We start from the raw sequence: 114,731 nt of genomic DNA, 5'->3' as shown, positions 1-114,731 counted from the left end.
CGCTCAACGCCCGCAAGATCGAACGGCTGCGCAAACGCGCACGCGCGTATGTCGACGGCACCCTGGGCAAGGGGCGTTGGGAGCAGAAGGCCTTCGGCGGCAACTTCGCAAATTACGTCGAACACGAAGCCGAGCAGTTCAAGGGCAGCATCGCGCGCCACATGCTCTGGCAGATCGTCACCGGGCGTTCGGACGGAATCGACAAACGCGCCCAACAGATGGAGGGCCAACTGGATGCAAGGCTGGACGCCCAGGCGTTCACCATCGAGGCCAACGCCAACGCGCTGTGCACCCAGGTGCAAGCACTGCGTCAGTTACAGGACGCGCTTGAGTTCCGCCACCAGGGCAAGCGGCTGCAACTGCTCGCGCCCCTGCAGGACGACACGCCGCGCCATGACGCCGAGCATGCCGAACAGAAGTCTGACAACGGCGACGCACCACCAAACCGCGCAGTCAAGCTGCAACCAGTAACAAACAGCTGAGGCCTCACGCCCTCGGTCGGATCATTGTTTCCCTGGCGGGGCGGGCATGCCCTTGATGCGCTGCCGGATGGCGCTCGAACGGGCGAGATCTCCGCTTGCCTCATACGCCTCGGCAAGGCTGTCCAGCGCATTGCGGGACGCCGGAAACAGCAACACGTTGAGCGCGAACACACGAATCGCCGCATCTGCGTCGATCAAGGCTGCAGCGCCCTCACCGCTCCAAACGGTTTGCTGGTTGCTTTGCAAAGCGCTACGCACACCGACCATCCCGGCTGGTCGTTGCCCGCCCACCGTCGCGGGACCTTACGCGGCATGGATGCCGCGTAAGCGCCTACACGGACGTACTTGCGGCGTCTCCTGCGATGGTGGGCGGGCAAGGGCCCCGCAGCCAAGTCGCAGATCATTCGCTCTGCACTGGACCGACGTGAGGTCGTTGTCTTAGCCGATGTCAGAACGGCCAAGCGCCTTGTCAGCCGGCGCCTAATGCCCCCCGGCCGCCGCTGCGCCGCCCGCACCTGCACCGAACGGCGGCTTGGCCAGCCACAGGAAGAAGATGATCGCCAGGAAGGTCCAGCCGAGCAGGTAGAAGATGTCGTTGAAGCCCATCTGCGAGGCCTGGTGATTGATCATGTTGTTGAGCGAGGCCGCGCCGCGTTGCAGGTCGCCCTGCCCCATCGCGGTGACCTGCTCCTGCATGCCCGGGGTGTACACCGAAATGTGTTCGGTGATGTGCGCGTGGTGCACCTGGGTGCGGCGTGCCCACAGATAGGTGGTCAACGATGCGGCAAAACTGCCGCCGAGGGTGCGCAGGAAGGTGGCCAGGCCGGAACCTGCCGCGATCTCGCGACCGTCCAGGTCCGAGAGCAGAATCTGCAGCACCGGCATGAAGAACAGGGCCACGCCCACGCCCATCACCAACTGGACCGTGGCCACATGGCCGAAGTCCACCTGCAGGTTGAAGTTGGAGCGCAGGAAGCTGGTGAACGACAGGAAGATGAAGGCAACGGTGGCGAGCATGCGCAGGTCGAACCGCAGCGCGTACTTGCCCACGAACGGCGTCATCAACACCGGCAGGATGCCGATCGGCGCGGTGGCAAGGCCGGCCCAGATCGCGGTGTAGCCCATGTCGCGTTGCAGCCATTGCGGGATCAGCAGGCTCACGCTGAAGAACGCCGCATACGCCACCACCATCGCCAGCGTGCCGGCACGGAAGTTGCGGTGCCGGAACAGCTTGAGATCGACGATGGGGTCCTTGTCGGTAAGTTCCCAGATCACGAACACCACCAGCGCTACCGCGGCAACGCAGGCCAGCACCACGATCTTGTCGGAGGAGAACCAGTCCTCGTCGTTGCCCAGGTCCAGCACCAGCTGCAGCGCACCGACGCCGACCACCAGCAGGATCAGGCCGATGTAGTCCATGCGCGGCTTTTCCAGCTGCTCGGGACGATGCCGCAGCTGCGAGCCGACGATGCTGCTGGCGATGATGCCCAGCGGCACGTTGATCAGGAAGATCCATTCCCAGCTGTAGTTGTCGGTGATCCAGCCGCCCAGGATCGGCCCGGCGATCGGTGCCACCACGGTGATCATCGCCAGCAGGGCGAGCGCCTGCCCGCGTTTTTCGCGCGGGTAGATCGACACCAGCAGGCTCTGGGTGATCGGGTACATCGGCCCGGCAACAAAGCCCTGCAGCGCGCGCGACACCACCAGCATGCCCATGCTCTGGGCCAGGCCGCACAGCAACGAGGCAATGGTGAAGGCCAGCGTCGACCACACGAACAGCTTGGTCTCGCCGAAGCGGCGGCTCAGCCAGCCGGTCAGCGGCAGGGCGATCGCGGTGCTGACCGCGAACGAGGTGATGACCCAGGTCGCCTGCTGCGAGCTGGCGCCGAGATTGCCGGCGATGGTCGGCAACGAGACGTTGGCGATGGTGGTGTCCAGCACCTGCATGAACGAGGCCATCGCCAGGCCCACGGTGCACAGCGCCACACTCGCCGGGCGAAAGCCGGCGGCGGGCGCGGGTGCCGAGGGACCGCCTGGCGCGGTGGGAGCTTGCGAGGACATGCTGGCTCAGCCCGCCTTGGACGCAGCCTGCGCAGGCAGGTTGTCCTGGATGATGCGTTGGATGTCCGCGTCGGCGGCCTGCAACTGCTGCGCATACACGTCGGTGGAGAACACCGCGCCATTGGCGAACTTGGTCGGCAGCACGCTGCCCTGCTGGTCGTGCAGGTTGACGTCGACCTTCATCGACAAGCCGATGCGCAGCGGATTGCCGGCCAGTTGCTTGGCATCCACCGCGATGCGCACCGGCACGCGCTGCACGATCTTGATCCAGTTGCCGCTGGCGTTTTGCGCCGGCAACAGCGAGAACGCGCTGCCGGTGCCCAGGCCCAGGCTCTCGATGCGGCCGGTGTAGTTCACGCCGCCGCCGTACAGATCCGAATGCAGTTCCACTTCCTGGCCCAGGCGCATGTGCTTGAGCTGGGTTTCCTTGAAGTTGGCTTCCACCCACACCTGTTCCAGCGGCACCACCGCCATCAGCACGCTGCCGGGCTGCACGCGCTGGCCCAGCTGCGCCGAACGGCGCGCCACGTAACCGGACACCGGCGCAATCACCCCGGTGCGGGCATGGTTGAGATAGGCCTGGCGCAGCTGTGCGGCGGCGGTCTGCACGTCGGGCTGGTTGGCCACCGCGCTATCGTCCACCAGCGCGCGGTTGCGTTCAAAGCTCTCGCGCGAACCGCTCACTGCCGCTTCGGCAGCGGCCAGCTCTTCGCGGGCATGCGCCAGTTCTTCGCTGGAGATCGCGCCGCTGGCGGCCAGATCCTTGCGGCGTGCGAAGTCGGCACGTGCGCTGCGCAGGGACACCTCGCGCGAAGACAGGTCGGCCTGCGCGCCTTCCACACTGCGGTACAGACCACGCACCTGGCGCACGGTCTTGGCCAGGTTGGCCTCGGCCTGCTGCAACGCGACCGCGGTGTCGGCCGGGTCCAGCTGCACCAGCAACTGGCCGCGCTCCACGCGCATGCCGTCTTCGGCGCCGATGCTGACCACGGTGCCGCCGACCATCGGGGTGATCTGCACCTGGTTGCCCTGCACGTAGGCGTCGTCGGTGTCTTCGTGCCAGCGGCCGACCAGGAAGTACCACACCACAAGACCGATGATCGCCAGGATCACCACAATGGCCACGATGCGCAGCGCCGCGCGGCGCTTGCTGGGCGCGGCCGGCGCAGGTTGGGAAGAAGTTGGAGTCGTCTGGCTCATCGTCGCTGTCTCAGGAATTCGGTTGTGCGGAAGTGGTCTCGGCGTGTGCGGTATCGCGTGCAGGTTCCGGCGTGAATCCGCCGCCCAGGGCACGCTGCAACCTCACCGAGGCCAACAGTTGTTGCGATTGCAGGCTGGCCATGCGCTCGCGCGCGGTGAGCAATTGCTCCTGCACGCTGAGCACTTCCAGATAGCTGCCGATGCCGGCGTGGTAGCGCTGTTGGGCAAGCGCGAAGGCAGCCGACACGGTCTGCACGGCGTCGTCCTGCGCGCGTGTGCGCTGCTCCAGCGAACGCACCGCGTTGACCTGGTCGGCCACCTCGCGCAGGGCGTCGATCACCTTCTGGTTGTAATCGGCCACCGCCAGGTCATACTGCGCATCGCTGCCGGCCAGATTGGCGCGCAGCTTGCCGCCATCGAAGATCGGCAGGCTCAGCGCCGGCGCAACCACGCCGAGTACCGAGGCGCTTTCCAGCAACTGGCCGACGTCGCGATTCACCACCCCGCCCAGTGCAGTGATGTTGAAGCTGGGGTAGAAGCGGGTCTTGGCCGCGGCGATGTCCTGATTGGCCGCCTCCACGCGCCAGCGCGCGGCGACCACATCGGGACGGCGGCCCAGCAGGTCGGCCGGCAGGTTGCTGGGCAACTGCGCGGCGATGGCCGCGCCCAGCGTCGGGCGCGCGATCTCCAGCCCGCGATCCGGGCCCTGCCCGACCAGGGCGGCCAGCGCGTTGCGCGCCTGGTCGATCTGCTGCTGCGCCGACTGCAGCTGCTGCTGCGCCGACGGCACGCGGGCCTGCGCCTGGCGCACCTGCAGATCGCTGTCGATGCCGGCGCTGCGGCGTTGCCGGGTGAGGTCCAGGGTCTTCTGCGCGCGGGTCAATTCATCGTTGGCCACGTCGTGCAGGCGCCATGCATAGTCGAGCTGCGCATAGGCCTCGGCGATCGCCGCCGACAGGTTCAGGCGTGCCGCCTGTGCATCCACGTCGGCCGCATGCGCCTGGTCCACCGCCGCTTCCCAGGTGGCGCGCTTGCCGCCCCACAGGTCCACGCCGTAGCGGAAGTCCAGCACCACCTGCGCGCTGCCGGCATAGCTGCCGCCGCGCTCCTCGCCCACCATCGATTCGGGCAATTGCAGGCCGGTGTAGCCGCCGGAGACCGACAGGCTGGGGCCGCGATCGGCCTGGGCGGTACCGATGCGTGCCTGCGCCTGGCGCAGGCGTGCGTCGGCCGCGGCCAGGCTGGGGCTGTGCTGCAGGCCTTCGGCAATCAGCGCATTCAATTGCGCATCGCCCAAGGCGCGCCACCAGTCGCTGGTCGGCCAGGCGGCAGGGCTCAGGTTGGCCTGGGCGAGGGTGCGCTCGGCATGCAGCGCGCCCGGCTCCAGCACGGTGCCCTGCGGGGCAAGCCCGCGGCTGCTGGCGCAGGCGGCCAGCGCCAGCGTCAGCGCAGTGAGGACGAGCGGCCGCGCAAGCTGCGTGGAGCGCAGGCGCAGCATCTGAATCGGGGAACTAGCAGCGTTCATGAGTTGAGTGCATCGCGGACACGGATGAGGAGAGAGGTGAGTTGCTCGCGCTCGGGCGGGGCCAGATCGCGCAGGCCATGCTCGATGGCGCGTTCGCCGCGCAGCTTCAGGCGCTCCCACAGCGCCACGCCCTGTTCGGTCATGACGATCTGCAGCGCACGCCGGTCCTGCGCATGCGGCTCGCGTCGCACCGCACCGAGCGCTTCGAGCTTGTCGAGCAGGCGGGTGACCGCGCTCGGGGTCTGGTCCAGCGCCAGCGCCAGTTCGTTGGCCGTGCAGGGCGAGCGCACCGCCAGGATCTTCAGGCCGACGTAGTGGCTGAAGCCGAAGTCCGGCAGCTCGCCCTTCATTTCGGCATCGAGCTGGCGCATCAGCGCGTCACGCACCTGGCGCAACAGCAGCCCGAACGACGGCGAGGTGGTGGAGAGGTCATTCATGGCGGGCTATTTTCTTCCGAAAAATATATTTGTCAACGCAAATATCCCGGAAGGAATTAAACCGCCAGCAAGGATCGCCACCTTACGCGGCTACATGTCTGGCCTGGTAATACAATTGCGCCAATGACTGTCGAAAAACCGCCAACCACGGTCGATGCGCTGCCGCCCGGTGTGCGGGACAGCTTCGAATGGGCCGACGGACCGGAGGTGATCGCGTTCTTGGCCAATCTGCGCGCGGTATGGGCGCCGGAGGCCGTCCAGCACGCCCATGTCCGCGGGCAATTGATGTACGTGGAGCACGGCGTGCTGACGGTGCATACCGAGCAGGGAACCCTGTCGCTGCCGCCGGGCTGCGCCGGCTGGATGCCGCCCGGGCAGCAGCACACCGTGGAGCTGGCCGGGCCGCTGCGCGGCTGGGGCGTGGTGGTCCGGCCGGATGCCTGCGCTGCGCTGCCCGCGCAAGGCGGGGTGATCTGCCTGACTGCACTCGCCCGCGAGGTGATCATGCGCGCAGCCGACTGGCCCCTGGGTCAGCCATTGGACCCCGCGCGGCAACGCCTGGCCGCGGTGCTGCTGGACGAACTGCGGCAGGTGCAGATCGACCACCTGCACCTGCCGATGCCGGCCGACCGCCGGCTGCTGCGCATCGCCCGGCAGTTGCTGGAGACGCCGGCCGACCCGCGCCCGCTGAACGCCTGGGCCGACTGGGGCGGGCTGTCGGCGCGCAGCCTGAGCAGGCATTTCCGCAGCGAGACCGGGTTGAGTTTCGCGCAATGGCGGCAGCAGGCGCGGCTGGCGGAAGCACTGCGGCGGCTCAGCCAGGGCAGCCCGGTCGCCCAGGTCGCCGACCAGCTCGGATACAGCAGCCCCAGCGCCTTCGTCAGTGTGTTTCACCGCCATTTCGGCGCCCCACCCACGCGTTATCTGGCCGGCACGCATGCGCGCGGCTTGGCATCCCCCGCCGCATCCGGATAATCGGCGCTCTTCGAGCGCGCGCCACGGCGCGGGCTCCTCTTTCGTAGGACCTGGCTTTACATGACCGATCTGACCCGCCCCACCTTCCACGGCTTCGAGCAGCTGCCGCTGCGCGAGTACGCCGAACGCGCCTATCTCGACTATTCGATGTACGTGGTGCTCGACCGCGCCCTGCCGTTCCTGGGTGACGGCCTGAAGCCGGTGCAGCGGCGCATCATCTTCGCGATGAGCGAGCTGGGCCTGAATGCCGCGGCCAAGCCGAAGAAATCCGCGCGTACCGTGGGCGATGTGATCGGTAAGTACCATCCGCACGGCGACAGCGCCTGCTACGAAGCGCTGGTGCTGATGGCGCAGCCGTTCTCCTACCGTTACCCGCTGATCGAGGGCCAGGGCAACTTCGGCTCTACCGACGACCCCAAGTCGTTCGCGGCGATGCGTTACACCGAATCCAAGCTGACCCCGATCGCCGAGGTGCTGCTGGGCGAGATCAGCCAGGGCACCACCGATTGGGCGCCCAACTTCGACGGCACGCTGGAGGAGCCGACCTGGCTGCCGGCGCGCCTGCCGCACCTGTTGCTCAACGGCACCACCGGCATTGCCGTCGGCATGGCCACCGATGTGCCGCCGCACAACCTCAACGAGATCGTCAGCGCGCTGCTGCGCCTGCTCGACAATCCCGATGCCACGGTTGCCGAACTGTGCGAACACGTGCTCGGCCCGGACTACCCGACCACCGCCGAAATCATCACCCCGGTGGCCGACCTGCGCGCAATCTACGAGACCGGCCACGGCAGCGTGCGCGCACGTGCCACCTACAAGAAAGAACACGCCAACATCGTCATCGACGCGCTGCCGTACCAGGTCTCGCCGTCCAAGGTGATCGAGCAGATCGCCCAGCAGATGCGCGCCAAGAAGCTGCCGTGGCTGGAAGACATCCGCGACGAGTCCGACCACACCAGCCCGGTGCGGGTGGTGCTGGTGCCGCGCTCCAACCGTGTCGACGCCGAACAGTTGATGGGCCATCTGTTCGTCACCACCGATCTTGAGCGCAGTTACCGCGTCAACCTCAACGTGATCGGCCTGGACGGCCGCCCGCAGGTGAAGAACCTGCGCCAGTTGCTGAGCGAGTGGCTGACCTTCCGCAGCGACACCGTCACCCGCCGCCTCAACCATCGCCTGCAGAAGGTCGAGCGCCGCCTGCACCTGTTGGAAGGCTTGTTGATCGCCTTCCTCAACCTGGATGAAGTGATCCGTATCGTCCGCAGCGAGGACGAGCCCAAGCCGGTCCTGATCGCGCGCTTCGCGCTCAGCGAAGAGCAGGCCGAATACATCCTGGAAACCAAGCTGCGCCAGCTGGCGCGCCTGGAAGAAATGAAGATCCGCGGCGAGCAGGAAGCACTGGCCAAGGAACGCGCACAGATCCTGGCCATCCTGGAAAGCAAGACCAAGCTGAAGAAGCTGATCAAGGACGAACTGACCGCCGACGCCAAGAAGTTCGGCGACGCGCGTCGCTCGCCGCTGGTGCAGCGTGGCGCCGCCCAGGCGATCGATGAAACCGAGATGGTCGCCAGCGAACCGATGACCGTGGTGCTGTCGGAAAAGGGCTGGGTACGCGCGGCCAAGGGCCACGAGGTCGATCCGGCCGGCATGTCGTATCGCGAAGGCGACAGCCTGCTGGCGGCGGTGCGCAGCCGCAGCACGCATCAGGTGGCGTTCCTGGATTCGGAAGGCCGTGCCTATTCGACTGCGGTGCACACCCTGCCCTCGGCACGCGGCAACGGCGAACCGTTGACCGGCCGTTTCTCGCCGGCCTCGGGCGCGGCATTCCAGGTCATGGCCAGTGCCGACAACGCCACCCGCTTCGTGCTGGCGTCCTCGCATGGCTACGGCTTCGTCACCCGCTTCGAAAACCTCACCGGTCGCAACAAGGCCGGCAAGGCGATGCTCAACCTGACCACCGGCGCGCATGTGCTGACGCCTGCGCAGGTGACCAACCCGCAGAGCGACCGCATCGTGGCCGTCACCAGCGCCGGCAATCTGCTGGCGGTGACGGCCAGCGATGTGCCCGAACTGGACAAGGGCAAAGGCAACAAGATCATCGACATCCCCAAGGCCAAGCTTGGCACCGAGCGCGTGGTCGCGGTGGTGGCGGTGGCACCGGGCAACACGCTGCTGGTGCGCAGCGGCGCACGCACCATGAGCCTGTCGTTCAAGGATCTGGATGTGTATGTGGGCGCGCGCGCGAGTCGCGGGGCGTTGTTGCCGCGTGGCTGGCAAAAGGTGGACGGGTTGGAAGTGCAGTAACGGCTGTTCACCGACGCGCGCGTTCGACGCTGCCGCTGCCTCGATTTACTGAGGCGCGGCAGAAGGTGGACCGGTTGGAGTGCAACGGTGATTCGCTGACGCGCCGCGCGATGGCGCGTTGGCCGTGCGGTCTTGGGCGACCCACAAGACTACCGCCAGCTGGACGCTGCCGGCCTTAAGGCATCGCGCCATCGGCCGGGTTGGTTTGAAACCGCGAGGCTACGCTGAGGCTCAAGCTCTGCATCGCCTTGAGAGTAACCGAACGATGCGGATGCGTCGGTTGTGGAGCGGCTGATCTGCGGCTTGGCTGCAGTGCCCTTGTCCGCCCACCATCGCAGGACACGCCGCAAGTACGTCCTTGTAAGCTCTTACTCGGCATCCATGCCGCGTAAGGTCCCGCGGTGCGGGGCGGGCAAGGACCAGTCGAGAGGGTCGGTGTGCATGGTAAGCGCAGTAAATGTCGCGCGGCGGTGCGGTATGGTCTGAGCGGCTCATTTCGATCTGCAGTGCCACTGTCATTCCGACAACACGTCACTCGTCAACGCAAACCGACAAGACACCATCATGGACACAGCATTCTGGTTGCAACGCTGGCAGAACGGCCAGACCGGCTTCCATCAGGACGAGGTGATGCCGCTGCTGCAAAAACATTGGCCGGCCTTGCAATTGCCGACGGCTGCCCGCGTACTGGTGCCGTTGTGCGGCAAGACGCTGGACCTGCACTGGTTGGCCGCACAAGGCCATCGCGTGCTTGGTGTGGAGCTGTCGCCGCTGGCGGTGACGCACTTCTTCGATGACGCCGGCCTGCAACCGCAGCGACACACCAGCCGCGCGGGCGAGCACTTCATCGCCGGCCCGATCGAAATCATCTGCGGCGACGCATTTGCACTGGAGCCAGGCGTGCTGGCCGATTGCAGCGCCGTCTACGACCGCGCCGCGTTGATCGCCCTACCTGCCGGCCTGCGCCAACGCTATCTGCACAGCGTGTACGCGCAGCTGCCTGCGGGATGCCGCGGCCTGTTGATCACCCTGGACTATCCGCAGGCCGAAAAGGCCGGCCCGCCGTTTTCGGTGGACGCTGCCGAGGTGCACGCCCTGTTCGGCACGCAATGGCAGGTGCAGCAACTGGAACACCGCGACATCCTCGACCAGGAGCCGCGCTTCCGTGCCAACGGCGTCACGGCCCTGTCGACCGGCGTGTATCGCCTGCAGCGCAGCTGATTGTCCCTGGCAAACGCTCCGTCGTAGCCGGACCATGCATTCACGGCAGTCGGCCGCCGCATGCGCCGCACGATCGGCGCCTTGCGAGCCGATCACCAACCGCGCGGCATTGCGCCACGCAGCGGTGTTGCCGAACGGTGTGACGCGCCAGGCGGCATGCTGCAGTAGACAGCCGGCAGCCGGCCCAGACCACGCGGCGATGGCAATGCACAGCACAACCCGGCACCCGCGACTGCATACCTGCGCTGCGCCCGCTCAGCGGCTGCGCAGCGCCGGTCACCGGGCTCAGCCGGCGACATGCCCCTTGTCGATCTTCGAGGTCTGATACAGCTCCAGACCGATGCGCTTGATCAGGCCGAGCTGCTGCTCCAGCCACCAGGCGTGGTCTTCCTCGGTGTCCTGCAGCTGCTTGAGCAGGATGTCGCGGCTGACGTAATCGCCGTGCTCTTCGCACAGCTTCATGCCGGCGGCGAGATTGGCGCGGACTTCGTATTCCACGACCAGATCGCGCTCGAGCATTTCGACCACGGTCTTGCCGGGCGCAAACTCGGCCGGCCGCATGTCCGGGTCGCCTTCCAGGAACAGGATGCGCCGCAGCAACGCGTCGGCGTGCTCGGTCTCCTCTTCCATTTCGTGATTGATGCGCTCGTACAGCGCCATCAGGCCCTGGTCCTCGTAACGGCGCGAGTGCAGGAAATACTGGTCGCGTGCCGCCAGTTCGCCGCGCAGCAGCTGTTTGAGGTAGTCGACGACTTCGGGATGGCCTTTCATGATGTGCTCCAGCAACGCAATGCGCGCATGGTGCCCTAACCCGCCGGGCAATGATCTAATCGGAATCACTTTCAGTTGCGCTTGCGGCCGGACCCGCCACGGTCATGACCGGCGGCCACACTGTGACCGAACTCAAGGACCCGACAACAATGCGCAAATGGCTGGGCCGGCTGCTGCTGGCAATCGTGGTATTGGCCGTGGCGGCCCTGTTGGCCGTGTACCTGCTGATGCGTGGCAGCCTGCCGCAGCTGGACGGCAACAGCGCACTGACGGGCCTGGCGGCACCGGTCAGCGTGCAACGCGACCGGCGTGGCGTGGTCACCATCGATGCGGCCAGCCAGGTCGATGCCATGCGCGCACTCGGCTATGTGCATGCGCAGGAGCGCTACTTCGAGATGGACCTGATGCGCCGTGCACCGGCCGGCGAGTTGTCCGAGCTGTTCGGCGCCGCGGCGCTGGACCTGGACAAGCGCAATCGCGTGCACCGGCTGCGCGCCCGCGTGCAGGCCAGCCTGGATATCGCCGTCGGTAGCCAGCGCGCGGCGCTGCAGGCCTATACCGAGGGCGTCAATGCCGGGCTGGCCGCCCTGCGCGTGCGCCCGTGGCCGTACCTGTTGCTGCGGCAGACGCCGCGGCCGTGGACGCTGGACGACTCCATCCTCACCGGCATGGCGATGTATGCCGACCTGCAGGACAACGACAACCAGACCGAACTGGCAGCCGCACGCATCCGCGCGGTGGTGCCGGCGGCGCTGGCGGCTTTGCTCGATCATCAAGGTTCCAGCTGGGATGCCCCGCTGCTCGGCGCCGCGCAAGGCGATGCCGTGCTGCCCGACGCCGCCGCACTGGACCTGCGCCGCCTGCCGCATCCGGCCGCCGCGGCAGGCGCCGAGCCGCCGACACCGGGCAGCAACAACTTCGCCGTGGACGGCAGCCTCACCAGCGACGGCCGCGCCATCGTCGCCGACGACATGCACTTGGGCCTGCGCGCGCCCAACATCTGGTTCCGTGCACGCCTGCGTTACCCGGACACCGGCGCGCCCGACGGCAAGGTGGATGTCACCGGCTTCACCCTGCCCGGTTTGCCGGCGGTGGTCGTCGGCAGCAATGGGCATGTGGCCTGGGCCTTCACCAACAGCTATATCGACACCGCCGACTTTGCGCGGATTGCGCCGGCCACGCCGGGCCATCCGCAGGCGCTCACCACCCATGTCGAAACGATTCGCGTGGCCGGCGCCGCACCGGTGCGTTTTGCGGTCCGCGAGAGTGCGTGGGGACCGATCCTGCACGACAACCCCGATGGCAGCGTGCTCGCGCTGCGCTGGGCCGCGCAGCTGCCCGGCGCGATCCGCCTGGACTTTGCGCAGATGAGCACCGCGGCCGATCTGCAGGCCGCCTTTACCGTGGCGGATCGTTCGGGCATTCCGGCACAGAATCTGTTGCTGGCCGATCGCAGCGGGCGCATCGCCTGGCGGTTGATCGGCGCGCGCCCGGTGCGCAATGCCGGGTGTGGCCCGAGCGGCATCGCCGAACTGGCGGGTTCGGCGCAGCACGCGGACGCGGCATTGCCGTCGGCTGCGGTCACCACAGCCTCGGCACTCGCGCCGACCGGCTGCCTGCCCTGGCCGGTGCGCAGCGACGACGCCCCTGCGCTGATCGATCCCCCCTCGCACCGGCTCTGGACCGCCAACAGCCGCGTCGTCGATGCGCAGCAATTGGCCACGCTCGGCAATGCCGGCTACGACCTGGGCGCGCGAGCGCAGCAGATCCGTGACGACTTGTTCGCCAGGCAGCGTTTCAACGAACTGGATCTGCTCGCCATCCAGCTCGACGATCGCGCCGTGCTGCTCACGCGCTGGTGGCAGTTGTTGCGCAGCGTGGTCGAACACAGCCAGGACCCGGCCTTGCAGCAGATCGAAGCCGCCACACGGCAGTGGGATGGGCACGCCTCCACCCGCTCGGCCAGCTATCGCATCGTGCGCGGCTTTCGCGGCATGACCATCGACGCAGTGGAAGCCGGCCTGCTGGCCCCGGCAAAAGCCGCGCTTGGCAAGGACTTTTTACCGCCGCGTCGCGCGCAACTGGAAGGCATCGTCTGGCCATTGCTGCAGCAACGCCCGGCGCATCTGCTGCCGCCGACCTATGCGAACTGGGACCAGTTGCTTGCCGAAGCGGCACGCAACGCGCAGGCGGAGCTCGCTACGCAGGACGGCGCCTCGCCGGATAGCCCCTTGAGTGAACGCAGCTGGGGCGAACGCAACACCGCTGCCATCTGTCACCCGATCGCGCGGGCATTGCCAGCGCTCGCCAAGCGCTGGCTGTGCATGCCGCCCGACCAGCTGCCCGGCGATCGCGACATGCCGCGCGTGCAAGGCCCGGCCTTCGGCGCCTCCGAACGCATGGTGGTGTCGCCCGGCCACGAGCAGGACGGCATCGTGCACATGCCGGGCGGCCAGAGCGGACATCCGTTGTCGCCGTTCTGGGGCGCGGGGCACGAGGATTGGGTGCACGGCCGGCCGACCCCCTTCCTGCCGACCGCTACCCGCTACACGCTGCGACTGCAGCCGAAGTAGGCACGAGGCTTCGCGCGGGCCCTCATCCGCCCTTCGGGCACCTTCTCCCGGAGGGAGAAGGACAGCGACGAGCACCTCTCCGGGGGGGGAGAAGGACAGCCGCGAGCACCTCTCCGGGAGGGGAGAAGGAGGGCCACGAGCACCTCTCCGGGAGGGGAGGAGGACAGCCGCGAGCACCTCTCCGGGAGGGGAGAAGGACAGCCGCGAGCACCTCTCCGGGAGGGAGTAGAACAGCCGCGAACCCCTCTCGTCGGGAAAGGGGTCCGGGTGAGGGTACGGGCACACGCCGTGCGACCGGGGGCATTGCGCGTCCCGGTACTCGCAGATCTCAGACCGCAGCTCGCGCCTCGCATGCCGCATGCCGCATGCGGCGCCGCGCACCTCGCATGCGCATGCGCACGTCGCAGTCTGTGCCGCAACGCCCACCCGCCGACCTGCGCAATCAAGCGAGCACAACATGCTAAGATGCATTTGATAACCATTCCCATTAGTGACCAATGCGCCCCACGCTCCTTGTCACCGCGCTCGCCGCCGCCTTCGCTCTGCCTTCGCCCCGCGCCTTCGCTCAACAACACGGCAGCACCTCGGCAACCGTCACCGACCTGGATGGCGTCCAGATCGTCGGCCGTGCGCAGACGCTGTACAAATCCGACGACGCCGCAGTGGCCACACGCACCGACACGCCGTTGGCGCTGGTGCCGCAGTCGGTCCAGGTACTGCCGCGCGAACTGATCGACGACCAGGCCGCACGCCAGATCACCGACCTATATCGCAGCATCAGCGGCATCAGCTTCTTCAGCTATGCCGGCGTCACCCTGCGCGGATTCCGCCAGGAAAACGTGCTGTACGACGGATTGCGCGGCGATCCGTATGCCGGCTTCTCGGTCCCGCAGTTGTTCAATATCGAACGCGTGGAAGTGCTCAAGGGTCCGGCCGGTGCGCTGTACGGTGGCGGCGAACCCGGCGGCGTCATCAATTACGTCACCCGCAAGCCCGGCCATCAGGCCGCGCGTCGGGTGGAGCTGCAGGCGGGCAATCAATCCTTCGGAGCCGCCTCGTTCGAAGCTACCGGGCCAGCACGCGACGACGGACGCATTCGCTACCGCGTCGGCGCCTATGCCGATGGCGAGGACGGTTTTCGCCGCAACACCGATAGCCAGAGCCAGATCGGCGATGCGTCGGTGGCGTTCGATATCGGCCAGACCGGCGAGCTCACCTTGCAGTACACCGACATCACCCAGAACCTGGGCGGCAATCGCCTGCGTGGCGTGCCGGTGGATGACGACGGCAACTTCCTCACCGACCGGCGCTGGAACCACAACGAACCCACCGATTTCCTCGACATGCGCGCCAAGGTCGCATTCGCGCAGTACCGCTTTGCGCCGTCAGATGCGTGGGACGTGGACATGGCGCTGCGCTGGTTCAAGAACGACGAGCATCAGATCTATCACGAGCCGATGGGCCTGATCGACCGCGATGGCGACGGCACCGCCGAATGGATGACGCGGCAGTTGCGCAACCAGTTCCGCGACAACGATGCGATCTCCAGCAACGTCAACGCCGTGTTCCGCACCCGCATCGGCGCGATCGAGCACAAGCTGCTGATGGGCGCGGACTACTATCGGCTGGATGCGGATTTCCGCGCGCAGACCGCCAACACCGCCGACACCGGCCGCGTGCGCGGGCCGGTGCCGGGTATCGATCTGTTCAACCCGGTGTACGGGCGCAGCGGCTTTTACGACTACGCTCTGGACAGCCTGCCCTGGCGCGCCACCAGCACGCGCAGCCAGCGCTACGGCGCGTATCTGCAGGACGAACTCACGCTGACGCCGCGCTGGTTTGCGATGGCCGGACTGCGTTGGGACGGCTTCAAGGACGACAACCGGCTGGACGGCTCGCGCGTCACCGGCAACGATCTGAGCTGGCGTGTGGGCAGCACCTTCGTGCTGCGCGATGGCATCAACGCGTACGCCAGTTATGCCAGCGGCTTCCTGCCGCAGGATGCGGCCAATCAGGACAGCAGCGTCGGTGGCCCGTTCGATCCCGAGCGCAGCACGCAGTGGGAAGTAGGCCTGAAGACCGCGCTCAACGACGGCGGGCTGACGCTCAACACCGCGCTGTATCGCATCGAACGCAGCAACATCGTGCAGGCCGACGGCAGCGTCGTCGCTGGGGTCAATCAACTCGCCGCGCTCGGCCTGGTGCGCAGCGAAGGCCTGGAAGTGGATCTGCTGGCCGACCTCACCGAGCGTTGGGTGCTCAACCTGACCTACGCCTACAACGATGCACGCGTGCTGGATGCGGGCACCAACGGCATCACCAACGCGTCCGGCGACCGCTTCGCCAATGCACCGCGCAACACCTTCGGCCTGTGGACGCGCTACGACCTGCCGGCCTGGAACTCGGCAATTGCCTTCGGTGCCGACTACGTGGGCGAGCGGGTCAGCCTGGAAGGCCAGCGCGTCAAGCCGTATGCCATCTTCGACATCAGCTGGCAGACGCAATGGGATGCCTGGAAGCTGCAGGTCAACGTCAAGAACCTGTTCGACAAGGTGTACGCCGTCAGCGGGTTCACTGAGCGCACCGGCCACTTTCCTGGCGAACCGCGCCGCATCTACGCGCAGCTGGCTTACGATTTCTGAGCAGGGCGAGCACGCGTCTGTGCAGGTCTCGGACGTTGCCCAAGTGTGACGTTCGTCGGCCACCGCATGCACGATTGCGGCCTCGACCACGACAGTGCAATGAACCTGCGCCGAATCAGGCCGGCCGGAATCAGCCAGACTTTAACGTCCGGTGGGACACACTAGAGGCCGTCGCGATCTGGAAGTGTTTCCACACGATCGCCCTCTTCCCCCCACTGACCGGAATCCGCATGCCTCAGCTTGCCCGCTCCGTTTCCGCCCTGTTGCCCCTGCTCGTTGCCACTGCCTGCTCGGCAGCGCCGCCCGCCAAGTCCGGCCCACCAGACGCGCCGGTCGCGGCCTGCACCGCCAAGGTGCGCCCCGGGCAGGATCTGCAAAAAGCCATCGACAAGCTTCCGCAAAGCGATACGCGTGCGGTGTTGTGCCTGGAAAAAGGCGAATTTCCGCTCAATGGCTTGGTCTCGATCCACCGCGGCAATCTCACCTTGCGTGGCACGGGTCCGACCACGGTGCTGCGCATGGCCGATGGCGTGCAGCAACCGGCGCTGGTGGTCGGCGACTATGAAAACCAGCAGCCTACCGGCGTGATCCGCAATGTCAGCATTGAGGACATGCAGATCGTCGCCAGCACCGGCGACAAGGAATTCATGCCCGAGCGCCCGTACCTGAGCAATAGCGCGGTGGTCGTGCGTTCCGGCCAGGGGATTCGCCTGGCCGGCCTGCAGGTCAACAAGTGCCGCAGCGCCTGCCTGCTGAGCGAGTACGACACGCGCGAGATCACCATCGAAAACAATGACGTCTCCGGCGCGATCTGGGACGGGGTGTCGTTCAACCGCACCGCCAAGGTCACGATGGTCAACAACTACATCCACGACAACGTGGCCGCAGGCCTGACCACCGAACATCTGGAAGACAGCGAGATCCGCAACAACCGCTTCGAGCGCAACGGCAGCCAGGGTATCTATCTGTCCGACGCGCGCCGCAACCGCTTCAGCAACAATCAGTTCGACGGCAACAAGGTCGCCGGTGTGTTCCTGGCCTGCGCCATCCGCTATCGCACGCCGGAAATCCTGTGCTGGGACAACAGCATGAGCCAGGACAACGTGTTCGAGAACAACCGCTTCTCCAATACGCCGTTTACCTACACCATCGGCGTGGACCGCGCTGCCAACTGCACTGCGGCCGACTTCAAGCCGAACCTGTGGCGCAACAACCAGGCCGATGTGGCCGGTGTGGATATCGAGCCGCAGCGCTACGGCTACTGCGTGCGCCACGAGTGAGCGCAGCAGCGGCCGGCAGCGCGTGCGCGCATGCCGGCCGCTGCAGTTGCAACTTGGGATGCAGCAGCGTTACGACGCCAACGCCTGTTCGTGCACGCCGGCAATCGCACGGCCGGATGGGTCGGCCATCGCGGCAAAGCTGGCATCCCAGGCGATCGCGGTCGGCGACGAACACGCGATCGACTTGCCGCCCGGCACCGTCTCCGCGGCCGCCTGGCTGGGGAAGAACTGTTCGAACAGCGTGCGATAGAAATACGCTTCCTTGGTCTGCGGCGGATTGACCGGAAAACGCCTGGAGGCAGCAGCCAGCTCGCGGTCGCTCACCTGCGCGGCGGCATGTGCCTTGAGTCCATCGATCCAGCCATAGCCCACGCCATCGCTGAACTGCTCCTTCTGCCGCCACAGGATCGATTCGGGCAGATACCCGGCAAACGCCTCGCGCAACACGCCTTTTTCCATCCGCGTGGCGCCGCTGCTGGTCTTGTCGATCATCTTGAAGCTGGCGTCCATGCGCATGGCCACGTCCAGGAACTCGCGATCCAGGAACGGCACGCGCGGCTCCACGCCCCAGGCCATCATCGACTTGTTGGCGCGCAGGCAATCGTAGTTGTTGAGCGCATCCAGCTTGCGTACCAGTTCCTCATGGAATTCGCGCGCGTTCGGTGCCTTGTGGAAATACAGATAGCCACCGAAGATCTCGTCGCTGCCTTCGCCCGACAGCACCATCTTCACGCCCATCGCCTTGATGCGGCGCGCCAGCAGGAACATCGGCGTGGAGGCGCGAATGGTGGTGACGTCGTAGGTCTCGATATGGCGGATCACCTCGGGCAGCGCATCCAGGCCTTCTTCGAAGCTGTACTCGAAGCCGTGATGCACGGTGCCTAGCGCGGCGGCGGCGACTTCGGCAGCGGCCAGGTCCGGCGAGCCTTTCAAGCCGATCGCGAACGAATGCAGGCGCGGCCACCAGGCTTCGGTGGTGTCGTTCTCTTCGATGCGATGGCGCGCGTAGCGTGCAGCGACCGCGGCGACCAACGACGAATCCAGCCCGCCGGACAGCAGCACGCCATACGGCACATCGGTCATCAACTGACGATGCACCGCGCGCTCGAAGGCCTCGCGCAATTCCTGCAACTGCACCTGCACGCCTTCCACCTCGGCGTATTCGCGCCAGGCGCGCTCGTAATAGCGACTCAATGCGCCGGTGGCGCTGTCGTACCAGTGACCCGGCGGGAACTGCGCCGCATCGGCGCAATCGTCCACCAGCGACTTCAGCTCCGAGGCCACCCGCAGCCGGCCCTCGCGATCGTGACCCCAATACAGCGGCACCACGCCGATCGGATCGCGCGCGATGATCACCCGCCCGGCGGCCTTGTCCCATAGCGCGAACGCAAAGATGCCGTTGAGGCGGTTGAGGTAGGAGGCCGGCGCATCCTCGCGGTACAGCGCGTTGATCACCTCGCAATCGGAGCCGGTCTGGAAGGCGTACGGCTGCACCAGTTCCTGCTTGAGCTCGCGATGGTTGTAGATCTCGCCATTCACTGCCAGCGCAAGCGCGCCATCGTCGGATAACAAGGGCTGCGAGCCGCCGGCCGGGTCGACGATGGCCAGGCGCTCGTGCACCAGGATCGCGCCGGTGTCGACATACACCCCGCTCCAGTCGGGTCCGCGATGGCGCTGCCGCTGCGAACATTCCAGTGCCTGCCGGCGCAAAGCCTGCAGATCGTCACCGGGTTGCAGGCCGAAAATACCGAAGATGGAACACATGGAAACACTCCTGGATGAAACTGCGGGGGTTGGCGGCCGGTGGAAAGCGTGCTGCAGGAAGTGACGCCCATAAAAAAACCCGCATCGGCCGATGCGGGTTCTCTGATTCCTGGGCGTTTGGTGGACGTCGCCTAGTCGCAGACCCGCATCGGCCGCGCACGATTGTTCGCGCGCAGATTGTTGCGGTTGGCGTTATTGAGCTTGGCGCGCTGGAAGACCATGTGGCCGACGCTAACCGTTCGTTTTCGCTGGCGCAACTGTTTCAGCGGCAACAAGGGCGGCAGCCAGGCAGTTCAGTCGACCAGCAGCCGCTCGATCAGGCTGCGGTACAGCGCCGGCAAGGCCTGCAGATCGGCCACGCGTACATGCTCGTCGACCTGATGGATGCTGGCGTTGACCGGGCCGACTTCGATGCACTGCGCGCCCAACGGTGCGATGAAGCGTGCATCCGACGTACCGCCGCCGGTGCTTTCTTCCGGGGGCGCGCCGGCAAACTGGCCCAGCACCTCACGTGCGACGCTGCGCAAGCGGCCTTCCGGGGTATAGAACGGCTCGCCGCTGCGATGCCAGCGCAGCCCATAGTCCAGCCCGTGGCGATCCAGCAATGCGACGATCTCCGCTTCCAGCCGCGGCGCATCCCACAGCGGGGTGTAGCGCAGATTGAAGGCCACCTGCAGCTCGCCCGGAATCACGTTATTGGCGCCGGTGCCGGCATGGATGTTGGAAATTTGCAGACTGGTCGGCGGAAAACTCTCGAAGCCCTCGTCCCACTGCCGTGCCACCAGCTCGGCCAATGCCGGCGCGGCCAGATGGATCGGATTGCGCGCCTTGTGCGGATACGCCACATGCCCCTGCACGCCTTTCACCGTCAGCGTGCCGGACAGACTGCCGCGGCGGCCCACGCGCAGCAGGTCGCCCAGCCGTTCGGTGGATGACGGCTCGCCGGTGATGCACCAGTCGATCGCCTGCCCGCGCGTGCGCAACAGCTCGGCCACGCGCCGCACGCCATCGATGGCATCGCCTTCCTCATCGGAAGTCAGCAACACCGCCAGCGTACCGGCGTGCTGCGGATGGGCGGCGACGACCTGTTCGGCGGCGACCGCGAAGGCGGCCACGCTGCCCTTCATGTCGGCCGTGCCGCGCCCGTACAGCACACCATCGCGGATCTGCGGATCGAACGGATCGCTGGTCCACGCCTCGCGCGGTCCCGGCGGCACCACATCGGTGTGCCCGAGCAGCACCAGCACCGGCGCACCGCTGCCATGCGTGGCCCACAGATTGTCGACCTCGCCCAGGTGCAGATGCTCGCAAGTGAATCCGGCAGCCTCCAGGCGTTGCGCAATCAGCGCCTGGCAGCCGGCATCGTCCGGTGTCACCGAGGCGCGTGCGATCAGCTCACAGGTCAGTTGCAGTACGTCACTGGTCATGCTCGTCCTTCCGATAAAAAGATGCACCCGGGCCGTCGCAGCAGCAGGCAGCCTGGCTTCCACGCGCCCGCCACGGACACATATGCGCGAGCCGATGACGCGATGGCGCCATCAGGCGATGTTGAACCTGGCCTTGAAGCCGTTGTCGGAGAAGCCCTGACTGAACGCACCATCGTCGCTCACCACCACCGGGCGGCGGATCAATTGCGGGTATTCGCGCAGCAGCAGCTTCCATTCGGCGTCCGAACCCGGCGTCTTCTTGTTGTCGGGAAGCTGCCGCCAGGTGGTCGAGGACTTGTTGATCATCGCCTCGAATCCGCCGGCCTTGCCGGCCCAGTCCAGCAGCGTCTCCGGCGCGGGTGCGTGCTCGCGGTAATCGACGAAGGTGTAGGCCACGCCGAAGCGGTCCAGCCACTTGGTCGCCTTCTTGCAGGTGTCGCAGTTCTTCAATCCGTAGAGCGTGGTCATCTCGTCTCCTTCTCGACAGAGCGTGGTCATCTCGTCTCCTTCTCGACCCCGCGGCGCGCGTTTGCACGCGCCAACAGGGTGGTTACCAGTTGATCGTGTTCCTGCCCGTGTGCGGGCAGGAACACCACATCGGCGCGTGTGCCGTGGAATCTCAGCGCCATCCGCCGTGGCGGAATCAGCCATGCGGCATCGACCGAGCGCAACTCGGCAAGATCCACGCGCTGCGATCGTCCATGCTGGACGATCACCAGTGCATCGCCCGCATCGCGGACCTGCGCCCAGCGGGTGGATACCCATGCCAGACGCAGCGTCATCAGCACCACCAGTGCAGGCGCCAGCCAACGCAGGACCTCCAGCTGCTGCGGCACGCCATCGCGCACCAGCGCGCCGGCCACGTAGAGCGCTACCCATCCCAACCACATGGCCGGGATGCCCCAACGGATCCAGCCACTGGCCGGACGCGACACCGTGGCGCCGAGCACCGGCTGCGCGCTACTCAATCGGCCAGACCGCGCAGCAGCTCGTTGACGCTGGTCTTGCTGCGCGTCTTGGCATCCACCTGCTTGACGATCACCGCGCAATACAGCGAGTGCGAGCCGTCCTTCGACGGCAGCTGGCCGGACACCACCACGCTGTAAGGCGGCACGTAACCGTAGGAAATCTCGCCGGTGGCGCGGTTGTAGATGCGCGTGCTCTGGCCGATGAACACGCCCATGCCGATCACGCTGTGGTGACCGATCACCACGCCTTCGACCACTTCCGAACGCGCACCGATGAAGCAATGATCTTCGATGATGGTCGGGCTGGCCTGCAGCGGTTCGAGCACGCCGCCGATGCCGGCGCCGCCGGACAGGTGGCAATGCGCGCCGATCTGCGCGCACGACCCCACCGTGGCCCAGGTATCGACCATGGTGCCTTCGCCCACATAGGCGCCGATGTTGGTGAAGCTCGGCATCAGCACCACGTCCTTGCCGAAGTAGCTGCCGCGCCGCGCCACCGCGCCCGGCACCACGCGCACGCCGGCCGTGCGGAACTCGGCCTCGCCGAAGCCGGCAAAACGCGACTCCACCTTGTCCCAGAACGGCGCCGGCTGCGCGTCGATCACCGCCATCTCGTTGACGCGGAAATACAGCAGCACGGCTTTCTTCAACCATTCGTTGACGGCCCAGCCGCCCTTCCCGTCCGGCTCGGCAACGCGGAACTCGCCGCGCTCCAGGCCGTCGATGACGCGGGTGACGATGGCGCGGGTGGAGCCGTCGATCTCATCGACGGTCAGGCTGGCGCGGCGCTCGAACGCACTCTCGATGCCGAACCTGAGTTCGTCATTGCCCACCTGCGTTGCAGCACCCTGCACCGCCTTTTCGGCGATCGGCAGTTTCTTCGCAGCGGCAGCCTTCTTCGCAGCTGGTGCCGACACCACGCTGGTCGGCTGCTTGGCCACGCGCGGGGCCGCACTGGCGGCCGGCTTGGCCGCGCTTTTCTTGGCAACGCTTTTCTTGACGACACGTTTGCCGGCGCCAACGGCCTTGCCGGCCGCCGCGGTGACCTTGGTCTTGTCGACAGCCGGTGCCTGACGCGCCTTGCCGCTGTCACGTGTGGCGCGCTTGGGCGCTTCGCTGTTGGTGGTCGCGCCCTGCTTGCGCGCGGTCTTCTTGCTGGTGGCCATGGGGGTCTCCGAACGGACTGACGGACTACTTAGGTGGGATCGAGGCAGGCGCACAGCGCATCGCGCAGCGCCTGCCGTGCGGATTCGGGCAACGGGCGGTCGTGCTCGTCGGTGATCTGGAACTGGTCTTCGGCACGCTCGCCGAAGGTGGCGATGCGCGCATCGTGCACACGCAGGTGTTGCAGGCGCAGCACATTGGCCACATCGGCCAGCAAGCCGGGGCGATCGGGCGCCACCAGGCTGATGCGGGTACGGCGGCCACCGGCGCTTTCGCTGAATTCCACGCGCGGCGCAAACCGGAAGTGGCGCAGCTGGCGCGGCACCGCCCGCCGCGAGGGCCGCACCTTGTGCAGGTCGCCGGCCAGCACCTGGCGCAAGGCCGCGGCCAGACGCTGCGGGTCGCCATCGGCGGAGCTGTCCTGCGGCAGCACCTCGAACACGTCGAGGATCGCATCGTGCGGCGCATCCAGCACGCGGGCGCGATGGATGCCGTAGCCCTTGCGATCCAGCGTGGCGACGATCGCCGAGAACAGGCCATCGCGATCGGGCGAATACACGAACACTTCCAGCGCGTCGTTGTCCGGCACCGCGCGACGCGCCTTGACCAGGGTCTGCCCGATCTGCACTTCGATCAGCGAGACCGCCTGCCAGGCCAGTTGCTCGGGACGGAAGCGCAGGAAGTTTTCATCCGGCATGCCGGCAAACTGGCGGTCGATAGTGGCATCGTCGTGGCCTTGCGCCTGCATCAGCGCGCGTGCGGACTCGCGCGCTTCGCGCAGGCGCTCCTCGCGCGGCGGCGGATGTTCCAGGCCCTCGCGCAGCGCGCGCCGCGCGGCGAAGTACAGGTCGGCCAGCAGCCGGTCCTTCCACGCGTTCCACAATTTGGGGCTGGTGCCGGCGATATCGGCGCAGGTCAGCAGATACAGATAGTCCAGGCGCTCGCGCGTGCCGACCAGGGTGGCAAAACGGTGGATCACCTCCGGGTCGGAGATGTCCTGCTTCTGCGCGGTCACCGACATGCGCAGGTGCTGCTCCACCAGCCAGGCCACCAGCGCGGTATCGCCGTCGCTGAGCCGATGCGCCTGGCAGAACGCGCGCGCATCCACCGCGCCCAGCTCGGAATGGTCGCCGCCACGGCCCTTGGCGATATCGTGGAACAGCCCGGCCAGCAGCAGCAATTCCGGCTTGCGCAGGCGCGGCCAGACTTCGTGGGTGATCGAAAAACGCTCGTCGGCGCGACCGGCGGCGAATAACGCGATGTTCCGCAGCACCATCAAGGTGTGCTGGTCCACCGTATAGACATGGAACAGGTCGAACTGCATGCGCCCGGACACGCTGGCGAATGCCGGGATCCACTGGCCCAGCACGCCCAGGCGCGCCATGCGGTTGAGCGACTCCACCGCCCGCGGGCCGCGCAGCAACGCCATGAAGCGGTCGCGCGCGGTCGCATCGGCCACGTCGTAGGCCGGCAACTCGCGCAGCACCTCGGCCAGCGCGCGCGCGGTCAGCGAATGCAGCCCACGCACCTCGCGGTGCGCCGCCCACTGCGCAAACAGCGCAAAGACCTGCAGCACATCGCCGGCCGGCCAGTCCTCCGCATCTGCGGCCAGATAGCCGCGACGCAGACTGAAGCCCTCGGCGAGCGGCTCCGGCACCGCTTCGCCATCGAATTGTTCTTCGAAGCGCTGCAGCAAGCGGTCACTGATGCGGCGGATCAACGCAGCGCTGCGGTAGAAGCGCTGCATCATCTTTTCCACGCCCAGGCTCTCCGGGTCGTCGGCAAAGCCCAGCCGCTGGGCAAGCGTCTTCTGGTAATCGAACCCCAGCCGCTCTTCCGGCCGTTTGGCGACCAGATGCAGGCCAAAGCGCAAGCGCGCCAGTTCCTCGCGTTCGCGCCGCAGCGCTGCGGCTTCGTCGAAACCGACATGGCCGAGCCCGACCAGCGCTTCCAGATCCTTGACCCCGAACGCGCGCAGCGCCATCCAGCCCAGTGTCTGCAGGTCGCGCAGACCACCGGGGCCGTCCTTGATATCCGGTTCGAGATTGTCGGCGGTATCGCCGAAGCGCTGGTGCCGCGCCAGCAGCTCTTCGCGCTTGGCCTGGAAGAATTCGCGCGCCGGCCAGACCTGTTGCGGCGAAATCGCGGCCGCCAGGGCCGCACGCGCCTGGCTGCCGGCCACCAGCGGGCGCGACTCGATCAAGGCGGTCAGCACTGTCTGGTCGGCGGCCGCGGCGGTGCACTGCGCCGGCGAGCGCACCGCGTGGCTGATCGGCAGGCCCACATCCCACAGCAAGGCAAACAACCGCGCCAGGGCCTGCTCGTGCTGTTGCTGCACGCCGGTCTCGCCCAGCACCAGCACATCCACGTCCGAACGCGGGAACAGTTCGCCGCGCCCGTAGCCACCGACCGCATGCAACGACAGTTCGGCATCGGCCGGGATGCAGCGCGTCCACGCATTGCGCATCAATTGATCGACCGCGCGTGCGCGCAAGGCCACCAGGCGCTCGATCGGCTCGCCCTGGTCGAAGCGCTTGCACAGCCGCATGTCGGCGTGCACCAGCAGAGGGCGCGCCTGCGCGGCCCACTCGGCATCGCCGGCGGCACCCGGGTCGGGTCGGTCCGCCGGCGTGGCCGTCATACCGGCGCGGGAGCGTTCGGCGACAGCGTCAGCACATCCACGCCGTCCTCGGTCACCGCGACCATGTGTTCCCACTGGGCGGACAACTTGCGGTCCTTGGTCACCACGGTCCAGCCGTCCGGCAGCGTCTTATGGTGGTAGGTGCCTTCGTTGATCATCGGTTCGATGGTGAAGGTCATGCCGGGCTTGAGCACCAGGCCTTCGCCGGGGCGGCCGTAATGCATCACCTGCGGCTCGTCGTGGTAGACCTTGCCGATGCCGTGTCCGCAGTAGTCGCGCACCACGCTGAAGCGCTCGGCCTCGGCAAACTTCTGGATCGCGTGACCGACATCGCCCAGCGTCGCGCCCGGCTTGACCGCGCGGATGCCGCGCCACATCGCTTCGTAGGTGGTTTCCACCAGCCGCTTGGCCATCACCGATGGCGTGCCGACGTAGTACATGCGGCTGGTGTCGCCGTGCCAGCCATCCTTGATGACGGTGACATCGATATTGACGATGTCGCCGTCCTTCAGGACCTTGGCCGCGCTCGGGATGCCGTGACAGATCACGTTGTTGACCGAGGTGCACACGCTCTTGGGAAAGCCGCGATAGCCGACATTGGCAGGAATGGTGCCCTGCACGTTGACGATGTGGTCATGGCAGATGCGGTCCAGCTCGGCCGTGGTCACGCCCGCCTGCACGTACGGAGCCACGACATCGAGCACCTCGGCGGCCAGACGGCCGGCGACGCGCATCAGTTCGATTTCTTCTTTGGTTTTCAGATTGACGCTCATGGCCACGATTATCGCCGATTCGGGCTGAATCTGAACGGCCTGCGCGCGCGTTTTTGCGTTGCGGAGGCAGAACCGCAGAAACGGACGGGGCAGCAGGAAACTGGCGGCGCCACGTATTCATGTGTGACGCACTACCGCGCGCGTCAAAAAGCCTGTCAGCGGAGTCATCCGAAAGACATCGCACTTTCGGGAAAAACCCTGAGGTTAAACAGTGAGATAGCCAAATCATTCAGGGTAATCTTTGGCATGGCTGATGCATTTGGTCAGGGGCGACGAGTCGTCGCGTCACCAATGACCAGACCGGTCAAGGAAATGTTCATGCGTACTGTCCGCCCTGTCCTGCTGTCCCTTGGCCTGCTCTCGACCATTGGCGCTGCCACTGCAGCAGATACCACCACATTCAACGTCAAGATCGCCGTCACCAAGGCCTGCACCATCACCGCCGCGTCCGCGACGGACGTCGACTTCGGCTCGGTGTTGTCCACCTCCACCGCCAATGCCGACGCCAACGGCAGCGTGACCGCACAGTGCACCGCGCTGACCCCCTACAACATTGCGTTGAGCGCGGGCAGCAATGCCGGCACCGCCAACGACGTCACCACCCGCCGCATGAAGAACACCGATGCGCTGGTCACCACCAACAACTTCATCGCCTACCAGCTGTACCAGGATCTGGGCCGCAGCACGGTCTGGGGCAGCACCACCGGCACCAATACGCTGAGCCGCACCGCCACCGGCATCAACCAGGTCTATCCGGTCTACGGCCGCGTGACCAACCCGTCGGCCAACAATCCCGCCACCGGTACCTACCAAGACACCATCACCGCCACGATCGTCTATTGAGCGCGCGCATGCCATTGCACCACCCCCTGTCCTACCGGATGCCGGGCCGGCTGGTCACGGCCGGGCTGGCACTGATGCTGGCGCTTGGCAGCGGCTGGCCGCTGCAACCGGCGCATGCGGCCAGCCTGCAGCTGGCACCGACCTCGCTGACGCTGAACGCGCAGCAGTCCGCCGACGGGCTGTGGCTGAGCAACAGCGGCAGCGCGCCGGTGCAGGTGCAGACCCGGGCCTATCGCTGGACCCAGCGCGACGGCAAGGATCAGCTGGACCCGACCCAGGAACTGCTGATCAGCCCGCCAATGCGCACGCTGGCCGCCGGCGAGCGCCAGCTGATCCGGGTCATTCGCGCCGGGCCCGCGCCCACCAGCGAGGAAGCCTGCTACCGCATCATCGTCGACGAATTGCCCAATGCCGATGCCGATCGCAAGGGCATGCAGTTCGTGCTGCGCTACTCGGTGCCGATCTTCCTGCTGCCGCCGGGCAGGACCGAATCCGCGCCGACCTTGAACACGCAGGTGATCGCCGGCAGCGACGGCACTGCGCAGATCCAGATCAGCAACACCGGCAATGGGCACGCCCAGGTCGCCGACCTGCAGCATCGGGTCGACGGCACGACCAAGACCGCATTGAACGGGCTGGTGGGCTATGTCCTGCCCGGCCAGACCATGCGCTGGTCACTGGGTGCACCGCTGGCCCAGTTCGGCCGCGGCACCATCATCGCAAGGATCAATGGTGAGGCGGACGAACGCACCTTGTTGGCAGCGCCGACAGCGCCGTGATGCGGGCCGGCTGGCGATGACGCTGCTTGCGACCGCCACCTGCCTGGCGCATGCCGGCTCCGGCGACCTGGCCGATATGGCGCCACTGCCCGATCAGGCCCCGCAGAGCGTGGCGGCCCTGCCGCAGACACTGTACCTGGATGTCACCCTCAATCAGGCCGACCGCGGCCTGGCACCGTTCGAACTGGTGGACGGTCACCTGCGCGGCTCGGTCGACACGCTGCGCAAGCTGGGCTTCATCCTGGCCGACCGCGCCGCCAGCGAACTGGTCGACCTGGATCGCCTGCCCGACGTGGAAGTGCGCTACGACGCCGCGCTGCAACGGCTGGCGCTACAGGTACCGCTGGCGCAGCTGTCGCTCTCCACCACGGTGCTGAAGGCCGAACAGGTCGCACCGCCCAGCGCCACCGCCTCGCCGGGCATGCTGCTCAACTACGACTTCTATGCCACGCGCAATGCCGGGGCCAGCAGCGTGTCGCTGGCGACCGAAGTGCGCGGCTTCGGCATCGGCCGCGGCATGGTCGATACCACCGCGGTGTTCCTGGCCTACGACCGCCCGCAGGACCAGCGCTGGCGCAGCGAAGCGGTGCGCCTGGACAGCGCCTGGCAGATGGACTTCCCCGACAGCGCCACCAGCCTGACGGTCGGCGATTTCTACAGCGGCTTTGTCGACTGGAGCCGCTCGATCCGCCTGGGCGGGGTGCAGATCGGGCGCAATTACGCCTTACAGCCGTATCGCGTGCTGACCCCCACGCCAAGCTTCCTGGGCGAGGCGGTGGTGCCCTCGACCGTGGAGCTCTACGTCGATGGCCTGCGCCAGTACAGCGGCCAGGTGCCGGCCGGCCCGTTCCAGCTGGCCGCGCAACCAGGCATCAGCGGGACCGGACAGGCGCAGATCGTGGTGACCGATGCGTTCGGCCAGGTGCGCCGGCTGGACTTCGCGTTCTATGGCACGCCGCAGCTGTTGGCCCGCGGCATTTCCGAGTGGTCGGCCGGCATCGGCCATCTGCGCCAGGACTACGGCGTGCGCTCGTTTTCCTACGCTTCGCGTACGGTTGCCAGCGCCACGCTGCGCAAAGGCCTGCGCGAAGACTTCACCATCGAGGCGCACGCCGAGGCCGGCGGCGGCGTGGTCAATGCCGGTGCGGGCGGTGTGTGGCTGCTCGGCGTCGGCGGCGTGGCTAACGCCGCCTATGCGCACAGCCGGATGGATGCGCTGCGCGGTGGCCAGTACGTGCTGGGCTATGCCTGGAACAACCGTCGCTTCAACGTCACCGCCGGCACTCAGCGCACCCACGGCGACTATCGCGACCTGGGCGCGCTGCAGGGCGCGTTACCGGCGCGCATCAGCGACCGCGTAGCATTCGGCATTAACGTCAATCCGATCGGCTCGCTGGGCACCAGCTATGTGCGCCTGAGCTACCCGCAAGGCGACACCTCGCGTTACGCGAGCCTGTTCTGGTCGCGCAACTTCGGGCGCAACTGGGCGGCCAACCTGTCCGGCAACCAGAACCTGGATGTGCGCAGCGACCGCAGCCTGTACCTGTCGCTGTCGACCACGTTCGGCGAGTTGCGCCAGGCCAGCGCATCGATGCAGCGCAACGGCAACCGCACCGGCTTTGTGGCCGACCTCAGCCAGCCCCTGCCCGGCGACGGCGACCTGGGCGGGATCGGCTGGCGCCTGCAGGGGCGGGCCGGCGACGATGCCAGCGGCGGCCTGGCCGAACTGGGATGGTTGAACCGCATCGGCCGCTACAACCTCGGCGTCGCCAACCAGGATGGCAACAACTTCGGCTATGCCAGTGCCAGCGGCAGCCTGGTGTGGATGAACGGCCGCGGCTTTGCCGCGCGCGACATCCAGGATGCCTTCGCGGTGGTGTCCACCGACGGCCAGCCCGGCATTCCGGTGCGGCTGGAGAATCGCCTGATCGGCGTCACCGACGCCCGCGGGATGCTGCTGGTCACCCCGCTGCAGTCGTGGCAGCGCAACCAGTTGTCCATCGACACCCTGAACCTGCCGGCGGACCTGCGCGTGGACCGCGTCGATACCGCAGTGACACCGCGCCAGCAGTCCGGGGTGGCGGTGCGCTTCGGCATCACCCGGGTGCGCGCGGCCATGATCGTGCTGCACGACGCCCAGGGCGTGCCGTTGCCGGTCGGCAGCGTGGTGCAGCGCGAAGGCGATGCCGAACGCGTGGTGGTCGGCTACGACGGCGAAACCTATCTGGACAACCTGCAGATCGACAACCGCATCCTGGTCGAGCTGCCCGCTGGCCGCTGCAGCGCTCGGTTCACCTACCCGGCCAACCCCGGCGGCATTCCGCGGGTCGGCCCGCTGCCCTGCGTGCTCGAGCAGGAGACCCCATGAGCCTGCCCGCACCCTGGCGCCTGCTGCTCGCGCTGGCGATCGCCGTGTTGTGGCTTGCCCCCGGCCAGGACGCGCGCGCCGACACCACCTGCAGCGTCACCCTCGGCACCCCGCTGGCATTCGGCAATGTGGCGGCCAACGGCACCACCGATGCGGTGGCAACGCTCAATGTCACCTGCGCGACCGCCGCGCTCAGCGTGCTGGGCTATGCCCAGGTGAGTCTTTGCCTGGACCTTGGGCCGGGCAGCGCCAGCAACGGCCTGTATGCGCCGCGCCGCATGCTCAACCCCACCGGCGACAGCCTGGACTTCCAGATCTACAGCGAGGCCACGCGCACCCAGGTCTGGGGCTCCACCGGATCGACGACGCCTTCGCCGCGCCTGCTGACGCTGTCCTACGGCGTTCCGGTGATCACCGGTGGCTCGCAGACGACCACCCTCACCCTGTACGGGCGGATTCCGGCCAGCCAGACCCTGTCGGTCGGCAACCACACCAGCAGTTTCGGCGGCGCCGACACCGTGCTGCGCTACTCCTACAACGAGAGCATCATCGGCGTCCCGGCGGCGCCGAGCAGTTGCACGGCCGGCGGCAGCGGCGCCAAGACCGCCAGCAATGCGTTTCCCTTCATTGCCTCGGCCAACGTGCCGGCACGCTGCAATACCTACGTCACCACCGACCTGGATTTCGGCAGCATCGCCGGCACCATCGATACCGCCATCGATCGCACTTCCACCATCAGCCTGTCGTGCACCAACCGCACCGCCTGGAATATCGGGCTGGGCGATGGCATCAATGCCACCGGCAGCGTCCGGCGCATGCGCCATGCCAGCAGTGCCAACTACATCGCCTACGAGCTGTATCGGGACGCCGGCCGCGGCAACCGCTGGGGCACTAGCATCGGCGTCGATACGCTCAGCGGCACCGGCAACGGCGTCGCGCAGACGGTGACCGTCTATGGGCGCGCGCCGGCACCGCAGCAGCCCATTGCAGGGGCCTACAACGACACGGTGACAGTCTCCATCACTTACTGACAGTTAATAAAGTTCGCATCGGGGGCGTCGCTATTTGTTACGTCTCCAATGCAAACGATTGCCTTCATGACGCTGGTCACTCTCCTGAAGCGCCTGACGCTGGTCGCCCTCGTCTGCACCGCGACCTCGACCGCGGCCAACGCGGCCGCTGCGCGCGGCCCGGAAAACTTCACCCTGCACATCGGATTGCGCCTGCTCAGCGGCTGCGAGCTGCGTACTGCGCCCCCGCGCGCCAGTTGTTCCAGAGGCACGCCGATGGCGATCGCCCCGCCAGCCAGCACCGCCGAAGACCCCGCCGTCACCAGCACCGGGCAGGATGCCAGTGCACTCGCCGGGCCTGCGCCTGCCGGCAGTGCACGCATGACCACGATCGCGTTTTGAGCATGGCCACGCCTCGCTCCCGCTGCTGCCTGCTGGCGCTTGCACTGGCCGGCCTGGCCATCGTCGGCACCGCCGCTGGCGCCGAGATCGCCATCGCCCCGACCACTGCACGCATTCCCGCCGACAGCGACCAGGCGGCCGTCTGGCTCTACAACCAGGCCGCGCTGCCATGGCGCGCCGAAGCCAAACTCTACCGCTGGCGCCAGGACGGCGACCGCGAGCTGCTCGAACCGGCCACCGCGGCCACCGTCAGCCCGGCGCAGTTCGAAATTCCGTCGCAAGGCCGGCAGCTGCTGCGGGTGATCCGGCTGGGCCCCAGCCCGGCACAGGCCGAGGACAGCTACCGGTTGGTGGTGACCCAGCATGCCGTCGGCAGCGACACCGAGCTGCTGCGGTATTCCACGCCGGTATTCGCCCTGCCCAGCCAGCCCGGCGAACAGCACCCGGTGCTACAGGCCAGCGTGTCCGGCCACGGCAGCGGCCGCGCCCTGCAGGTCCACAATGCCGGGCCGAGCCATGCCCGGCTGGCCGACCTGGCCTACATCGATGCCGGCGGTACCCGCCGCAGCATCCGCGACGACCTGGCCGGTTACGTGCTGCCCGGCCAGACCCGCCAATGGCCGCTACCGACCAACCTGCCCGCCGGCAACGGCCGCTTCGTGGCACGCATCAACAGCGATACCGAGACTACGCTGGCACTGGAGCCGTAAGCTCTGGGGATTGGGGATTGGGGATTCGCATCGAGGAAGCCCAGCTTTTGCCAATCCCGAATCCCCAATCCCGAGCCCCAATTGCACCTCCCCGCCTCGCCGGCTATACTCCGCCGGCTGTTTTGCGTATTGCACGCAGTGCGTCGTTCACGTCGGACGTCACCGACGAATTCACACCTGCCGCCGCCATCCGTGCCGGGGTGCCCCCAACAGGGGGTTCGACACGGAGGCGACAGGGAAGCCCAACCCCGGAATCGTTCGTGCGTTTTGATGCGAGTCCCTCGCAACAGCCCGCACATCCATGTGCGGACTCCTCAAAGTCAAGGCCGCGCACGGTGATTCCGCTATCAGGAGTTACTTCAATGCCCCAAGTCACCATGCGTCAGATGCTGGAAGCCGGCGTCCATTTCGGTCACCAGACCCGCTACTGGAACCCCAAGATGGCGCCGTACATCTTCGGCGCGCGCGGCAAGATCCACATCATCAACCTCGAGAAGACCGTTCCGCTCTTCAATGACGCGATGAACTTCCTCTCCTCGATCGCGCAGAAGCGCGGCACCGTGCTGTTCCTGGGCACCAAGCGCAGCGCGCGCGAGTCCATCAAGGAAGAAGCCGAGCGTTGCGGCATGCCGTTCATGACCCAGCGCTGGCTGGGCGGCACCCTGACCAACTTCCGTACCGTCAAGCAGTCGGTTGCCCGCCTGAAGGAACTGGAGTCGGCCGAGACCGACGGCACCTTCGACAAGCTGGTCAAGCACGAAGTGCTGGGCCTGCGTCGCGAGCGCGAGAAGCTGGACGCCTCGCTGGGCGGCATCAAGGAAATGAACCGCCTGCCCGACGCGATCTTCGTGATCGACATCGGCCATGAAGACATCGCCATCAAGGAAGCCAAGAAGCTCGGCATTCCGGTGATCGCGGTGGTCGACACCAACTACGATCCGGCCCTGGTCGACTACGCCATCCCGGGTAACGACGACGCCATCCGTGCCGTGCAGCTGTATGCACGCGCCGCTGCCGACGCCGTGCTGGAAGGCAAGGCCGCTGCGCCGAATTCCGCGTCGGTGCGCGAGGAAGAGTTCTCCGCCGAGTCCGCCGACGAAGGCAAGGGCCGTCGCGCTCCGGCCAAGAAGGGCGACAAGAAGGCTGACGCGCCGGCCGACGCGGCCGCTCCGGCTGCCGAGTAATCGGCCTGCAATGCGGCCGCACCATGCTGTGCGGCCGCAGCCCCGACGGGTCCACCGCGGCCCGTCGCCGAGGCCACCGAACATCTCTACGGGGGCGGCCGGCATGGCTGCGTCGTCTCCTACTGGCGGAACATTCCGCCGCACGCATTCGTCCATATGAGGTAATTCCATGGAAATCACTGCTTCCCTGGTCAAGGAACTGCGCGAGCGCACCGGCGCCGGCATGATGGAGTGCAAGAAGGCACTCGTCGAAAACGCAGGCGACATCGACGCCGCTGCCGAATGGCTGCGCAAGTCCGGCCTGGCCAAGGCCGACAAGAAGGCTGACCGCGTCGCCGCCGAAGGCCGCATCGCCACCGCACAGGCCGGCGGCAAGGCCGTGCTGGTCGAAGTCAACTCCGAGACCGACTTCGTCGCCAAGGACGAGAACTTCCTGGCCTTCACCGAGACCGTGGCCACCGCCGCGCTGAACGCGGACGCAGCCGATGCCGAAGCGCTCAAGAGCGTCAAGCTCGACAGCGGCGAGACCATCGAAGAGCGTCGCGCCGCGGTCATCGCCAAGGTCGGCGAGAACCTGCAGGTGCGTCGCCTGGTGCGTATCGACAGCGCCAACAACGTCGCAGCCTACGTGCACGGCGGCCGCATCGGCGTGCTGGTCGAGCTGAAGGGTGGCGACATCGAGCTGGCTCGCGGCATCGCCATGCACATCGCCGCGATGAACCCGCCGCACGTCAAGGCCTCCGACGTCCCGGCCGAGTTCATCGCCAAGGAAAAGGAAATCGAACTGGCCAAGATGTCCGAGAAGGACAAGGCCAAGCCGGCCGAGATCCTGGAAAAGATCATCAGCGGCAAGATCAGCAAGATCGTCAACGAAGTGACGCTGTACGGCCAGCCGTACGTGCTGAACACCGACCAGACCGTCGAGCAGGCGGTCAAGGCCGCCGGTGCCGACGTGGTCGGCTTCCAGCGCCTGGCCGTTGGCGAAGGCATCGAGAAGGTGGTGGAAGACTACGCCGCCGAAGTGATGAAGCAGGCCGGACTGGCCTGATCCTCGCCGCACCGTAGAAAAAGCCGCGGCTTGCCGCGGCTTTTTTTTGCCCGGCGCTGGCGCGCGCGCCAGCAACGCGCGAAACTGAAGCGAACGCATCCACCAGGCCCGCAACCGGCCTCAACATCTACAGATGTCGTGGCGGTGGCCGCTACAGCTGGATGCCGACCAGGCTTTCCGCGTCCATCACGCACGCGCTGCGGCGCGGCGGCGGCCAAGCATGGCGTGCCCCATTAACGAACGCAGCGGTATGCTTGCGTTCACCGTCGGCGATGACCCATGCAACCAGATCTACAGGCCGCCCTGCACTATTGCCGCAACCTGCCGTCGCCTCCGGGTGTGGCGCTGCGCGTCATCGAGCTGGCGCAGGACCCCGACGTGGACATGACCACCACGGCCAACGTGATCGGCATGGACATGGCATTGAGCGCGCGCATGCTGCGGGTTGCCAATTCGCCGCTGTACGCCAGCCGCCGCCGTATCGACAACCTCGGCCAGGCGCTGACCATGCTCGGCCTCAACGCGACCCTGAGCCTGGCACTGGGGTTTTCGATGGTACACGGCGTGCGCAGCACCTTCGCCGCGCATCCGCTGCATGAGCGCATCTGGCGCCGTGCCGGGCTGTGTGCGCTGGCCAGCCGCATCCTCGGGCAGGCCTACGGCATCCGCAAACCCGAAGAACTCATGCTGGCCGGCCTGTTGCAGGACATCGGCAAGCTGGCCCTGCTGCAGGGCGCGCCCGAGCTGTATGCGCCGCTGCTGGAGCAGGCGCCCGACAACGCCACGCTGCTCGAGGCCGAACGCGAGCAGCTGGGCGCCACCCATGCCGAAGTCGGCGCCTGGCTCGCGCATCAATGGCAGTTGCCGCCGTACCTGCAGAACGCCATCGCGCAAAGCGAGCAAGAGCCCGCCAGCCTGGAGCCGTTCATGGCCTGTGTCGCGCTGTCCGGGCGCCTGGCCGACATCTGGCTGTCGGCCAGCGCCGTGGCGGCCACCGAACGCGCGCAACAACAGGCGCAGGAGGTGCTGGACCTGGACGCCGAACGCTTCGAGAAGGTGATCGAACGCATCGCCGAATCGCTGCCCGAACTGGAAGCCCTGTTCGACATTCGCGTGCCGCAGCCCGAGCACATCCAGATGATCTTCGAGCAGGCGCGCGAACTGGCGATGCTGCGCAGCCTGCGCGAATTGCAGGACGTGGCCGAAGCGCGCCGGCATGCCGACGAATCGGAAAACCGCATGCGCCATCTGGCCGAACAGGCCAGCCGCGATGCGTTGACCGGCGTGTTCAATCGCCATCAGCTCGGCACTGCGCTCGCGCACGAGTTCGAGCTGGCATCGCGCCAGAACTGGCCGCTGTCGATCGCCTTCATCGACCTGGACGACTTCAAGCGCGTCAACGATGCGCATGGTCACCTGGTCGGCGACGAGGTACTGCGCAACTTCGCGCAGACGCTGCAGCGCATGGTGCGCACCAGCGACCTGGTCGCCCGCTATGGCGGCGAGGAATTCCTGGTGATCCTGCCCAACACCGCGGCCGAAGCGGCATTGATGGTGGTCGAGCGCATCCTGGCCGAAACCGCACGCACGCCGATGGCGCAACTGCAGGGCGGCCCGTTGCACATCACCTTCTCGGCGGGGCTGGCCACCCACGGCGGCGACGACCGCCAGTTCGAGAGCATCGAGCATCTGCTGCAGGCCGCCGACAGCACGCTGTACCGCTCCAAACATCGCGGCCGCAACCGCGTCACCGCCTACGATGCGACCGACGTGCCGACACCGCAGCCGCCGCGCGCGCACTGAGCAACGTGTCACGTCATCGCCAACTACCGAATTTTTACCACGCCCGGTGACAGGCTTCCGCTAGACTTGCCGGCGTTTGCCGATCCCCCACACCGAGGTTTCCCCCATGTCCGAACTTGCCTATCGCCGCATTCTTCTCAAACTTTCCGGGGAGGCGCTGATGGGAGACGGGGATTACGGCATCGATCCCAAGGTCATCAACCGCCTCGCCCATGAAGTGATCGAAGCCCAGCAGGCCGGCGCGCAGGTCGCCCTGGTGATCGGCGGCGGCAACATCTTCCGGGGCGCCGGCCTGGCCGCCAGCGGCATGGACCGCGTCACCGGCGACCACATGGGCATGCTGGCCACCGTGATCAACGCGCTGGCGATGCAGGATGCGCTGGAGAAGCTCGGCGCCAAGGTGCGCGTGATGAGCGCGATCAAGATCAACGATGTCTGCGAGGACTTCATCCGCCGTCGCGCGATCCGCCACCTGGAAAAGGGCCGCATCGCGATCTTCGCCGCCGGCACCGGCAATCCGTTCTTCACCACCGACTCGGGCGCGGCGCTGCGTGCGATCGAGATCGGCGCCGACCTGCTGCTCAAGGCAACCAAGGTCGACGGCGTCTACGACAAGGACCCGAAGAAGCACACCGATGCGGTGCGTTACGACAGCCTGACCTACGACCAGGTCATCCTGCAGGGCCTGGAAGTGATGGACACCGCCGCCTTCGCCCTGGCGCGCGACAGCGACCTGCCGCTGCGCATCTTCGGCATGAGCGAGCCCGGCGTGCTGCTGCGCATCCTGCACGGCGAGCAGATCGGCACGCTGGTGCAGGGCCGCAGCTGAGGCTGGGAATCGGGAGTCGGGATTGGGGAATCGCAAAGGCGCGGCGCCCGGGCTGCGCTGATAGCTCACGATGGCGGCGCCGGGCGTGAAGTGCCGGCAAGTGAACCGGCTGCGCGGGTCCTGACGACCCGCGAGTCGTGAAACCTCAGTCCCGGCTATAATCTCCGGATTCAGCTCCACACGGATTCCGGCGATGCTCAACCAGATCAAACAAGACGCGCTCACGCGCATGACCAAGAGCATCGATGCTCTGCGCCATTCCCTGACCACGGTGCGCACCGGCCGCGCCTCTCCGGCGCTGCTGGACGGCATCAAGGTCAAGGCCTACGGCACCGACACCCCCCTCAACCAGGTTGCCAGCATCAGCGTCTCCGAAGGCCGCTCGCTGGTCATCAGCCTGTTCGACAAGGGCATGATCAAGGACGTCGAGAAGGCGATCTATGCCTCGGATCTGGGCCTGACCCCGACCGTGGTCGGCACCGTGATCCGTCTGAACCTGCCGCCGCTGACCGAGGAGCGCCGCAAGGAGCTCAGCAAGTCCGTGCATGGCGAGGGCGAGGACAGCAAGGTGGCCATCCGCAACATCCGTCGCGATGCCAACCAGCAGGTCAAGGATCTGCTCAAGGACAAGGCGGTCACCGAAGACGAGGCGCGCAGCGCCGAGGACGACATCCAGAAGCTGACCGACAAGGCCATCAAGGATGTGGATGAGGTCGTCAAGGCCAAGGAACAGGAACTGATGACGGTCTGATCGTGGCATCGCCTGCCATGCATCCAGCACCTTCCGCTGCCGCCGTGCCGCGCCACATTGCCATCATCATGGATGGCAATGGGCGTTGGGCGCAGCGTCGGCGGCGTCCGCGCATGATCGGTCATCGCGCCGGCGCGCGCGCGGTCAACCGCACCATCGACTTCTGCCTGGAAAAAGGCGTCTCGGCGCTCACCCTGTTCGCGTTTTCCAGTGAAAACTGGGGGCGCCCGCAGGAGGAAGTCGATGCGCTGATGAAACTATTCCTGCATGCACTCGACCGCGAGGTCGACGAGCTGCAGCGACGCGGCGTGCAAGTGCGCTTCATCGGCGATCGCGGCCGCTTCGCGGCGCCGCTGCGCGAGCGCATGGCCGGCGCAGAACGCATCACCGCGGCCAATTCGCGCCTGGTGCTGAGCATTGCCGCCAGCTACGGCGGCCGCCAGGACATTGCGCTGGCCGCGCGGGCCCTGGCCGAAGAAGTGGCGGCCGGTCGCCTGCAACCGCAGCAGATCGACGAAGCGCTGCTGGCCAGCCGCGTCGCATTGGCCGACCTGCCGGCACCGGACCTGTTCATCCGCACTGGTGGCGACACCCGCATCAGCAATTTCCTGCTGTGGCAGCTGGCCTATACCGAACTGTGGTTCACCGAAACCCTGTGGCCGGAGTTCGATGCCGGCGTGCTGCAGCAGGCACTGGATGACTACGCCGGGCGCGAACGCCGCTACGGCCTGACCAGTGCCCAGATCGCCGACAAGGCGACGGAGAGCTCCTCCGCATGACCAAGACCCGCGTGATTGCCGCGCTGATCATGGCGCCGCTCGCCATCTGCGCGATCGTGCTGCTGCCCACGCAATGGCTGGCGGCGCTGGCGGCGATCCTGTTCCTGACCGGTCTGTGGGAGTGGCTCAAGCTCTCCGGCATCGACGACAGCCTGCCGCGCACCGTGCTGCTGATGCTCAATCTGCTGCTGATGGTGCTGATGGTGTGGGCCTCGGCTGGCTCCATGGTGCTGTTCCAGATCGCCGCCCTGGTGGGGGTGGTCTGGTGGCTGCTGGCGCTGCTGTGGCTGCGCTTTTTCACCTTCGGTGCCGATCACGGCAACGGCCAGGCGCGCGCGCTCAAGCTCGCCGCCGGCACGCTGGCGGTCTTGCCGGCCTGGGCCGCGCTGGTGCTGCTGCATGCCAACCCGGACAAGGGCAACCTGTGGCTGCTGACCGCGCTGACCATGGTGTGGGCGGCCGATTCGGGCGCCTATTTCGCCGGCCGCGCGTTCGGCAAGCACAAGCTGGCGCCGCGGGTCAGCCCCAACAAAACCATCGAAGGCCTGCTCGGCGGCATGGTCGCCGGCATCGTGGTCGCCTGCGCGTTCGGCTGGCTGGCCGGGCTCACCCTGGCGCACGTGCCGCAGCTGATCCTGGTGGCGGCGGTGGCGGTGCTGGCCTCGGTGCTGGGCGACCTGTTCGAGAGCCTGCTCAAGCGCCATGCCGGCGCCAAGGACTCGGGCGCGGTGATTCCGGGCCACGGCGGCGTGCTGGATCGCATCGACGGCGTGCTCGCCGCCCTGCCGGTGTTCGCACTCGGCAAGGAAATTCTCGGGTTCTAGATATGGCTGGCTCTGCTCTCCGTCACGTCGCCGTCTTCGGCGCCACCGGCTCGATCGGTGCATCGGCACTGGATGTGATCGCCCGTCATCCGCAGCGGCTGCGTGCCAGCGTGCTGTCGGCCGGCAGCAAGGTCGACGCGCTGCTGGCGCTGTGCGTCACCCATCGCCCTGCGCACGCAGTGATCGCCGACCACTCCCTGTACCCGGCACTGCGCGACGGTTTGCGCGCGGCCGGCCTGGCCACCCAGGCCCACGCCGGCAGCGAGGCCCTGGACGCGCTGGCCGCCAGCGATGCCTGCGACACCGTGGTGGCGGCGATCGTGGGGGCGGCCGGCCTGCCGTCCACGCTGGCCGCGGCCAGCGCCGGCAAGCGCCTGTTGCTGGCCAACAAGGAATCGCTGGTGCTGGCCGGCGAATTGCTGACCCGCACCGCGACTGCGGCCGGCGCCGAGGTCATCCCGATCGACAGCGAGCACAGCGCCATCTTCCAGTGCCTGCGCTCCTGCGACGCCAGCCGCGGCGTGCGTCGGGTCATCCTGACCGCGTCCGGCGGTCCGTTCCGTGGCTGGGACCGCGCCGCGCTCGGTGCGGTCACGCCCGCGCAGGCGGTCGCCCATCCCAAGTGGTCGATGGGCCCGAAGATTTCGGTGGATTCGGCGACGCTGATGAACAAGGGCCTGGAGGTGATCGAGGCGCATCACCTGTTCGGCCTGCCCGGCGCCCGGATCGATGTGCTGGTGCATCCGCAGAGCCTGGTGCACTCGCTGGTGGAATTCGTCGACGGCTCCACCCTGGCCCAGCTTGGCCTGCCCGACATGCGCACCACGCTGGCGGTCGGCCTGGCGTGGCCGGAGCGGGTCGAGTCCGGCGTTGGCGGGCTGGACCTGCTGGCCCAGGGGCGGCTGGATTTCGAGGCGCCGGACACGGCCGCCTTCCCGTGCCTGCGCCTGGCCTGGGAGGCGCTGGAGGCCGGCGGGACCGCGCCTGCGATCCTGAACGCGGCCAATGAAGTGGCTGTTTCAGCGTTTCTTCAGGGCCAGGTGGGTTTCCTAGCGATTCCCGCGTTGGTCGAACACACACTGACAACGCTCCCACGGCACAATGCCGACTCCCTCGACACCCTGCTGTCTGCCGATGCGCAAGCGCGGCAGATCACCGAACGCGCCCTCGCCAATCACCGCCTTCATGCCTGATCGATTTACGCAACCGAGTTGCATCCATGGGTGATTTCATCGGTTCGGTCTGGTGGATGATCGTCAGCCTGGGCGTGTTGGTGACCTTCCACGAATTCGGGCACTTCTGGGTCGCGCGCCGCTGCGGCGTCAAGGTGCTGCGCTTTTCGGTGGGCTTCGGCAAGCCGTTGTGGATGCGTCGTGACCGCCACGGCACCGAGTTCGTGGTGGCGGCCATTCCGCTGGGCGGCTACGTCAGGATGCTCGACGAACGCGAAGGCGACGTGCATCCGGCCGAGCAGGACCAGGCCTTCAACCGCAAGACGGTATGGCAGCGCATCGCCATCGTCGCCGCCGGCCCGATCGCCAACCTGTTGCTGTGCATGGCGATGCTGTGGGCGATGTTCGTGGTCGGCAAGCAGGATTACTCGGCCACCATCGGCCGCGCCGACGGTCTGGCCGCCGAAGCCGGCCTGAGCCCGGGCGAGCGCATCGTGCGCATCGATGGGCGCAGTGTCAGCAGCTGGAGCGATGCCAGCATGCAGCTCACCACGGCGGCGATGGACCAGCGCGACATCCGCGTGCTGACCGCCACCGAAGGCGCCGGCAACCGCGAGCACACGCTGCGCCTGTCGCAGCTGCCGGCCGGCTTTGACGAGCGCCGCGTGGCGTCGCTGGCCGGTATCGGCTGGCAGTTCATGCTGCAGCCGCCGGTGGTGGGCCAGGTGGTCGCCGGCTCGGCGGCGCAGGGGCTGCTGCAGCCGGGCGACCGCATCGTGGCCATCGACGGCCAGCCGATCCGGTCGGCCGACGAGATTCCCGCCCAGCTGCAGGCACTGGGCGCGCAGGGCGGGACCGGCATGATCGAGGTCGCGCGCGGCGACGACCGGCTGGCGCTGGAAATCGCCCCGCGCCGGTCGCCGCAGGGGCAATGGCTGCTCGGCGTGGGGTTTGCGCCAGCGCAGGCGCCGGCCTACGACAGCCGCCAGCAGTACGGCATGTTCGCCGCGGTGCCTGCCGCGATCCGCGAGACCGGCCGGATGACCGCCGACTCGCTGGGCATGATGAAGCGCATGCTGACCGGCCAGGCCTCGGTCAAGAACATCTCCGGCCCGGTCACCATTGCGCGCGCCGCCAACGCCTCGGCCGAACGCGGGCTCGACTGGTTCCTGTATTTCCTGGGCTTGCTGTCGCTCAGCCTGGCGATCATCAACCTGATGCCGATCCCGATCTTGGACGGTGGGCATCTGCTGTATTACCTTATCGAGTTGGTCAAGGGCAGCCCGATCAGCGAACGGGCCATGATTGCCGGGCAATATGTCGGCCTGGCGGTCCTGGCCGGGCTGATGGGACTGGCGTTCTACAACGACATCCTCGGCCTGGTTCCACGATGAAGCTGCTCCACTCTTTCCGCCTGTTGTCGTCGTCATACGTCGGCATCCAGCAACACCCGAAATCGACTCCAACCGGATGTGACATGACGCGTCTTCCCACTCGCCGCCTGCTTGCCCTCGCTCTCGCCGCCGGCCTCAGCCTGCCAGTCGTTTCCCTGGCCGCAGAGCCGTTCGTTGCCAGCGACATCCGCGTCGACGGCCTGCAGCGCATCGCCTCCGGCACCGTGTTCACCTATCTGCCGGTGAACCGCGGCGACACCGTGGACGATGGCAAGGTCGCCGACTCGATCCGTGCGCTGTACCGCACCGGCTTCTTCGAGGACGTGCAGCTGGATCGCCAGGGCAACATCCTGGTGATCACCGTGAAGGAGCGCCCGGCGATCAACAAGCTCACCGTGACCGGCAACAAGGACATCAAGTCCGAGGAACTGCTCAAGGGCCTGGGCGACATCGGCCTGACCGAGGGGGGCACCTTCGACCGCCTGAGCCTGGACCGCGTGACCCAGGAGCTGACCCGCCAGTACAACAACCGCGGCAAGTACAACGTCGAGATCACCCCGACGGTCAGCCCGCTGGACCGTAACCGCGTGGACGTGGCGATTGCGATCAAGGAAGGCAAGGCGGCCAAGATCCGCCACGTCAACCTGATCGGCACCGAGAAGTTTGCCAACGAGGACATCCTGGAGAACTGGGAATCCAAGGAGCACAACTGGGCCTCGTGGTATCGCCGCGACGACCAGTACTCCAAGGAAAAGATGTCCGGCGACCTGGAGAAGCTCAACTCCTGGTACCTGGACCGCGGCTACGTGGACTTCAGCATCGACTCCACCCAGGTGTCGATCAGCCCGGACAAGCGCGACATGTTCGTCAGCGCCGGCGTCACCGAGGGCGAGCAGTACAAGATTTCCGAGATCAAGGTCACCGGCGACACCGTGCTGCCGCAGGCCGACATCGAGCGCCTGGTCATCCCCAAGGCCGGCGACATCTTCTCGCGTGCGCTGCTTGAGTACACCTCCGATGCGATCACCAATACGCTGAGCAACGTCGGTTACGCCTTCGCCAAGGTCAACCCGATCCCCACCCCGAACCGCGAGGACCGCACTGTCGCGGTGAACCTGCAGGTGGTGCCGGGCCCGCGCGTGACCGTGCGCCGCATCCTGTACAAGGGCAACAGCCGCACCTCGGACGAAGTGCTGCGCCGCGAGATGCGCCAGTTCGAAAACACCTGGTATTCGCAGGCGGCGATCGACCGTTCCAAGATCCGCCTGCAGCGCCTGGGCTACTTCGAGAGCGTGGATGTGGAAACGCCGGCCGTGCCGGGCAGCAACGACCAGGTCGACGTGGTCTACAACGTCAAGGAGACCACCTCCGGCAGCTTCGTGTTCGGCCTGGGCTACTCGCAGAGCTTCGGTGTGACCACCTCGGTGCAGTTGTCGCAGAACAACTTCCTGGGCGGCGGCAACCGGGTGGCGGTGGAAGCCTCGCGCAGCAGCTACCAGCAGCGCTACGCGTTCTCCTACACCAACCCGTTCTTTACCGACGACGGCGTGTCGCTGGGCTACAACCTGTCCTGGCGCTCGCTGGACTACTCGGACTTCAACACCGCCCAGTACAACAGCAAGAATGGTTCGGCGCAGGTGGTGTTCGGCGTGCCGATCACCGAGAACGATACCGTCTCGGCGATGGTCGGCATCGACAGCAACCAGATCAATACGTTCCAAGGCCAGACCCCGCAGGCGATCATCAATTACATCGATGCAATCGGTACTAGCACCTTCCATGCCTGGCGCACAGAGCTGGGCTGGGCACGCGATACCCGCAACGACTTCTTCATGCCCACCCGTGGCATGTACCAGCGCGTCGGCCTGGAGACCACCCTGCCCGGCTCCACGGTCGAGTACTACAAGTTCAACTACCAGATCTCCAACTACTGGCCGATCATCCCGGCGATCGTGTTGAACACCCGCTTCGAGCTGGGTTACGGCGACAGTTATGGCAATGACAGCCGCCGCGACATATGCGGCGTAGTCACCAACACTAACAACAGCCCCACCTACACAGAGCAAGGCTGCAACGGCAGCAACCTGATCCGTACTGTCACTGCGACCGGGCTGCCTTTCTACGAGAACTTCTACGCCGGCGGTACCAACTCGGTGCGCGGCTTCGAAGACAACACGCTGGGCCCCCGTTCGGAACGCACTGTCAATTACTCGCGCGGCCAGCCGCTGGGTGGCTCGTTCAAGACCGTCGGTTCGGTGGAAATGTACTTTCCCAAGCTGTTCGACAGCCCGTCGGCACGCGTGTCGGCGTTCTTCGACTTCGGTAACGTCTACGACGGCGTGGACAACTTCAAGGCCAACGAGCTGCGTGCGTCCACCGGCGTGGCGCTGTTGTGGCGCGCCCCGGTCGGTCCCATCTCGATCAGCTACGCGTTCCCGCTGAAAAAGGAAGACAACGACGAGATCGAACGTCTGCAGTTCACCTTCGGCGGCCAGTTCTAATAGCGAACGGCAACAAAGAAGGCGGCCCGCGCAAGCGGGCCGCCCGTGTATCACCGGTTGGATGTGGGCCGGTCAGAACCAGCTGTCCAACCATGTGGAGACGGTGTTGGACAGACAGCTGGCGATGTCGCCGGCAGGAAGGCTGAGACACTGCAGCTGCTGCTCACCGGTTGCCCTGCCCTGCTCGACATCGAAGGATTGGGCCGATGCACCTGCGACCGCGCCCATCATGACCAGACCACCAAGGATGGAAAGAACGGTTTTCATATGCGTGTTCCTGGATTGGCCGCTTGATTGCGACAGGACCCTAGATACGCAGGCTTTGTTGGGAACTGTTTAATGGTGTTTTCTCCCCGTTAAAGCGGCTCTCCCACACTTACAAGAGGTTCACCCTGATGCGCTTGACCGCCAGTGCGATTGCCGAACAATTTGGTCTGACCGTCATCGGTGATGGCGCCATCGAAGTCAGTGGCGTCGCCACCCTGGCGCATGCCGGCGCCGGGCAACTGAGCTTCCTGTCCAATCCGCGCTACCGGCCGCAGCTGGGCCAGAGCCAGGCCGCCGTGGTGGTGCTGCGCGCCGACGATGCGCAGGACGCACGCGGCACCGCGCTGGTCGCCAAGGATCCCTACACCGCCTTCGCCAAGATCGCCGCCTTGTTCGATGTGGCGCCGGTGCGCGAACCGGGCATTCACCCGTCAGCGGTGATCGATCCCAGTGCCCAGGTCTCGCCGAGCGCGCATGTCGGCCCGTTCGTCAGCATCGGTGCGCGTAGCCGCGTGGGCGATGGCTGCGTGATCGGCACCGGCAGCATCATCGGCGAGGATTGCGTGGTCGATGACGGCAGCGAGCTGCTCGCCCGCGTCACCCTGGTCACCCGGGTGCGCCTGGGCAAGCGCGTGCGCATCCATCCCGGTGCGGTGATCGGCGCCGACGGCTTCGGCCTGGCGATGGATGCCGGCCACTGGATCAAGGTGCCGCAGCTGGGCGGTGTGGTGATCGGCGACGATTGCGAGATCGGCGCCAACACCTGCATCGACCGCGGCGCACTGGAAGACACCGTGCTGGAAGAAGACGTGCGCGTGGATAACCTGGTGCAGATCGCGCACAACTGCCACATCGGCGCACATAGCGCCATCGCCGGCTGCACCGGAATCGCCGGCAGCGCCAAGATCGGCCGTTACTGCCTGCTTGGCGGGCATGTCGGCGTGGTCGGGCACCTGGAGATCTGCGACAAGGTCGTGATCACCGGCAAGTCGGTGGTGCGCAATTCCATCCATGAGCCGGGCGAGTATTCGTCCGGCACCCCTCTCACCGACAATCGCACGTGGCGCAAGAATGCCGCGCGCTTCAAACAACTCGATGTGCTGGCAAGGCGCATCCTGGCTGTGGGCAAGGAGAAAGAATGAGTCACCCCACTTACGAGCTGCCGATCGACGTCAACCAGATCCAGACGCTGATCCCGCACCGCTATCCGTTTCTGCTGATCGACCGGGTCGTCGACCTCGACCTGGATGCCAAGCGCATCGTCGGGCAGAAGAACGTCAGCATCAACGAGCCATTTTTCCAGGGCCATTTTCCTACCCGCCCGGTGATGCCCGGCGTGCTGATCATCGAGGCACTGGCGCAGGCCGGTGGCGTGATGACCCAGCTCGGGCTTGGGCGCGACGCGCTGTCCAAGCTGTTCTACATGGTCAAGGTCGACAACGCCCGCTTCAACAAGCAGGTGGTGCCGGGTGACGTGCTGATGCTGGAAGTGCAGATGAAGCGCCTGATCCGCAACATGGGATGCTATTACGGCGAGGCCAAGGTCAACGGCGAAGTCGTGGCCAGCGCCGAAATCATGTGCGCCGGCGCCAAGGAATAACCCGTTTTTGGAGGTGAGACACGATGCGTGATCAAGCACCCTTGATTCATCCCACCGCCGTCATCGATCCGTCGGCGCAACTGGCCAGCGATGTGCGCGTGGGCGCGTTCTCGTTGATCGGCGCCGATGTGCAGATCGATGCGGGCACCGAGGTGGGGCCGCATTGCTCGATCCACGGCCCGACCCGGATCGGCCGCAACAACCGCTTCATCGGCCATGCCGCGATCGGCGGCGAACCGCAGGACAAGAAATACGCCGGCGAGCGCACCGAACTGGTGATCGGCAACGGCAACGTGATCCGCGAATTCGTCACCATCAATCGCGGCACCGGCGGCGGTGGCGGCATCACCGTGGTCGGCGACGACAACTGGATGCTGGCCTACACCCACGTAGCGCACGACTGCCATGTCGGCAACCACTGCGTGTTCTCCAACAACACCACGCTGGCCGGCCATGTCACCGTGGGCGACTACGTGATCATCAGCGGCTTTGCCGGTGCCCATCAGTTCTGCCGGATCGGCGCGCACGCCTTCCTGGGCATGGGCGCGCTGACCAACGGCGACGTGCCGCCGTTCACCATGGTCGGCAGCGAATCGCTGGGCCGCCCACGCGGCATCAACAGCGAAGGGCTCAAGCGTCGCGGCTTCGATGCCGGGCGCATCAGCGCGATCAAGCGCGCCTACCGCACGCTGTACGTCGCCGGGCTGCCGCTGGCCGAGGCCAAGCTGCAGCTGGCCGAACAGGCCAAGAGCAGCGAAGACGTGCGCGGGCTGCTCGAGTTCATCGAGGCGGCGGAAAGGCCGTTGTTGCGATGAAGGGAATCGGGAATCGGGAATCGGGAATCGATGCAGGCGCGCACGCTGACACGCCTGCCGCCGGCCCATCGCCGGCACTTCCGCTTCCCCATTCCCCACTCCCGATTCCTGGCGCGCAAGCGCGCGCCCCACGCATCGCGCTGATCGCCGGCGAAGCTTCCGGCGACATCCTGGGTGCCGGCTTGATCGAGCAGCTTCGGCGCCGCTATCCGGCTGCCGAGTTCGTCGGCATCGGCGGCGATGCGATGCGCGGGGCCGGCTGCCAGACCTGGTTCGATGCCAGCGAACTGGCGGTAATGGGGCTGACCGAAGTGCTGCAGCATCTGCCGCGGCTGCTGAAGCTGCGCCGCGCGTTTCGTGAGCGTGTGCTGGCATGGAAACCGGACGTGTTCATCGGCATCGATGCACCCGATTTCAATCTGTCGGTCGAGCGCTGGCTCAAGCAGCGCGGTGTGCGCACCGTGCATTACGTCAGCCCCTCGGTGTGGGCCTGGCGCGAGAAGCGTGCGGAAAAGATCGGCGCCAGCGCCGACCTGGTGCTGTGCCTGTTTCCGATGGAGCCGCCGATCTACGCCAGGCACGGCATCGATGCGCGCTTTGTCGGCCACCCGATGGCCGACGACATCGCCTACCAGGCCGATCGCGCCGCCGCGCGCGCCAAGCTGGGCCTGTCCGCCTCCAGCACCGTGCTGGCAGTGTTGCCCGGCAGCCGGCATGGCGAGATCGGCAAGCTGGGCGAGACGTTCTTCCAGGCCGCCTGGCTGGTGTCCGAGCAGTTGCCCAACCTGCACGTGCTGGTCCCGGCGGCCAATCCTGGCTGCAAGCAGCTGCTGGCCGAGCAGTTGTCGCGCTCGTCGCTGCCGGTGCTGCGGTCGCACCTGCTCGATGGCCAGGCGCGCACCGCGATGCTGGCCGCCGACGTGGTGCTGCTGGCGTCGGGTACCGCGACGCTGGAGGCGATGCTGGTCAAGCGCCCGATGGTGGTCGGCTACAAGGTCGCCCCGCTCACCTACCGCATCGTCAAGACGCTGGGCCTGCTCAAGGTCAACCGCTACGCGCTGCCCAACATCCTGGCCAACGACGACCTCGCCCCGGAGCTGATGCAGGACGACTGCACCCCGGAGCGCCTGTGCGCGGCCCTGCTGGACTGGTTCAAGCACCCGGAAAAGGTCGCCGCCCTGCAACCACGCTATCTCGCCCTGCACGCAGAACTACGCCGCGACGCATCGGCACGCGCGGCCGATGCGGTGGCGGAGTTGCTGGAAGGCGGGGATTCGGGAGTGGGGATTCGGGATTCGTCAGGAGCAAAGGCATGAAGATCATTGCTTCGGGCACTCAAGCCGATAGCGCCAACGCCGAGGCGCGCCAGTCGCCCTTGTTTGGCCAATCCCAAATCCCCAATGCCGAATCCCGGCGTTTGAATGCCGAATCCCGGCGTTTGATTGCCGGTGTCGACGAAGCCGGGCGCGGCCCGCTGGCCGGGCCGGTGGCGGTGGCGGCGGTGGTGTTCGATCCAGGCAAGCCGCGCATCAACGGGCTGGACGATTCCAAGCAGCTCAGTGCGCAGCGGCGCGAGCAGTTGTATGCGCGCATCGTCGAGCGGGCGCTGGCGTGGTCGGTGGTGCTGATCGACAGCGAGGAGATCGACCGCATCAATATCTACCAGGCGACCATGCTCGGCATGCGGCGTGCGGTGGAAGGGGTGGCACATGTGGCCGGGTTTGCCCGCATCGACGGCAACCGGGTGCCCAAGGGCCTGCCCTGCCCGGCCGAGGCCTTGATCGGCGGCGATGCGCTCGATCGCGCCATCATGGCCGCCTCGATCGTGGCCAAGGTCACCCGCGACCGCCTGATGCACGACCTGCACATCCAGCACCCCGAATACCGCTTCGACCAGCACAAGGGCTACGCCACGCCGGTGCACCTGGCCGCGCTGCGCAGCCATGGGCCGTGCCCGCAGCACCGTCGCAGCTTCGCCCCGGTGCGGCGTGCATTGGGCATCGAGGCGGCGCAGTCGCCGTGGGACGTGCCCTGCGCGCTCCCGGCCGATGCGCTGCTGCTGGCCGACTGAGCGCCCCCTCCAGGCTGACCTGGCCCGGTCCCGGCGCCACCCACCAGTGGCGCGGAAACGGCCGGTGCAGCCAGGGCTTCGCGCAGCAAGTCACGCACGCCCAGCCCCGCACGCCCCCGATCCGCGCAATCGCCACCGCTGCGCTGCATCCAGCTAGCCACAGCCTGAATCGGCCACACCGCCCAGCCCCCGTGGCAGCTGGCCGCGGCGCCGCGCCGGTGCTGTCAAGCCTTGTCCGACCCGACCACGCTCGCTACCCTGACCCCGCATTATTCCGGTCTCGCATGTCCACTTCCCGCTTCGTCCATCTGCACGTCCACACCGAGTTCTCGCTGGCGGATTCCACCATCCGTGTGCCCGAGAAACCGGATCAGGCTGACCCGAAAAAGGCCAAGCAGGCCAACCTGCTGAGCCGCGCGGTCGAACTCGACATGCCCGCGCTGGCGGTCACCGACCTCAACAACCTGTTCGCGCTGGTCAAGTTCTACAAGGCCGCCGAGGGCGTGGGCATCAAGCCGATCGCCGGCGCCGACGTGATGATCGCCACCCCGGACATGACGCCCTGGCGCATGACCCTGCTGTGCCGCGACCGCGAAGGCTACCTGAGCCTGTCGCGCCTGCTGACCCGCGCCTGGATGGAAGGCCACCGCCCCGAAGGCGGCGTGGCGATCCACCCCGAATGGCTGCAGAGCGGCCATGCCAACCTGTTCGCCCTGGCCGGCCGCGACAGCCTGGCCGGGCGCCTGTTCGGCGAGGGCCGCGCCGACCTGGCCGAGCAGCAGCTGGCCGACTGGCAGCGCGTGTTCGGCGACGGCCTGCATCTGGAACTCACCCGTACCGGGCGCCAGGGCGAAGAACGCTTCAACCAGTTCGCGCTGCATGCGGCCGGTGTGCGCGGCCTGCCGGTGGTGGCCAGCAACGATGTGCGCTTCCTGTACGCCAGCGACTTCAATGCGCACGAGGCGCGGGTGTGCATTTCCTCCGGCCGCGTGCTCGACGATCCCAAGCGCCCGCGCGAGTACAGCGACCAGCAGTACCTGAAGTCCGGCGACGAAATGGCCGTGCTGTTCGCCGACGTGCCCGATGCAATCGACAACACGCTGGCGCTGGCGCAGCGCTGCAACATCGAGATGCGCCTGGGCACCTACTTCCTGCCCGCCTATCCGGTGCCCGAAGACGAGACGCTGGACAGCTGGATCCGCAGCCAGTCGCGCGACGGTCTGGCCGCACGCCTGGAAAAGAGCCCGATCGCGCCCGGCAAGACCCGCCAGGACTATGTCGACCGGCTGGAATTCGAGCTGGACACCATCATCAAGATGGGCTTCCCCGGCTACTTCCTGATCGTGGCCGACTTCATCCAGTGGGGCAAGAACCAGGGCATTCCGATCGGCCCGGGGCGCGGTTCCGGTGCCGGTTCGCTGGTGGCCTGGGCACTGCAGATCACCGACCTGGACCCGCTGCCGTACAACCTGCTGTTCGAGCGCTTCCTCAATCCCGAACGCGTGTCGATGCCCGACTTCGACATCGACTTCTGCATGGATCGCCGCGACGAGGTGATCGATTACGTGGCGCGCAAGTACGGGCGCGAACGGGTCAGCCAGATCATCACCTACGGCACCATGGCGGCCAAGGCGGTGGTACGCGACGCCGGGCGCGTGCTCGGCTTCAGCTACGGGCTGGTCGACAGCGTGGCCAAGCTGATCCCCAACATCCTGGGCATCACGCTCAAGGATGCGATGGGCGAAGGCAAGGACTCGGAGATGGCCTCGCCGGACCTGATCCAGCGCTACCAGGTCGAAGACGACGTGCGCGACCTGATGGATCTGGCCCGTCAGCTCGAGGACCTCACCCGCAACGCCGGCAAGCACGCCGGTGGCGTGGTGATCGCGCCCGAGCCGCTGTCCGAATTCTGCCCGCTGTTCGCCGAACACGACGAGGACGGGCGCGGCAAGAATCCGGTCACCCAGTTCGACAAGGACGACGTCGAAGCGGTCGGCCTGGTGAAGTTCGACTTCCTCGGCCTGCGCACGCTGACCATCATCGACTGGGCGGTCAAGGCGATCAACGTGCGCCATGCGCGCGCCGGCATCGACCCGGTCGACATCACCACCATTCCCCTCGACGACGTGCCCACCTACAAGGGCGTGTTCGCCTCGGGCAATACCGGCGCGGTGTTCCAGTTCGAATCCTCGGGCATGCGCCGCCTGCTCAAGGACGCGCGCCCGGACCGTTTCGAAGACCTGATCGCGCTGGTATCGCTGTACCGCCCCGGCCCGATGGACCTGATCCCGGACTTCAACGCGCGTAAGCACGGCCAGCAGGAGATCATCTACCCGGATCCGCGCACCGAAGCCATCCTCAAGGACACCTACGGCATCATGGTGTACCAGGAGCAGGTGATGCAGATGGCGCAGATCGTCGGCGATTATTCGCTGGGCGGCGCCGACCTGCTGCGCCGTGCGATGGGCAAGAAGGTGCCGGCCGAAATGGCCAAGCACCGCGAGATCTTCCGCGAGGGCGCGGCCAAGGGCGGGGTGGGCGCGGCCAAGGCCGACGAAATTTTCGACCTGATGGAGAAGTTCGCCGGCTACGGCTTCAACAAGTCGCACGCCGCCGCCTACGCGCTGGTCAGCTACCAGACCGCGTGGCTGAAACGGCATTACCCGGCCGAATTCATGGCCGCGACGCTGTCCTCGGACATGGACAACACCGACAAGGTGGTCGGCTTTCTCGATGAGGTGCGCAATCTCGGCCTGACCGTCAAGCCGCCGCGCGTCAACGAGTCGGCCTACATGTTCGAAGCTGCCAGCCCGGACACGATTCAATACGGCCTGGGCGCGATCAAGGGTGTCGGCCAGGGCGCCTGCGAGGCGATCGTCGAAGAACGCCAGCGCGGCGGCCCCTACACCACGTTGCTGGATTTCTGCACGCGCGTGGGCACCGCCAAGCTCAACCGCCGCACCCTGGAAGCGATGATCAATGCCGGCGCGATGGATGGGCTGGGCAAGAACCGCGCCTCGCTGATGTTGCAGCTGCCGGAAGTGGTCAAGGCCACCGAGCAGCTGGCGCGCGAGCGCGCCTCGGGCCAGAACTCGCTGTTCGGCGGGCCGGACCCGAGCGCGCCGGCGTTGCGCCTGGACCTGCCCGAAAGCGAGGAATGGCCGCTGGGCCAGCTGCTCACCGGCGAGCGCGAAACGCTGGGCTTCTATCTCAGCGGCCATCCGTTCGACCCGCACCGCGACGAGGTGCGCGAGCTGGTCGGCTGCGACCTGGGGTCGCTGGAGAAGATCCTCGCCTCGCAACAACGCGGCGGCGGAGGCGGCGGCGATGGCGAAAAACGCGCCTGGCGCCCGGAAGTCAGCGCCATCCTGGCCGGCCAGGTGATCGGCGTGCGGCGCAAGGGCGACAGCCAGGTGTTCGTGCAGCTCGAAGACGGCCGTGGCCGGGTCGAATGCAGCGCGTTCTCCGATGCGATGGCCGAGTTCGGGCACCTGCTCACCCGCGACCGCATCCTGATCGTCAAGGGCGGCCTGCGCGAGGACGAATTCAACGGCGGCTACAGCCTGCGCATCCGCCAATGCTGGGACTACGAGCAGATCTGCGCCGACCATGCGCAACGCCTGTCATTGCGCCTGGACCTGCGCGAGAAGCAGGCCTGGAAGCGCATCGACGCCCTGCTGGCCAAGCACCGCCCCGGCAAGACCCCCCTGCGCCTGGACCTGCTGCTGCGCGCTCCGACCGGCGGGGTGGCCGGCATGCTCGACCTCAACGGCAGCCACTCGGTGCGCATCGACCAGCAGTTGATGGACAGCCTGCGCGCCGATCCGGCGGTGCGGACCCTGAAGATCAAGTACAGCCCTCCGTGGGCGTGAGAATGGGGAGTCGGGAATGGGGAATCGCAAAAGCGAGGCCGCCATCCGCCCTGCTTTGATTCCCCATTCCCGATTCCCGATTCTCCTAACCCCACCGTACGGGTTCATCGAACGCATTCGGCTACACTCCCCGCCTTACGTTGACGACACCACTGCATGAATCCCAACTACCTCGACTTCGAGCAACCCATCGCCGATCTGGAAGCCAAGATCCAGGAACTGCGCAAGGCCAGCACCGGCCCTGCAGTCAACGTGGACACCGAGGTGCGTGCGCTGCGCGACAAGCTGCGCGTGCGTACCGCACAGATCTTCCGCGACCTGTCGGCCTGGCAGGTCTCGCAGCTGGCGCGCCACCCGCAGCGCCCGTACACGCTGGACTACATCAACACCATCTGCGACGAATTCCAGGAACTGGCCGGCGACCGCGCCTATGCCGACGACAAGGCGATCGTCGGGGGCCTGGGCCGCATCGATGGCCGCGCGGTGGTGATCATCGGTCACCAGAAGGGCCGCGACACCAAGAGCAAGGTCGCCCGCAACTTCGGCATGCCGCGTCCGGAGGGCTACCGCAAGGCGCTGCGCCTGATGAAGCTGGCCGAGCGTTTCCGCCTGCCGCTGCTGACCTTCATCGACACCCCGGGCGCCTACCCCGGTATCGGCGCCGAGGAACGCGGCCAGTCCGAAGCGATCGCGCGCAACCTGCTGGAGATGGCCGAACTGAAAGTGCCGGTGATCTGCACCGTGATCGGCGAAGGCGGCTCCGGCGGCGCGCTGGCGATCGGCGTGGGCGACCGCACGTTGATGCTGGAATACGGCACCTATTCGGTGATCTCGCCCGAAGGCTGCGCTTCGATCCTGTGGAAGGACGCGGCCAAGGCCAAGGACGCCGCCGAGCAGCTCGGGCTGACCGCCAAGCGCCTGAAGGGCCTGGGCCTGGTCGACAAGGTGATCCGCGAACCCACCGGCGGCGCGCATCGCAATCCCGAACAGATGGGCAAGCGCCTCAAGGCGGTGTTGCTCAATGAGCTGGAAGCGCTGGAAAAGCTGCCGGTCGAAGGCCTGCTGCAGCGTCGTTACGAGCGCCTGCGCAGCTACGGTGCCTACGAAGGCAACTGATCGGCGATACGCCGAGGCGATGGTGCTGCGTGCACCATCGCCAGCGAGCAAGACGATTGGTCATCGAGGAAGGACCTGGTCGCAATAAGCCCTGCCTCTCCTGTCACTGGTGTTGCAGGCCGCCTGCTGCGTGCTTGTCGTACTCAGCAGGCGGGCGCTGTACTGGATCTTCGTCCTGATCGCGTTCGCGTTCCTGGCGGTGTTGATCCAGGTGTGCGGCCGCAGACGTCGCCGGATCCCGGCTTGTCTCCCATGCGTGTCGGCCACTGCGCGCCCAGGTGATGTCCGCCGTCGGCGCGCGGTGCCGGCCTGCACCCCGTGGGGTCGCATCGCCATCGTCGCTGCGCATCGACTGCGTCAGGCAAACGCACGCGCTGCCTGTACTTCAACAGCGCTCAGAACGGCTTGGCCAGCACCAGCCAGATCACCGCGACCAGCAACACCACCGGCACTTCATTGAACAGCCGCAGCGCGCGGCCGCTGGGCAGGCTGCGGCCCTGATCCACGCCCTTCAACCAGCGCCCGGCCACGATGTAATGCGCCAGGATCAAGGCCACCGCAAACAGTTTTGCGTGCAGCCAGCCACCGGCCACCATCGTCGGGAAATCCGGAATCACCCGATAGCCCTGCCACAGCACCGCGCCCAGCAGCAGCGCCAGGCCCAGCATGCTGTGGCCGAATCTGTAGAGGCGGCGCCCCATCAGCACCAGGCGTGTGCGTACCGCAGGCTCGGCACCGGCTTCGGCGATATTGACCAGGATGCGTGGCAGGTAGAACACCGACGCCATCCACGCAGTGACGAACAACAGATGGAAGGTCTTGATCCACAGGTACAGGGTCATGTGCTGGCTTCGCTGGCTGGCGTAGGATGGCCCGCATTTTCACCCATCCGCTCATGCGAAAGCACCTGAAGTCCATGTCCGAACCCGACGACAAGCAGTACGACGCCCACTATTTCCGCCGCTGGTACAGGGATGCGGGGCTGGCCGACCCTGCGCGCCTGCGACGCAAGGTCGCACTGGCGGTGAGTCAGGCCGAGTACTACCTGGAGCGCCCGATCCGCAGCGTGCTGGATATCGGTTGTGGCGAGGCGGCCTGGCGCGCGCCATTGTTGGCCTTGCGCCCCAGGCTGAGCTATCTGGGCTTCGACAGCAGCGCCTATGCGGTACAGCGTTACGGGCGCAGCCGGCAGATCCATCCTGCCCGCTTCGGCGATTTCGCCTGGCTGCGCCCCTGCGCGCCGGTGGATCTGCTGATCTGCTCGGACGTGCTGCATTACGTGCCCACCCGCGAGTTCAACCAGGGGCTGCCGGGGCTGGCCGAGATGTGCGCGGGTGTGGCGTTTCTGGAGACATTTGCCGAAGAAGACGCCTTCGAGGGCGACCACGAGGGTTTTCAGGCGCGGCCGGCGCGCTGGTATCGGCGCCGCTTCGCCGGCGTGGGGTTTGCTGCACTCGGTTCGCACTGCTGGTTGTCGCCGCAATTGGCCGATGAGGCGTCTGCGTTGGAGCGCGGCTGAGCAGGACGTTGGCCGGCTGAGGCACACATGGCGAGGCGAGTGGCTCGCCGCGCGCCCTCCCGCCACCCTCGCCCGCAGGAAAGCGGCCTTCCTTCCTTCTCCCGCAGAAGGTGCCCCGCAGGGGCAGATGAGGGTACGCACGAAGCCTGGTGGAAGTTGAGTGCGTGTGGGCCACACCCCTTACCCCTCCCCGCAGGCAGAGGAGCCTGCCAGGCAGTCCGCACGGCTCTGCGAGAACGCACACTTTCAGCGCGGCGCCGTCGTCCGACGTATCTCCGATGGCGGCAACGTAAAATCGCGGCAAATCAAGGCGCTCGCGCCTGCCACAGCTTGGATGACAGCCTCTACCGTCCGCAGCCCCATTAAGGTGCAAATGCGCCAAAGGGGGTATGCTGCGCGGCAGCAAAGAGCCGCACGGATGGGTGGAATGCTTTATCAACTGCACGAGCTGACCCGCAATCTGCTAGCGCCTTGGGTGCACCAGGCCCAGGCGAACGCCAAGATGTTTTCCGACCCCGACAGTCTGTGGGCCTCGCTCCCGGGCGCCGAACGCATGGCGGCCAGCAATGAGCTGTTCCATCGCCTGGGCAAGGAATACGAAAAGCCGGCCTGGGCGCTGGACGATGTCGAGGTCGACGGCCACTCGCTGCCGATCATCGAACGTGAAGTGCTGAGCAAGCCGTTCTGCCGTCTGCTGCGCTTCAAGCGTTTCAGCGACCATGTCGAGTTGATCGGCACGATGAAGCAGCAGCCGGCCGTGCTGGTGGTGGCGCCGTTGTCCGGCCACCATGCCACCCTGCTGCGCGACACCGTGCGCACGCTGCTGCGCAACCACAAGGTCTATGTCACCGATTGGGTGGACGCGCGCATGGTGCCGCTGGAAGCCGGCGCCTTCCGGCTCGAGGACTACATCAGCTACATCCAGGAGTTCATCCGTCACATCGGCGCCGAGCGCCTGCATGTGGTGAGCGTGTGTCAGCCCACCGTGCCGGTGCTTGCAGCGGTGTCGTTGATGGCCACCAACGACGAACCCACGCCGCGCTCGCTGGTGATGATGGGCGGGCCGATCGATGCGCGCCGCAGCCCGACCCAGGTCAACAACCTGGCCACCGAAAATGGCATCGAGTGGTTCCAGAACAACCTGATCCACACCGTGCCGTTCCCGTATCCGGGCCATGGCCGGCAGGTGTATCCGGGCTTCCTGCAGCACGCCGGCTTCCTGTCGATGAACCCCAATCGGCACGTGATGTCGCACTGGGATTTCTACACCGACCTGGTCAAGGGCGATCTGCAGGACGCGCAGGCGCACCGGCAGTTCTACGACGAATACAACGCCGTGCTCGACATGCCGGCCGAGTATTACCTGGACACCATTCGCGTGGTGTTCCAGGACTTCCTGCTGCCGCAGGGCAAGTGGAAAGTGGATGGCCAGCTGGTCAAGCCGTCGGCGATCCGCAATACCGCACTGCTCAGCATCGAGGGCGAACTGGACGATATCGCCGGCCTGGGCCAGACCGAAGCGGTGCACGATCTGTGCACCGGGATCGACGCGGCGCATCGCCGTCATCTGGTGGTGGAAGGTGCCGGCCACTACGGCATCTTCAGCGGCCGCCGCTGGCGCGAAGTGGTGTACCCGCAGGTGCGCGAATTCATCGCTCGCTACGATGCCGACCCGGTGGGCAGCCGCGATCCGGCCACCGTCACCCCGATCCGCAAGCGCGGCAAACGCGCTTGACCGGCAACAAAAAACGCCCCTCGATCGAGACCGATCGAGGGGCGTTTTTTTTATGCACAGATGCCTGGTTCGCGCCAACCCAGAGGACTGGTCGCGTGCGCGGTGCCCTCACCGCCCTCACCGCCCTCACCGCCCGCAGGAGTGCCATGAACCCTTCCCGGTTCGGCATCGTGGAGCACACCCCGAAGCGTCGCCGGGTCCACGCAGGCCAGGGCTGGCGCACTTGCACAAGGTCATCAGGACTGGTGGTCGGCAACGGACGCGCCTGTCATCAGTAGGTCCCCTCCAGCACTGCGTCAACCGAATCGCGGGTGGCGCGCCAGGCGGCGCTCCAGTCGCGCAGGCAATCACGCCCGGTTTGGGTGATGCGGTAATAGCGCCGGGGCGGCCCGGACGCCGAGGGCTCGACATGGCTGTGCAGCAGCCCTGCGCCGTCCAGATTGCGCAGCACCGGATTCAACGTGCTCTGCGTGCCGCTAAGCACGCCGCCCAGCCGCTCCAGCCGCTTGGCGATCAGATAGCCGTACAGCGGCGCATCGGCCTGCGCCAGCACTGCCAACAAGGCCAGCGACACCGTGCCGGCACTCAGCTCCTTCTGGAATTTCCGCAGGCATCGGATTCGCTCATCGGCCAGCTCCACCAGCTCGAAGGCAATGCTATTGCGAAGTGAGGAATAGCGAATATGTCGGTAGCCACGGGCCGGGATAGGAAAATCGGGATTGGGGAATCGGGATTAGGGATTTGCAAGGCAAGCAACCGAGAATTTCCGTACACGACTCAAGCGAACTGAAGAATACTTGGCGCGTTATTTGCAGGCCCGCTTTTGCGAATCCCCAATCCCGACTCCCCAATCCCCGCTCATGTACTTAGAACCATTGGGTTACTCCCTTTGCGGCAGCGCTCCACTACAGTCATTGCCCACTGGGCCGATACCACTTGCTCAGACGACTCACTTTTTCGATAGGGCGACACGATGCGACTAGCACGCTTGGCACAGCCGGCCATGGCTGAAACTTCCTTTGGCGCCACCCGGTGCCTGTGCTTGGCGATCGGGTTGTCTCTGCCGGCACTGGGGTTTGCGCAGGCGCAGACCGCGCCGGTCAATGCCGAGCAGACCCAGCCGGAACCGGCGAAGGCCGCGCCCGCCGCTCCTGCAGCGCCCGCGCCCGCCAAGGGGTATCCGCTCGAAGCGCAGGGCTGGGGAGCCAAGCAGGGCGGCAACATGTGGCAGGTGCGTTGGGCCGAGGACTGGTCGTATCTGAAGGATCCATCCAAGCGCAAGAGCCCGTTCGATCCGCTCAAGTACATTCCGTTCAATGAATCGGGCGATGTGTATGTCTCGCTCAGCAACGAACTGCGCGTGCGCAGCAACACCATCACCAATCCCGGTCTGATTCCCGGCAGCCACTCGCAGCAGCAGTACCTGTTGCGCGCGTTCTTCGGTGCCGACTTCCATATTGGCGAGCACTTCCGTCTGTATACGGAACTGGCGCACGGCAGCCTGGATGGACGCAACGAGGGCGCCAAGACCGGCACGCAGGAAAACAACGCGATCCTGCAGCAGGTGTTCTTCGATGTGAAAGGACGCGTCAACGATGCCGACCTTGGCCTGCGCGTGGGCCGCCAGGTGTTTGTCGATGGCCCCACCACGCTGATGGCCCTGCGCGACAACACCGACATCTTCGTGACCTTCAACGGTGTGCGCGCCTGGGCGATCGGCGAAAAGACCCGCGTGGACCTGTTCGATTTCAACTTCAACCTGGATGGCACCGAGGGACTGGGCGACGATCGCATCGACCGCTCGCGGCACTTCCGCGGCGTGGTCGGCGGCTATCGCATGCCGACCGCCAAGCCGATGTATCTGGAGCCGTTCTTCTACCAGTTCCGCAACGACAACCAGGTCTGGGGCCGGCAGACCGCCGAAGAAAACCGTAACTACTACGGGCTGCGCCTGTGGGGCAATGTGGGCAAGCTGCGCACCGACTCGTTCGTGACCGTGCAGCGCGGCAGCTACGGCGGGCGCGACCTGCGTGCCTACATGGCCAGCACCTCCAATGCGTGGACGCTGAGCGACAACGGCTGGAAGCCGCGCCTGGGCTTCCATAGCGAAATCGCGTCCGGCGGCGGTGGCACCTCCGGCACCGGCACGCTGCGCAACAACAACTTCCTCTATGGCAATACGATCTACTTCAGCTGGGCCACGTTCTTCGGCCCGGTCAACCTGGTCACTGCCGCGCCCACGTTCACCTTCTCGCCCACTTCCAAGCTCACCGTGAACCTGGAATGGGAAACCCTGTGGCGCCAGACCACCAGCGATGCGATCTACAACAACCAGGCACGCGCCTACGCACGCACGCAGAACACCGGCGAGCGCCGCATCGGCACCATGCCGCGCATCAACGCCACCTGGAACATCGACCCGAACTGGTCGGTGACCTTCCGCGCCGAACACCTGATGGCAGGGCCCGCGCTGGAAAAAGCCGGCTACGGCGATTCGACCTTCGTCATGGGCTGGTTGAACTTCCGGTTCTGAATGCCGTTTGTCGGCACTGCAATCTGCTGACTCGATGTGCGAGCGTTTTGTTTTAACGCGTACTCGATCTCGATCACATGCCGCGTCCCGCAAGGGCGCGGCATGTTGGTTTCTAAGCCTTGGCCTGTCTGATGACCACGCGTTTTTTCGCAGGCTGCACGCATCTGGCAAGCGAGGCCTTCGCCTACTTGTACGAACGATTGCGTTCGACGGACAACCGCGCCCCGCCTGGCCGAGACACCACACCACCGCCCCCCAACCGAAAGCCATGTTTGGCTTGAGCGCAGCAGCATCAGCCCAGTCGCCCAGGCGGTCGCGGCTGTCATAAGCGCCTCCAGTGCCGTGCGTCCCTTCTCTCCGGCGGGATGAGGAAGCGACCTGCTACCGCCTTGCGCACGCGACGTGTCACTGCCTGAGGGCGACCTTTCAGCACGCAGCAGTGCATCTTTTACGAATCCCCAATGCCCAATCCCAAATCCCCGCCTCACCTGCACCGGGCACGGCCGAATGCCTACAATGCGCGCATGTCCGAATCCCCCACCCCGCATTCCCGCCCTTCCCTGCAACGGGTCTTCCTGACCGGTTTGCTCACCCTGCTGCCGGTCTGGTTGACCTGGGTGGTGGTGAAGTTCGTGTTCTCGCTGTTGTCGGGCATCAGCAGCCCGTGGGTGGTGCCGCTGTCCGAACGCATCGCCGCCTCGTTCCCCGATTATCTGGGCTGGATCAAGGCGCTGTGGGTGCAGAACACCATCGCGCTGATCGCCACCGTGGGCGTGATCCTGTTCGTCGGCATCCTGAGCCGGCGCGTGATCGGCCAGCGCCTGCTGCGCTGGTTCGAGGCGATCATGCGGCGCATCCCGCTGGCCAGCGTGGTCTACGACAGCGCGCGCAAATTGCTCGACATCCTGCAGACCCAGCCCGGCAGCACCCAACGCGTGGTGCTGATCGACTTCCCGCATCGCGACATGAAGTCGATCGGCCTGGTCACGCGGGTGATCAAGGAACAGGGCACCGGCCGCGAGCTGGCGGCGGTGTATGTGCCGACCACGCCCAACCCGACCTCCGGCTATCTGGAGATCGTGCCGGTGGAGCTGCTCACGCCCACCGACTGGAGCGTGGACCAGGCCATGAGCTTCATCATCTCCGGCGGCGCAGTGGCGCCCGACTCGGTTCCCTTCACCCGCACGGCGGATCGCTGACGCAATGACACGGCCGCGTACCCTCGACGATCGTGCGGTCCGCCTGTTCATTGCGCTGGCCGCGTTCTTTTGCGTCAACGCGGCATTGGCCGAGTTCATCGGCGTCAAGATCTTCGCGCTGGAAGACACGCTCGGCATCGCGCCGTTGAACTGGAACCTGTTCGGCCAGACCGGCTCGCTCAGCTTCACCGCCGGCACCTTGCTGTGGCCGGTGGTGTTCATCATGACCGACACCATCAACGAGTTCTTCGGCAGCCGCGGGGTGCGTTTCATCTCGTGGGTGGCGGTGGTGCTGATCGGCTACGGCTTCGTGTTCGCGTTTGCCGCGATCGCATTGGCGCCGGCAGCCTGGTGGGTCACTGCGGCGCAGGGCCAGGGCGTGCCCGACTACCAGGCGGCCTTTGCGGCGGTGTTCGGCCAGGGCCTGTGGACGATCGGCGGCTCGCTGGTGGCGTTCCTGTTCGGCCAGTTGATCGACGTGTCGGTATTCCATCGCATCCGCCGCGCCACCGGCGAAAAGCACGTGTGGCTGCGTGCCACCGGCTCCACGGCGGTGTCGCAACTGGTGGACAGCTTCGTGGTGATCTACATCGCCTTCGTGCTCGGACCGCAGCACTGGTCCATCGACCAGTTTCTGGCGGTGAGCACGCTCAACTACGTGTACAAGATGGGCTTTGCGATCGCACTGATCCCGCTGCTGTATCTGGCGCGCCGCGCCATCGGCGCATACCTGGGCGCCGAGCGCGCCGAGCAGCTACGCGAAGAAGCCGCCTCCGGCTGACAACGCGGAAGCCTGCCGGCCGCATCGCTGCAGGGCAACCATCGGCGCCCGGGGCGGCGGCATCGAACCGGCCCCTTGGTCTTGCGCGCAGCCCGCCCGCCGCCCGTTCGCTGCGCTTGCCGATCATGCGACGGCCGCAGCGGCCGCCCATCGAAATTTTGTTCAATCCGCGGCTGCGGTCGCCAGCCATGCTGGTGCGCCCCGCTACGGATTCCGCGCCATGGACCATCTTGTCGCAATGGCCAGCTTTGCGCTGGTGTGCTCGATTTCGCCCGGCCCGGTCAACCTGGTCGCGTTGAGCACCGGCGCCAGTGCCGGCGCGCGTGCCGGGCATGGCCACGTGATCGGCGCCACCGTCGGCTTCGTCGCGCTGCTGCTGTTGGTGGGCCTGGGACTGCAGCAGGTGTTGCTGCGCTGGCCGCTGCTCGGCCGTGCCTTGCATCTGGCAGGGGTGGGGTTCCTGCTCTACATGGCCTGGCGCCTGCTGCGCGACGATGGCGTCATCGAAACGGCCAGGCCGCGCACGGCCGCCTCGTTCTGGACCGGTGCGGCGATGCAATGGCTCAACCCCAAGGCCTGGTTGGCGGCGACCTCCGGCGTTGCGCTGTATGCAACGACAGGCACCACGCAACTGGCGGGCTTTGCGGTGGTGTATGCGCTGGTCTGCTACCCCTCGCTGGCGTGCTGGTTGCTGGCTGGCGCAGCGCTGCGCCGGCATGTGCAGGTGCCCAAACAGCTGCGGCGCTTGAATCGGGTGTTGGCTGCGCTGCTTGTACTGAGCGCGGTCTATCTGCTGATGGAACTAGGGACCGCATTGCGATAACGCCCCGGTGTCACCGCCCAGGCGCGTTTGAAGCTGCGCTGCAGGTGCGCCTGGTCGGCGTAGCCATGCGCATAGGCGACTTCGGCGATCTCTCCGCCACGCCGCAAGGCCTCGCGTGCACGCTGGAAACGGCAATCCAGCAGATACGCATGCGGGGTCATCCCGTGGGCCTGGCGAAAGCCGCGAATCAGCCGCGGCGCCGGCATCCCGGCCAGCGTGCACAGTTCGCGCAGCGATACCGCACGCGCGTGATGGGTCTGCAGATACTCGGCCACCCGTCGCATCGGCCCGGTATCGACCGCAAGCGCGCGACTCATCGGCTCAACATGCAGATGCAGCCGCGCCACGAACGCGATCAATGCACTCTCGCGTGCAAGCGCGTCGGCATTGCCATCGGTCAATACCGCATGCATGCGGTCGAAGGCGGCATAGGCTGCCGGGGTCTGGCATAGCGGTGCCGCCAGCAGGTGCACATCGGCATTGGTGGCCAGGCCGAGTGCGCGCTGTTGTTCGCGCAGCCACGCCACGTCCAGATACAGCATGCGGAACGACCAGTCCTGCTGCTGATCCGGATTGCAGGCATGCACCTCGCCCGGGTTGATCAGGGTCAGCGACCGCGCGCCCACCTGCGCCCTCATGCGTCCATTGCGATAACGCGCAAGCCCGCGGTCGACCGCGCCCACCGACCATTGCTCGTGCGTATGCGCGGCATAACACAGGCTGCGGCTGTTGATCACCTGGCGCAGTTCGACAAAGGGCAACGCCGGATCGCGCCAGAAACCCTGCCCACCCTGCACGGGCACCTGGGTCCCGCATGTCGATTCATCGCTTGGCATGTACGCAAGCCTATCGCACTGCAGCATGCCTGCGCGCCGCAGGCATGCGCAGCGGGCTTCATGAATTCCAGGCGCGCCCCGTGCGCCCGATGGGTGGCCGGAACGGTGCGGATCGGGCAAGCTCCCCGCTCGCTTGTTCCCGGAGCCGGTAATGCCCCTCAGCTTTTCCCGCCTGCTGTCCCTGGCCCTGGCCGCCGTGCTGAGCCTGTCAGTGGCAGCGCCCGCCGATGCGGCCAAGAAGAAGACCGCCAAGGCACAGACCACGCAAACGCGCGCGAAGGCGAGCAAGGGCAAGAAGGCCACCAAGCCGGCCGCCAGAACCAGCAAGGCCGCCAAGGGTGGCAAGGCCGCCAGGCCCAGGCCGCGTGCGGTGGCCGCCCCGGTGGTGCTGACCAAGGCGCAGCAGCTCAATTTGCTCTACGACCAGTACTGGGATGCCTCGCTCAAGCTCAACCCGCTGCAGGCCACCTTCCAGGGCGAGACCCGCTACAACGACCAGCTGCCCAACTTCCTGTCGCCGGCGTTCCGGCAGCAGTCGCACGACTTCACCGTGCTGTGGCTGGGCAAGGCCGAGGCGCTGGGGCCGGACGGCCTGAGCGGGCAGGACCTGCTCAGCTACCAGATCTTCGTGCGCGATGCGCGCAGCGCGCTGGCGGCCGAGCAATTCCCCAGCTGGATGCTGCCGATCAACCAGTTCTACAACATCGCCAGCATCGCGGTGGTGCTGGGCTCGGGCACCGGCGCGCAGCCGTTCAAGACCGTCAAGGACTACGACAACTGGTCGCGGCGTGCGGTGGGCATCCCGGACCTGTTCGACCAGGCGATCACCAACATGCGGGCCGGCATGCAGGCCGGCGTGGTGCAGCCGAAGGTGCTGATGCAGAAGGTGCTGCCGCAGCTGGATGCGATCATCGCACGCAATGCCGAAGACAGCCTGTTCTGGGGCCCGGTGCGCAACCTGCCGGCAGACATGCCCGAGGCCGACAAGCAGCGCATCACCGCCGAATACAAGCGCCTGATCGAAGTGCGGATCATGCCGGCGTACCGGGCGCTACGCGGCTTCATCGCCACCGAGTACCTGCCCGCCTGCCGTGACACCGACGGCCTGACCGCGCTGCCCAATGGCGCGGCCTGGTACGCCTACGACGTGCGCCAGAGCACCACCTCCGACCTGACCCCGGAGCAGATCCACCAGATCGGGCTGGACGAGGTGGCGCGGCTGCAGGGCGAGATCGCTGCGCTGGCCAAGCAGGTCCGGTTCCGCGGCAACCTGCCCAAGTTCTACAAGTTCATGCAGACCGACAAGCGCTTCGCGTTCCGCAACGAGACCGAATTGCTGGGCTATTACCGTGGCCTGCAGGGACGCGTGCAAGCGGCGGTGCCGCGCCTGTTCAATGTCCAGGGCATGCCGGCGCTGGAAGTGCGCGTGGTGGAACCGCAGCGTGCGCAGTCGGCCGCCAGTGGCTCGTACATGCGCCCCAGCGGCGACGGCAGCACGCCGGGGGTGTTCTACGTCAACACCTCCGACCTGGACGCGCGCAGGACCTGGGAAACCGAAAGCCTGTATCTACACGAGGCCATCCCCGGCCACCATTTCCAGCTCGGGCTGCAGCAGCAGCTGACCGACCTGCCCAAGTTCCGCCGCCTGGGTGGCGAGACCGCCTACATCGAGGGCTGGGGGCTGTACGCCGAATCGCTGGGCCGCGAACTGGGCCTGTATCAGGACCCGTACAACTACTACGGCTATCTGCAGAACGCACTGTGGCGCTCGATCCGCCTGGTCACCGACACCGGCCTGCACAGCAAGGGCTGGACCCGCACGCAGGCGATCGACTACATGCTCAACAACTCGGCCATGACCCGCACCGATGCCGAGGCCGAGGTGGACCGCTACATGGCCATCCCCGGCCAGGCGCTGGCCTACAAGGTCGGCGAGATGAAGATCGCGCGGTTGCGCGAACAGGCGCAACGCGAACTGGGTCCGCGCTTCGATGTGCGCGCCTTCCACACCGAGGTGCTCAAGGACGGCTCGGTGCCGCTGGATATCCTGCAGGAGAAGATCCAGCGCTGGATCGCCACGCAGAAGGGATGAGGCGAGCTGGCGTGGCATCACGGTCGTCAAGCAACCGCAGGTAACGCGCTCCGGACCAGGCGCGTCACCTGTGGGCGTGGCCCGAAGCGCAGGCGACCTGACGCGTCTGCCAGTGGCACACACGCGGCTGACAGGCTCGTCCGAGGCGCTGCCCTGCGATCAACGCCGCTGCTCTACCGGCTGCGTTTCAACCCGCCACGCGTGCGGCCGCCAGCGCGGCGATGTCGCGCGGCGTGGTGCGGCAGCAGCCGCCGATCAACCGCGCACCTGCGGCCAGCCACTGCGCATGCTGATCGGCCAGGGTGCACGCCTGCGCGGCGCCGGCGTGCCAGCGCTTGTTGCTGGCGTCGTAGTGTTCGCCGGAATTTGGATACACCACCAGCGGCAGCGCGGTCAGCGCGGACAGGCTTTGCAGCGCGGCGGTGACATCTTCCAGCGCAATGCAGTTGATGCCCACCGCGATCACCTGCGCGCAGGCATCCAGCGCCGGCACGACCTGCGCCAGCGGCGTGCCATCGCTCAAATGCGCCGCATCACGCAAGGTGAACGAGAACCACGCAGGCAGCTGCGGGAATTCCTCCAGCAGCAGCCGCAGCGCGACGATCTCGCTGGCCGACGGCAGCGTTTCGCAGGCCAGCACATCCACGCCAGCTGCGGCCAGCGCGGCGATGCGCGGGCGATGGAAGTCCATCAGTTGCGCCAGCGGCAGCGCGTAATCGCCGCGGTATTCCGAGCCATCGGCCAGGTACGCGCCATACGGCCCGACCGACCCGGCCACCCATAACGGCGCATCCTGCGGTTGCGCCTGCAGATGATCGGCGCGTGCCTGTGCGGCCAGATCTACGCTGCGTGCGATCAACGCCTGCGACTGCGCCAGGTCCAGTCCGCGCGCGGCAAAGCCCAGCGGCGTGGCCTGGTAGCTGGCGGTGATGGCGCACTGCGCGCCGGCGGCGAAATAGTCGCGATGCACCTGGTAGATCAGCTCCGGCTGCTCCATCAGCACGCGCGCCGACCACAGCGCATCGTTGAGATCGCAACCGCGTTGTTCCAGTTCGGTGGCAAGCGCACCGTCGAGCAGCACGTAGCCGTCGTGCTGCAGCGCCTGGCTGAAAGGCGCCCCGGCGCGCGGCTGGCGGGGAAGAATCGTCATGCGTGTGGCCTCCTGCTGGCAAGCCATTGGGTGAGTGCATGGGCGCCGTAGCACAGCGCCACGAACGGGATGCCGCACCACAGCGCAATGCGCTGCTGCGGATCGAATGCCAGGCCGATGCAGGCCAGCAGGCAGAGCGCAAACCCCAGCAGCGGCGTCCACGGATACCACGGCGCGCGGTAGGCCAGGCTCTCCGGCGCGATGCCGTCGCGCAGCAACTGGCGTCGAAAGACGTAATGCGAGGCGCAGATGCTCAGCCACACCACCACCACCGCAAAACCGGACACCGCCGAAATCGCCACGAACACGGTATCGGCCGCATAGACGCCGGTGAGCAGCGCCAACAGGCCGCCCAACATGCTCAGTATCAAGGCCGGCAACGGGATGCCGCGACGGGTCAGGCCTGCGAGCCGCGCCGGCAGCGTGCCCTCGTTGGCCAGCGACCACAACATGCGCGCGGCCGCATACAGGCCGGAATTGGCCGCCGACAGGATCGCGGTCAGGATCACCGCATTCAACACATCGGCCGCATACGGGATGCCCAGCGACTCGAACGCGCGCACGAACGGGCTGGTGTCCACTGCCGCCTGCTCGGCCGGCAGCAACGCGGCAAGCACCAGCACGGTGCCGACGAACAACACCACCAGCCGTACCAGCGTGGTGCGGATCGCCAGCGGAATCGCACGCGCCGGCTGCGCGGTTTCGCCCGCGGCCACGCCGATCAACTCGGTGCCGGAAAAGGCAAAGTTCACCGCCACCATCGTCATCAGGATCGGCAGCGTGCCTTGCGCAAACCAGCCGTCGGCGCGCAGGTGGCGCAATCCCGGCGCCGGCGACCCATCGGCCAACGGCAACACGCCGATCACCGCCGCACCACCGAGCACGATGAACAGCACGATCGTGATCACCTTGATCAGCGAGAACCAGAATTCGCCTTCGGCAAACCAGCGCGCCGAGACCGTGTTCAGGGCGAAGATCAGCGCGCAGAACAGCAGACACCACGGCCATGCCGGGGTGTGCGGGAACCAGTACTGCATGCAGAACGCCGCCGCGGTCAGGCTCGAGCCCAATGCCACCGTCCAGGTCAGCCAGTACAGCCACGCCACCACGTACCCGGTGGCCGGGCCGAGATACCGCGCGGCATACACATGAAAGGCGCCGGTCTGCGGCATCGCCACCGCCAGCTCGCCCAGGCATTGCATCACCAGGTACACCACCAGCGCGCCGATCAGATACGCGATCACCGTGCCCAACGCACCGGTGCTGGCGATGATGTAGCCGGTGTTGAAGAACAGCCCGGTGCCGATGACCCCGCCCAGCGAGAGCATCACCAGATGGCGCACCTGCATGCTGCGCTGGAATTGCGGTGCGGCGGTGGACGACGGGTCGGGCATCGGCGTGTCTGATCGGTGGCAGCGCATCCTGCCATGCGCGCGCAGGCGAGCACAGCCATGCAGTGGCCAGGCGTGACGCACAACCAGGTATTGCGGGATGCCATGCGGCATGTCGCGCCCACGATCGGCCCACGTACGCTTCGCGCTCGGCCCGGCCGGCACGACACGCCCTGGCGCTACCGGGGGTATCCTCGCGACTGCTCATCCGGACTGTTGCCATGCCATACCATCTGCACACACGCACGGCGGCGCAGACGCAGCGCTGGAGCGCATCCCGGCTACCGGCACGTCTGGCAGCCCGGATCGCTGTCGCCGCGCCTCGCGCATCCGTGCCGGCCCCGCAGCAGCGCCCGTGTCCGCAACGCGTGCGAGGCGCCGCATGAAGCTGGCCGGCATCCACCACGTGGCGATCATCGCCGGCGACTACGCGGTCTCCAAGCGGTTCTACTGCGACATCCTGGGCCTGCGGGTGCTCGATGAGCATTACCGGCAGGCGCGCGATTCCTGGAAGCTGGACCTGGCGCTGCCCGATGGCGGCCAGATCGAGCTGTTTTCGTTTCCCGACGCACCGCTGCGCCCCAGCCGCCCGGAAGCCCGCGGCCTGCGCCATCTCGCCTTCCGCGTCGAGGATCTGGACGCGGCCGTGGCGCATCTCGCTGCGCACGAGGTGAGCACCGAGGACATCCGCATCGACGAATACACCGGCCGCCGCTTCACCTTCTTCGCCGACCCGGATGACTTGCCGCTGGAGCTGTACGAGGTCGGTTGAGCGCAGCGGACAGCAGGGTTCGGTCACATCCGCCGCACGGGCACGTCGAACAGGCGTAGTCGATCGTCGCTGTGACTTCCGGCGGATGCGGCGATACCGCAACGTCGTGAAGATCCAACCACCCCAGGACACAGGAACCGTCCATGCTGCAGATCCGCGCGCTGTCCAAGACCTACGCCAATGGCGTGCATGCGCTGCAAGGCGTCACCCTCGACATCCCTCGCGGCATGTTCGGACTGCTGGGGCCAAACGGCGCCGGCAAGTCGTCGCTGATGCGCACGCTGGCCACGCTGCAGGAGCCCGATTCGGGCAGCGTCAGCCTGACCGGCGCCGATGGCAGCAGCATCGACGTGCTCACCGACAAGGACGCGTTGCGGCGCCGGCTGGGCTACCTGCCACAGGATTTCGGCGTGTACCCGAAGGTGAGCGCGCTGGACATGCTCGATCACTTCGCCGTGCTCAAGGGGCTCACCGATCGCGGCCAACGCAAGGAGGTGGTCGAGCGGCTGTTGCAGCAGGTCAATCTGTGGGATGCGCGCAAGCGCAAGCTCGGCACCTATTCCGGCGGCATGCGCCAGCGCTTCGGCATCGCGCAGGCGCTGCTGGGCAACCCGCAACTGGTCATCGTCGACGAGCCCACCGCCGGGCTGGATCCGGAAGAGCGCAATCGCTTTCTCAATCTGCTGGCCGAAATCGGCGAAAACGTCGTGGTGATCCTGTCCACCCACATCGTCGAAGATGTCACCGACCTGTGCCCGACGATGGCCATCATGAACAGGGGCCAGGTGCTGCTGACCGGGCGGCCTGCCGATGCGATCGCCATGCTGCAGCAGCAGGTCTGGCGCAAACAGGTCAGCAAGCAGGCATTGCCCGATTACGAGGCACGCTTCACCGTGCTGTCCACGCGCCTGATTGCCGGCCACCCGGTGATCCACGTGTTCAGTACCGATTGCCCGGAGCCGGGTTTCGAACAGGTCGCTCCCGATCTGGAGGACGTCTATTTCCAACGCCTGCGCACGCAAGCGCTGGCCGCCTGACGGAGCGCTGCGATGATCCTGGCGTTCCTGCGCTTCGAGCTGCGCGAACAACTGCGCTCGCCCCTGCTGTGGCTGCTGGCTGCGTTGTATGCGCTGCTTGCGTTTGCCGCGCTGTCCAGCGACGCGGTGCAGATCGGCGGTGGCATCGGCAACGTGCTGCGCAATGCGCCTACGGTGATCGCCACACTGCTCGGACTTTTCAGCCTGCTCGGCCTACTGGTGACCACCCTGTTCGTCAGCAATGCCTTGCTGCGCGACTTCGACCTGGGCACCGCCGAGCTGGTGTTTTCCACGCCGGTAAGGCGACGCGACTATCTGCTCGGCCGCATCGGCGCGGCGCTGATTGCCGGCATGCTGATGTATGTGGTGATCGCGCTGGGCATGTTCGCCGCCCAGTTCATGCCGTGGTTCGATCAGGCCCGGCTCGGGCCGGTCGCCGTACTGCCCTATCTGTGGTCGCTGCTGGTGCTGGTGCTGCCCAACCTGCTGTTCACCACCGCGCTGCTGTCGGTGCTGGCGGTGACCACGCGCAGCATCCTGTGGGTCTATATCGGTGTGATCGTGTTCTTCGTGCTGTACGGCGTGAGCCGTGCGCTGATGGCCGACCTGGACAATGTATGGATCGCCACGCTGTCCGACCCGCTCGGCATTCGCGCGTTGTCGCAGACGCTGCGCTACTGGTCGGTGGAGCAGCGCAATCACCAGCTGCCGCCGCTGACCGGTTACCTGCTCGCCAATCGCGCGCTGTGGCTGGGCATGAGCGGTATGTTGTTTGCCGCCACGTTCGCGCTGTTCCGTACCGAGCGCAGCGGGACGCGGCGGCGCCGTGGTGCGGCGTCGGTTGCGCCTGCTGATGCACCTCCCGCCAGCGCGCGCGTCACCACGACACGCCTGACGGTCACGCCCAGCTTCGGCGCGGCCACCGCATGGCGGCAACTGCTGCGCCAGATCCGTTTCGATACGCTCGGCGTGCTGCGCAGCGCGCCGTTCGTGGTGCTGCTGATGCTGGGCCTGGCCAATTTCATTCCGACCGCACTGTTCACTGCGCGCCTTTACGGCACCGCCGTGCTGCCGGTCACCTCCTTGATGCTGCAGGCGCTGCAGAACAGCTACAGCTTTCTGCTGATCATCGTGGTGCTGTTCTATGCCGGCGAACTGGTGTGGAAAGAACGCAGCAACCGTATCGACGGCATCACCGATGCCATGCCGGTGCCGGACTGGGTTCCCCTGCTGGGCAAGTTTGTGGCCTTGCTGGCGGTGATCGCCAGCTTCCAGCTCGCCGGTGCGGTGACCGCGATCGCGCTGCAGCTGGGCCACGGCTACACCAGCATCGAGCCGCTGCTGTATCTCAAGACGCTGGCGCTGGGCTCGGTACTGTATGTGCTGATGGGCGGCATGGCGCTGGCGCTGCAGGTGCTGAGCAACAACAAGTTCGTCGGCTATGCGTTGCTGATGCTGGTGCTGATCGGGCAATCGGCGCTGTCGATGCTCGACTACACCCAGAACCTCTACACCTTCGGCGGCTGGCCCAATGCGCCGTATTCGGACATGAACGGCTACGGGCACTTCCTGCCCGGCCAGTTGTGGTTCCAGGGCTATTGGGGCGTGTTCCTGCTGGCCCTGCTGTTGCTGTCTTCGGCGTTCTGGCCACGTGGCGTGGGCCATGGCCTGCGCCAGCGTGTGCGGCAGGCGCTGCAGCGCCTGCGCAGCCCGGCCGGTGCGGCCCTGGCGGTCAGCCTGCTCGGCTTCGTGGCGGTCGGCGGCTGGCTGTACTGGAACACCAACGTCTACAACAGCTTCCTGTCGCCGGAACAGCGGCTGGACCTGCAGGCGCGCTACGAGCGCGATTACCGCAAATACAAGGATCTGCCGCAGCCGCGCATCATCGCCGTCGACAACCATGTCGACCTGCATCCGGAAACCCAGTCGGTGGTCATCGATGCCACCTGGACGGTGCGCAACACCCACCCCACGCCGATCAGCGAGGTGCACATCGGCATGCAGGGCCGCACGGGGGACCGCAGCCTGGTAAAGGTGGACCTGGGCGGGCAAACGCTGACCCTGCACGACGTGCCGGCCGGCTACCGCATCTATCGACTACAGCGGCCGCTGCAACCCGGCGAAGAGCGCGTATTCCGTTTCCACGTGGACCAGCATCCACATGGCCTCACCGCCGAGCAGGCACAGACCGAACTGGTCGCCAATGGCAGCTTTTTCAACAACACCTTGCTGCCTTGGTTCGGCTACAACACCCGGACCGAGATCAGCGACCGCAACGACCGCCGCAAGCGCGGCCTGGGCGAACCCACGCGTATGCCCAAGCTCGAGGACCAGGCCGCGCGCGCCAACACCTACGTCAGCGACGATGCCGACTGGCTCGACTTTGCCAGCACCGTCTGCACCGCGCCGGATCAGATCGCCCTGGCACCGGGCTATCTGCAGCAGGAATTCCAACGCGATGGCAGGCGCTGCTTCCGCTACGTGATGGACCGGCCGATGCTCAATTTCTACGCCTACCTGTCGGCACGTTGGCAAGTGCGCAAGGCGCGTTACAAGAACATCCCGATCGAGGTCTATTACGACTCCAAGCACCCGTACAACGTGCAGCGCATGATCGAAAGCGTGCAGAAGTCGCTGACCTATTACGAAGCCAACTTCAGCCCGTATCAGCATCGTCAGGTGCGCATCATCGAGTTCCCCGGCTACGCGCGCTTTGCGCAGTCATTCGCCAATACCATCCCCTATTCCGAGTCGATCGGCTTCATCGCCGACCTGCGCGACAAAGACGACATCGACTACGTGTTCTATGTCACCGCGCACGAAGTGGCGCACCAGTGGTGGGCGCATCAGGTGATCGGGGCGAACGTGCAGGGCGCCACCTTGCTGTCCGAATCGCTGGCGCAGTATTCGGCGTTGATGGTGATGGAGCGCGAGTACGGACGCGCCCATATGCGCCGCTTCCTCCGCTACGAACTGGATCGCTATCTGGAAGGCCGTGGTGGCGAAACCATCGAGGAGTTGCCGCTGTATCGCGTGGAAGACCAGCAATACATCCACTACCGCAAGGGCTCGCTGGCGTTCTACCGGCTGCGCGAGGAGCTCGGCGAGCAGGCGCTCAATCGTGCATTGCAGCGCTTCCTGGCGGCCAAGGCATTCCAGCAGCCGCCCTACACCACCTCGGCCGAGTTGCTGCAGGCCATTCGGGCCCAGGCACGCCCGGACCAGCAAGAACTGATCACCGACCTGTTCGAGAAGATCACCTTCTACGACAACCGCGTGGTCAGCGCGCAGGCGCGCAAGCGCCCCGATGGCCGTTTCGAGGTGACCGTGCAAACGCAGGCGGCCAAGTTGCAGGCCGACGGCACGGGCAAGGAGCAGGCGGTGCCGCTGGACGACTGGATCGAGGTGGCGATCTACGGTGCTCCGGCCGGCAAGAACGCACAGGCGCCGGTACTGGCCTTGCAACGGCAGCATGTCACCAGCGCCGCGCCCAGTTTCAGCATGACCGTCGACCGCCTGCCGATCGAGGCCGGCTTCGATCCGGACAACAAGCTGATCGATCGCGTGCCGGCGGACAACCGCAAGCAGGTGACGCTGCAATAGCGGGTGGTTGCTGCCGTGGCTGCTGATCGGTGATCGGCGAGGGCATGCGGGACACACAGCCGGCAGCGCAAGCGAGCCGAACAGCGCCATGACCGCTGACATGAGACATACCCGGCCCCGTCAGCGGACCTGGACCGGCAACGGCACCGGGCGCGCGTGGCATGAACGCATTCCGCGGCGCGCCTTTCCCCCACCATACTCCACGGTATACATTCCGGTCAGGCCGCCGACGGCGGCCACAGCAATCCCTGGGAGGGGACACATGCGCAAGACCTTCAAGACCCTGATGCTGGCCCTGCCGCTGGCCGCCGCCTCGCTGCTGGCCCAGGCCGCCGATTCGCCGGTGGGCCGCTGGAAAACCATCGACGACGAAACCGGCAAGCCCAAGTCGGTGGTGCAGATCGAGCAGCTCGGCAACGGTACGCTGAGCGGCAAGGTGGTCGACATCCTGCAGTCCAACCATGGGCCCAACCCGACCTGCGACAAGTGCGATGGCAACCAGAAGGGCAAGCCGATCAAGGGCATGACCATCCTGTGGGGCCTCAAGCCCGACGGTACCGCGGTGTGGAGCGGCGGCTCGGTGCTCGACCCGGCCAAGGGCAAGACCTACAAGGCCAAGGTCACCCTGACCGACGGCGGCAAGAAGTTGCAGATGCGCGGCTATGTGGGCGTTGAGGCATTGGGCCGCACCCAGACCTGGATTCGTGAATAGCTGGGATTGGGGAATCGGGATTCGGAATTCGGGAATCGTAAAAGCAGGCGCCCGCGAGGGCGCCTTTTTTGTGCGTGTCCATCTACGCGTAGCTGTGCAGCGAGTCCTGGCAGGCGACCATCGTCGATCCATAGCGCTCCAGGGCCAGCCAAGTGCCTGCGCGCCTCAACAACACGGTCGCCTAGCCCTGCTTTGACCGATTCCCGATTCCCGATTCCCGCCACCATTCCCGACTAATGCGATAATCGGCTGTCCCCCGCATTACGCCTGCCATGACCCGCACCGCACTCGTCACCACCGCCCTGCCCTATGCCAACGGGCCGCTGCATCTTGGCCATCTGGTCGGCTACATCCAGGCCGACATCTGGGTGCGCGCGCGCCGCCTGCGCGGCGACAAGACCTGGTTCGTCTGCGCCGACGACACCCATGGCACGCCGATCATGCTTGCCGCCGAAAAGTCCGGGGTCACCCCGGAGGCCTTCATCGCCAGCATCCAGGCCAGCCATGAGCGCGATTTCGCCGCGTTTGGGGTGACCTTCGATCATTACGATTCGACCAATTCGCCGGTCAATCGCGAACTCACCGAGGCCTTCTACACCAGGCTGGAGGCCGCCGGTCACATCAGCCGCCGCTCGGTGGCGCAGTTCTACGACCCGGCCAAGGGCATGTTCCTGCCGGATCGCTACATCAAGGGCATCTGCCCCAATTGCGGCAGCGCCGATCAATACGGCGACAACTGCGAGGTCTGCGGCGCCACCTACGCGCCGACCGAGCTGAAGGAGCCCAGGTCGGTGATCTCCGGTGCCACGCCGGAGTTGCGCGACTCGGAGCATTTCTTCTTCGAAGTGGGCCATTTCGACGGGTTCTTGCGTGAGTGGCTGGCCGGCGATGTGGCACTGCCCGGCGTCAAGGCCAAGCTCAAGGAATGGCTGGACACCGAAGGCGGCCTGCGCGCCTGGGACATCTCGCGCGATGCGCCGTATTTCGGCTTCCAGATTCCCGGCCAGCCGGGCAAGTATTTCTACGTGTGGCTGGACGCGCCGATCGGCTACCTGTGCAGCTTCAAGACCCTGTGCGCGCAGATGGGCGAGGATTTCGAGGCCCATCTGGTCGCCGGCACGCAGACCGAGCTGCATCACTTCATCGGCAAGGACATCGTCAACTTCCACGGCCTGTTCTGGCCGGCGGTGCTGCACGGCACCGGCCATCGCGCGCCGACCCGGCTGCACGTCAACGGCTACCTCACCGTGGACGGCGCCAAGATGTCCAAGTCGCGCGGCACCTTCGTGATGGCGAGGACCTTCCTGGACGTGGGCCTGGAACCGGAGGCGCTGCGCTACTACTTCGCGGCCAAGTCATCCGGCGGCGTGGACGATCTGGACCTGAACCTGGGCGATTTCATCGCGCGGGTGAATGCGGATCTGGTCGGCAAGTTCGTCAACCTGGCCAGCCGCTGCGCCGGCTTCATCGGCAAGCGCTTCGACGGCAAGCTGGCCGACGCCCTGCCCGACCCGGCGCAGTACGACCGCTTCGTCGCCGCACTGGCGCCGATCCGTGAGGCCTACGAGCGCAACGATGCGGCCAGCGCGATCCGCCAGACCATGGCGCTGGCCGACGAGGCCAACAAGTACATCGACGACACCAAGCCGTGGGTGATCGCCAAGCAGGACGGTGCCGATGCGCAGCTGCAATCGGTGTGCACGCAGGGCCTGAACCTGTTCCGGATCCTGGTGGCCGCACTCAAGCCGATCCTGCCGCGCACCTGTGCCGAGGCCGAAGCCTTCCTGTCGGCACCGATGACCAGCTGGGACGACGTCGCGCGCCCGCTGACCGCGCACGTGATCCAGCCCTACACCGCCCTGTTCACCCGTATCGACCCCAAACTGATCGACGCCATGACCGACGCTTCAAAAGACACCATGGCCGCACCTGCGGCACCCGCTGCGACCACCAAGCCCGCACCGGCCAAGGCCGAGACGAAACCGGCGGCCGTTGCGACTCCCCAGTCCCCAACCGCCGCTCCCAGCCTCATCGGCATCGACGATTTCGCCAAGCTCGACCTGCGCATCGGCAAGGTGCTGGTGTGCGAATTTGTGGAAGGCTCGGACAAGCTGCTGCGCTTCGAGTTGGATGCCGGCGAGCTGGGCAAGCGCCAGATCTTCTCGGGCATCCGCGCCAGCTATGGCGAACCGGAAACGCTGGTCGGCCGCAGCGTGGTGTTCATCGCCAACCTGGCTCCACGCAAGATGCGCTTCGGCATCAGCGAAGGCATGATCCTGTCGGCCGGCTTCGACGGCGGCACGCTGGCACTGCTGGACGCCGATGCTGGTGCGCAGCCGGGCATGCCTGTTCGGTGAAGCGGGAATGGGGAATCGGGAGTCGGGAATCGTAGGAGCCAGAGCTGATTGTTGAGGGAGACCTGACACCAGTGCCTGGCCCGTCCCCTCATCCGCCCCTGCGGGGCACCTTCTCCCTGTGGGAGAAGGGAAAGCAGACGCCGCGCCGTTAACCAATCCCCACTCCCGACTGCCCAATCCCAGCCCCTCATGCACCTGGCCCTGTTCGACTTCGACCACACCATCACCACCTGCGACAGCTATGCGCGCTTCCTGCGCAAGGTGGCCACGCCCGCGCAGCTGGCGACGGCGAAGTGGCAGGTCGGCCCATGGGTGCTGGGGTATCGGTTGGGCATGGTGTCGGCTGCGGCGCTGCGCGCGCGGGTCACCCGCATCGTGTTCAGTGATCGCCGGCTGGACGAGGTGGCCGCGCACGGCGCCGATTTCGCGCGCACTGCATTGCCGGGCGTGCTGCGCGCCGAGGTGATGCAGCGCATCGACTGGCATCAGGCGCAGGGGCATGAAGTGGTACTGGTGTCGGCCTCGCTGGACCTGTACCTGCAGCCGTGGTGCGCGCAGCATGACCTGTCGTTGATCTGCAACAAGCTGGAACACCACGCCGGCGTGCTGAGCGGGCGCTATGCGGAAGGCGATTGCGGCCCGCGCAAGGCCGCGCAGATCCGCCTGCGCTATGACCTGTCGCAAGACGAATGCGTGCATGCCTACGGCGACAGCCGTGAAGACAAGCCGATGCTGGCGCTGGCACAGCAGCGCTGGTATCGCGGCAAGCTGCTGCACTGACATGCACACCGCAACGCCCGCCGCATCGCCCGACCTGGTCGAACGCCTCGACCGCCTGCTGCCGCAGACCCAGTGCGGCCAGTGCGGTTACGACGGCTGTCGCCCGTATGCGCAAGCGATGGCAGACGGCAAAGCGGATGTCGATCACTGCCCGCCCGGCGGCGATGCGGGTGCGCGTGCGCTGGCGCATGTCCTGCAGGTGCCCGCGCGCCCTTACGACCGCACGCGCGGCCTGCAGACACCGGCGCAGGTGGCGTGGATCGTCGAAGCCGACTGCATCGGCTGCACCAAGTGCATCCAGGCCTGCCCGGTGGATGCGATCGTCGGCGGCGCCAAGCACATGCATACGGTGATCGCGCCGCTGTGCACCGGGTGCGCGCTCTGCCTGCCGGCCTGCCCGGTGGATTGCATCGTGTTGCGCGCCAGCGGCTAGACCGCTGGCCGGACGAGCGGCGCAGGTGCCAGGCGCGCCCCGCCCGGAATCGGCGGTGCCACCTGCACCGCGATGTCTGCACGCCATCCGTGCCTGCACGACGCGTGCGTGCTCGCGGCCGGCCCCCTGAGCCGGCAGACTTGTGTCCACGCCCCGGCTTCCGCACCCGGCTGCGCCCTCGCCCTCGCCGCTCGCGCGCGACCGGCGCGGCACCGGCAATCCCATGCATGCACCTGCACTCCGGGCAGCGCCCAACGCCCCAAACCCGTGGCATTGGCCTCCAGGTACGACACCGCGTCAGGAACGTCCTGACGCATCCGGCGCATCCGCACTGCGGATGCGCTCGTATTGGTAGGCACTCCCATCGAGGAATCCGCCGATGCGTCCACTCGCCGCTGCCCTTGCCGCGCTCGCCAGCGTATGCCGGCCGGTTCCGCCGTTGCTGCTGCTGGTCCTGGGCGGCTTGCCGCTGAGTGCGGCGGCAGTCACCCGTGTGGATGGCGATGCCTTCGATGGCGACAGCGGCGCGCTGCGCTATCGCGAGTCGCACTGGTTGCTCGACGATGGCGGGCGCGTCGTGCTGTATCGCTGCGCCGACGGACGCCCGTTTGCGCGCAAGCAGGTCGATGGCGGCGGCAGTTCGCCCGACTTCAGCCTGATCGACGGCCGCGACGGCTATCGCCAGGGCGTGCGTCAGCGCGACGGCGTGCGCGAGATGTTCCAGCAGGAACCCGGCAAGGCCGAGCAACGCACGCCACTGCCGGCCGACGACGGCCCGCGCGTGATCGATGCCGGCTTCGATGCATACCTGCGCAGCCACTGGGATGTGCTTGCCGGCACGCCGCAGCGCGTGGACTTCGTACTGCCAAGCCTGCAACGCCAGCTGGCATTCCGTGTCGAGCGCATCGACGATACCGGCGGCCAGCGCCGTTTTCGCCTGAGCCTGGATGCGTGGTACGGCGCGGCAGTGCCCGCGCTCGAAGTGCGTTATTCGATCGCCGACAAACGTCTGCTGCAATTCCGCGGCGTGGGCAATCTGCGCGACGAGCGCGGCCGCTATCCGCATGTGCGCATCGTTTTTCCGGACACCGCTGCGCGTGCGGTCAGCGCCGATGAGCTGCGCCAGGCGCGCGAGCAGCCGCTGGTCAAGAGCTGCAGCGCCCCGTGAACCAGGTCCGCGCCATCTTCACGTTCGACCACGCGCGGTTGCGTACAACGGCCCGGTCACCTCTTCCCCATACAGGACCATCGCCATGGCCAAGGCCTACCTCTGGATCAACGCAGTGCTCTACGTCGTGCTGGCGATCTGGTGCACGCTCTCGCCGGCCAAGACCGCCAATGCCGTGGGTTACACCCAGCTCTCGCCGGCCGGGCAATCGGAATACCTGGTCATCTATGGCGGCCTGCAGCTGGGCATGGCGTTCCTGTTCGGCTACTTCGCGTGGATCGATCAACCGCGCACCGGCCTGCTGGTCGCACTCGCGTTCTACGTGCCGATCGTGCTGTTCCGCAGCGTCTCCCTGGCGCGCCTGTGGCCGGTCTCCGCGCCCACGGTGGCATTGGCCGGCGTCGAGATCCTATTGCTGCTCGCTGCCGTCCTGCTGTGGTTTCAGCAGCGCAAGTGAAGGACAGCGTCCGCCCAGTCCGGTAGCATCGCCCCCACCTCAAAAAACGCCCGACCGCATGAGTGCCATCCCTGGCCACGACGACGATGAAACCGGACGACTGCTGACCGCGACCGCGGGTGGCGACCGGCATGCCTTCGAAGCGCTGTACCGGCAGACCTCGCCCAAACTGTTCGGGGTGTGCCTGCGCATGATCCCGCACCGTGCCGAAGCCGAAGAGGTGCTGCAGGACGTGTTCACGCTGATCTGGCACAAGGCCGGGCAGTTCGATCCCACCCGTGCACGCGGGCTCACCTGGCTGGCGATGATCGCGCGCAACAAGGCCATCGACCACCTGCGCGCCAATGCCCCGCAACGCCGCAACGTGGCGCTGGACGATGCCGGCGAATTGCGCGCCAGCGATGCCTCGCCGCTGGAGCGCACCGAGCGCGCCAGCACGCGCCGACGCATCGACCACTGCCTGGCGGAGCTGGAACCGCCGCGCAGCGAATTGATCCGCACCGCGTTCTTCGACGGCATCACCTACGAAGAACTCGCCGCGCGCACCGACACCCCGATCGGCACGGTCAAGAGCTGGATCCGCCGCGGTCTGGCCAAACTCAAGGCATGTCTGGAACGATGAGCACGCCCTTTCCCATCGACCAGGAACCGCCGCGCGACGTGCTTGCCGGCGAATACGTGCTGGGCCTGTTGAGCGCCGACGAGCGCCTGGCTGCCGAACAACGCGTCGCCACCGACGACCAGTTTGCGCAGGCAGTGACGCAGTGGCAGGAACATCTGGCGCCGTTGCTGGACGAGATCGCCGCCGTGACGCCGCCCGGCCAGGTCTGGGCACGCATCCGCCAGACCCTCGGCTTCGATACGCCATTGCACGCAGTGCCCCCCGCGCCGTCGGCAGCGCCGCCGGCAGGCGCGCCAACGACAGCGGTGTGGAACAGTGTGCGGTTCTGGCGCTGGGCAAGCGCCGGCGGCCTGGCCACTGCGGCCGTGTGCCTGCTGGCATTGTTGAACCTGCGCACGCCACCGGCACCGGTATCGCCGCCGCAGGGCACCGGCCCGGTGGTACAGACTCCGGTCACGCCGCCGGCGGCCACCACCGCGCCGGCGACCGGCATTGCGATGACCTCCACGCTGGCCACCGAAGACGGCCGCCCCGGCTATGTCGCATTGATGGATGCCGACAAGCACACCATCACGGTGACGCCGCTGGATCGCACCGCCACCGCCGACAAGGTACCCGAGCTATGGCTGATCACGCCGGACGGCAAGGCGCATTCGATGGGCACCTTCGACGACCAGCGTGCACGCCGCGCGCAGATTCCCGACCAGCTGATGCCCATGCTCAGCAACGAGGCCATCCTGGCAGTGACGCTGGAGCCGCCGGGCGGTGCACCGGGCGGCGTCGCCACCGGTACCGTGGTGGCCAAGGGCGGCATCAGCACGCTGGCAATGGCGCCCTGATCCGGCGCGCCTGACGCCGCCTGCGACCACGTTGCAGGCGGCGTCAGGCGCGTAACAGCCTCATCTGCGTCACCCCTGGCTGGCGCGATTCAATGTGTGCGCAATTGCGCGATTCGTTCGCACCGGCACGCCAAGCGCGCGCACGCATGCGACGATCGAACGCGCTGGTGCATCTGTTTACCGGCAGCGTCCGTAAAGGGTCACCACTACACACGGAGAACCACGCGTGCCGAGTACTGGCTTTGACCCACATGCCGCGCCGCCGCAGCCTGCCGATACCCGCCGACGTGGGTGGATCGCAGCGCGTACCGGCAGCCTGCGTCGTTGGGTGGATTCGCAAACCGACGAACCGCTGGACGAAGCACGCGCAGACCGTATCGACTGGCTGCGTGCCCTGCCCTTCATCGCGCTGCACCTGGCCTGCCTGGCGGTCCTGTGGGTCGGTGCGTCCTGGTTCGCGGTCGGCATGGCGGTGGCGTTGTACGCGCTGCGCATGTTTGCGCTGACCGGGTTCTACCACCGCTATTTCTCGCACCGCGCGTTCAAGACCTCACGCGTGCTGCAGTTCGTGTTCGCGGCCATCGGCGCCACCTGCGTGCAGCGCGGGCCGCTGTGGTGGGCCGCGCATCATCGCAATCATCACCGCCACACCGACACCGGCCGCGATCCGCATTCGCCGGCGCAGCACGGCTTCTGGTGGAGCCATACCGGCTGGTTCCTGACCCCGCGCAACTTCCGCACCGACTGGGAGGTCATCCCGGACCTGCGCCGCTTTGCCGAGCTGCGCTTTCTGGACCGCTTCGACATCGTGATGCCGGTGTTGCTGGCAACCGGGCTATACCTGCTCGGCGACTGGCTGGCGGTTGCCGCGCCCGCGTTGCAGACCAACGGCGCGCAACTGCTGGTATGGGGCTTTGTGATCTCCACCGTGGCGTTGTTCCATGCCACCTTCACCATCAATTCGCTGGCACATCGCTTCGGCAGCCGGCGTTTCGACACCCGCGACGACAGCCGCAACAACTGGCTGCTGGCGCTGCTCACCTTCGGCGAAGGCTGGCACAACAATCACCACTTCTTTCCCGGCTCGGCGCGCCAGGGGCTGCGCTGGTGGGAGTACGACGTCACCTGGTACGGGCTCACCGCGATGTCGTGGGTGGGCCTGGTCTGGGACCTCAAGCCGATGCCGACATCGCTCACGCAACGTGCCGAGCGGGTGAGCCGATGAGCGAGGGCAGGATTGCCGTGGTCGGCAGCGGGATCGCCGGCCTGGGCGCGGCGTGGCTGCTGTCGCGCCGCTACGAGGTCACCTTGTTCGAGGCCGCCGATTATCTGGGTGGACATACGCACACCCACGACATCCAGCTGGACGGCCAACGCTATGCGGTGGACAGCGGCTTCATCGTGTTCAACCCGCAGCACTATCCGCTGCTCACGCGCATGTTCGCCGAGCTGGACGTGGCCGCGCAGCCGACCACGATGAGCTTCTCGGTGCACGACGCGCGCAGCGGGCTCGAATACAACGCCGGCAGCCTGGGCGGGCTGTTCTGCCAGCGCAGCAATCTGCTCAGCCCGCGCTTCTGGGGCATGCTGGCCGACCTGCGTCGCTTCTATCGGCAGGCGCCGGCGGTGCTGCACAGCCAGGAGCGCTTCAGCACGCTGGGCGCGTACCTGCAGCGGCATGGGTATTCGGCGGCGTTTCGCGACCAGCATCTGGTGCCGATGGCCTCGGCACTGTGGTCATCGCCCTCGCAGCGCATCCTCGAATTCCCGATGGGCCAGCTGATCGGCTTCATGGCCAACCACCACATGCTGCAACTCAGCGGGCGTCCGCAGTGGCAGGTGGTGCGTGGTGGATCCAGCAGCTACGTGCGTGCGCTGCGCCGGCGCTGGCAGGTGCTCGAGCGCCTGTCCACGCCGGTGCATGCGATCCGCCGCGCGCCCAACGGTGTGGTGCTCAGTTCCCTGCGTGGCGAAGAGCACTTCGACAACGTGGTGCTGGCCTGCCATGCCGACGACGCGCTGGCCTTGCTCAGCGACGCCTCCGCAGCCGAGCGGCAGGTCCTGGGCGGCATCACCTACCAGGACAACGACACCGTCCTGCACACCGACGCCAGCGTGCTGCCACGCGATCGCCGCGCCTGGGCGGCGTGGAATGCGCATGTACCGGCCGACCCGCAGGCGCCGTGCACGGTGAGTTACTGGATGAACGCCCTGCAGTCGCTCAACGCGCCGCAGCCGTTCATCGTCAGCCTCAATCGCAACCACGACATCGCCCCGGACAAGGTGCTGCGGCGCATGCGCTACCGCCACCCGGTGCAGAACGCGGCCGCCCTCGCCGCGCAGACGCGCAAGGCCGAGATCCAGGGCGTGCAGCACACCTGGTTTGCCGGCGCGGCCTGGGGCTTCGGCTTCCATGAAGACGGCCTGCGCAGCGGCGTGGATGTGGCCCATGGCCTGGGAGTGGACTGGTGATGCAGCTGCTGCGCGACGCCAGCCCCGATGCGGTACCGCTGCCTCCCGGCGAGGACAGCGGTGCCGTCAGCGGGGTGGGCGCGATGCGCAGCGCGATCTACACCGGTTGGGTGCGGCACCGCCGGTTTGCGCCCAGGCCGCTGGCGTTTCGCTACCGGCTGTTCCTGATGTACCTGGACCTGTCCGAGCTCGACGTGGTGTTTGCGCGGCGCTGGCTATGGTCGGTGGGGCGCGCCAATCTGGCGCAGTTCCGGCGCAGCGATTATCTCGGTGACCCGGACATTCCGCTGGACCAGGCGGTGCGCGACTGCGTGCAGGCCCAGACCGGCGAGCGCCCCGATGGCGCGATCCGCCTGCTCACGCATCTGCGCTACTTCGGCCATGTGTTCAATCCGGTCAGCTTCTACTACTGCTTCGATCGCCACGGGGGCCTGCGCTGGATCGTGGCGGAAATCACCAATACGCCGTGGCAGCAGCGCCACACCTACGTGCTGCCGGTCGCGCAGGCGCGCACGCATCGCCAGGTGCATGCCTGGCGCTTCGACAAGCGCTTCCACGTCTCGCCCTTCATGGGCATGCAGCACCAGTACGACTGGCGTTTCAGCGTGCCCGAGGCGCAGTTGCGCGTGCATATGGACGTGCTGGATGCGCCTGGCAGCGACGCGCCGGGCGGCAGCCCCGCGGCCGAGGCCGATGGCGCAGGCAGCGGTGCACGCCGCTTCGATGCCACCCTGGTCCTGCAGCGCCAGCCGCTCAACGCGCGCACCCTGGCACGCACGCTGCTGGCCTATCCCTTGATGACCGTGCAGGTGGTGCTGGCCATCCACTGGCAGGCCCTGCGCCTGTGGCTGCGCGGCAACCCGGTCCACGATCACCCTCATCCGCCTGTGCGAGAACCCCGATGAACGCCACGTCCCTGCCCGACACCGCTGCGCCGCGCGCGGCTTCCTGGACGGACCGCCTGTTGCGCAAGCGCCTGCTGGCCACGCTCGGCGAGCTGCGCGATGGACAATTGCAGCTGCACGAAGCAGACGGCGTCACCACCCTCGGCAACGCCAGTGGCGCCGATGCGCTGCAGGTGCAGTTGCGTGTCATCGACCCCGGCTTCTATCGCCAGGCCGCGCTCAACGGCAGCGTCGGTGCCGGCGAGTCGTACATGGATGGGCAGTGGCACTGCGACGACCTGGTCGCGTTGATGCGCCTGCTGCTGCGCAATCGCGACCGCCTGGATGCGATGGAAACCGGCACCGCGCGGCTGGGCGGCTGGGCGATGCGCAGCCTGCATGCGTTCGCACGCAATACCCGCAGCGGCAGCCGGCGCAACATCGCCGCGCACTACGACCTGGGCAACCCGTTGTTCCGCCTGTTTCTCGACGAGAACCTGATGTATTCCTCGGCGATCTTCGTCGACGGCGAAGAGGCCCAGGGCGAGGCGGCCCTGGAGCGCGCAGCCACGCGCAAGCTCGAACGCATCTGCCGGAAACTGCAGCTTGGCCCGCAGCACCACGTGGTGGAAATCGGCACCGGCTGGGGCGGCTTCGCGCTGCACGCTGCACGCGCGCACGGCTGCCGCGTCACCACCACCACCATCTCGCGCGAGCAGTTCGAACTGGCCACCCAGCGCATCGCCGCGGCCGGCCTGAGCGACCGGGTCACGGTGTTGTTGCGCGACTATCGCGATCTGGACGGCCGCTATGATCGGGTGGTGTCGATCGAGATGATCGAGGCCATCGGCCATCAGTATCTGGACACCTATTTCGCCAAGGTCGGCAGCCTGCTGGCCGACGACGGCCAGGCGCTGATCCAGGCCATCACCATCGAAGACCATCGCTATGCGCAGGCCTTGCGCTCGGTGGACTTCATCAAGCGGCATATCTTCCCCGGCAGCTTCATTCCCTCGGTGGCGGCGATGACCGGCGCGATCGCACGCGCCAGCGACCTGCGCCTGTTCAACCTGGAAGACATCGGGCCGAGCTATGCGTTGACGCTGCGCGCCTGGCGCCAGCGCTTCATGGCGCAGCTGCCGCAGGTGCGTGCGCTCGGCTATGACGAGCGCTTCATCCGCATGTGGGAGTTCTATCTGGCCTATTGCGAGGCCGGTTTCCTGGAGCGCTCGATCGGCGATGTGCATCTGTGGCTGAGCAAGCCGGGCGCACGTCCGCCGCAGTTCGTGCCTGGCCTTTGAGCGGACGCATGCGGCAGCTCGGCAACTATCTGGGCCTGCAGGTGCTGTGGCTGGTGGCCGTCAGCGCGGCAGCGCAGGCGCGTATCTGGCCGACGCTGCTGGCGCTGGCGTTGTTTGCGCTGTATCAGCTGTGGCCGTCGCGGCGTGCGCCGGGCGATCCGCAGCTGCTGGTCGCCGCGCTGTCGCTGGGCCTGCTGCTGGATACCACGCTGGCGGCGGGCGGCTGGGTGCGCTACGCCGCGCCGTGGCCGGGCACGTTGCTGGCGCCGGCCTGGATCCTGGCGTTGTGGCTGGGCTTTGCGCTCACGCTCAACCATTCGCTGGCATCGGTGATGCAGCGGCCGTGGCTGGCGGTGCTGCTGGGCGCGATTTTCGGTCCGTTTTCTTACTGGCTGGCACACCGCGGCTGGCAGGCAGTGGAATTCCGGCCGCCACAGCTGCAGGCGGTGGCCGCGGTCGGCATCGGCTGGGGCCTGGCCTGCGGGGTGTTGTCGCTGTATGCACGCCGCCTGGCGCGACCATCGCCTGACCATCCGAGGGGAGAACTGCAATGAATGCCTGGCCGCTGCTGCATGTGGGCGTGTTTGCGAGTGTGGTGATGGTGGTCGGCTGGCTGTGGCAACGCCGCAGCGGCAATGCCGGCCCGGTCGATGTGCTGTGGGCCGCGTGCCTGGCCCTGGCTGCGCCGTATTGCGCGTGGATGTCCGATGGCGCGCTGCTGCCGCGCGTGCTGGTCGCCGTGCTCGGCGGTGTCTGGGGCGCGCGCCTGGCGCTGCATCTGGGCGTGCGTGTGTTCGGCGACCCGCATGAAGATGGCCGTTATCGTGCCTTGCGCGAGCACTGGAACGGCGACCAACGCAAGTTCCTGGGCTTTTTCCTGGCGCAGGCGGTCGTGGTGGTGCTGTTTTGTGTGCCGTTTCTGGCCGCTGCCAGTAACCCGAAGCCGGCCTGGAGCGTGTGGAGCACGCTGGCGATCGCGGTGTGGTTGATCGCGGTCGGTGGCGAAGCCCTGGCCGACCGGCAACTGTCTGCGCACAAGGCCAACCCGGCCAATCGCGGCGTCACCTGCCGCAGCGGCTTGTGGCGATATTCGCGGCATCCAAATTACTTCTTCGAGTTCGTGCACTGGTTCGCTTACCTGGCGCTGGCCGTCGGTGCCGGGCCATGGCCGCTCGCCCTGGCCGCGCTGGGGCCGGTGGTGATGTTCGTGTTCCTGTATCGCTTCACCGGCATTCCCTACACCGAGCAGCAGGCGCTGCGCTCGCGTGGTGAGGACTATGCGCAGTACCAGCGCAGCACCAGCGCGTTTTTCCCGCTTCCCCCTTCGTCCTGAGTCGCCTGGAGAGTCGTATGTCCACCATTACCGTTCCGCCCTCCTCGCTGCCCGAAGAATCCGTCGCGACCCGGCTGGCCGAATCCGGCGTGCTCCCCGACGCCGCATTGCGTTACGGCATCCGCCGCTTGTGCGCGCAGCGCCTGCGCGATGAGCGCACCGGCGGTGCAGATGCCAGCGGCGAGCGCCAACGTGCCTTCATCGACAGCCTGCGTGCCAGCGCGATCGCGATCGAAACCGATGCCGCCAATCGCCAGCACTACGAGTTGCCGCCGCAGTTCTTCACCCTGTGCCTGGGCCGCCGGCTCAAGTACAGCAGCTGCTACTGGGACGCCACCACGCCGGATCTGGATGCGGCCGAAGAACGCATGCTGGCGCTGTACGGTGAGCGCGCCGAACTGGCCGATGGCCAACGCATCCTGGAGCTGGGCTGCGGCTGGGGCTCGCTGACCTTGTGGATGGCCGAGCGCTATCCCGGCGCCACCATCACCGCGGTGTCCAACTCGCGTCCGCAGCGCGCGCACATTCTGGAGCAGTGCCGGGTGCGCGGATTGAGCAACGTGCAGGTCATCACCGCCGACGTCAACGCGCTGGCGCTGCCGCCGGGCAACTTCGACCGCGTGGTGTCGGTGGAGATGTTCGAGCACATGCGCAATTACCGCGAGCTGCTGGCGCGCGTCGGCAGCTGGCTGGCGCCGGGCGGCAAGCTGTTCGTGCATATCTTCTGCCATCGCGACCTGGCCTACCCGTTCGAGGTGGCCGGCGAAGACAACTGGATGGGGCGGCACTTCTTCACCGGCGGGCTGATGCCGGCGGCCGATACCCTGCTGCATTTCCAGCAGGACGTAATCATCGAACAGCGCTGGGTGCTGTCGGGCGAGCACTACGAAAAAACCGCCAACGCCTGGCTGGAGAACCAGGACCGCCACCGCGCGCAGATCATGCCGCTGCTGAAGCAGACCTACGGCGAGGATGCGCAGCGCTGGTGGCAGCGCTGGCGGATGTTCTGGCTGGCCTGCGCCGAGTTGTTCGGTTACGACCAGGGTCGCGAGTGGGGTGTGGCGCACTATCGCTTCGTCAAACGCTGATCGCTGCACGCGGCTCGAGACACCATCGCGGCCCGCATGGGTGAACGCGAATATCCCGGCTTTCCGTTCGTGCCGGCGCACCGGCAGGCGGGTTGGCACCACGGCCATGCCAGCGCGCCATCCGGGAATTTGCCACCGTCCGCTGGCAACGCTGCGATGCGCAACGCACGCGCGCAGACGATGCCATCGGCGCGCGCGATCGCCCCGCGACCGCGCGCCGCCCTGCGGTCAGCTTGCCGCAGCGGTGATCACGATTTCCACCTTCCATTCCGGCCGCGCCAATTTGGCTTCGACCGTGGCGCGCGCGGGGGTGAAGCCGTGCGGCACCCATTCGTCCCAGGCCGCGTTCATGCCGTCGAAATCGGCGATGTCGGCCAGGAAGATTTCCGCACGCAGGATCTTGGTCTTGTCGCTGGCCGCCTGCGCGAGCAGCTTGTCGATTTCGCCCAGCACCTGGCGGGTCTGCCCGGTGATGTCTTCGCTGGTGTCTTCGGCTACCTGGCCGGCCAGATAGCACACGCCGCCATGGACGGTCATTTCCGACATCCGCGGACCCGTTTCGAATCGCTGCAACATTTCAGACTTCCTACGGTTGATTGACCCGGGCATTGTCCCGCGAATGCGGCAAACGTGCAGCCCCGGCGCGCGGGTGCTGCGCCAACCACGCCCCCACCCGCACCATCCAGGCCACGATCAGCACGATGGCGCTCTTCTGGCTGATGCCCAGCGGCACGCTGCTGACCGTGACGTGGACCAGCAACACCGCAAATGCGCTCAGCCCCAGGCCAGACGCGGTGGTGAAGCGGCCCCGCCACACCCGGTCGCGGCGGAAATACCACGATTGCAGCAACACCGCCGCGATCACGCACAGAAACGTCATGTCGGCCGAGAGCAGATGCACCAGCATGGCCGCGTCGGGCGCCAGCTCCGGCATCCAGCTATCGCCGATCGACACCATGCTCAGGCCCAGCGCCGCGCTCCAGAACAGCGCCACCACCGTGCGGCTGCGCGCGGGCGGCGCAAGTGCCGCCTGCAGGCCCGGCGCCATCCACGCCATCGTGGCAGCCAGCACGCAGTAGGCCGTGCGTAACAGCAGGCCGTGGTCGCCGTGCAGATAGGCGCTGAGCTGTGCGTCGATCCAGTCCAGATCCCCACGCAGCCATTGCAACAGCAGAATCAATCCGATGAAGGCCATGCCCGTGCAGGCGGCGACTGCGCCGGCCTGCACGGCCCAGCGTGGCGGGCACGACGGCCCGGGCGGCATCGCGGTGCCGGTGTGGTGTCGATCGTCCATCAATTGCCTGTCTGTGGTGCAACGGTCATCGTGTCCAGGTGGGTCGCCTGCGGCACGTGGTCGCGGCGATGCCCTATGATGCGCGCGGCCGTCCTGAGCCGACACCTGTCGGCGCGACCGAAGCCTGCGTTCACCTCATTGGGCATCCACGCGATCACCCTGCATGTACCTTGACACCGACCGGCCCATGCAGACCAACCGCCCGCACGGCACGCACCATGCATGTGCCCTTCTTCCCCTCCAGCAGATCCCGTTTCCCTCATGACGGATACCTCCGTGTCTTCCCAAGCGCCGGCCAGCGGCTGGCGCCGCGCCTTGCCGGTGATCATCAGCCTGGCGATCCTGGCGATGGCGCTGCATGCGCTGTCGGGACAATTCACCGACCACGGCTATCGGCAGATCCGCCAGGCGTTCCGTGCCCTGGGTGCCGGCCAGATCGCGCTCACCTTGCTGCTGGGCTTGAGCAGCTACGCCTGTCTGGTGGGCTTTGACTGGGTCGGGCTCAAGCGCACCGGCAAGCGGCTGCACCCGGCGCGCGTGGGCATCACCGCCTTCATGGCGCACGCGGTGGGGCAGACGCTGGGCTTTGCCGCACTCACCGGCGGCGCGGTCCGCCTGCGCGGCTATGGTAGCGTCGGGCTGACCCTGGCCGAGATCGGCCAGGTGGTGCTGATGAGCACACTGGGCTTCGTCTTCGGCGCCTGGGTGTTGCTTGGCCTGGCGCTGATGCTGGAACCGGAAGCGGCTGCGCGTGCACTGCCGATCACCGCAGAAGGCATCCGCATCGCCGGTATCGCCTTGCTGGTGGGCTACGTTGCAATGCTGGGACTGGTTGGCAGGCAAGGCCGCGAATTCGGGATTGGCCGTCATCGCTTCTGGTTGCCCGACCGCACCACGGTGCTCGGCGTCACCGCGCTGAGCGTGGTCGAGCTGGGCCTGGCGGCCGCCGCGTTCTACGTGCTGCTGCCGCCGGACCCGGGTACCGGCTACTTTGGTTTCATCGGGATCTGGCTGGTGGCGGTGGTCGCGGGGCTGATCTCCACGGTGCCGGCCGGCTTGGGCGTGTTCGAGTGGAGCCTGCTCAAGCTGTTGCCGCATGTCACCCCGGCTGCGGTGCTGGCCGCCGCGCTGGCCTACCGGGTCACCTACTACATCGTGCCGCTGCTGATCTCGGTGGCGATGGCGGCAGCCTCCGGCCTGGGCGCACCGGTGCGCGCCAGCGCCAGCACCGCACGCACCGTGTGGAAGGCCCTGCGCCCCTGGTTGCCGCAGATCCTGGCGTTGGCAGTGTTTGCGGTGGGTGCGGCGCTGGTCATCGACGGCACCTTGCCGACCCCGCGCGCGCGCCAGGAAGTGGCGCCGCTGCCGCTGATCGAGACCTCGCATCTGCTGGTCAGCCTGGGCGGCATGGTGCTGCTGCTGATCGGCCAGGGCCTGCAACGCCGCAGCCATGCGGCCTGGGTGCTGGCACTGGGCGTGTGCATCCTGCTGCCGCCGCTGTCGCTGTTGCGCGGCAGCCATATCTCGGTGTCGTTGTCGGCGGCGCTGGCCGCGGTGGCGCTGTGGGCGGCACGGCGCGAGTTCTACCGCCAGGGCGCGCTGCTGGACGAAGCCTGGTCGTGGCGCTGGCTGAGCAACCTCGGCCTGGTGCTGGTGGCCACGTTCTGGCTGTTGTTCTTCGTCTACAGCCACGTCGAATACAGCAACGACCTGTGGTGGGAATTCGCCACCTCGGCCAACGCGCCGCGTGCGCTGCGCGCGGCGTTGATCCTGTGCGTGGGCGTGATCGTGTTCGGCATGGCGCGCCTGCTGCGTGGCGGCCGCCGCCCGATGCCGGCCGCCGATGCGCAGACCCTGCAGACGCTGGCGCCGGTCCTGGCCAGCAGCACCGACACCCAGGCCTGCCTGGCGCTGACCGGCGACAAGGCGTTCCTGCTCGACGAGCAGGGACGTGGGTTTGTAATGATGCAGCGTTACGGCGGCTCGCTGATCTCGATGGGCGACCCGGTCGGCACGCCCGAGGTCGCACGCGCACTGATCTGGCGCTTCCGCGAAGAGGCCGACCATATGGGCCTGCGCCCGGTGTTCTACCAGGTCGGCGAAAAATACTGGCAGACCTATCTGGACATGGGCCTGACCCTGGTCAAGCTGGGCGAAGAGGCGATCGTGCCGCTGGAAGGCTTCACCCTGGAAGGCCGCGACCGCGCCGACCTGCGCCAGGCCTGGAACCGCGGCAAGCGCGGCGGCCTGACCTTCCGCATGCTGCAGCCCGAGCAGGTGGATGCGGTACTGCCGCGCCTGACCGAAGTGTCCGAGCAATGGCTGGAAGAAAAATCCGGCGAAGAGAAGGGCTTCTCGTTGGGCAGCTTCGATGCGGACTATCTGCGCCGCTTCCCGGTGGCAGTGGCCGAGGCGGAAGGCCAGATCGTGGCCTTCGCCAACGTGTGGCAAGCGCCGGCCGGCGGCGAGCTGTCGGTGGACCTGATGCGGCACAGCGCGCAGGCCCCCAAGGGCACGATGGATTTCCTGTTCATCGAGCTGTTCCTGTGGGGGCAAGCCAACGGCTATACGCGCTTCTCGTTGGGCATGGCGCCGCTGTCGGGCCTGGCCGAGCATCGCCTGGCCGGCCGCTGGAATCGCTTTGCCAGCCTGGTCGCGCGTCACGGCGAGCGCTTCTATGGCTTCAGCGGCTTGCGTCGCTTCAAATCGAAGTTCGCCCCGACCTGGCGCCCGCGCTACCTGGTCGCGCCGGGCGGCATGCATCTGCCAGCCGCATTGCTCGATGTCACCCGATTAATCTCGGTGGATCCCGGCCGCCAGGAGTAACACCACACAGGGCCTGCGGTTTTCATGCGAATGCGTCGGTCTATGGCGGGCGCCTGCACGTGTGCCTGATGGCATTGCTTGTTGGTGAGCGGTAGCGAGATTGGGAGCGTGGTGTCGCGTCCGGGGGCGGGACCGTGTGGCGGCATGGATGCCGCCACCGAGCCTACATGGACGTACTTGCGGCGTGTCCCGACACCGGATGCGGCGCCGCGCTGCCGACCGACTCCGCACACCGACCAATTGCACACTAAATCCGTCCGCTTCCTGCGAATGCTCCGGTCCGCTGCGGGCGCTTGCACGCGTACCGGCGTGGGACACGCCGCAAGTACGTCCTTGTAGGCGCTGGCGCGGCGTCCATGCCGCTCAAGGTCCCACACCGGCACGCGCGCAAGCACCACCGGTTGCTGTCGGTTGCGGAGAAAAATGCCAAGCGCCTGCCGAGCTGCAGGCGGCCGAACCGAACGGCGACGATCAGGTTGTTGACATGCGTCAGCCGGAAGTGGGCTGACGCATGGGCAAAAATGCCTTCTCGCTTATGGCTTCGACAGAGCGTGCAACTGCTCCATGATCACCTTGGCCAGGGTCGCGTAATCGCCCTTGAAGTGGTGATCGCCCGGTAGCGCGACCCGCTTGGCGGCTTGTGGCGGTAGGCTCGGGCAGAGCGCATCCTGGTCGTCCTGGCCGTAGATGCAGACGGTGGTGCCGGCGGGCAGTCGCTGCACTTCCGGCGCAATCGGCAGGCCATCGTCGTCCGAACCCAGCCAGTTGCTGACGTGGAATTCGTAATCGGCCAGCTTGCCTACCGACAACAGCGCGGTCATGCGCAGGTTCTGCTTGGTCTGCGCCGGCAGCGTGTTGATCGCGGCCGGCAATACGTCCGCGCCCTGCGAGAAGCCGATCAGCACCACCCGCTGGCGTTGCCAGCGCTGCGCATAGAAACGCGCGATGCGATCCAGGTCGGTCGCAAAGCCCTGCGGTGTACGCTCGGTCCAGAAGTAACGCAGCGAATCCAGGCCGACCACCGGGATGCCTTGCGCGGCCAGTGCATCGGCCACCTCTTCGTCCAGGCCCGCCCAGCCGCCATCGCCGGAGACGAAGATCACGAAGGTGTCGTCGTCGCTGTCGCCGTCCGGCTTGGCCGGCACTTCCACCACCGGCAGATCTTCCAGCCCGCCCGGCGGTGGCGGCAAGGCCACGCCCTTCTGCTCGCCCAGCGAGCGTGCCGCAGCGCGCAGGCCCGGCAGGATGTCGCCTTGCGCCGAACGCGTAAAAGTGCGTGCCTGCGGCACCTGCTTGAGGAAGCTGTCTTCGGCGGCGGCCGGGCAACGCTTGTCCTGGCTCCCGGCAAGCACCCAGGGAATCTGCAACGGCACCGGCAGCAGCGTGTTGCTGCCCGGGCGCACGCCCGGCTGGCAGATCGCCTGATCGGATACCGTGGCCGGGCACAGCCCATCGGTCAGCACGCCGGCCAGCACATGCGGCTTGGCTTGCGCCCCGATCGCATAGGCCAGCGCGGCCCCCTCGCCGTCGCCGACCAGCAGCGGCAGACGGTAGGTGGGCACGTGGTAGAAGGCCTGCACGTAGCGCGAGAAATTCTCCACATCGCCGACCGAGAATGCGCAGGTGCCGCCGGCCTTGCGCAGCACCGCATACAGATGCGCGGTATCCACCATCGCCACCATCGCGCCATCGGCACGCAGGCTTTCCGCCTGCGTCTGCCGCTTGACGTTGTTGCCGGTGCCGGTCAGCCAGATCACCACGCGCTGCGGCTCGCCCTTGGGCATCAGCACCGGCACCTGCTCGAAGCGGCCGTGGCTCACTGGCTGCGTCGTCTGCGCAGCCGCCATGCCCGATAGCGTCAACATCGCCGCGCCGCAGAGCGCGCTCCACATCTCAAGTCGTCGCATGTCGCACCATCGGAAAGAGTGGTTCAAAGATAATCGCTCCGGGCGGCCACGCGAAGCGCGGCGCTTCGCTTATCGCGCATGTGCCTGCTGCCGCGCTTCCCAGGCGGCCAACGCCTGCCGGTAGCGCGCCAGTTCCTCCGCGTACAGATCGTGCACGCACAACGGGCAACCGCTCTCGCAGCACTCGTTGGGTGCAGGCGGCTCGGGCGGCTGCGGGCGTGGATCATGATCGGGAGCGACGCGGTCGTGCATGTGCGCATTGTAGCGTGCGCCACCAGCGCGCCCGGATGAACCGCCTGGCCCCGTGTGCCGGGTCAGCGCCCCAGCCGCCGCCGCAGATTGGCCCGTGCCGCAGCGTCGTAGCGCGCATGGAAGTCGTCGCTCAGAAAGATGCGCGGACGCTCCAGCAGGCCGGCCAGGAACCGCCTGCGATTGAGCCGGAACAACAGGCTGGGCACATGCCCGCGGTATTCGACGGCAATGGCCTGGTCGTAGGCATCGAACACCGCCGCCGGTGCGGCCAGGATCGCCATGTCGCAATCCAGGAACAACGCCGCTTCGGCATCCACATCCGACGGCTGCAGTTGTCCATGGCGTGCGGTCAGCAGGATCAGGTGCTGCACGCGCTGCAGATCCACCGACACCTGCGGCCACCAGCGCTGGATGCAGTCCGCCGCCCACCTGGCCGATTCCGCCTCGTTGTCGCTGCGCCCGGGTTGATACACCGCATCGTGGAACAGCACCGCCAACCAGACTTCGACCGGCTGCTGCCAGCCCGGCCCTGCGGCGACCTCGGCGTAATGCTGCAGCAGCGCGCGCACATGACCGAAGTGGTGATAGGCGCGCGGCGGCGTGGCATAGGCCTGTTCGAGCGCGGCCAGGTGCTCGGGCTGCAATGGCAGTGGCGTGGTGGTGGCGTCCATGCACGCAGGCTACCGCGGACGCACCTGCCCGCGCATCAGCGCAGCGACCACTGCCCTTCGAGCTGGTAACGCGACTGGCCCAGAAAGCTGCGCACCAGCGCGAACTCCCGCACCGTCCACGCCAGCGCCTCGCAGCGCCGTTGCGGCAACGACTGGTTGCAATACAGCAGCGTCATATGCGGCGTGTACTGCGCATCGCCGGCAATGCCCGCATGCGCCAGTTGCCCGCCCAACGCGCCTTGCAGTTCGTACAGCCCGCGCACCTTGTCTTCGCCATGCAGCACGCACGGCAGCTGCGAACGTCGTCCCCCGAAGGTGCCCACCCGATCGAACTCCACCGCGAACGCGTCCATTGCTACGCGCTCGGCCGCCTGACTGGCGCGGCTCACCAACGACGGCGGCAAGCCGCCCGCGTAATCACCCAGATGATGCAGGGTCACATGCAAGCGTTCGCGCGCCAGCGGCCTGCCATCGACCTGGCCACCATGCAGCAGCCCATCGGCAATCGCCGCGGCGCGCTGGGCAGTCGATGCATCGGCCATCACCGCGAAGAACAGGCGCTCGGTGGTCTTCTCCTCGCCAAGGCCAAGCGACAGCTGCGCCTCGGCCGAGGACAGGTACAGGAACTGCTGTTTCATGGGCGATTCCACGACCGCGTACGCGGACCTGCCGGAAGAAGGGCGGCGGATACTAGCAGACCAACTGCGTGCGTGACACGCCTTCAACATCCACGCCACGACGTGGAACGCGCGCAATGCGTGGAACAAGAACTGCGTGTCACTGGCTGCGCGTGGCACAAAAAGAAACGGGCAGCTCGCGCTGCCCGTTTCCGCCTTTATCGGTTCACTCCACAAGCTGCATCACAGGGATGCGCCTGGGTCACGCGCGCAGGTTATGCGGCGCTCTTCATCGCATGCTTGCGATTACGCATCACGTCATGACAGGCGCGCACTTCCGGCAGCAGACGCAGTGCTGCGTCACGCGCGGCAGCCGGGGTGTCCTGATCGGCGATGGTTTCATCGAATGCCTTCAGCAAACGATCTTCGGACTCTTCCAGTTCGGCCACATAGCCATACTTGGTGTCGCCCAGGGTTGCGCGCACCTTGCCGTAGAACTGCTGCATGCTGCCGACCATGGTGCCGCTGGTTTCCGGCTTGCCACCGACCGAGGCGACGACGCTGCTCAGGTTGCTGACGATGTCGGACTTCACACCGGCGATGCGGCGGAACAGCGTTGCAAGTTCCGCATCGCCCACCTTGGCAGCAGCTTCTTCGTAGAAGTCCTTGCCGTCGCGGGAAATGGCGATGAGGTCGTTGAGGCTGTGCTCGGTCTTGCTCTGAATGCTCATGTGTCGCTCCTGGTTACGATGGGCCAGCGCTGCGCGAGTCGAAAAGGCGCTTGCGCTGGCTTTCGGGGGATGAGGCAATCAATGGATCGATTGCATGCATTGCGTTGTGTACGGCCTTAGCTTGGCGGGCCACCCATAATCGAGATGTGAGTGCGGTGGCGATTGTCCTCACGCGATCATGCAGGCAATGAATGGCGATTCATCGATGCCAAGACCGGGTCAAGCTATTTCGGCTGGCGACTCGCCCACATGTTGACGACCAGATTGGGATACGGCCGACCAGCCTCCTCCGCACGCTGTCTGGCAGCGGTTTTCTGCGCAGCGGTCAGCGGCGTGGACGCGGACCTTCCCTTGGGTTTCGGGCGCTTCCATGGAGGTGGGGTGAAGTCGGTCATGGCGCTGTACGGTCCGCTCGCAATGAAGCATGCAGTCTCGATGTCGGGCCGTGAGTCGGCCGTGGATGGAGCCCTGCATCCTGGATGTGCAACTGCATCGCGACGGGTACGACCGCTATCCATGCTGCCACTCATCACGGCAACGGCGGCATGTGGCAGAGGAGGCCGGATAACCGCCTGTGCCACCGCGCCCAAGCCGCTGCGCTTCAGCAGCTCGCCAGCGCCGTCCGCTGCCGGCGTTCCTGCCAGACCGCCAGGGCATATACCAGCAAGCCGCCCAGCGCAGTGGCTGCGCCCACGTAGCCGGTCGAGGTCCAGCCCCACCCGGCCGTGATCACCATGCCGCCCAACCATGGGCCAAGCGCGTTGGCGGTATTGAACGCGGCATGGTTGGACGCCGCCGCCAGGGTCTGCGCCTCTGCGGCCACATCCATCAGCCGCGTCTGCAGTGCAGGTGCCAGCGCACCCATGGTGCCGACCGCCACGATCGACACGAATACCCACAGGCCCGACTGCGCGGCCAACGGGAAGGTCAACATCACCACCACCGACCACACCAGCAACACCGGTACCGCACGGAACTGCATGCGGTCGAACAGCCAGCCGCCCAGGATGCTGCCGAGCACGCCGCCGACACCGAACGCCACCATTGCCAGCGGAATCCGCGCCGGCGCCACGCCGGTCACTGCGGTCAGGGTGGGCGCCAGATAACTGAAGACGCAGAACATGCCGGAAAAACCCACCGCGCCGATCGCCAGGGCCAGCCACACCTGCGGCTGGTTGAAGGCCCGCAGCTCGCGCAGCGGCTGTTGGCGCGGCTCGTCCGGCGCGGGCGGCAAGCGTGATGCCACTGCGGCGACCGTGCACAACGCAAGCACCGATACCGCCGCGTAGGCCCAACGCCAGCTCACGATCTGGCCCAGCCAGGTCGCCAACGGATTGCCCACCAGCAAGGCGATGCTCAGGCCCAGCAACACCCGGCCCACCGCAGTGGCGCGCTGATTGGGCGGGCTGATCGACGCGGCGACCAATGAAGCAACGCCGAAGTAGGCGCCGTGCGGCAAGCCGGCGATAAACCGGCACAGCAACATCGTGTGGTAGCTCGGCGCCAGCGCACTGGCGAGATTGCCCAGCGCGTAGAACACCATCAACAGCAGTAACAAGGTGCGCCGCGGCCAGCGGGCGCCGACAATCGCCAGCAACGGCGCACCGACCACCACACCTAGCGCATAGGCGCTGATCACATGACCGACCTGCGGCTCGCTGATCTGCAGGCCCTGCGCGATCTGGGTCATCAGCCCCATGGTAGAAAATTCGCTGATGCCGATCGCAAAGCCACCCATCGCCAACGCAAACAGGATCAGCACGTAATCGCGCCGGGACACAGGCGGCGTTGAAAGATCGGTATCGGACATGCCCGACTCCAGGATGACGGGGCGGCTTATTATTGTGCAACGCAGCAATCGACGAAAGCGCGGCGCCTGCTGCGGTTCAGCGCCAGGCCCCCAGCACATCACAGTTTGGCCGATCCCGTCGCGACAGAAGACGCTGTGTCCTATCGCTATCGCTCGAATCCGCTTTGGTCCGCCACCATCGCTAGGGGGCACTCGCGATCGGCGCGGTGTCGCGCACGGCGCGTGATCCACACCCAATTGGTTGCTGATGTCCACATCCACTGAATCCCCATTGTTCTCACCGGTGCGCCTGGGCGCGCTGGATCTTGCCAACCGCGTGATCATGGCGCCGCTGACGCGCAATCGCGCCGTCGCCGGGCAGGTGCCCTCGCCGCTCGCCGCCGAGTACTACGGCCAACGCGCCAGTGCCGGATTGATCGTGGCCGAAGGCACGCAGATCAGCCCGCTGGGCCAGGGCTATCTGGATACGCCCGGCATCCACACCGCCGCGCAGGTCCAGGGCTGGCGTGCGGTCACCGACGAAGTGCATCGTCGTGGCGGCAAGATCGTGTTGCAGCTGTGGCATGTGGGCCGCGTCTCGCACACCAGCGTGCTGCCGCCAGGCGAATCGCCGGTGGCGCCCAGCGCCATCCGCGCCGAGGGCAAGACCTACACCAAGGATGGCTTCCAGGATGTCTCCGAGCCGCGCGCGCTGGCGCTGGACGAAATCCCCGCCTTGATCGAGGACTACCGCATCGCCGCGCGCAATGCCATCGACGCCGGCTTCGACGGCGTGGAAGTCCATGCGGCCAACGGCTACCTGCTCGACCAGTTCCTGCGTGACGGCTCCAACCAGCGCACCGACGCGTACGGCGGCGACATCGAAAACCGGACCCGCCTGCTGACCGAAGTGATGCAGGCCATTGCCGACGAGATCGGTGCCGAGCGCACCGGCGTGCGGCTGTCGCCGGTCACGCCGGTATACGGCATGCACGACTCCGATCCGCAGCCCTTGTTCGAACGTGCGGTGGAGCGTCTCAACCTGATCGGCGGGCTGGCCTTCGTGCACGTGATCGAAGGCGCAACCGGCGGTGCGCGCGACAACGTCGCCTTCGACTACGCCGCGCTGCGCGCCAGGTTCGACGGCGCCTGGATCGCCAACAACAGCTACGACAAGGCACTGTCCGAGAAAGCCCTCGACAGCGGCTACGCCGATGCGATCGCCTTCGGCCGGCCCTTCATCGCCAACCCGGACCTGGTGCGTCGCCTGCGCGAGAACGCCCCGCTGGCCGATGTCGACCAGGCCACGCTGTACGGCGGCGGTGCCAAGGGCTATATCGACTACCCCGCCCTGCCGGACTAAGAGCGCTGCAACACTACCGCACAGCCGCCGGGCGGGGGCGGCCGGTGCGCGGAACCGGCATCACGTCGGTTCCTCCGCGCCGTCCGCACCCATCTGACAACGGCTCGCTATGTTCATCAGCCGCTGTAAGGCACACCGGTTGCGCTCGGCATCAAACGAGCGCAGCCGCTGCGGCAGATCGGTCCGTCCATGCATGCAGCGCGGCCCCAGGCCTCGGGCAGCCCCGTGCGTCTTGCATGCGCCAAGCGCCCTGCTGCCGGATCGCGATGCGGCGGCCATCGGGCACCTGCCCACTCAATCATTGAACCAGCGCGCAGCACCACGCGCTTGTGCGTGTTACGCAACAGGCTGGCGACGACGCATACGTATCCATGGCACCGTGCTTGCAGCGCCGATGCCTTCGCACCGTCGCACTATCGGCAGCAACCACATGACGCGCGCACCCGGCCCCGCTAGGATCATGCCGACACTGTTTTCTGGACTGCCGATGCGGCCCCTGCTCACTGCTGTTCTCTTCTGCACGCTGCTGATCTGCGGGCAAGCGTCCGCCGTGCCGTTCTGGGGCGCGCGCCAGTCAAGCCCTGCTGAAACGGCGCCGGCCGACCTCAAGCCGGGCGAATGGATCTGGGGCGGCGTCAGCAAGGGCTGGGGGCCGATGGCGGTGATCGTCAGCCTCACCGAGCAACGCGCCTATGCGTATCGCAACGGCATCCTGATCGGCATTTCCACCATCAGCTCCGGCAAGCCCGGGCACGAGACACCGACCGGTGTGTTCACCATCCTGCAGAAGGACAAGGACCACCGCTCCAATCTCTACAACGCCGCGCCGATGCCGTATCAGCAACGCCTGACCTGGGACGGCGTGGCCCTGCACGCAGGCGGCCTGCCCGGGTATCCGGAATCGCATGGCTGCGTGCATCTGCCGTCGGAATTCGCGCGGCTGCTGTTCGACAACTCCAACATGGGCATGGTGGTGGTGGTTGCGCAGGCCGGCGTGGATGCCGACGCGGTGGTGCATCCACGCGCGCTCAGCCCGATCGACCCCACCACCGGCGCGCAGCGTGCGTTGCTGCCGCTGCCCAACGGCCAGACCTTTGCGTGGCAACCGGAACTGGCGCCCACCGGCCCGATCTCGATGCTGGTCAGCAGCAGCGATCAGCAGCTGGTGGTGTATCGCAACGGCGTGGAAATCGGACGCGCGCAGGTGGCATTGCGCGCACAGGCCGGTGCCGCGCCGCTGGGCACACAGGCGTTCATCGTCGGCCAGGGCTTCCTGCCTGGCGAGGTGCCTGGCCTGCCCGGTCAACGCATGCCCAACTGGATGCGCATCGGCATCCCCGGCAGCAATGCCGCGGCAGGACAGCCGCTGGATGCCGACACCATCGCCCGGCTGCAGGTGCCGCCGGCATTCCTGGCCGGCCTGCTGCCGCTGCTGACGCCGGGTGTGGTGCTGGTCGCCACCGATCAACGCATCCTTCCCGAAACCACCGGCGGCAAGCTGCAGGTGCTGGATTCGGATCCGCCCGAGGCGCCGTGAGCGCAGGCTGCGCCGCGTTATCGCGCCGGCGAGTTGCAAGCTGCGCGTGAGGTTGCGCGCGCACATGCTTGCAACCCAGCATCGGCAGGCACTCGTATGCGCTGGCGGTGCAGAGCGCTGGCCGCCCGCCCGGCGTTGTTGAGCGCGCGACCCGACGCGCGTTGCTGCGATTGCCAGCGCGACCTGCCTGGCAGATGATGCAGACATCCCTCATTGCCAAGGATGTGCGTGATGCGTTTACTCACTGCGGTTCTGCTCGGCAGCACGCTATTCGGTTACGCGTCCTCCACGGCAGCGGCCGAGCCGCTGCGCCCTGCCGCACCGAACGCCGAATGCCTGGATGCGCGCAAGGTGACGGAACTGCATCAAGCCGATCCGCGCACGCTGGCGGTGGCCGAACAAGGCGGACGGCTGTTCCGCATCAGTCTGGCGCAGGACTGCCCGCAGCTGGCCGCACGCGCGGATGCGCGCCTGCTGGCGGCGCACGGCTGGGTCTGCAACGGTGCGCCGGCATACGTGAGCTCGGGCCAGCAGCACTGCGCGGTCAGCCAGATCGCCAGCTTGAGTGCGCGCGAGTACGCCAGCGCGGCGCGGCAACGCGACAGCATTATCCCGACCCTGGACGGGGTCAGCGTGCGCGAAGCGCGCCGGCGCAATTTCGCCGGCTCGTCCAGCTACTGCTTCAACCCCAGCATGCTGCGTTCGTGGTCGGAAGACGGCCAGGGGCTGGTGGTGGAAGTGTCGCCACGTCACCCCGGCACGCATCGCCACTACCGCGTCGAACTGATGGACAGCTGCCGCGAACTCAGCGGCGCGCCGCCGATTCGCTTCGTCTCCGGCATGGGCTTGAACGCGATCTGCGGCAATCCCGGCGACAAGGTCGATGTGCTCGACGAAATGGCACTTGCCGGCGCAGCTGCCGGATCCGGCCAGCAGGGCGACTTGAGCACCACCCGCGGCGGCCTGGCTGCGCGGATGCGCCAGAGTTGCATGGTCGCGGCGGTGTATCCGCGCGACTGAGCGTGCCGCAACGTAGGAGCGCGCTTGCGCGCGAGGGAGCGTTATCGATGCGCCCCATCGCGCGCTAGCGCGCTCCTAACACACGCTACATGCGGCGCCCCCGCAACAGCCTCAGGCCTTGCGCAGGAAACAGGTCTTCAACACCAGCCCCTTGATCTTTTCCGAATTGCCTTCGATGTGCTCGGCATCGTCTTCGACCAGGCGGATGTTGCGGATAAGCGTGCCCTGCTTGAGCGGAATCGACGAACCCTTGACCTTCAGGTCCTTGATCACGGTCACCGTGTCGCCGGCCTGCAGCAGGTTGCCGTTGCTGTCGCGCACCACCGTCGTGGTCGCGGCGGATTCGCCGGCGCTCCACTCGAAGCCGCAGTCTGCGCAAATCCACAACGCGCCATCGGCATAGGTATTGTCCAGGCCACATTGCGGGCAGGCGGGAACGGGAGACATGCGATTCCTGAGAGTTGAAACGGGTGTGAATTGTAGCCTCCCTGCCGCGCGATCACGTCTCCGGCACGGCACCAGCGCGATAGTGCGGCGCTTGTCGAATGCCCTGCAGGTCGCGCGTGTCCAACCCATCGGTTCCCCAAGCCCCCGGCGCTGCGCCAGGACCCACCGAGCCCGCGGCTGGCGAACCGGGCGCGGCAAAAAAAACCGGCTCGCATCTGGTGGTCTACGTCGCGCTGGCCGGCAACCTTGCCATCGCGGTCGCAAAATTCATTGCCGCAGGGATTTCGGGCAGCTCGGCGATGCTCAGCGAAGGCGTGCACTCGCTGGTGGATACCGTCAACGAAGTCCTGCTGCTGTACGGCCTGCGCCGCGCAGCGCAGGCACCGACGCCGACCCATCCGTTCGGTTACGGGCGCGAGCTGTACTTCTGGAGTTTCATCGTTGCGCTGCTGGTGTTCGCGATGGGCGCAGGCGTGTCGCTGTACGAAGGCATCGTGCATCTGCGCAACCCCGAGCCGGCCAAGAGCCATCTGGTCGCCTACATCGTGCTCGGCGTGTCGATCGTGTTCGAAGGCATTTCCTGGGTGGTGGCGCTGCGCGAGTTCCGCGCCAAGAAGGGCCGCATGGGGTATTTCCAGGCATTCCGGCAGAGCAAGGACCCCAGCACGTTCACCGTGCTGCTGGAAGACAGCGCCGCCTTGATCGGCTTGTTCATGGCGGTACTGGGCCTGGCCGGCGCGCAATTGCTGGACATGCCCGAGCTCGATGGCATCGCCTCGATCGGCATTGCCTGCGTGCTGGCCTTCACCGCATTCCTCTTGGCGCGCGAAACCAAGGGCCTGCTGATCGGCGAACCCGCGCATGCGCACGTCACCGAATCGCTGCTGCGCATTGCCGCCAGCGATCCGGACGTGCGTGCCGCCAATGGCGTATTGACCATGCAGATGGGCCCGAACCAGGTGGTCGCCGCCCTGAGCGCCGAGTTCGAGGACAGCCGCACCACCCCGCAGATCGAGGCCTGCGTCGGGCGCATCGAAGCGGCCGCCAAGCGCCAGCACCCCGAGCTCACCGCGCTGTTCATCAAGCCGCAGACACCGGAAACCTGGCACGCGCGGCGTGCCCAGATGGAACAGGGTGCCGAGAAGGAATAGCGCACCGCAGGCCGTGGATTGCGCGCGATGCGATCCGCTGCGATGCGGCCAACGGCTGCACAGTAATGCGCATGGCGCTGCTGACATTCGAGCACCGATGCAGCGCCAGGAATGGGCCGCATCGCAGAGCTGACATCGTCACCACCAAGCTGATCCTCGCCATAACCGCCGCCGCGGCTGCGGTTGCATCGCCCGGGGCGATTGCCTACGGTAGGCGGGCACCAACTCCTGGCGTCGTGAGTCAGCCGACGCATCCCACTCGATCATCAGCATGGAGGTTTCCGATGGAAATCAGCCAGGGTCGCGTTGCGACCATTCATTACACCCTTTCCGACGACAGCGGCCAGGTCCTGGACCGTTCGACACCGGGCACGCCGTTGAGCTATCTGCACGGCGCCGGCAACATCGTGCCCGGCCTGGAACAGGCGCTGGACGGCAAGCGCAGCGGCGAGACGCTCACTGCCGACGTGGTGCCCGAACAAGGCTACGGGCCGCGCCACGCGCAGCTGATCCAGCAGGTGCCGCGCGCGGCATTCCCGACCGATGTCGAGGTCGTGCCGGGCGTGCAGTTCGAGGCACGCACGCAGCAGGGCCCGGTGCTGGTCACCGTCACCGAGGTCGGCCCGGAACAGGTCACCGTCGACGGCAACCATCCGCTGGCCGGGCAGACCCTGCACTTTGCGGTCGAAGTCGTCGACGTGCGCGAAGCCACCACCGAGGAACTGAATGAAGGCCAGGTCGCCAGCGTCGCTGCCTGATCGGGTGTGCCGCGTGCCTGTGGGCATGCGGCAGTTCGGCTGCTGCGACGTCCGAACGCAGCGCGACGGGCGTCGCCGGCAGCAGAAGTAGTAAAGTGCGCGGCCCGCTCACAGGCCCGTCCGCATGAAACTCGGCATCGACTTCGGTACCAGCAATTCCGCCGCTGCGGCGATCGTCGATGGCCAGGTGGTGCCGGTGCGCTTCGGCGAGGCCCTGCAGTTCCGCACCACGGTGTATTTCCCCGACACGATGCGCGACCCGGACGATTTCAGCCTGACCCCGGCGCTGGAATACGAGGTCGAACGGCTGATCGACTCCGGCCGTCGCGACGCGGCCGCGGCCGGCCGCACCTCCAGCACCGAGAGCCTGCGCCGCGACGCGATCCGCATCGTGCGCCGCCAATGGATGGAAGAGCAGGTGCGCGAGCCACGCAGCTCCGCCGCCCTGCTGCAGAACGCGGTCTACGGCGACGAAGCGCTGGATGCGTACTTCCTGGAAGGCGAAGGCAGCCTGGTGCAGAGCCCCAAATCGATGCTGGGCTACAACCTGCATCCGCGCGCGCGCCAGACCATCACCGGCATCGCCACGCATGTGCTGGAGCACATCCGGCTCACCGCCTCGCGCCAGTTCGACATCAATATCCGCAGCGCCACGCTGGGCCGCCCGGTGCAGTTCCGCAGTTCCATCGGCGAGGCCGGCAACGCGCAGGCGCTGGAAATCCTGCAGACCGCCGCGATTGCCGCCGGCTTCGACCAGGTGGATTTCCTCGAAGAACCCGCAGCGGCCGCGATGCACTACCACGTCAGTCACGACAGCCGCCACGACACCGTGGTGGTGGACATCGGCGGCGGCACCACCGACATCGCCCATGCCAGCGTCGGCGGCAGCGCCGCGCCGCAGGTCCACCGCGCCTGGGGCATCGCGCGTGGCGGTACCGACATCGATCTGGCGCTCAGTCTGGCCGCCTACATGCCGCTGTTCGGCCGCGGCATCACCCGCGTGCCCACCCACCACTACGTGGAAGCGGCGATGGTGCAGGACATGACCCGCCAGCGCGAATTCCGCCTGCACAAGTACCAGGACGTCCCCGCCCCGTTCGACAAGCGCCTGCAGGCGCTGCAGGACACCGGCAACACCGCGCGCCTGTACCGCGGCGTGGAAGCCTGCAAGATCGCACTCAGCGAGCGCGACCGGCATCAGGCCGCACTGGACTTCATCGAACGCGGGCTGGACGTGGAGGTGCAGGCCAGCGCGCTGGTTGGGTCTGCTTCCAACTATCTGGGCGAACTGGAAGGCCTGCTCGCACAGGTCCGTGCCGACCTGGCTGCGCCGCCCGCGACACTGTTCCTGACCGGCGGCATGTCGCGCGCCGGCTATATCCGCGACACGGTGGCAGCCGTGTTCCCGGAATCACGCCTGGTGCAGGGCGACCCGTCCTTCGGCGTGGTGCAGGGCCTGGCCTGGGCAGCGGCCGCCGGGGCCCGTCCGTCGGCCGGTTAAGGCAACCCGCGCTCGCATCCCTTATAATGCACGGTTGCTGCATGATGCTTAGCCGTCTTGTCAGCAAGGCACGCTTGCCGTGCCACCGCGATTGCGCACCGAACGCGACCGCACCTCTCGACACCGCTTCCGCGCGCGCCACCCTAGCCGCACGCGGTGTCATTGCACTTCCCCGCTACAGGAGGCCACATGGCACGTCCCGCGACCAAGCAGAAATCCCAGCCCAGCATCGCTCGCAGCGAAGGCAAGTCGCAGCCGCTCAGTCGTGAGCGCATCGCTGCCGACATCGCCGCGTTCCGCAAGACCGGCGGCCGGATCGAAGTGCTCACCACCAACTTCGGCCCTGCGCGTAACGACGGCGACAAGATCGCTTAAGCGTTACCCGCAATCGAAAAGCGTAGAACCGACGTGCCACCGCAAGGTGGCACGTTCGTTTCCGGCCCTGGGCGTTGCGGGCGTCCGGCATCGTCATCGATGCGCCCCCGACCAACATGCGATGCCGGCCCAGTGGCGCCATCGCCGGTCCCCAGCGGCAACGCCGCGGCGACATGCGCGATCCCGCAAGCCATCGCAGCAACCATGAGTGCGTCCTGCCGTCGCCACCGCTGCGCGCACATTCACCCCGCGCACCGGCCGCGCAACGACGGCCCCGTTACAATGAGGGTTCTCCACGAACCTGCACGATGTGATGTCCGCGTCCGACGCTTTGCCCACGATGATCCGTAGCCTGCTGCCGCACTGGAACCCGCAGTGGCTGACCGTCGCCGTAGTGACGGTGCAGATCGTGTTGATCCTCGGCGTTGCCGCATTGGTTCGGCTGCTGCTGCGGCAAGTGCTGCGACGCCTGTGTACGCGCTACAGCCTGCCGGCGGAAATGATGATCGGCATCCGTCGCGTGGGCAGCTTCGTCATTTCCGTCACTGCGGTGCTGACGGTACTGAACGTGCTGGGCGTCTCCAGCGGCACCTTGTGGACGGCGTTCACCGGATTTGCGGCAGTTGGTGCAGTGGCGTTCTTCGCGGCATGGAGCGTGCTGTCCAATATCTTCTGCACCTTCCTGATCATCACCACGCGCCCGTTCCGCCTGCACGACCATATCGAACTGCTGGAAGGCGGCGACAAGCCCGGCTTGAAGGGCCGGGTGATCGACATCAACGTGATTTACACGACCCTGGAAGAAACCGGCGACCACGCCGGTAGCGTGCTGCAGGTGCCCAACAGCCTGTTCTTCCAGCGCACCACGCGGCGCTGGCGCGAGACCAGCCACTTCACCACCAACTGAGCATGGCTATGGCTGCCAGCAGTGCGTGATAGCACCTGGCCGGCAGCTCCCAGATGCGCGGTAGGCGCATCAGCTGCCGCGGCGTACCAGCGGCAAGGGCCGTCCGTAGCACCGGCCGCGCCCGCTTTTGCGCCTAGCCCAGTCGTCGGTTGGCCGCGCTGGAACGCTCCCCATGGCAATCAACGCAGCTGGCTGTCCTTGCTGCCACGACGGTTGTAGCCGCCTTGCGCGGCCTGCTCAAGGTCGTGCGCCTGCTGACAGTTCACGCATAAATGCACCCCCGGCACCGCCTTGCGGCGTGCCTCGGGAATGGGGGCATCGCATTCTTCGCAATGCGTCAGGCTCGGGCCTTGAGGCAGCTGGCTCCGCGCGCGCTTGATCGCATCCTCGACGGTCGCATCGATCTGATCCTGCACCGCCCCATCACCCGCCCATCCGGTCGCCATGATCGCCTCGGCTTGTCTGCTCAGAATTGGAATATGGGCATGCGCACGGGCAAATCCAAGCCACACGTGCACAGTGCGCTCAAATCAGGTGCTTTAGCATCCGCTCATCCGCACTCTTCGAGGAAGTCGCAATGGAACAACCCGTCCACCCGTTCTCCGAACTATTTGCCCAGTTGGGCCTGCCATCGGACGAAGTCAGCATTCGCGGCTTCATCGATGAACACTCCCCGCTGCCGGGCGACATGCGTCTGGAAGAGGCGCCTTTCTGGACGCCGGCACAGGCGCAGCTGTTGCGTGAAGAACGCCTCGACGATGCCGACTGGATCGTGACCATCGATCAACTCAATATTGCGCTGCATACCACTGCCGAGAGCACCGGCGTCTGATCTGCGCACGCGGGCAGCGATCGCCTTGCGCTCGACCTCGCTCGCGGCCTCGCTGTCGTTATCTCGGTTCAGCAGATGGCAGGAACAAAAAAGGAGCGGCCAGTGGCCGCTCCTTCTGCTTTCCGGGTGATGCGGCCGGCCTGCAAAGCGCACGCCGCAGCCACGCCCTGCGGGTCAGGTCACCTTCTTGGCGATCGTCATGCCGAGCACGAACAGCACGATGGCGATGATGATGCCGGCCCAGAACAGGAACTTGGCAATCCCCATCGCAGCGCCTGCCATGCCGCCAAATCCGAGCGCACCGGCAATCAGTCCGATGATGGCGAAAATAATGGCCCACTTGATCATGTTTGTTGTCTCCTCATCCGGCACGGTGCCGTGTTCAGTCGTGTGCTTGCGCGGTCGTGCCGCAAAACATGCGCTGCACGCTACGCATCCGGATGTGCCGCATTCGTGAATACGCCTGACACACGACGCCACATTCGTGCATGCACAGTCGCCAGCAGCACCCGCATCGGCGATCATGCGCACTTCGCAGCAATCGATTGGCATGGACACTCTTCGCTACCTCGCCGGTTACCCGCCCGCCGTGCTGGATCAGGTACGCGAGCTGATCGCGCAGGACAAACTCGCACTGGTGCTGGCACGCCGCTACCCGGATCGCCACACGATCCGCAGCGACCGGCAGTTGTACGACTACGTCAAGGCCATGAAGGAGCGCTACATGCGCTCCTCGCCCGCCCTGCACAAGGCGCTCTACGACAACCATCTGCAGGTGGTGAAGCATGCACTGGGCACGCACACGGCGATCTCGCGCGTCCACGGCAGCCGCCTCAAGGCCAGCCGCGAGATCCGCATCGCCTCGGTCTTCCGCGACGCGCCCGAACCGTTCCTGCAGATGATCGTCGCCCACGAGCTGGCGCACCTGAAAGAAGCCGACCACAACAAGGCCTTCTACCAGCTGTGCAACCACATGCGCCCGGACTACCACCAACTGGAGTTCGACCTGCGCCTGTATCTGACCCAGCTGGCGCTGTCCACGGACGCCTGATCGCGCACCGGCAGGCGAAGGCAGCGCGGCCAGGTCGCCGCCCGTCCGTGGCGGCCGGTTGCCAGGCCGGCAAGCACCATCTGCACCGATCACCGGCACTGCTGCCCTCCACCTGGCCTCGGGCGGCATCCGCGCCCGCCCGAGGCCAGGCACGACAGGGGTGCCGGCCTCTCCTAGAATGCGGCCATGCAGGCACCGTCCCTCCAGCAGCTCACCGATGCCGCGCAGACCGCGCAACCTGCAGCAATGACGGCGTTGGCACATGCATTGGTGCGCATGGGGCAGGCCGAGCAGGCGCTGGACTGGTACACGCGTAGTGCGGCCGCAGGCGATGCCAGCGCGCAGATCGAAGCCGGCCGCATGCTGGCCTATGGTGTCGGGTGCGAGGTGGACGTGGCCCAGGCGCTGACCCACTGGCAGCAGGCCGAACGCCAGGATGTGGCGGCAGCGCGTTATCTGTTGGCAACCCTGGCCGTCACCGACAACCCTGTGGCGCTGGACGTGCAGGCAACCTCTCGCCTACAGGCCGCAGCCGCTGCCGACCATCCGCCTGCGCTGCGCGCGATGGCCATCCAGCATGGCCGGATCGATCACCCCGCGCAGCAACGCCGCTGCGTTGCCTTGCTGGAGCGCGCCGCCGCAGCCGGCGATGCACTGGCGGCCGCGCTGCTGGCCGAGCGCCTGCTGCGTGGCGAAGGTGTCCCGCCGCAGCCCGACGCCGCGGCCCAGCTGCTGCGGCAATTGCAACCGCTGGGCATTGCCGCGCCGCCTGCCGTGCGGATCACGCCACCGGATCCGGGCGGCGACGATCAGCGCATCGGTTTCGCTGCCCGACACATCGCCACGCGCCGCCATGACGCGCCCATGATCGAAGAAATCTCCGGCGTGCTGTCTGCCGACGAGTGCCGCTTGCTGATGTTGCTGGCGCGGCCGCACCTGCGCGCCTCCGAGGTGGTCGACCCCGACGATGCCAGCACACGCCGCGCGCCGATCCGCACCAGCCGCGGCGCCACGCTGGATCCGATCCTCGAAGACTTTGCCGCGCGTGCGGCGCAGGCGCGCGTGGCCGCCTGCGCGCAGCTGCCGTTGACCCATGCCGAAGCGCTGTCGGTGCTGTGCTACGCGCCGGGTGAGCAGTATCGTGCGCATCGCGACTATCTGCCGCCCGGCACGATCGCCGCCGACCGCCCCGCTGCCGGCAATCGCCTGCGCACCGCCTGCGTCTACCTCAACGACGTCGACGCAGGTGGCGACACCGACTTCCCGGTCGCGGGCGTGCGCGTGCGTCCACGTGCCGGGTCGGTGGTGTGCTTTGACAATCTGCACGCCGATGGCCGCCCCGACCCCGACTCGCTGCACGCCGGCCTGCCGGTCAGCGCAGGGACGAAATGGCTGGGAACCCTGTGGTTTCGGCAGCGGCGCTATCGGCATTGGTGAACAGATTCATACACCAGCCCCCGCCGACGTGGTTTAAAATGTTGCAGCGCGACGTGATCGGACAGGGTCTGCAGACGTCGCGTTTTTGTTTCCCATTGCACGGGTTCCGGCCCGGCCTCAGGGAAGGCACATCACGCAGCCCCCGCGGAGCCTTCGATGCTTTTCGAAACCCTCGACACCACCGGCCACGAGCAGGTGATCTTCTGTCACAACCGCGACGCCGGCCTGAAAGCGATCATCGCCTTGCACAGCACCCGTCTCGGGCCTGCGCTGGGTGGCGTGCGCATGCGCCCCTACCCCAATAGCGAGGCGGCGCTCAACGATGCGCTGCGGCTCAGCCGCACCATGACCTACAAGAACGCGCTGGCCGGATTGAATGTGGGCGGCGGCAAGGCGGTGATCATCGGCGACCCCAAAAGCGACAAGAGCGAAGCGCTGTTTCGCGCGTTCGGCCGCTTTGTCGACACCCTGGGCGGACGCTACATCACCTCCGAGGACGTCGGCACCGACGTCAACGACATGGAACAGATCTATCTGGAGAGCGAGTACGTCACCGGCGTGCACCAGGTGCACCGCGGCTCCGGCGACCCGGCCCCGTTCACCGCCTATGGCGCGTTGCAGGCACTGATGGCCTCGCTCAATCGCAGGCTCGGCCACGAGGAAGTCGGCAAGGCCAGTATCGCGATCCAGGGCCTGGGCCATATCGGCATGGAGCTGGTGAAACTGCTCAAGGAACGCGGCGCCAAACTCTATGTGGCCGACCTGAATCCGGCGCTGGTGGACCGCGCGGTGGCCGAGTACGGCGCCGAAGCGGTGAGCATCGAGGAGATCTACCAGGTGCCGGCCGATGTGTTCGCACCGTGCGCGCTGGAAGGGGCGATCAACGAAGACACACTGCCGCGGCTGAAGGCCAAGATTATCTGTGGCACCGCCAACAACCAGCTTGCCAGTGCCGCCATCGGCGAAGAACTGCACAAGCGCGGCATCCTGTATGCGCCCGATTACGTGGTCAATGCCGGCGGCGTGATGAATGTGTCGCTGGAGATCGACGGCTACAACCGCGAACGCGCGATGCGCCTGATCCGCAGCATCTATCACAACCTGGAAAAGGTGTTCGACCTGTCCACCCGCTTGGGCGTCGCGCCGCAGCAGGCAGCCGACCAGATTGCCGAGGCGCGGATCGAGGCCATCAGCAAGCTCAAACTGCCGCTGGGCCGCACCGCACCGCGCTTTCTGCACAAGCTGCGCGGCGAGTGATCCACCTGCCCAGGCACGTTGCCTGGACAGGTGCACCACCGATCACACACCAACGCTCACCCATGCAACGCGCCGATCAGAAATCGGCGCTGTAGCGCAGGCTCAGCGCGCGATCGTCACCGCGTTCGCCCACCCGCTGGTCATAGCCGAAGCGCAACTGGCTCTTCTGCCCCAACGGCGCGGCCGCGGTGACGCCGAACAGCCCACCCGAGCGCGCCGGCTGCATGCCGCGCAATGGCGCCCATGCATCCACGCCGATGAAGCTGGCATCGAGCATCAGACCTTCGCTGCTCAACGCCTGCTGCCATTCGGCATAACCGCCGAGCTGCACGCCGCGCCAGCGATAGGCCGAACGCACGCCGGCCAGCACCTGGGTGCGCGAGGACGTGCTGGCATCGGCACGCAAGCCGAAGCCGTCGCCACCGCTTTCGCGGAATCCTTCGCTGCGCAGACGCACGTAATCCAGGCCCATGTAGGGCGTCAGGCTGGCGCGCGCGCCGCCCAGGCGATACCCGGTTTCCAGGTTGCCGCTGAGGTAACTGCCGCTGTAGTCGCTGAAGGCATTGCTGCGCACTTCACCCAGTTGCAGGCTGCGCTCGATCTGCCGGTTGACGTTGCCGAAACCCAGCTGGCCCAGCGTGTACGCCGCCCCCAGCGTGGTGCCCCAGTACAGCTGCCCCTGCACCTGCCGGTCGCGCCCGCGTGCACCGTCCAGATCGCCCAGGCTGCTGGAGCGCGTTTCGCCGAAGGCAAAACCGGTGACTGCGCCGGACGCCAGGCGCAGGTCGTTGCCCATCATCCACCCCGAAGTGGCGAATCCCGCGGTGGTCACCCCACCCTCGCCCGGCCCGCCCAGCGCACGCTGCCAGACGCCCAGCAGGCGCGGCTGCTGCGATACCCCATCGAAATGCGCGGCCAACGCACGCCTGCCCAGATCGATGGTGTCGAAGGTCATCGCTGCCGACTCGGCATGCGCACGGCCGGACAGACTCCGCAGCGAATCGGCGGCAGCCCTGGCATCCGGTGACTGCTGCAACGCCGCTGCGGCGCGGATAAAGCCGCTGCTGATGCCGCCAGCGCCCTGCAGCTGCTGCGCATCCACCTGCTGGAATGCCTGCTCGACACGGATTGCCGAATCCATCGCCGCCGTGCCGGTCATGCCCAGCGTGGCGGCAACGGCGGTGGCATTCAAACTGCGCAGGGCAAGGTAGGCCGTATTGCTGTCGTAGGTCAGCGAGGCATCCAGAAAGGTCACGGCCGCGCCGCGGCTGAGCGTATCGAAGGTGCCCTGCAGCCCGCTGCTGGCCTGCAACAGCGTGTAGGTGGTGTTGTCGACCACGTAATCGCGGCGACCGAGCACCTGCAGATCGCCGGCAATCGTCGCGGTCCCGGTCACGTTCACCCGGTCGCCCACGTTCAGCGCCAGGCGACCGTCGCTGGCCTGGGTGTAGTTGCCTGCGATCGACAGCGTCGCACTGTTGACCTGCAACGTGCCGGCATTATCGACGCGTCCGCCGATCCTGCCCGCGCCGATCAACGCCGCGCCATTGGCAATGCCCACGCGCGCACTCTGCAGGCTGGCCGTCTGCAAGGTGCCCTCCAGCACCTGGGTGTCGCCGTTGAACGTATTGGCCCCACTGCTCAACACCAGCGTGCCGGTGCCGCGTTTGGTCAGGCCACCTGTGCCACTGATGTCGTTGGCCCAGGTGGAACGCAAGGTGTTGACGGTGACATCCACCGTGCCCCAATCCAAGCGCGCCGGCCCCAGCACCGCCTTGCCGACATTGAGCAGGCCGTAGCCGAAGGTCGGGTCGACACCGGCCGCGCCCAGATCGGTCGCCGTTCCCAATAGCGTCTGCCGCACCAGGTCGTTGTTGAAGTACGGAAACGCCTGCCACACCAGCGCAGCCGCACCGGACACCAGCGGTGCGGCAAACGAGGTGCCGCTGCCATAGAAATAACGGAGATTGCTGGCAGTGGCATCGGGGTCGAGGAACATCGAGGTGCCCGGCGCCACCAGGCAATAGCGCATCGCCACGCCGCAGGCATTGGAATACGACGCCAGCTGCGTGGGATTGGCGGTATCCAGTGCGCCGACGACCAGCCAGCCGCGCTCCAGATCGGCGGCCGGCAGCGTGCCGTTCGGGCCCACCTGGCTGGGCAGCGCGGCGGTATCGGACGGTTGCGATCTGGATTCGTTACCCGACGCGAACACCACCAGCCCATCGTTGCCGGTGACGAACGGCCGGTATTCCTGCGCGATCTGGTTGGTGACGGCCGGGTCGTTCCAATACAGCCCGCCCCACGAGTTGTTCATGATGCGCACGCCTGCGCTGACCAGATCGGCATGCACCGGCGCCAGACCAAGCGGACCATCGACCTGGTTGCCTTCGCCGCTGCCATCATCGTCCGGCGCTTCGTCGTTGATGATGCGGGCGGACACCAGGCCCGCGCCGCTGGCGATGCCGCCCGGCCACTGGCCCACTGCGCGCCCGGCCGCCAATTGCGCCACGACGGTGCCGTGGCCCACCACATCGCCCGCGGCGACATTGTTAGTGCGCGGATCCACATAGATGAAGCTGTCGCTGACCCGCCCCTGCAGGGCCGGATGATTGGTATTGATGCCGGTATCGATCACGCCGATGCGATATCCCGCACCGGTGAACCCCAATGCCTGCGCGGCGCGTGCGTTGGTCAGCGTCAAATGCGCATCGATTGCAGGCTCCGGCGTGGTCGGCGGTGCCA

100 protein-coding genes and 1 other RNA gene (1 of these 101 running past the window's edge) are annotated in these 114,731 nt (G+C 66.8%); 69 read left to right on the top strand and 32 right to left on the bottom strand.

The window, feature by feature from the left end:
• Window positions 1–482, top strand: partial view of a DUF2884 family protein gene (locus EO139_RS00760; RefSeq protein WP_241235882.1) — the 3' portion only. It extends 424 nt beyond the left edge of the window; only the last 482 of its 906 coding nucleotides appear in the window; its start codon lies beyond the left edge, outside the window; it ends in the stop codon at window positions 480–482.
• Between the two features lie 21 nt (window positions 483–503).
• Here EO139_RS00760 and EO139_RS21330 read toward each other — a convergent pair whose 3' ends face one another.
• From EO139_RS21330 to EO139_RS00735, 5 genes are all read right to left on the bottom strand, one after another.
• Window positions 504–740, bottom strand: coding sequence for a hypothetical protein (locus EO139_RS21330; RefSeq protein ID WP_147421099.1), 237 nt, complete (start codon window positions 738–740; stop codon window positions 504–506).
• 222 nt (window positions 741–962) lie between these two features.
• Window positions 963–2,543, bottom strand: coding sequence for a DHA2 family efflux MFS transporter permease subunit (locus EO139_RS00750; protein WP_104583372.1), 1,581 nt, complete (start codon window positions 2,541–2,543; stop codon window positions 963–965).
• Between the two features lie 6 nt (window positions 2,544–2,549).
• Entirely contained in the window at window positions 2,550–3,743 is a 1,194-nt protein-coding gene (locus EO139_RS00745) for an efflux RND transporter periplasmic adaptor subunit (RefSeq protein ID WP_104583373.1), read from the bottom strand.
• Window positions 3,744–3,753: 10 nt separating this feature from the next.
• Window positions 3,754–5,241, bottom strand: coding sequence for an AdeC/AdeK/OprM family multidrug efflux complex outer membrane factor (locus EO139_RS00740; protein ID WP_164739082.1), 1,488 nt, complete (start codon window positions 5,239–5,241; stop codon window positions 3,754–3,756).
• Window positions 5,242–5,264: 23 nt separating this feature from the next.
• Window positions 5,265–5,705 (bottom strand): MarR family transcriptional regulator, encoded by a 441-nt coding sequence (locus EO139_RS00735; RefSeq protein WP_104583375.1) that lies wholly within the window; start codon window positions 5,703–5,705, stop codon window positions 5,265–5,267.
• A 123-nt stretch (window positions 5,706–5,828) separates the two neighbouring features.
• On the opposite strand from EO139_RS00735, the gene EO139_RS00730 reads away from it, so the two are divergent.
• From EO139_RS00730 to EO139_RS00720, 3 genes are all read left to right on the top strand, one after another.
• Complete coding sequence (locus EO139_RS00730) at window positions 5,829–6,680, top strand: helix-turn-helix transcriptional regulator (protein ID WP_126969002.1); 852 nt, start codon at window positions 5,829–5,831, stop codon at window positions 6,678–6,680.
• Between the two features lie 60 nt (window positions 6,681–6,740).
• A complete protein-coding gene (gene parC / locus EO139_RS00725; protein ID WP_104583377.1) occupies window positions 6,741–8,984 on the top strand; it encodes a DNA topoisomerase IV subunit A in 2,244 nt (747 codons plus the stop codon).
• A 564-nt stretch (window positions 8,985–9,548) separates the two neighbouring features.
• Entirely contained in the window at window positions 9,549–10,205 is a 657-nt protein-coding gene (locus tag EO139_RS00720) for a thiopurine S-methyltransferase (RefSeq protein ID WP_126969001.1), read from the top strand.
• A 285-nt stretch (window positions 10,206–10,490) separates the two neighbouring features.
• On the opposite strand, the gene bfr is transcribed toward EO139_RS00720, so the two are convergent.
• Window positions 10,491–10,976 (bottom strand): bacterioferritin, encoded by a 486-nt coding sequence (gene bfr, locus EO139_RS00715; protein WP_039511630.1) that lies wholly within the window; start codon window positions 10,974–10,976, stop codon window positions 10,491–10,493.
• Between the two features lie 149 nt (window positions 10,977–11,125).
• On the opposite strand from bfr, the gene EO139_RS00710 reads away from it, so the two are divergent.
• From EO139_RS00710 to hpaM, 3 genes are all read left to right on the top strand, one after another.
• On the top strand, window positions 11,126–13,549 hold the full coding sequence (locus EO139_RS00710) for a penicillin acylase family protein (protein ID WP_164739660.1): 2,424 nt from the start codon (window positions 11,126–11,128) through the stop codon (window positions 13,547–13,549).
• 497 nt (window positions 13,550–14,046) lie between these two features.
• A complete protein-coding gene (locus tag EO139_RS00705; protein WP_126968999.1) occupies window positions 14,047–16,191 on the top strand; it encodes a TonB-dependent receptor in 2,145 nt (714 codons plus the stop codon).
• Between the two features lie 230 nt (window positions 16,192–16,421).
• Window positions 16,422–17,471 (top strand): type III secretion-associated outer membrane-bound protein HpaM, encoded by a 1,050-nt coding sequence (hpaM, locus tag EO139_RS00700; protein ID WP_104648352.1) that lies wholly within the window; start codon window positions 16,422–16,424, stop codon window positions 17,469–17,471.
• Between the two features lie 69 nt (window positions 17,472–17,540).
• On the opposite strand, the gene asnB is transcribed toward hpaM, so the two are convergent.
• The 8 genes from asnB to map form a co-directional block, all read right to left on the bottom strand.
• Complete coding sequence (gene asnB / locus EO139_RS00695; RefSeq protein WP_126968998.1) at window positions 17,541–19,235, bottom strand: asparagine synthase B; 1,695 nt, start codon at window positions 19,233–19,235, stop codon at window positions 17,541–17,543.
• Between the two features lie 131 nt (window positions 19,236–19,366).
• Window positions 19,367–19,510, bottom strand: coding sequence for a hypothetical protein (locus EO139_RS21325; RefSeq protein WP_164739649.1), 144 nt, complete (start codon window positions 19,508–19,510; stop codon window positions 19,367–19,369).
• Window positions 19,511–19,528: 18 nt separating this feature from the next.
• Window positions 19,529–20,662, bottom strand: coding sequence for a succinyl-diaminopimelate desuccinylase (gene dapE, locus EO139_RS00690; protein ID WP_126968997.1), 1,134 nt, complete (start codon window positions 20,660–20,662; stop codon window positions 19,529–19,531).
• A gap of 111 nt (window positions 20,663–20,773) precedes the next feature.
• A complete protein-coding gene (locus EO139_RS00685) occupies window positions 20,774–21,130 on the bottom strand; it encodes an arsenate reductase (RefSeq protein ID WP_126968996.1) in 357 nt (118 codons plus the stop codon).
• Window positions 21,131–21,156: 26 nt separating this feature from the next.
• Window positions 21,157–21,630 carry a hypothetical protein gene (locus EO139_RS00680; protein WP_115676604.1) on the bottom strand — a complete coding sequence of 158 codons (474 nt, stop codon included), beginning with the start codon at window positions 21,628–21,630 and terminating at the stop codon, window positions 21,157–21,159.
• The gene (gene dapD / locus EO139_RS00675; protein ID WP_164739659.1) at window positions 21,627–22,796 is read right to left on the bottom strand and encodes a 2,3,4,5-tetrahydropyridine-2,6-dicarboxylate N-succinyltransferase; all 1,170 of its coding nucleotides are present in this window, start codon (window positions 22,794–22,796) and stop codon (window positions 21,627–21,629) included. The genes EO139_RS00680 and dapD overlap by 4 nt, the downstream gene beginning before the upstream one ends.
• Window positions 22,797–22,825: 29 nt before the next feature.
• The gene (locus EO139_RS00670) at window positions 22,826–25,435 is read right to left on the bottom strand and encodes a [protein-PII] uridylyltransferase (protein ID WP_126968995.1); all 2,610 of its coding nucleotides are present in this window, start codon (window positions 25,433–25,435) and stop codon (window positions 22,826–22,828) included.
• Window positions 25,432–26,208: a type I methionyl aminopeptidase gene (map, locus tag EO139_RS00665; protein ID WP_039520326.1), complete on the bottom strand. Its 777-nt coding sequence runs from the start codon at window positions 26,206–26,208 to the stop codon at window positions 25,432–25,434. The genes EO139_RS00670 and map overlap by 4 nt, the downstream gene beginning before the upstream one ends.
• Window positions 26,209–26,499: 291 nt before the next feature.
• Between map and EO139_RS00660 the strand changes: the two genes are divergently transcribed.
• The 16 genes from EO139_RS00660 to bamA all read left to right on the top strand — a co-directional run bounded on the left by EO139_RS00660 (window position 26,500) and on the right by bamA (window position 44,605).
• Window positions 26,500–27,051: a spore coat U domain-containing protein gene (locus EO139_RS00660; protein ID WP_126968994.1), complete on the top strand. Its 552-nt coding sequence runs from the start codon at window positions 26,500–26,502 to the stop codon at window positions 27,049–27,051.
• Window positions 27,052–27,059: 8 nt separating this feature from the next.
• Complete coding sequence (locus EO139_RS00655) at window positions 27,060–27,830, top strand: molecular chaperone (protein ID WP_104648346.1); 771 nt, start codon at window positions 27,060–27,062, stop codon at window positions 27,828–27,830.
• Window positions 27,831–27,846: 16 nt separating this feature from the next.
• Window positions 27,847–30,198 carry a fimbria/pilus outer membrane usher protein gene (locus EO139_RS00650; protein ID WP_119132348.1) on the top strand — a complete coding sequence of 784 codons (2,352 nt, stop codon included), beginning with the start codon at window positions 27,847–27,849 and terminating at the stop codon, window positions 30,196–30,198.
• Window positions 30,195–31,229 (top strand): spore coat U domain-containing protein, encoded by a 1,035-nt coding sequence (locus tag EO139_RS00645; protein WP_164739658.1) that lies wholly within the window; start codon window positions 30,195–30,197, stop codon window positions 31,227–31,229. The genes EO139_RS00650 and EO139_RS00645 overlap by 4 nt, the downstream gene beginning before the upstream one ends.
• 48 nt (window positions 31,230–31,277) lie before the next feature.
• Window positions 31,278–31,610, top strand: coding sequence for a hypothetical protein (locus EO139_RS00640; RefSeq protein ID WP_104583391.1), 333 nt, complete (start codon window positions 31,278–31,280; stop codon window positions 31,608–31,610).
• A 2-nt stretch (window positions 31,611–31,612) separates the two neighbouring features.
• Window positions 31,613–32,320 (top strand): fimbria/pilus periplasmic chaperone, encoded by a 708-nt coding sequence (locus EO139_RS00635; protein WP_104583392.1) that lies wholly within the window; start codon window positions 31,613–31,615, stop codon window positions 32,318–32,320.
• 362 nt (window positions 32,321–32,682) lie between these two features.
• Window positions 32,683–33,504 (top strand): 30S ribosomal protein S2, encoded by an 822-nt coding sequence (gene rpsB / locus EO139_RS00630; RefSeq protein WP_026064294.1) that lies wholly within the window; start codon window positions 32,683–32,685, stop codon window positions 33,502–33,504.
• Between the two features lie 169 nt (window positions 33,505–33,673).
• Window positions 33,674–34,552, top strand: a complete 879-nt coding sequence (gene tsf / locus EO139_RS00625; protein WP_104583393.1) for a translation elongation factor Ts — start codon at window positions 33,674–33,676, stop codon at window positions 34,550–34,552.
• A gap of 279 nt (window positions 34,553–34,831) precedes the next feature.
• Window positions 34,832–36,355 carry a GGDEF domain-containing protein gene (locus tag EO139_RS00620; RefSeq protein ID WP_126968993.1) on the top strand — a complete coding sequence of 508 codons (1,524 nt, stop codon included), beginning with the start codon at window positions 34,832–34,834 and terminating at the stop codon, window positions 36,353–36,355.
• A gap of 106 nt (window positions 36,356–36,461) precedes the next feature.
• Entirely contained in the window at window positions 36,462–37,184 is a 723-nt protein-coding gene (pyrH, locus tag EO139_RS00615; RefSeq protein ID WP_104648342.1) for a UMP kinase, read from the top strand.
• A gap of 193 nt (window positions 37,185–37,377) precedes the next feature.
• The gene (gene frr, locus EO139_RS00610) at window positions 37,378–37,935 is read left to right on the top strand and encodes a ribosome recycling factor (RefSeq protein WP_115049235.1); all 558 of its coding nucleotides are present in this window, start codon (window positions 37,378–37,380) and stop codon (window positions 37,933–37,935) included.
• A 17-nt stretch (window positions 37,936–37,952) separates the two neighbouring features.
• Entirely contained in the window at window positions 37,953–38,714 is a 762-nt protein-coding gene (gene uppS / locus EO139_RS00605) for a polyprenyl diphosphate synthase (protein ID WP_164739074.1), read from the top strand.
• On the top strand, window positions 38,711–39,538 hold the full coding sequence (locus EO139_RS00600) for a phosphatidate cytidylyltransferase (RefSeq protein WP_104648341.1): 828 nt from the start codon (window positions 38,711–38,713) through the stop codon (window positions 39,536–39,538). The genes uppS and EO139_RS00600 overlap by 4 nt, the downstream gene beginning before the upstream one ends.
• Window positions 39,539–39,540: 2 nt before the next feature.
• On the top strand, window positions 39,541–40,731 hold the full coding sequence (locus EO139_RS00595) for a 1-deoxy-D-xylulose-5-phosphate reductoisomerase (protein ID WP_126968992.1): 1,191 nt from the start codon (window positions 39,541–39,543) through the stop codon (window positions 40,729–40,731).
• Window positions 40,732–40,757: 26 nt separating this feature from the next.
• The gene (gene rseP, locus EO139_RS00590; protein ID WP_104583399.1) at window positions 40,758–42,104 is read left to right on the top strand and encodes an RIP metalloprotease RseP; all 1,347 of its coding nucleotides are present in this window, start codon (window positions 40,758–40,760) and stop codon (window positions 42,102–42,104) included.
• Window positions 42,105–42,187: 83 nt separating this feature from the next.
• A complete protein-coding gene (gene bamA, locus EO139_RS00585; RefSeq protein ID WP_164739657.1) occupies window positions 42,188–44,605 on the top strand; it encodes an outer membrane protein assembly factor BamA in 2,418 nt (805 codons plus the stop codon).
• 72 nt (window positions 44,606–44,677) lie between these two features.
• Here bamA and EO139_RS00580 read toward each other — a convergent pair whose 3' ends face one another.
• Complete coding sequence (locus tag EO139_RS00580) at window positions 44,678–44,872, bottom strand: hypothetical protein (RefSeq protein ID WP_104583401.1); 195 nt, start codon at window positions 44,870–44,872, stop codon at window positions 44,678–44,680.
• 128 nt (window positions 44,873–45,000) lie between these two features.
• On the opposite strand from EO139_RS00580, the gene lpxD reads away from it, so the two are divergent.
• The 7 genes from lpxD to EO139_RS00545 all read left to right on the top strand — a co-directional run bounded on the left by lpxD (window position 45,001) and on the right by EO139_RS00545 (window position 54,346).
• The gene (lpxD, locus tag EO139_RS00575) at window positions 45,001–46,014 is read left to right on the top strand and encodes a UDP-3-O-(3-hydroxymyristoyl)glucosamine N-acyltransferase (RefSeq protein ID WP_053045244.1); all 1,014 of its coding nucleotides are present in this window, start codon (window positions 45,001–45,003) and stop codon (window positions 46,012–46,014) included.
• Window positions 46,011–46,472, top strand: coding sequence for a 3-hydroxyacyl-ACP dehydratase FabZ (gene fabZ, locus EO139_RS00570; protein ID WP_126968990.1), 462 nt, complete (start codon window positions 46,011–46,013; stop codon window positions 46,470–46,472). Before lpxD ends, fabZ begins: the two co-directional genes overlap by 4 nt.
• Before the next feature lie 23 nt (window positions 46,473–46,495).
• Window positions 46,496–47,287 (top strand): acyl-ACP--UDP-N-acetylglucosamine O-acyltransferase, encoded by a 792-nt coding sequence (gene lpxA / locus EO139_RS00565; RefSeq protein ID WP_126968989.1) that lies wholly within the window; start codon window positions 46,496–46,498, stop codon window positions 47,285–47,287.
• On the top strand, window positions 47,284–48,603 hold the full coding sequence (gene lpxB / locus EO139_RS00560) for a lipid-A-disaccharide synthase (protein WP_241235881.1): 1,320 nt from the start codon (window positions 47,284–47,286) through the stop codon (window positions 48,601–48,603). Before lpxA ends, lpxB begins: the two co-directional genes overlap by 4 nt.
• Entirely contained in the window at window positions 48,600–49,358 is a 759-nt protein-coding gene (locus EO139_RS00555) for a ribonuclease HII (RefSeq protein WP_126968988.1), read from the top strand. Before lpxB ends, EO139_RS00555 begins: the two co-directional genes overlap by 4 nt.
• A 284-nt stretch (window positions 49,359–49,642) precedes the next feature.
• The gene (gene dnaE, locus EO139_RS00550; RefSeq protein WP_126968987.1) at window positions 49,643–53,230 is read left to right on the top strand and encodes a DNA polymerase III subunit alpha; all 3,588 of its coding nucleotides are present in this window, start codon (window positions 49,643–49,645) and stop codon (window positions 53,228–53,230) included.
• A 156-nt stretch (window positions 53,231–53,386) separates the two neighbouring features.
• Entirely contained in the window at window positions 53,387–54,346 is a 960-nt protein-coding gene (locus EO139_RS00545) for an acetyl-CoA carboxylase carboxyltransferase subunit alpha (RefSeq protein ID WP_053045248.1), read from the top strand.
• 395 nt (window positions 54,347–54,741) lie between these two features.
• On the opposite strand, the gene EO139_RS00540 is transcribed toward EO139_RS00545, so the two are convergent.
• The gene (locus EO139_RS00540; RefSeq protein WP_126968986.1) at window positions 54,742–55,188 is read right to left on the bottom strand and encodes a CopD family protein; all 447 of its coding nucleotides are present in this window, start codon (window positions 55,186–55,188) and stop codon (window positions 54,742–54,744) included.
• A 74-nt stretch (window positions 55,189–55,262) separates the two neighbouring features.
• Between EO139_RS00540 and EO139_RS00535 the strand changes: the two genes are divergently transcribed.
• Window positions 55,263–55,865 (top strand): class I SAM-dependent methyltransferase, encoded by a 603-nt coding sequence (locus tag EO139_RS00535; RefSeq protein WP_162490522.1) that lies wholly within the window; start codon window positions 55,263–55,265, stop codon window positions 55,863–55,865.
• A gap of 427 nt (window positions 55,866–56,292) precedes the next feature.
• A complete protein-coding gene (locus EO139_RS00530) occupies window positions 56,293–57,600 on the top strand; it encodes a polyhydroxyalkanoate depolymerase (protein WP_039520278.1) in 1,308 nt (435 codons plus the stop codon).
• A gap of 271 nt (window positions 57,601–57,871) precedes the next feature.
• Here the strand turns inward: EO139_RS00530 and EO139_RS00525 are convergent, their stop codons facing one another.
• A complete protein-coding gene (locus EO139_RS00525) occupies window positions 57,872–58,234 on the bottom strand; it encodes a PadR family transcriptional regulator (protein ID WP_126969089.1) in 363 nt (120 codons plus the stop codon).
• A gap of 339 nt (window positions 58,235–58,573) precedes the next feature.
• On the opposite strand from EO139_RS00525, the gene EO139_RS00520 reads away from it, so the two are divergent.
• From EO139_RS00520 to EO139_RS00505, 4 genes are all read left to right on the top strand, one after another.
• Window positions 58,574–60,133, top strand: a complete 1,560-nt coding sequence (locus tag EO139_RS00520; protein WP_164739656.1) for an alginate export family protein — start codon at window positions 58,574–58,576, stop codon at window positions 60,131–60,133.
• A gap of 524 nt (window positions 60,134–60,657) precedes the next feature.
• Complete coding sequence (locus EO139_RS00515; protein ID WP_053046264.1) at window positions 60,658–61,332, top strand: DUF502 domain-containing protein; 675 nt, start codon at window positions 60,658–60,660, stop codon at window positions 61,330–61,332.
• Between the two features lie 4 nt (window positions 61,333–61,336).
• Window positions 61,337–62,113, top strand: coding sequence for a queuosine precursor transporter (locus tag EO139_RS00510; RefSeq protein WP_104583407.1), 777 nt, complete (start codon window positions 61,337–61,339; stop codon window positions 62,111–62,113).
• A gap of 220 nt (window positions 62,114–62,333) precedes the next feature.
• Window positions 62,334–62,936 (top strand): LysE family translocator, encoded by a 603-nt coding sequence (locus tag EO139_RS00505; RefSeq protein ID WP_164739655.1) that lies wholly within the window; start codon window positions 62,334–62,336, stop codon window positions 62,934–62,936.
• Here EO139_RS00505 and EO139_RS00500 read toward each other — a convergent pair.
• The gene (locus tag EO139_RS00500) at window positions 62,900–63,772 is read right to left on the bottom strand and encodes an AraC family transcriptional regulator (RefSeq protein ID WP_164739654.1); all 873 of its coding nucleotides are present in this window, start codon (window positions 63,770–63,772) and stop codon (window positions 62,900–62,902) included. The two genes, EO139_RS00505 and EO139_RS00500, sit on opposite strands and share 37 nt — an antisense overlap.
• A 151-nt stretch (window positions 63,773–63,923) precedes the next feature.
• Here EO139_RS00500 and EO139_RS00495 point away from each other — a divergent pair, with 151 nt between their 5' ends.
• The gene (locus tag EO139_RS00495) at window positions 63,924–65,864 is read left to right on the top strand and encodes a DUF885 family protein (protein ID WP_126968983.1); all 1,941 of its coding nucleotides are present in this window, start codon (window positions 63,924–63,926) and stop codon (window positions 65,862–65,864) included.
• A 187-nt stretch (window positions 65,865–66,051) separates the two neighbouring features.
• Here the strand turns inward: EO139_RS00495 and mmuM are convergent, their stop codons facing one another.
• Window positions 66,052–67,014, bottom strand: coding sequence for a homocysteine S-methyltransferase (gene mmuM / locus EO139_RS00490; RefSeq protein ID WP_126968982.1), 963 nt, complete (start codon window positions 67,012–67,014; stop codon window positions 66,052–66,054).
• On the bottom strand, window positions 67,011–68,408 hold the full coding sequence (gene mmuP, locus EO139_RS00485) for an S-methylmethionine permease (RefSeq protein WP_126968981.1): 1,398 nt from the start codon (window positions 68,406–68,408) through the stop codon (window positions 67,011–67,013). Before mmuP ends, mmuM begins: the two co-directional genes overlap by 4 nt.
• A gap of 379 nt (window positions 68,409–68,787) precedes the next feature.
• On the opposite strand from mmuP, the gene EO139_RS00480 reads away from it, so the two are divergent.
• From EO139_RS00480 to EO139_RS00395, 18 genes are all read left to right on the top strand, one after another.
• Entirely contained in the window at window positions 68,788–69,177 is a 390-nt protein-coding gene (locus EO139_RS00480; RefSeq protein ID WP_104583413.1) for a VOC family protein, read from the top strand.
• Window positions 69,178–69,320: 143 nt separating this feature from the next.
• Window positions 69,321–70,214: an ABC transporter ATP-binding protein gene (locus EO139_RS00475; protein WP_126942241.1), complete on the top strand. Its 894-nt coding sequence runs from the start codon at window positions 69,321–69,323 to the stop codon at window positions 70,212–70,214.
• A gap of 12 nt (window positions 70,215–70,226) precedes the next feature.
• Window positions 70,227–73,817 carry a M1 family aminopeptidase gene (locus EO139_RS00470; RefSeq protein ID WP_126968980.1) on the top strand — a complete coding sequence of 1,197 codons (3,591 nt, stop codon included), beginning with the start codon at window positions 70,227–70,229 and terminating at the stop codon, window positions 73,815–73,817.
• A gap of 262 nt (window positions 73,818–74,079) precedes the next feature.
• Window positions 74,080–74,529 (top strand): DUF2147 domain-containing protein, encoded by a 450-nt coding sequence (locus tag EO139_RS00465; protein ID WP_104583415.1) that lies wholly within the window; start codon window positions 74,080–74,082, stop codon window positions 74,527–74,529.
• 272 nt (window positions 74,530–74,801) lie between these two features.
• The gene (gene metG / locus EO139_RS00460) at window positions 74,802–76,886 is read left to right on the top strand and encodes a methionine--tRNA ligase (protein ID WP_126942235.1); all 2,085 of its coding nucleotides are present in this window, start codon (window positions 74,802–74,804) and stop codon (window positions 76,884–76,886) included.
• A gap of 189 nt (window positions 76,887–77,075) precedes the next feature.
• On the top strand, window positions 77,076–77,666 hold the full coding sequence (locus EO139_RS00455; protein WP_104583417.1) for an HAD family hydrolase: 591 nt from the start codon (window positions 77,076–77,078) through the stop codon (window positions 77,664–77,666).
• A gap of 1 nt (window position 77,667) precedes the next feature.
• Entirely contained in the window at window positions 77,668–78,099 is a 432-nt protein-coding gene (gene rnfB / locus EO139_RS00450; protein WP_104583418.1) for an Rnf electron transport complex subunit RnfB, read from the top strand.
• Window positions 78,100–78,478: 379 nt separating this feature from the next.
• Window positions 78,479–79,267, top strand: coding sequence for a hypothetical protein (locus EO139_RS00445; protein WP_126968979.1), 789 nt, complete (start codon window positions 78,479–78,481; stop codon window positions 79,265–79,267).
• Between the two features lie 85 nt (window positions 79,268–79,352).
• On the top strand, window positions 79,353–79,724 hold the full coding sequence (locus tag EO139_RS00440; protein ID WP_104648322.1) for a DUF4345 family protein: 372 nt from the start codon (window positions 79,353–79,355) through the stop codon (window positions 79,722–79,724).
• Window positions 79,725–79,782: 58 nt separating this feature from the next.
• A complete protein-coding gene (locus tag EO139_RS00435; protein ID WP_104583421.1) occupies window positions 79,783–80,346 on the top strand; it encodes a sigma-70 family RNA polymerase sigma factor in 564 nt (187 codons plus the stop codon).
• Window positions 80,343–81,185 carry an anti-sigma factor gene (locus EO139_RS00430; RefSeq protein WP_164739653.1) on the top strand — a complete coding sequence of 281 codons (843 nt, stop codon included), beginning with the start codon at window positions 80,343–80,345 and terminating at the stop codon, window positions 81,183–81,185. The genes EO139_RS00435 and EO139_RS00430 overlap by 4 nt, the downstream gene beginning before the upstream one ends.
• Before the next feature lie 226 nt (window positions 81,186–81,411).
• Complete coding sequence (locus tag EO139_RS00425; RefSeq protein ID WP_126968977.1) at window positions 81,412–82,410, top strand: fatty acid desaturase; 999 nt, start codon at window positions 81,412–81,414, stop codon at window positions 82,408–82,410.
• Window positions 82,407–83,657 (top strand): FAD-dependent oxidoreductase, encoded by a 1,251-nt coding sequence (locus tag EO139_RS00420; RefSeq protein ID WP_119129002.1) that lies wholly within the window; start codon window positions 82,407–82,409, stop codon window positions 83,655–83,657. The genes EO139_RS00425 and EO139_RS00420 overlap by 4 nt, the downstream gene beginning before the upstream one ends.
• The gene (locus tag EO139_RS00415) at window positions 83,657–84,562 is read left to right on the top strand and encodes a DUF1365 domain-containing protein (RefSeq protein WP_126968976.1); all 906 of its coding nucleotides are present in this window, start codon (window positions 83,657–83,659) and stop codon (window positions 84,560–84,562) included. The genes EO139_RS00420 and EO139_RS00415 overlap by 1 nt, the downstream gene beginning before the upstream one ends.
• The gene (locus EO139_RS00410; RefSeq protein ID WP_126968975.1) at window positions 84,559–85,842 is read left to right on the top strand and encodes a cyclopropane-fatty-acyl-phospholipid synthase family protein; all 1,284 of its coding nucleotides are present in this window, start codon (window positions 84,559–84,561) and stop codon (window positions 85,840–85,842) included. The genes EO139_RS00415 and EO139_RS00410 overlap by 4 nt, the downstream gene beginning before the upstream one ends.
• Before the next feature lie 8 nt (window positions 85,843–85,850).
• Complete coding sequence (locus EO139_RS00405) at window positions 85,851–86,396, top strand: DUF2878 domain-containing protein (protein WP_126968974.1); 546 nt, start codon at window positions 85,851–85,853, stop codon at window positions 86,394–86,396.
• Window positions 86,393–87,175: a DUF1295 domain-containing protein gene (locus tag EO139_RS00400; protein ID WP_126968973.1), complete on the top strand. Its 783-nt coding sequence runs from the start codon at window positions 86,393–86,395 to the stop codon at window positions 87,173–87,175. Before EO139_RS00405 ends, EO139_RS00400 begins: the two co-directional genes overlap by 4 nt.
• A 17-nt stretch (window positions 87,176–87,192) precedes the next feature.
• Window positions 87,193–88,263, top strand: a complete 1,071-nt coding sequence (locus tag EO139_RS00395; RefSeq protein WP_119132377.1) for a cyclopropane-fatty-acyl-phospholipid synthase family protein — start codon at window positions 87,193–87,195, stop codon at window positions 88,261–88,263.
• Between the two features lie 228 nt (window positions 88,264–88,491).
• Here EO139_RS00395 and EO139_RS00390 read toward each other — a convergent pair whose 3' ends face one another.
• Both EO139_RS00390 and EO139_RS00385 read right to left on the bottom strand, forming a co-directional pair.
• A complete protein-coding gene (locus EO139_RS00390) occupies window positions 88,492–88,839 on the bottom strand; it encodes a RidA family protein (protein ID WP_104583431.1) in 348 nt (115 codons plus the stop codon).
• 10 nt (window positions 88,840–88,849) lie between these two features.
• A complete protein-coding gene (locus EO139_RS00385; RefSeq protein WP_119128997.1) occupies window positions 88,850–89,557 on the bottom strand; it encodes a DUF998 domain-containing protein in 708 nt (235 codons plus the stop codon).
• Between the two features lie 261 nt (window positions 89,558–89,818).
• On the opposite strand from EO139_RS00385, the gene mprF reads away from it, so the two are divergent.
• On the top strand, window positions 89,819–92,383 hold the full coding sequence (gene mprF, locus EO139_RS00380; RefSeq protein WP_126968972.1) for a bifunctional lysylphosphatidylglycerol flippase/synthetase MprF: 2,565 nt from the start codon (window positions 89,819–89,821) through the stop codon (window positions 92,381–92,383).
• Window positions 92,384–92,916: 533 nt separating this feature from the next.
• On the opposite strand, the gene EO139_RS00370 is transcribed toward mprF, so the two are convergent.
• From EO139_RS00370 to EO139_RS00340, 6 genes are all read right to left on the bottom strand, one after another.
• Window positions 92,917–94,290, bottom strand: a complete 1,374-nt coding sequence (locus tag EO139_RS00370) for an AcvB/VirJ family lysyl-phosphatidylglycerol hydrolase (protein WP_126968971.1) — start codon at window positions 94,288–94,290, stop codon at window positions 92,917–92,919.
• Between the two features lie 69 nt (window positions 94,291–94,359).
• A complete protein-coding gene (locus EO139_RS00365; protein ID WP_104648309.1) occupies window positions 94,360–94,542 on the bottom strand; it encodes an oxidoreductase-like domain-containing protein in 183 nt (60 codons plus the stop codon).
• A gap of 62 nt (window positions 94,543–94,604) precedes the next feature.
• Entirely contained in the window at window positions 94,605–95,213 is a 609-nt protein-coding gene (locus EO139_RS00360; protein WP_126968970.1) for a hypothetical protein, read from the bottom strand.
• 35 nt (window positions 95,214–95,248) lie between these two features.
• The gene (locus EO139_RS00355; protein ID WP_126968969.1) at window positions 95,249–95,851 is read right to left on the bottom strand and encodes a 2'-5' RNA ligase family protein; all 603 of its coding nucleotides are present in this window, start codon (window positions 95,849–95,851) and stop codon (window positions 95,249–95,251) included.
• Between the two features lie 254 nt (window positions 95,852–96,105).
• Complete coding sequence (locus EO139_RS00350) at window positions 96,106–96,561, bottom strand: PA2169 family four-helix-bundle protein (protein WP_016903501.1); 456 nt, start codon at window positions 96,559–96,561, stop codon at window positions 96,106–96,108.
• Window positions 96,562–97,162: 601 nt separating this feature from the next.
• Window positions 97,163–98,371 carry an MFS transporter gene (locus EO139_RS00340; protein WP_164739652.1) on the bottom strand — a complete coding sequence of 403 codons (1,209 nt, stop codon included), beginning with the start codon at window positions 98,369–98,371 and terminating at the stop codon, window positions 97,163–97,165.
• A 247-nt stretch (window positions 98,372–98,618) separates the two neighbouring features.
• Here EO139_RS00340 and EO139_RS00335 point away from each other — a divergent pair, with 247 nt between their 5' ends.
• The 4 genes from EO139_RS00335 (at window position 98,619) to EO139_RS00320 (ending at window position 102,270) form a co-directional block, all read left to right on the top strand.
• The gene (locus EO139_RS00335) at window positions 98,619–99,713 is read left to right on the top strand and encodes an alkene reductase (protein WP_104583441.1); all 1,095 of its coding nucleotides are present in this window, start codon (window positions 98,619–98,621) and stop codon (window positions 99,711–99,713) included.
• A 59-nt stretch (window positions 99,714–99,772) separates the two neighbouring features.
• A non-coding RNA gene (locus EO139_RS00330) (sX9 sRNA) lies at window positions 99,773–99,835 on the top strand.
• Window positions 99,836–100,194: 359 nt separating this feature from the next.
• Entirely contained in the window at window positions 100,195–101,250 is a 1,056-nt protein-coding gene (locus EO139_RS00325; protein WP_126969086.1) for a L,D-transpeptidase, read from the top strand.
• Window positions 101,251–101,481: 231 nt separating this feature from the next.
• Window positions 101,482–102,270 (top strand): hypothetical protein, encoded by a 789-nt coding sequence (locus EO139_RS00320; protein ID WP_241235879.1) that lies wholly within the window; start codon window positions 101,482–101,484, stop codon window positions 102,268–102,270.
• Between the two features lie 111 nt (window positions 102,271–102,381).
• On the opposite strand, the gene EO139_RS00315 is transcribed toward EO139_RS00320, so the two are convergent.
• Entirely contained in the window at window positions 102,382–102,717 is a 336-nt protein-coding gene (locus EO139_RS00315) for a zinc ribbon domain-containing protein YjdM (RefSeq protein WP_047130753.1), read from the bottom strand.
• A gap of 98 nt (window positions 102,718–102,815) precedes the next feature.
• On the opposite strand from EO139_RS00315, the gene EO139_RS00310 reads away from it, so the two are divergent.
• The 5 genes from EO139_RS00310 to EO139_RS00290 all read left to right on the top strand — a co-directional run bounded on the left by EO139_RS00310 (window position 102,816) and on the right by EO139_RS00290 (window position 107,409).
• Complete coding sequence (locus EO139_RS00310; RefSeq protein ID WP_104648303.1) at window positions 102,816–103,868, top strand: cation diffusion facilitator family transporter; 1,053 nt, start codon at window positions 102,816–102,818, stop codon at window positions 103,866–103,868.
• A gap of 284 nt (window positions 103,869–104,152) precedes the next feature.
• A complete protein-coding gene (locus EO139_RS00305; protein WP_126968967.1) occupies window positions 104,153–104,626 on the top strand; it encodes a peptidylprolyl isomerase in 474 nt (157 codons plus the stop codon).
• A gap of 124 nt (window positions 104,627–104,750) precedes the next feature.
• Window positions 104,751–106,127, top strand: a complete 1,377-nt coding sequence (locus EO139_RS00300) for an Hsp70 family protein (RefSeq protein ID WP_126968966.1) — start codon at window positions 104,751–104,753, stop codon at window positions 106,125–106,127.
• A gap of 189 nt (window positions 106,128–106,316) precedes the next feature.
• Complete coding sequence (locus EO139_RS00295; RefSeq protein ID WP_010366034.1) at window positions 106,317–106,502, top strand: hypothetical protein; 186 nt, start codon at window positions 106,317–106,319, stop codon at window positions 106,500–106,502.
• 313 nt (window positions 106,503–106,815) lie between these two features.
• The gene (locus tag EO139_RS00290; protein ID WP_164739651.1) at window positions 106,816–107,409 is read left to right on the top strand and encodes a mechanosensitive ion channel family protein; all 594 of its coding nucleotides are present in this window, start codon (window positions 106,816–106,818) and stop codon (window positions 107,407–107,409) included.
• A 179-nt stretch (window positions 107,410–107,588) separates the two neighbouring features.
• Here EO139_RS00290 and EO139_RS00285 read toward each other — a convergent pair whose 3' ends face one another.
• On the bottom strand, window positions 107,589–107,855 hold the full coding sequence (locus EO139_RS00285) for a DksA/TraR family C4-type zinc finger protein (RefSeq protein ID WP_104583447.1): 267 nt from the start codon (window positions 107,853–107,855) through the stop codon (window positions 107,589–107,591).
• Window positions 107,856–107,986: 131 nt separating this feature from the next.
• On the opposite strand from EO139_RS00285, the gene EO139_RS00280 reads away from it, so the two are divergent.
• Window positions 107,987–108,241, top strand: coding sequence for a DUF2789 domain-containing protein (locus tag EO139_RS00280; protein WP_126968964.1), 255 nt, complete (start codon window positions 107,987–107,989; stop codon window positions 108,239–108,241).
• Window positions 108,242–108,415: 174 nt separating this feature from the next.
• Here the strand turns inward: EO139_RS00280 and EO139_RS00275 are convergent, their stop codons facing one another.
• Entirely contained in the window at window positions 108,416–108,589 is a 174-nt protein-coding gene (locus tag EO139_RS00275; RefSeq protein ID WP_003489471.1) for a DUF1328 domain-containing protein, read from the bottom strand.
• Between the two features lie 175 nt (window positions 108,590–108,764).
• On the opposite strand from EO139_RS00275, the gene EO139_RS00270 reads away from it, so the two are divergent.
• The 3 genes from EO139_RS00270 (at window position 108,765) to EO139_RS00260 (ending at window position 111,986) form a co-directional block, all read left to right on the top strand.
• Window positions 108,765–109,292, top strand: a complete 528-nt coding sequence (locus EO139_RS00270) for a M48 family metallopeptidase (RefSeq protein WP_164739650.1) — start codon at window positions 108,765–108,767, stop codon at window positions 109,290–109,292.
• A gap of 186 nt (window positions 109,293–109,478) precedes the next feature.
• Window positions 109,479–110,729, top strand: a complete 1,251-nt coding sequence (locus tag EO139_RS00265) for a 2OG-Fe(II) oxygenase (RefSeq protein ID WP_126968962.1) — start codon at window positions 109,479–109,481, stop codon at window positions 110,727–110,729.
• 156 nt (window positions 110,730–110,885) lie between these two features.
• A complete protein-coding gene (locus EO139_RS00260) occupies window positions 110,886–111,986 on the top strand; it encodes a Glu/Leu/Phe/Val dehydrogenase dimerization domain-containing protein (RefSeq protein ID WP_104583451.1) in 1,101 nt (366 codons plus the stop codon).
• 76 nt (window positions 111,987–112,062) lie between these two features.
• On the opposite strand, the gene EO139_RS00255 is transcribed toward EO139_RS00260, so the two are convergent.
• Window positions 112,063–114,731, bottom strand: a 2,669-nt coding sequence (locus EO139_RS00255; protein ID WP_126968961.1) for a S8 family serine peptidase, incomplete at its 5' end; no start/stop codon positions are given.

This window comes from Xanthomonas sp. BRIP62411, assembly GCF_003993525.1.
In the GTDB taxonomy this organism is placed as follows: domain Bacteria; phylum Pseudomonadota; class Gammaproteobacteria; order Xanthomonadales; family Xanthomonadaceae; genus Xanthomonas; species Xanthomonas euroxanthea.
The sequence above is the reverse complement of the archived record's forward strand: the minus strand, read 5'-3'. Positions and strand labels throughout refer to the sequence as shown.

Excerpts from the sequence above, each read along its gene's own strand:
- EO139_RS00750 (WP_104583372.1), bottom strand. The coding sequence starts at position 2,543 with ATGTCCTCGCAAGCTCCCACCGCGCCAGGCGGTCCCTCGGCACCCGCG.
- EO139_RS00745 (WP_104583373.1), bottom strand. The coding sequence starts at position 3,743 with ATGAGCCAGACGACTCCAACTTCTTCCCAACCTGCGCCGGCCGCGCCC.
- EO139_RS00740 (WP_164739082.1), bottom strand. The coding sequence starts at position 5,241 with ATGCTGCGCCTGCGCTCCACGCAGCTTGCGCGGCCGCTCGTCCTCACT.
- EO139_RS00735 (WP_104583375.1), bottom strand. The coding sequence starts at position 5,705 with ATGAATGACCTCTCCACCACCTCGCCGTCGTTCGGGCTGCTGTTGCGC.
- EO139_RS00730 (WP_126969002.1), top strand. The coding sequence starts at position 5,829 with ATGACTGTCGAAAAACCGCCAACCACGGTCGATGCGCTGCCGCCCGGT.
- parC (WP_104583377.1), top strand. The coding sequence starts at position 6,741 with ATGACCGATCTGACCCGCCCCACCTTCCACGGCTTCGAGCAGCTGCCG.
- EO139_RS00720 (WP_126969001.1), top strand. The coding sequence starts at position 9,549 with ATGGACACAGCATTCTGGTTGCAACGCTGGCAGAACGGCCAGACCGGC.
- bfr (WP_039511630.1), bottom strand. The coding sequence starts at position 10,976 with ATGAAAGGCCATCCCGAAGTCGTCGACTACCTCAAACAGCTGCTGCGC.
- EO139_RS00710 (WP_164739660.1), top strand. The coding sequence starts at position 11,126 with ATGCGCAAATGGCTGGGCCGGCTGCTGCTGGCAATCGTGGTATTGGCC.
- EO139_RS00705 (WP_126968999.1), top strand. The coding sequence starts at position 14,047 with ATGCGCCCCACGCTCCTTGTCACCGCGCTCGCCGCCGCCTTCGCTCTG.
- hpaM (WP_104648352.1), top strand. The coding sequence starts at position 16,422 with ATGCCTCAGCTTGCCCGCTCCGTTTCCGCCCTGTTGCCCCTGCTCGTT.
- asnB (WP_126968998.1), bottom strand. The coding sequence starts at position 19,235 with ATGTGTTCCATCTTCGGTATTTTCGGCCTGCAACCCGGTGACGATCTG.
- dapE (WP_126968997.1), bottom strand. The coding sequence starts at position 20,662 with ATGACCAGTGACGTACTGCAACTGACCTGTGAGCTGATCGCACGCGCC.
- EO139_RS00685 (WP_126968996.1), bottom strand. The coding sequence starts at position 21,130 with ATGACCACGCTCTACGGATTGAAGAACTGCGACACCTGCAAGAAGGCG.
- dapD (WP_164739659.1), bottom strand. The coding sequence starts at position 22,796 with ATGGCCACCAGCAAGAAGACCGCGCGCAAGCAGGGCGCGACCACCAAC.
- EO139_RS00670 (WP_126968995.1), bottom strand. The coding sequence starts at position 25,435 with ATGACGGCCACGCCGGCGGACCGACCCGACCCGGGTGCCGCCGGCGAT.
- map (WP_039520326.1), bottom strand. The coding sequence starts at position 26,208 with ATGAGCGTCAATCTGAAAACCAAAGAAGAAATCGAACTGATGCGCGTC.
- EO139_RS00660 (WP_126968994.1), top strand. The coding sequence starts at position 26,500 with ATGACCAGACCGGTCAAGGAAATGTTCATGCGTACTGTCCGCCCTGTC.
- EO139_RS00655 (WP_104648346.1), top strand. The coding sequence starts at position 27,060 with ATGCCATTGCACCACCCCCTGTCCTACCGGATGCCGGGCCGGCTGGTC.
- EO139_RS00650 (WP_119132348.1), top strand. The coding sequence starts at position 27,847 with ATGACGCTGCTTGCGACCGCCACCTGCCTGGCGCATGCCGGCTCCGGC.
- EO139_RS00645 (WP_164739658.1), top strand. The coding sequence starts at position 30,195 with ATGAGCCTGCCCGCACCCTGGCGCCTGCTGCTCGCGCTGGCGATCGCC.
- EO139_RS00640 (WP_104583391.1), top strand. The coding sequence starts at position 31,278 with ATGCAAACGATTGCCTTCATGACGCTGGTCACTCTCCTGAAGCGCCTG.
- EO139_RS00635 (WP_104583392.1), top strand. The coding sequence starts at position 31,613 with ATGGCCACGCCTCGCTCCCGCTGCTGCCTGCTGGCGCTTGCACTGGCC.
- rpsB (WP_026064294.1), top strand. The coding sequence starts at position 32,683 with ATGCCCCAAGTCACCATGCGTCAGATGCTGGAAGCCGGCGTCCATTTC.
- tsf (WP_104583393.1), top strand. The coding sequence starts at position 33,674 with ATGGAAATCACTGCTTCCCTGGTCAAGGAACTGCGCGAGCGCACCGGC.
- EO139_RS00620 (WP_126968993.1), top strand. The coding sequence starts at position 34,832 with ATGCAACCAGATCTACAGGCCGCCCTGCACTATTGCCGCAACCTGCCG.
- pyrH (WP_104648342.1), top strand. The coding sequence starts at position 36,462 with ATGTCCGAACTTGCCTATCGCCGCATTCTTCTCAAACTTTCCGGGGAG.
- frr (WP_115049235.1), top strand. The coding sequence starts at position 37,378 with ATGCTCAACCAGATCAAACAAGACGCGCTCACGCGCATGACCAAGAGC.
- uppS (WP_164739074.1), top strand. The coding sequence starts at position 37,953 with ATGCATCCAGCACCTTCCGCTGCCGCCGTGCCGCGCCACATTGCCATC.
- EO139_RS00600 (WP_104648341.1), top strand. The coding sequence starts at position 38,711 with ATGACCAAGACCCGCGTGATTGCCGCGCTGATCATGGCGCCGCTCGCC.
- EO139_RS00595 (WP_126968992.1), top strand. The coding sequence starts at position 39,541 with ATGGCTGGCTCTGCTCTCCGTCACGTCGCCGTCTTCGGCGCCACCGGC.
- rseP (WP_104583399.1), top strand. The coding sequence starts at position 40,758 with ATGGGTGATTTCATCGGTTCGGTCTGGTGGATGATCGTCAGCCTGGGC.
- bamA (WP_164739657.1), top strand. The coding sequence starts at position 42,188 with ATGACGCGTCTTCCCACTCGCCGCCTGCTTGCCCTCGCTCTCGCCGCC.
- EO139_RS00580 (WP_104583401.1), bottom strand. The coding sequence starts at position 44,872 with ATGAAAACCGTTCTTTCCATCCTTGGTGGTCTGGTCATGATGGGCGCG.
- lpxD (WP_053045244.1), top strand. The coding sequence starts at position 45,001 with ATGCGCTTGACCGCCAGTGCGATTGCCGAACAATTTGGTCTGACCGTC.
- fabZ (WP_126968990.1), top strand. The coding sequence starts at position 46,011 with ATGAGTCACCCCACTTACGAGCTGCCGATCGACGTCAACCAGATCCAG.
- lpxA (WP_126968989.1), top strand. The coding sequence starts at position 46,496 with ATGCGTGATCAAGCACCCTTGATTCATCCCACCGCCGTCATCGATCCG.
- lpxB (WP_241235881.1), top strand. The coding sequence starts at position 47,284 with ATGAAGGGAATCGGGAATCGGGAATCGGGAATCGATGCAGGCGCGCAC.
- EO139_RS00555 (WP_126968988.1), top strand. The coding sequence starts at position 48,600 with ATGAAGATCATTGCTTCGGGCACTCAAGCCGATAGCGCCAACGCCGAG.
- dnaE (WP_126968987.1), top strand. The coding sequence starts at position 49,643 with ATGTCCACTTCCCGCTTCGTCCATCTGCACGTCCACACCGAGTTCTCG.
- EO139_RS00545 (WP_053045248.1), top strand. The coding sequence starts at position 53,387 with ATGAATCCCAACTACCTCGACTTCGAGCAACCCATCGCCGATCTGGAA.
- EO139_RS00540 (WP_126968986.1), bottom strand. The coding sequence starts at position 55,188 with ATGACCCTGTACCTGTGGATCAAGACCTTCCATCTGTTGTTCGTCACT.
- EO139_RS00535 (WP_162490522.1), top strand. The coding sequence starts at position 55,263 with ATGTCCGAACCCGACGACAAGCAGTACGACGCCCACTATTTCCGCCGC.
- EO139_RS00530 (WP_039520278.1), top strand. The coding sequence starts at position 56,293 with ATGCTTTATCAACTGCACGAGCTGACCCGCAATCTGCTAGCGCCTTGG.
- EO139_RS00520 (WP_164739656.1), top strand. The coding sequence starts at position 58,574 with ATGCGACTAGCACGCTTGGCACAGCCGGCCATGGCTGAAACTTCCTTT.
- EO139_RS00515 (WP_053046264.1), top strand. The coding sequence starts at position 60,658 with ATGTCCGAATCCCCCACCCCGCATTCCCGCCCTTCCCTGCAACGGGTC.
- EO139_RS00510 (WP_104583407.1), top strand. The coding sequence starts at position 61,337 with ATGACACGGCCGCGTACCCTCGACGATCGTGCGGTCCGCCTGTTCATT.
- EO139_RS00505 (WP_164739655.1), top strand. The coding sequence starts at position 62,334 with ATGGACCATCTTGTCGCAATGGCCAGCTTTGCGCTGGTGTGCTCGATT.
- EO139_RS00500 (WP_164739654.1), bottom strand. The coding sequence starts at position 63,772 with ATGCCAAGCGATGAATCGACATGCGGGACCCAGGTGCCCGTGCAGGGT.
- EO139_RS00495 (WP_126968983.1), top strand. The coding sequence starts at position 63,924 with ATGCCCCTCAGCTTTTCCCGCCTGCTGTCCCTGGCCCTGGCCGCCGTG.
- mmuM (WP_126968982.1), bottom strand. The coding sequence starts at position 67,014 with ATGACGATTCTTCCCCGCCAGCCGCGCGCCGGGGCGCCTTTCAGCCAG.
- mmuP (WP_126968981.1), bottom strand. The coding sequence starts at position 68,408 with ATGCCCGACCCGTCGTCCACCGCCGCACCGCAATTCCAGCGCAGCATG.
- EO139_RS00480 (WP_104583413.1), top strand. The coding sequence starts at position 68,788 with ATGAAGCTGGCCGGCATCCACCACGTGGCGATCATCGCCGGCGACTAC.
- EO139_RS00475 (WP_126942241.1), top strand. The coding sequence starts at position 69,321 with ATGCTGCAGATCCGCGCGCTGTCCAAGACCTACGCCAATGGCGTGCAT.
- EO139_RS00470 (WP_126968980.1), top strand. The coding sequence starts at position 70,227 with ATGATCCTGGCGTTCCTGCGCTTCGAGCTGCGCGAACAACTGCGCTCG.
- EO139_RS00465 (WP_104583415.1), top strand. The coding sequence starts at position 74,080 with ATGCGCAAGACCTTCAAGACCCTGATGCTGGCCCTGCCGCTGGCCGCC.
- metG (WP_126942235.1), top strand. The coding sequence starts at position 74,802 with ATGACCCGCACCGCACTCGTCACCACCGCCCTGCCCTATGCCAACGGG.
- EO139_RS00455 (WP_104583417.1), top strand. The coding sequence starts at position 77,076 with ATGCACCTGGCCCTGTTCGACTTCGACCACACCATCACCACCTGCGAC.
- rnfB (WP_104583418.1), top strand. The coding sequence starts at position 77,668 with ATGCACACCGCAACGCCCGCCGCATCGCCCGACCTGGTCGAACGCCTC.
- EO139_RS00445 (WP_126968979.1), top strand. The coding sequence starts at position 78,479 with ATGCGTCCACTCGCCGCTGCCCTTGCCGCGCTCGCCAGCGTATGCCGG.
- EO139_RS00440 (WP_104648322.1), top strand. The coding sequence starts at position 79,353 with ATGGCCAAGGCCTACCTCTGGATCAACGCAGTGCTCTACGTCGTGCTG.
- EO139_RS00435 (WP_104583421.1), top strand. The coding sequence starts at position 79,783 with ATGAGTGCCATCCCTGGCCACGACGACGATGAAACCGGACGACTGCTG.
- EO139_RS00430 (WP_164739653.1), top strand. The coding sequence starts at position 80,343 with ATGAGCACGCCCTTTCCCATCGACCAGGAACCGCCGCGCGACGTGCTT.
- EO139_RS00420 (WP_119129002.1), top strand. The coding sequence starts at position 82,407 with ATGAGCGAGGGCAGGATTGCCGTGGTCGGCAGCGGGATCGCCGGCCTG.
- EO139_RS00415 (WP_126968976.1), top strand. The coding sequence starts at position 83,657 with ATGCAGCTGCTGCGCGACGCCAGCCCCGATGCGGTACCGCTGCCTCCC.
- EO139_RS00410 (WP_126968975.1), top strand. The coding sequence starts at position 84,559 with ATGAACGCCACGTCCCTGCCCGACACCGCTGCGCCGCGCGCGGCTTCC.
- EO139_RS00405 (WP_126968974.1), top strand. The coding sequence starts at position 85,851 with ATGCGGCAGCTCGGCAACTATCTGGGCCTGCAGGTGCTGTGGCTGGTG.
- EO139_RS00400 (WP_126968973.1), top strand. The coding sequence starts at position 86,393 with ATGAATGCCTGGCCGCTGCTGCATGTGGGCGTGTTTGCGAGTGTGGTG.
- EO139_RS00395 (WP_119132377.1), top strand. The coding sequence starts at position 87,193 with ATGTCCACCATTACCGTTCCGCCCTCCTCGCTGCCCGAAGAATCCGTC.
- EO139_RS00390 (WP_104583431.1), bottom strand. The coding sequence starts at position 88,839 with ATGTTGCAGCGATTCGAAACGGGTCCGCGGATGTCGGAAATGACCGTC.
- EO139_RS00385 (WP_119128997.1), bottom strand. The coding sequence starts at position 89,557 with ATGGACGATCGACACCACACCGGCACCGCGATGCCGCCCGGGCCGTCG.
- mprF (WP_126968972.1), top strand. The coding sequence starts at position 89,819 with ATGACGGATACCTCCGTGTCTTCCCAAGCGCCGGCCAGCGGCTGGCGC.
- EO139_RS00370 (WP_126968971.1), bottom strand. The coding sequence starts at position 94,290 with ATGCGACGACTTGAGATGTGGAGCGCGCTCTGCGGCGCGGCGATGTTG.
- EO139_RS00365 (WP_104648309.1), bottom strand. The coding sequence starts at position 94,542 with ATGCACGACCGCGTCGCTCCCGATCATGATCCACGCCCGCAGCCGCCC.
- EO139_RS00360 (WP_126968970.1), bottom strand. The coding sequence starts at position 95,213 with ATGGACGCCACCACCACGCCACTGCCATTGCAGCCCGAGCACCTGGCC.
- EO139_RS00355 (WP_126968969.1), bottom strand. The coding sequence starts at position 95,851 with ATGAAACAGCAGTTCCTGTACCTGTCCTCGGCCGAGGCGCAGCTGTCG.
- EO139_RS00350 (WP_016903501.1), bottom strand. The coding sequence starts at position 96,561 with ATGAGCATTCAGAGCAAGACCGAGCACAGCCTCAACGACCTCATCGCC.
- EO139_RS00340 (WP_164739652.1), bottom strand. The coding sequence starts at position 98,371 with ATGTCCGATACCGATCTTTCAACGCCGCCTGTGTCCCGGCGCGATTAC.
- EO139_RS00335 (WP_104583441.1), top strand. The coding sequence starts at position 98,619 with ATGTCCACATCCACTGAATCCCCATTGTTCTCACCGGTGCGCCTGGGC.
- EO139_RS00320 (WP_241235879.1), top strand. The coding sequence starts at position 101,482 with ATGCGTTTACTCACTGCGGTTCTGCTCGGCAGCACGCTATTCGGTTAC.
- EO139_RS00315 (WP_047130753.1), bottom strand. The coding sequence starts at position 102,717 with ATGTCTCCCGTTCCCGCCTGCCCGCAATGTGGCCTGGACAATACCTAT.
- EO139_RS00310 (WP_104648303.1), top strand. The coding sequence starts at position 102,816 with ATGCCCTGCAGGTCGCGCGTGTCCAACCCATCGGTTCCCCAAGCCCCC.
- EO139_RS00305 (WP_126968967.1), top strand. The coding sequence starts at position 104,153 with ATGGAAATCAGCCAGGGTCGCGTTGCGACCATTCATTACACCCTTTCC.
- EO139_RS00300 (WP_126968966.1), top strand. The coding sequence starts at position 104,751 with ATGAAACTCGGCATCGACTTCGGTACCAGCAATTCCGCCGCTGCGGCG.
- EO139_RS00295 (WP_010366034.1), top strand. The coding sequence starts at position 106,317 with ATGGCACGTCCCGCGACCAAGCAGAAATCCCAGCCCAGCATCGCTCGC.
- EO139_RS00290 (WP_164739651.1), top strand. The coding sequence starts at position 106,816 with ATGTCCGCGTCCGACGCTTTGCCCACGATGATCCGTAGCCTGCTGCCG.
- EO139_RS00285 (WP_104583447.1), bottom strand. The coding sequence starts at position 107,855 with ATGGCGACCGGATGGGCGGGTGATGGGGCGGTGCAGGATCAGATCGAT.
- EO139_RS00280 (WP_126968964.1), top strand. The coding sequence starts at position 107,987 with ATGGAACAACCCGTCCACCCGTTCTCCGAACTATTTGCCCAGTTGGGC.
- EO139_RS00275 (WP_003489471.1), bottom strand. The coding sequence starts at position 108,589 with ATGATCAAGTGGGCCATTATTTTCGCCATCATCGGACTGATTGCCGGT.
- EO139_RS00270 (WP_164739650.1), top strand. The coding sequence starts at position 108,765 with ATGCGCACTTCGCAGCAATCGATTGGCATGGACACTCTTCGCTACCTC.
- EO139_RS00265 (WP_126968962.1), top strand. The coding sequence starts at position 109,479 with ATGCAGGCACCGTCCCTCCAGCAGCTCACCGATGCCGCGCAGACCGCG.
- EO139_RS00260 (WP_104583451.1), top strand. The coding sequence starts at position 110,886 with ATGCTTTTCGAAACCCTCGACACCACCGGCCACGAGCAGGTGATCTTC.